The organism is Paracidovorax wautersii (genome assembly GCF_031453675.1).
In the GTDB taxonomy this organism is placed as follows: domain Bacteria; phylum Pseudomonadota; class Gammaproteobacteria; order Burkholderiales; family Burkholderiaceae_C; genus Paracidovorax.
Window position 1 is genome coordinate 1,934,345 of record NZ_JAVIZX010000001.1, and the last position, 113,074, is coordinate 2,047,418.

The 113,074-nt window shown below is 67.2% G+C and carries 102 protein-coding genes, 2 tRNA genes, 3 rRNA genes and 3 pseudogenes (2 of these 110 cut by a window edge); 65 read left to right on the forward strand and 45 right to left on the reverse strand.

Annotated features, from left to right (window positions below; genetic code table 11):
• Positions 1-103, forward strand: partial view of a Bug family tripartite tricarboxylate transporter substrate binding protein gene (locus QE399_RS08780; protein ID WP_309828036.1) — the final stretch only. It extends 899 nt beyond the left edge of the window; only the last 103 of its 1,002 coding nucleotides appear in the window; its start codon lies off the left edge, out of view; it ends in the stop codon at positions 101-103.
• A gap of 15 nt (positions 104-118) precedes the next feature.
• On the opposite strand, the gene QE399_RS08785 is transcribed toward QE399_RS08780, so the two are convergent.
• Positions 119-1,945: a methyl-accepting chemotaxis protein gene (locus QE399_RS08785; RefSeq protein ID WP_309828037.1), complete on the reverse strand. Its 1,827-nt coding sequence runs from the start codon at positions 1,943-1,945 to the stop codon at positions 119-121.
• Between the two features lie 69 nt (positions 1,946-2,014).
• Positions 2,015-3,367 (reverse strand): MFS transporter, encoded by a 1,353-nt coding sequence (locus tag QE399_RS08790; RefSeq protein ID WP_309828039.1) that lies wholly within the window; start codon positions 3,365-3,367, stop codon positions 2,015-2,017.
• Between the two features lie 116 nt (positions 3,368-3,483).
• Between QE399_RS08790 and QE399_RS08795 the strand changes: the two genes are divergently transcribed.
• The 5 genes from QE399_RS08795 to QE399_RS08815 all read left to right on the forward strand — a co-directional run bounded on the left by QE399_RS08795 (position 3,484) and on the right by QE399_RS08815 (position 8,795).
• Positions 3,484-4,386, forward strand: a complete 903-nt coding sequence (locus tag QE399_RS08795) for a LysR family transcriptional regulator (protein WP_309828041.1) — start codon at positions 3,484-3,486, stop codon at positions 4,384-4,386.
• 147 nt (positions 4,387-4,533) lie between these two features.
• Entirely contained in the window at positions 4,534-5,610 is a 1,077-nt protein-coding gene (locus QE399_RS08800) for an ABC transporter substrate-binding protein (protein WP_309828044.1), read from the forward strand.
• Positions 5,607-6,698, forward strand: coding sequence for an ABC transporter permease (locus QE399_RS08805; protein WP_309828046.1), 1,092 nt, complete (start codon positions 5,607-5,609; stop codon positions 6,696-6,698). The genes QE399_RS08800 and QE399_RS08805 overlap by 4 nt, the downstream gene beginning before the upstream one ends.
• Positions 6,692-7,501 (forward strand): ABC transporter ATP-binding protein, encoded by an 810-nt coding sequence (locus QE399_RS08810; protein ID WP_309828047.1) that lies wholly within the window; start codon positions 6,692-6,694, stop codon positions 7,499-7,501. The genes QE399_RS08805 and QE399_RS08810 overlap by 7 nt, the downstream gene beginning before the upstream one ends.
• Positions 7,502-7,556: 55 nt before the next feature.
• Positions 7,557-8,795 carry a c-type cytochrome gene (locus QE399_RS08815; RefSeq protein ID WP_309828049.1) on the forward strand — a complete coding sequence of 413 codons (1,239 nt, stop codon included), beginning with the start codon at positions 7,557-7,559 and terminating at the stop codon, positions 8,793-8,795.
• A gap of 163 nt (positions 8,796-8,958) precedes the next feature.
• Here QE399_RS08815 and QE399_RS08820 read toward each other — a convergent pair whose 3' ends face one another.
• From QE399_RS08820 to QE399_RS08865, 10 genes are all read right to left on the reverse strand, one after another.
• Positions 8,959-9,630, reverse strand: coding sequence for a histidine phosphatase family protein (locus QE399_RS08820; protein WP_309828050.1), 672 nt, complete (start codon positions 9,628-9,630; stop codon positions 8,959-8,961).
• 110 nt (positions 9,631-9,740) lie between these two features.
• Positions 9,741-10,736 (reverse strand): threonine dehydratase, encoded by a 996-nt coding sequence (locus QE399_RS08825; protein WP_309828052.1) that lies wholly within the window; start codon positions 10,734-10,736, stop codon positions 9,741-9,743.
• Positions 10,733-11,374, reverse strand: coding sequence for a LysE family translocator (locus tag QE399_RS08830; RefSeq protein WP_309828054.1), 642 nt, complete (start codon positions 11,372-11,374; stop codon positions 10,733-10,735). Before QE399_RS08830 ends, QE399_RS08825 begins: the two co-directional genes overlap by 4 nt.
• Positions 11,374-12,096, reverse strand: coding sequence for a VOC family protein (locus QE399_RS08835; RefSeq protein ID WP_309828056.1), 723 nt, complete (start codon positions 12,094-12,096; stop codon positions 11,374-11,376). Before QE399_RS08835 ends, QE399_RS08830 begins: the two co-directional genes overlap by 1 nt.
• A complete protein-coding gene (locus QE399_RS08840) occupies positions 12,093-12,971 on the reverse strand; it encodes a PhzF family phenazine biosynthesis protein (RefSeq protein WP_309828058.1) in 879 nt (292 codons plus the stop codon). Before QE399_RS08840 ends, QE399_RS08835 begins: the two co-directional genes overlap by 4 nt.
• 213 nt (positions 12,972-13,184) lie before the next feature.
• Entirely contained in the window at positions 13,185-14,048 is an 864-nt protein-coding gene (locus tag QE399_RS08845) for a PhzF family phenazine biosynthesis protein (protein ID WP_309828059.1), read from the reverse strand.
• A 37-nt stretch (positions 14,049-14,085) separates the two neighbouring features.
• Positions 14,086-14,706: a glutathione S-transferase family protein gene (locus QE399_RS08850; protein ID WP_309828061.1), complete on the reverse strand. Its 621-nt coding sequence runs from the start codon at positions 14,704-14,706 to the stop codon at positions 14,086-14,088.
• A gap of 13 nt (positions 14,707-14,719) precedes the next feature.
• Positions 14,720-15,922 carry an aminotransferase-like domain-containing protein gene (locus QE399_RS08855; RefSeq protein WP_309828063.1) on the reverse strand — a complete coding sequence of 401 codons (1,203 nt, stop codon included), beginning with the start codon at positions 15,920-15,922 and terminating at the stop codon, positions 14,720-14,722.
• Positions 15,923-16,103: 181 nt separating this feature from the next.
• Positions 16,104-17,045 carry a DMT family transporter gene (locus QE399_RS08860; protein WP_309828065.1) on the reverse strand — a complete coding sequence of 314 codons (942 nt, stop codon included), beginning with the start codon at positions 17,043-17,045 and terminating at the stop codon, positions 16,104-16,106.
• Between the two features lie 48 nt (positions 17,046-17,093).
• Complete coding sequence (locus tag QE399_RS08865) at positions 17,094-17,693, reverse strand: LysE family translocator (protein ID WP_309828067.1); 600 nt, start codon at positions 17,691-17,693, stop codon at positions 17,094-17,096.
• A 133-nt stretch (positions 17,694-17,826) separates the two neighbouring features.
• On the opposite strand from QE399_RS08865, the gene QE399_RS08870 reads away from it, so the two are divergent.
• Entirely contained in the window at positions 17,827-19,299 is a 1,473-nt protein-coding gene (locus QE399_RS08870) for an aminotransferase-like domain-containing protein (RefSeq protein WP_309828069.1), read from the forward strand.
• A 37-nt stretch (positions 19,300-19,336) separates the two neighbouring features.
• Here the strand turns inward: QE399_RS08870 and QE399_RS08875 are convergent, their stop codons facing one another.
• From QE399_RS08875 to flgB, 13 genes are all read right to left on the reverse strand, one after another.
• Positions 19,337-20,188, reverse strand: a complete 852-nt coding sequence (locus QE399_RS08875; RefSeq protein WP_309828071.1) for a hypothetical protein — start codon at positions 20,186-20,188, stop codon at positions 19,337-19,339.
• A 358-nt stretch (positions 20,189-20,546) separates the two neighbouring features.
• The gene (locus QE399_RS08880) at positions 20,547-21,767 is read right to left on the reverse strand and encodes a YuxH family protein (RefSeq protein ID WP_309828073.1); all 1,221 of its coding nucleotides are present in this window, start codon (positions 21,765-21,767) and stop codon (positions 20,547-20,549) included.
• A 110-nt stretch (positions 21,768-21,877) separates the two neighbouring features.
• Positions 21,878-23,140, reverse strand: a complete 1,263-nt coding sequence (gene flgL / locus QE399_RS08885) for a flagellar hook-associated protein FlgL (protein ID WP_309828074.1) — start codon at positions 23,138-23,140, stop codon at positions 21,878-21,880.
• 20 nt (positions 23,141-23,160) lie between these two features.
• The gene (gene flgK, locus QE399_RS08890; RefSeq protein ID WP_309828076.1) at positions 23,161-25,131 is read right to left on the reverse strand and encodes a flagellar hook-associated protein FlgK; all 1,971 of its coding nucleotides are present in this window, start codon (positions 25,129-25,131) and stop codon (positions 23,161-23,163) included.
• Between the two features lie 180 nt (positions 25,132-25,311).
• A complete protein-coding gene (gene flgJ, locus QE399_RS08895) occupies positions 25,312-26,256 on the reverse strand; it encodes a flagellar assembly peptidoglycan hydrolase FlgJ (protein WP_309828078.1) in 945 nt (314 codons plus the stop codon).
• A 49-nt stretch (positions 26,257-26,305) separates the two neighbouring features.
• On the reverse strand, positions 26,306-27,445 hold the full coding sequence (locus QE399_RS08900) for a flagellar basal body P-ring protein FlgI (protein WP_309828080.1): 1,140 nt from the start codon (positions 27,443-27,445) through the stop codon (positions 26,306-26,308).
• A 251-nt stretch (positions 27,446-27,696) separates the two neighbouring features.
• Entirely contained in the window at positions 27,697-28,395 is a 699-nt protein-coding gene (locus tag QE399_RS08905; protein WP_309828082.1) for a flagellar basal body L-ring protein FlgH, read from the reverse strand.
• 35 nt (positions 28,396-28,430) lie between these two features.
• Entirely contained in the window at positions 28,431-29,213 is a 783-nt protein-coding gene (flgG, locus tag QE399_RS08910; protein WP_309828084.1) for a flagellar basal-body rod protein FlgG, read from the reverse strand.
• 19 nt (positions 29,214-29,232) lie between these two features.
• Positions 29,233-29,973, reverse strand: a complete 741-nt coding sequence (flgF, locus tag QE399_RS08915) for a flagellar basal-body rod protein FlgF (protein WP_309828086.1) — start codon at positions 29,971-29,973, stop codon at positions 29,233-29,235.
• Between the two features lie 44 nt (positions 29,974-30,017).
• Positions 30,018-31,280 (reverse strand): flagellar hook protein FlgE, encoded by a 1,263-nt coding sequence (flgE, locus tag QE399_RS08920; RefSeq protein ID WP_309828088.1) that lies wholly within the window; start codon positions 31,278-31,280, stop codon positions 30,018-30,020.
• A 55-nt stretch (positions 31,281-31,335) separates the two neighbouring features.
• Positions 31,336-32,001, reverse strand: a complete 666-nt coding sequence (locus QE399_RS08925) for a flagellar hook assembly protein FlgD (RefSeq protein WP_309828090.1) — start codon at positions 31,999-32,001, stop codon at positions 31,336-31,338.
• A gap of 21 nt (positions 32,002-32,022) precedes the next feature.
• Entirely contained in the window at positions 32,023-32,427 is a 405-nt protein-coding gene (flgC, locus tag QE399_RS08930) for a flagellar basal body rod protein FlgC (protein WP_309828092.1), read from the reverse strand.
• Between the two features lie 30 nt (positions 32,428-32,457).
• Positions 32,458-32,877, reverse strand: a complete 420-nt coding sequence (gene flgB / locus QE399_RS08935; RefSeq protein ID WP_309828093.1) for a flagellar basal body rod protein FlgB — start codon at positions 32,875-32,877, stop codon at positions 32,458-32,460.
• Between the two features lie 223 nt (positions 32,878-33,100).
• Between flgB and flgA the strand changes: the two genes are divergently transcribed.
• From flgA to QE399_RS08950, 3 genes are all read left to right on the forward strand, one after another.
• On the forward strand, positions 33,101-33,868 hold the full coding sequence (gene flgA, locus QE399_RS08940; RefSeq protein ID WP_405043397.1) for a flagellar basal body P-ring formation chaperone FlgA: 768 nt from the start codon (positions 33,101-33,103) through the stop codon (positions 33,866-33,868).
• 91 nt (positions 33,869-33,959) lie between these two features.
• Entirely contained in the window at positions 33,960-34,283 is a 324-nt protein-coding gene (gene flgM / locus QE399_RS08945; protein ID WP_309828094.1) for a flagellar biosynthesis anti-sigma factor FlgM, read from the forward strand.
• A 43-nt stretch (positions 34,284-34,326) separates the two neighbouring features.
• Positions 34,327-34,695 carry a hypothetical protein gene (locus tag QE399_RS08950; RefSeq protein ID WP_309828096.1) on the forward strand — a complete coding sequence of 123 codons (369 nt, stop codon included), beginning with the start codon at positions 34,327-34,329 and terminating at the stop codon, positions 34,693-34,695.
• A 150-nt stretch (positions 34,696-34,845) separates the two neighbouring features.
• Here the strand turns inward: QE399_RS08950 and QE399_RS08955 are convergent, their stop codons facing one another.
• The 12 genes from QE399_RS08955 to motA form a co-directional block, all read right to left on the reverse strand.
• Positions 34,846-35,637: a methyltransferase domain-containing protein gene (locus QE399_RS08955; protein ID WP_309828097.1), complete on the reverse strand. Its 792-nt coding sequence runs from the start codon at positions 35,635-35,637 to the stop codon at positions 34,846-34,848.
• Between the two features lie 41 nt (positions 35,638-35,678).
• Positions 35,679-37,022: an SDR family NAD(P)-dependent oxidoreductase gene (locus tag QE399_RS08960; protein ID WP_309828098.1), complete on the reverse strand. Its 1,344-nt coding sequence runs from the start codon at positions 37,020-37,022 to the stop codon at positions 35,679-35,681.
• Positions 37,016-38,647, reverse strand: a complete 1,632-nt coding sequence (locus tag QE399_RS08965) for a hypothetical protein (protein ID WP_309828099.1) — start codon at positions 38,645-38,647, stop codon at positions 37,016-37,018. Before QE399_RS08965 ends, QE399_RS08960 begins: the two co-directional genes overlap by 7 nt.
• 14 nt (positions 38,648-38,661) lie before the next feature.
• The gene (locus QE399_RS08970; RefSeq protein WP_309828100.1) at positions 38,662-39,378 is read right to left on the reverse strand and encodes an RNA polymerase sigma factor FliA; all 717 of its coding nucleotides are present in this window, start codon (positions 39,376-39,378) and stop codon (positions 38,662-38,664) included.
• A gap of 4 nt (positions 39,379-39,382) precedes the next feature.
• Positions 39,383-40,186, reverse strand: a complete 804-nt coding sequence (locus QE399_RS08975) for a hypothetical protein (protein ID WP_309828101.1) — start codon at positions 40,184-40,186, stop codon at positions 39,383-39,385.
• Entirely contained in the window at positions 40,176-41,726 is a 1,551-nt protein-coding gene (gene flhF / locus QE399_RS08980; protein WP_309828102.1) for a flagellar biosynthesis GTPase FlhF, read from the reverse strand. The genes QE399_RS08975 and flhF overlap by 11 nt, the downstream gene beginning before the upstream one ends.
• Positions 41,723-43,807, reverse strand: coding sequence for a flagellar biosynthesis protein FlhA (gene flhA, locus QE399_RS08985; protein WP_309828104.1), 2,085 nt, complete (start codon positions 43,805-43,807; stop codon positions 41,723-41,725). Before flhA ends, flhF begins: the two co-directional genes overlap by 4 nt.
• Positions 43,804-44,985, reverse strand: coding sequence for an EscU/YscU/HrcU family type III secretion system export apparatus switch protein (locus QE399_RS08990; RefSeq protein WP_309828105.1), 1,182 nt, complete (start codon positions 44,983-44,985; stop codon positions 43,804-43,806). The genes flhA and QE399_RS08990 overlap by 4 nt, the downstream gene beginning before the upstream one ends.
• A 272-nt stretch (positions 44,986-45,257) precedes the next feature.
• Positions 45,258-45,890, reverse strand: a complete 633-nt coding sequence (locus QE399_RS08995) for a protein phosphatase CheZ (RefSeq protein ID WP_309828106.1) — start codon at positions 45,888-45,890, stop codon at positions 45,258-45,260.
• 2 nt (positions 45,891-45,892) lie between these two features.
• Positions 45,893-46,279, reverse strand: a complete 387-nt coding sequence (cheY, locus tag QE399_RS09000) for a chemotaxis response regulator CheY (protein WP_309828107.1) — start codon at positions 46,277-46,279, stop codon at positions 45,893-45,895.
• Between the two features lie 44 nt (positions 46,280-46,323).
• Positions 46,324-47,286 carry a flagellar motor protein MotB gene (gene motB / locus QE399_RS09005; protein ID WP_309828110.1) on the reverse strand — a complete coding sequence of 321 codons (963 nt, stop codon included), beginning with the start codon at positions 47,284-47,286 and terminating at the stop codon, positions 46,324-46,326.
• A 27-nt stretch (positions 47,287-47,313) separates the two neighbouring features.
• Positions 47,314-48,174 (reverse strand): flagellar motor stator protein MotA, encoded by an 861-nt coding sequence (gene motA, locus QE399_RS09010; RefSeq protein WP_309828111.1) that lies wholly within the window; start codon positions 48,172-48,174, stop codon positions 47,314-47,316.
• Between the two features lie 407 nt (positions 48,175-48,581).
• On the opposite strand from motA, the gene QE399_RS09015 reads away from it, so the two are divergent.
• From QE399_RS09015 to QE399_RS09035, 5 genes are all read left to right on the forward strand, one after another.
• Positions 48,582-49,427, forward strand: a complete 846-nt coding sequence (locus tag QE399_RS09015; protein WP_309828112.1) for a flagellin domain-containing protein — start codon at positions 48,582-48,584, stop codon at positions 49,425-49,427.
• A 248-nt stretch (positions 49,428-49,675) separates the two neighbouring features.
• Positions 49,676-50,530: a flagellin domain-containing protein gene (locus tag QE399_RS09020; RefSeq protein ID WP_309828113.1), complete on the forward strand. Its 855-nt coding sequence runs from the start codon at positions 49,676-49,678 to the stop codon at positions 50,528-50,530.
• A gap of 154 nt (positions 50,531-50,684) precedes the next feature.
• Positions 50,685-52,085 (forward strand): flagellar filament capping protein FliD, encoded by a 1,401-nt coding sequence (fliD, locus tag QE399_RS09025; RefSeq protein ID WP_309828115.1) that lies wholly within the window; start codon positions 50,685-50,687, stop codon positions 52,083-52,085.
• 122 nt (positions 52,086-52,207) lie between these two features.
• Positions 52,208-52,618 (forward strand): flagellar export chaperone FliS, encoded by a 411-nt coding sequence (fliS, locus tag QE399_RS09030; protein WP_309831989.1) that lies wholly within the window; start codon positions 52,208-52,210, stop codon positions 52,616-52,618.
• A 1-nt stretch (position 52,619) separates the two neighbouring features.
• A complete protein-coding gene (locus QE399_RS09035) occupies positions 52,620-52,919 on the forward strand; it encodes a flagellar protein FliT (protein WP_309828116.1) in 300 nt (99 codons plus the stop codon).
• 404 nt (positions 52,920-53,323) lie between these two features.
• On the opposite strand, the gene fliE is transcribed toward QE399_RS09035, so the two are convergent.
• The gene (fliE, locus tag QE399_RS09040) at positions 53,324-53,635 is read right to left on the reverse strand and encodes a flagellar hook-basal body complex protein FliE (protein ID WP_309828118.1); all 312 of its coding nucleotides are present in this window, start codon (positions 53,633-53,635) and stop codon (positions 53,324-53,326) included.
• Positions 53,636-53,817: 182 nt separating this feature from the next.
• Here fliE and fliF point away from each other — a divergent pair, with 182 nt between their 5' ends.
• From fliF to fliR, 13 genes are all read left to right on the forward strand, one after another.
• Positions 53,818-55,515, forward strand: coding sequence for a flagellar basal-body MS-ring/collar protein FliF (gene fliF / locus QE399_RS09045; RefSeq protein WP_309828119.1), 1,698 nt, complete (start codon positions 53,818-53,820; stop codon positions 55,513-55,515).
• Between the two features lie 27 nt (positions 55,516-55,542).
• A complete protein-coding gene (gene fliG, locus QE399_RS09050; protein WP_309828120.1) occupies positions 55,543-56,538 on the forward strand; it encodes a flagellar motor switch protein FliG in 996 nt (331 codons plus the stop codon).
• Entirely contained in the window at positions 56,522-57,253 is a 732-nt protein-coding gene (locus QE399_RS09055; RefSeq protein ID WP_309828121.1) for a FliH/SctL family protein, read from the forward strand. The genes fliG and QE399_RS09055 overlap by 17 nt, the downstream gene beginning before the upstream one ends.
• A complete protein-coding gene (gene fliI, locus QE399_RS09060; RefSeq protein WP_309828122.1) occupies positions 57,243-58,637 on the forward strand; it encodes a flagellar protein export ATPase FliI in 1,395 nt (464 codons plus the stop codon). The genes QE399_RS09055 and fliI overlap by 11 nt, the downstream gene beginning before the upstream one ends.
• Before the next feature lie 4 nt (positions 58,638-58,641).
• Entirely contained in the window at positions 58,642-59,106 is a 465-nt protein-coding gene (gene fliJ, locus QE399_RS09065) for a flagellar export protein FliJ (protein WP_309828123.1), read from the forward strand.
• Between the two features lies 1 nt (position 59,107).
• Positions 59,108-60,427 carry a flagellar hook-length control protein FliK gene (locus QE399_RS09070; RefSeq protein WP_309828125.1) on the forward strand — a complete coding sequence of 440 codons (1,320 nt, stop codon included), beginning with the start codon at positions 59,108-59,110 and terminating at the stop codon, positions 60,425-60,427.
• Between the two features lie 310 nt (positions 60,428-60,737).
• Complete coding sequence (locus QE399_RS09075) at positions 60,738-61,325, forward strand: flagellar basal body-associated FliL family protein (RefSeq protein ID WP_309828127.1); 588 nt, start codon at positions 60,738-60,740, stop codon at positions 61,323-61,325.
• A 21-nt stretch (positions 61,326-61,346) separates the two neighbouring features.
• Complete coding sequence (gene fliM, locus QE399_RS09080) at positions 61,347-62,351, forward strand: flagellar motor switch protein FliM (RefSeq protein WP_309828129.1); 1,005 nt, start codon at positions 61,347-61,349, stop codon at positions 62,349-62,351.
• A complete protein-coding gene (gene fliN, locus QE399_RS09085; RefSeq protein WP_309828130.1) occupies positions 62,341-62,775 on the forward strand; it encodes a flagellar motor switch protein FliN in 435 nt (144 codons plus the stop codon). The genes fliM and fliN overlap by 11 nt, the downstream gene beginning before the upstream one ends.
• A 4-nt stretch (positions 62,776-62,779) precedes the next feature.
• Positions 62,780-63,151 (forward strand): FliO/MopB family protein, encoded by a 372-nt coding sequence (locus QE399_RS09090; protein ID WP_309828132.1) that lies wholly within the window; start codon positions 62,780-62,782, stop codon positions 63,149-63,151.
• Positions 63,152-63,191: 40 nt separating this feature from the next.
• A complete protein-coding gene (fliP, locus tag QE399_RS09095; RefSeq protein ID WP_405044086.1) occupies positions 63,192-63,938 on the forward strand; it encodes a flagellar type III secretion system pore protein FliP in 747 nt (248 codons plus the stop codon).
• 168 nt (positions 63,939-64,106) lie between these two features.
• Positions 64,107-64,376 carry a flagellar biosynthesis protein FliQ gene (fliQ, locus tag QE399_RS09100; RefSeq protein WP_309828133.1) on the forward strand — a complete coding sequence of 90 codons (270 nt, stop codon included), beginning with the start codon at positions 64,107-64,109 and terminating at the stop codon, positions 64,374-64,376.
• Between the two features lie 44 nt (positions 64,377-64,420).
• Entirely contained in the window at positions 64,421-65,191 is a 771-nt protein-coding gene (fliR, locus tag QE399_RS09105) for a flagellar biosynthetic protein FliR (RefSeq protein WP_309828135.1), read from the forward strand.
• Positions 65,192-65,308: 117 nt separating this feature from the next.
• Here the strand turns inward: fliR and QE399_RS09110 are convergent, their stop codons facing one another.
• On the reverse strand, positions 65,309-65,938 hold the full coding sequence (locus QE399_RS09110) for a response regulator (RefSeq protein WP_309828136.1): 630 nt from the start codon (positions 65,936-65,938) through the stop codon (positions 65,309-65,311).
• The gene (locus QE399_RS09115) at positions 65,935-67,062 is read right to left on the reverse strand and encodes a hybrid sensor histidine kinase/response regulator (RefSeq protein ID WP_309831993.1); all 1,128 of its coding nucleotides are present in this window, start codon (positions 67,060-67,062) and stop codon (positions 65,935-65,937) included. The genes QE399_RS09110 and QE399_RS09115 overlap by 4 nt, the downstream gene beginning before the upstream one ends.
• A gap of 160 nt (positions 67,063-67,222) precedes the next feature.
• Between QE399_RS09115 and QE399_RS09120 the strand changes: the two genes are divergently transcribed.
• From QE399_RS09120 to QE399_RS09150, 7 genes and pseudogenes are all read left to right on the forward strand, one after another.
• On the forward strand, positions 67,223-67,669 hold the full coding sequence (locus QE399_RS09120; protein ID WP_309828138.1) for a hypothetical protein: 447 nt from the start codon (positions 67,223-67,225) through the stop codon (positions 67,667-67,669).
• Positions 67,670-67,723: 54 nt separating this feature from the next.
• Positions 67,724-68,086 (forward strand): response regulator, encoded by a 363-nt coding sequence (locus QE399_RS09125; RefSeq protein ID WP_309828140.1) that lies wholly within the window; start codon positions 67,724-67,726, stop codon positions 68,084-68,086.
• A 42-nt stretch (positions 68,087-68,128) separates the two neighbouring features.
• Positions 68,129-70,268, forward strand: a pseudogene (locus QE399_RS09130) (chemotaxis protein CheA).
• Between the two features lie 33 nt (positions 70,269-70,301).
• Positions 70,302-70,790: a chemotaxis protein CheW gene (locus tag QE399_RS09135; protein ID WP_309828142.1), complete on the forward strand. Its 489-nt coding sequence runs from the start codon at positions 70,302-70,304 to the stop codon at positions 70,788-70,790.
• Between the two features lie 99 nt (positions 70,791-70,889).
• Positions 70,890-71,795, forward strand: a complete 906-nt coding sequence (locus QE399_RS09140) for a CheR family methyltransferase (protein WP_309828144.1) — start codon at positions 70,890-70,892, stop codon at positions 71,793-71,795.
• 30 nt (positions 71,796-71,825) lie between these two features.
• Positions 71,826-72,590 (forward strand): chemoreceptor glutamine deamidase CheD, encoded by a 765-nt coding sequence (gene cheD, locus QE399_RS09145; RefSeq protein ID WP_309828146.1) that lies wholly within the window; start codon positions 71,826-71,828, stop codon positions 72,588-72,590.
• A 16-nt stretch (positions 72,591-72,606) separates the two neighbouring features.
• Positions 72,607-73,719, forward strand: a complete 1,113-nt coding sequence (locus QE399_RS09150; protein WP_309828148.1) for a protein-glutamate methylesterase/protein-glutamine glutaminase — start codon at positions 72,607-72,609, stop codon at positions 73,717-73,719.
• A gap of 90 nt (positions 73,720-73,809) precedes the next feature.
• On the opposite strand, the gene QE399_RS09155 is transcribed toward QE399_RS09150, so the two are convergent.
• The gene (locus QE399_RS09155) at positions 73,810-75,702 is read right to left on the reverse strand and encodes an ATP-binding cassette domain-containing protein (RefSeq protein ID WP_309828149.1); all 1,893 of its coding nucleotides are present in this window, start codon (positions 75,700-75,702) and stop codon (positions 73,810-73,812) included.
• A gap of 576 nt (positions 75,703-76,278) precedes the next feature.
• Here QE399_RS09155 and QE399_RS09160 point away from each other — a divergent pair.
• From QE399_RS09160 to QE399_RS09230, 15 genes and pseudogenes are all read left to right on the forward strand, one after another.
• A 16S ribosomal RNA gene (locus tag QE399_RS09160) occupies positions 76,279-77,807 on the forward strand.
• A 73-nt stretch (positions 77,808-77,880) separates the two neighbouring features.
• Positions 77,881-77,957: transfer RNA gene (locus QE399_RS09165), tRNA-Ile, on the forward strand.
• Between the two features lie 27 nt (positions 77,958-77,984).
• Positions 77,985-78,060 (forward strand) — tRNA-Ala (locus tag QE399_RS09170).
• A 348-nt stretch (positions 78,061-78,408) separates the two neighbouring features.
• Positions 78,409-81,284, forward strand: a 23S ribosomal RNA gene (locus tag QE399_RS09175).
• A gap of 116 nt (positions 81,285-81,400) precedes the next feature.
• Positions 81,401-81,513: ribosomal RNA gene (gene rrf / locus QE399_RS09180) — 5S ribosomal RNA — on the forward strand.
• The 16S, 23S and 5S rRNA genes sit together here with 2 tRNA genes alongside, the layout of an rRNA operon.
• A 597-nt stretch (positions 81,514-82,110) precedes the next feature.
• Positions 82,111-82,524 carry a MerR family transcriptional regulator gene (locus QE399_RS09185; RefSeq protein ID WP_309828154.1) on the forward strand — a complete coding sequence of 138 codons (414 nt, stop codon included), beginning with the start codon at positions 82,111-82,113 and terminating at the stop codon, positions 82,522-82,524.
• Positions 82,525-82,611: 87 nt separating this feature from the next.
• Entirely contained in the window at positions 82,612-82,995 is a 384-nt protein-coding gene (locus QE399_RS09190; protein WP_309831995.1) for a PaaI family thioesterase, read from the forward strand.
• 62 nt (positions 82,996-83,057) lie between these two features.
• The gene (locus QE399_RS09195; protein ID WP_309828155.1) at positions 83,058-84,248 is read left to right on the forward strand and encodes an isovaleryl-CoA dehydrogenase; all 1,191 of its coding nucleotides are present in this window, start codon (positions 83,058-83,060) and stop codon (positions 84,246-84,248) included.
• A 28-nt stretch (positions 84,249-84,276) separates the two neighbouring features.
• The gene (gene can / locus QE399_RS09200; protein WP_309828157.1) at positions 84,277-84,939 is read left to right on the forward strand and encodes a carbonate dehydratase; all 663 of its coding nucleotides are present in this window, start codon (positions 84,277-84,279) and stop codon (positions 84,937-84,939) included.
• Positions 84,940-84,999: 60 nt separating this feature from the next.
• On the forward strand, positions 85,000-86,802 hold the full coding sequence (gene aceK, locus QE399_RS09205; protein ID WP_309828159.1) for a bifunctional isocitrate dehydrogenase kinase/phosphatase: 1,803 nt from the start codon (positions 85,000-85,002) through the stop codon (positions 86,800-86,802).
• Positions 86,803-86,830: 28 nt separating this feature from the next.
• Positions 86,831-88,042, forward strand: coding sequence for an acetyl-CoA C-acyltransferase (locus tag QE399_RS09210; RefSeq protein ID WP_309828161.1), 1,212 nt, complete (start codon positions 86,831-86,833; stop codon positions 88,040-88,042).
• An 83-nt stretch (positions 88,043-88,125) separates the two neighbouring features.
• The gene (locus QE399_RS09215) at positions 88,126-89,223 is read left to right on the forward strand and encodes a hypothetical protein (protein WP_309828163.1); all 1,098 of its coding nucleotides are present in this window, start codon (positions 88,126-88,128) and stop codon (positions 89,221-89,223) included.
• Positions 89,220-89,865: pseudogene (locus tag QE399_RS09220) on the forward strand (pyridoxamine 5'-phosphate oxidase family protein). The gene QE399_RS09215 and the pseudogene QE399_RS09220 overlap by 4 nt, the downstream one beginning before the upstream one ends.
• Positions 89,866-89,914: 49 nt before the next feature.
• Positions 89,915-90,583, forward strand: coding sequence for an SDR family oxidoreductase (locus QE399_RS09225; RefSeq protein ID WP_309828165.1), 669 nt, complete (start codon positions 89,915-89,917; stop codon positions 90,581-90,583).
• 53 nt (positions 90,584-90,636) lie between these two features.
• Positions 90,637-91,767, forward strand: coding sequence for an acyl-CoA dehydrogenase family protein (locus QE399_RS09230; RefSeq protein WP_309828166.1), 1,131 nt, complete (start codon positions 90,637-90,639; stop codon positions 91,765-91,767).
• Between the two features lie 85 nt (positions 91,768-91,852).
• On the opposite strand, the gene QE399_RS09235 is transcribed toward QE399_RS09230, so the two are convergent.
• A complete protein-coding gene (locus tag QE399_RS09235) occupies positions 91,853-92,332 on the reverse strand; it encodes a DUF421 domain-containing protein (RefSeq protein ID WP_309828169.1) in 480 nt (159 codons plus the stop codon).
• 647 nt (positions 92,333-92,979) lie between these two features.
• On the opposite strand from QE399_RS09235, the gene QE399_RS09240 reads away from it, so the two are divergent.
• From QE399_RS09240 to QE399_RS09250, 3 genes are read left to right on the forward strand one after another with little or no spacing between them, the layout of a single operon-like run.
• The gene (locus QE399_RS09240) at positions 92,980-93,684 is read left to right on the forward strand and encodes a DUF4197 domain-containing protein (protein WP_309828170.1); all 705 of its coding nucleotides are present in this window, start codon (positions 92,980-92,982) and stop codon (positions 93,682-93,684) included.
• Positions 93,681-94,118 (forward strand): YchJ family protein, encoded by a 438-nt coding sequence (locus QE399_RS09245; RefSeq protein ID WP_309828171.1) that lies wholly within the window; start codon positions 93,681-93,683, stop codon positions 94,116-94,118. Before QE399_RS09240 ends, QE399_RS09245 begins: the two co-directional genes overlap by 4 nt.
• A 45-nt stretch (positions 94,119-94,163) precedes the next feature.
• The gene (locus QE399_RS09250) at positions 94,164-96,050 is read left to right on the forward strand and encodes an ATP-binding response regulator (protein WP_309828172.1); all 1,887 of its coding nucleotides are present in this window, start codon (positions 94,164-94,166) and stop codon (positions 96,048-96,050) included.
• Between the two features lie 19 nt (positions 96,051-96,069).
• Here QE399_RS09250 and QE399_RS09255 read toward each other — a convergent pair whose 3' ends face one another.
• On the reverse strand, positions 96,070-96,759 hold the full coding sequence (locus QE399_RS09255) for a LuxR C-terminal-related transcriptional regulator (protein WP_405043411.1): 690 nt from the start codon (positions 96,757-96,759) through the stop codon (positions 96,070-96,072).
• 341 nt (positions 96,760-97,100) lie between these two features.
• Here QE399_RS09255 and QE399_RS09260 point away from each other — a divergent pair, with 341 nt between their 5' ends.
• The 3 genes from QE399_RS09260 to QE399_RS09270 all read left to right on the forward strand — a co-directional run bounded on the left by QE399_RS09260 (position 97,101) and on the right by QE399_RS09270 (position 100,975).
• The gene (locus tag QE399_RS09260) at positions 97,101-98,096 is read left to right on the forward strand and encodes a hypothetical protein (protein WP_309828175.1); all 996 of its coding nucleotides are present in this window, start codon (positions 97,101-97,103) and stop codon (positions 98,094-98,096) included.
• A 228-nt stretch (positions 98,097-98,324) separates the two neighbouring features.
• The gene (locus QE399_RS09265) at positions 98,325-99,002 is read left to right on the forward strand and encodes an HAD family hydrolase (protein ID WP_309828177.1); all 678 of its coding nucleotides are present in this window, start codon (positions 98,325-98,327) and stop codon (positions 99,000-99,002) included.
• Between the two features lie 413 nt (positions 99,003-99,415).
• Positions 99,416-100,975 carry a histidine-type phosphatase gene (locus QE399_RS09270; protein WP_309828179.1) on the forward strand — a complete coding sequence of 520 codons (1,560 nt, stop codon included), beginning with the start codon at positions 99,416-99,418 and terminating at the stop codon, positions 100,973-100,975.
• A 258-nt stretch (positions 100,976-101,233) separates the two neighbouring features.
• On the opposite strand, the gene QE399_RS09275 is transcribed toward QE399_RS09270, so the two are convergent.
• Both QE399_RS09275 and QE399_RS09280 read right to left on the reverse strand, forming a co-directional pair.
• Positions 101,234-101,926, reverse strand: coding sequence for a glutathione S-transferase family protein (locus QE399_RS09275; RefSeq protein ID WP_309828181.1), 693 nt, complete (start codon positions 101,924-101,926; stop codon positions 101,234-101,236).
• A gap of 51 nt (positions 101,927-101,977) precedes the next feature.
• On the reverse strand, positions 101,978-103,030 hold the full coding sequence (locus QE399_RS09280) for an AraC family transcriptional regulator (RefSeq protein WP_309828183.1): 1,053 nt from the start codon (positions 103,028-103,030) through the stop codon (positions 101,978-101,980).
• 154 nt (positions 103,031-103,184) lie between these two features.
• On the opposite strand from QE399_RS09280, the pseudogene QE399_RS09285 reads away from it, so the two are divergent.
• The 9 genes and pseudogenes from QE399_RS09285 to QE399_RS09325 all read left to right on the forward strand — a co-directional run.
• Positions 103,185-104,923, forward strand: a pseudogene (locus QE399_RS09285) (AMP-binding protein).
• A 26-nt stretch (positions 104,924-104,949) separates the two neighbouring features.
• Positions 104,950-106,554 carry a carboxyl transferase domain-containing protein gene (locus tag QE399_RS09290; RefSeq protein WP_309828185.1) on the forward strand — a complete coding sequence of 535 codons (1,605 nt, stop codon included), beginning with the start codon at positions 104,950-104,952 and terminating at the stop codon, positions 106,552-106,554.
• Between the two features lie 182 nt (positions 106,555-106,736).
• Complete coding sequence (locus QE399_RS09295) at positions 106,737-107,525, forward strand: enoyl-CoA hydratase/isomerase family protein (RefSeq protein WP_309828187.1); 789 nt, start codon at positions 106,737-106,739, stop codon at positions 107,523-107,525.
• A gap of 49 nt (positions 107,526-107,574) precedes the next feature.
• Positions 107,575-108,294, forward strand: a complete 720-nt coding sequence (locus QE399_RS09300) for a DUF4126 domain-containing protein (protein ID WP_309828189.1) — start codon at positions 107,575-107,577, stop codon at positions 108,292-108,294.
• Position 108,295: 1 nt separating this feature from the next.
• A complete protein-coding gene (locus tag QE399_RS09305; protein ID WP_309828191.1) occupies positions 108,296-110,320 on the forward strand; it encodes an ATP-binding protein in 2,025 nt (674 codons plus the stop codon).
• A 35-nt stretch (positions 110,321-110,355) separates the two neighbouring features.
• Positions 110,356-111,276, forward strand: coding sequence for a 2-hydroxyacid dehydrogenase (locus tag QE399_RS09310; RefSeq protein ID WP_309828192.1), 921 nt, complete (start codon positions 110,356-110,358; stop codon positions 111,274-111,276).
• 78 nt (positions 111,277-111,354) lie between these two features.
• Positions 111,355-112,266: a hydroxymethylglutaryl-CoA lyase gene (locus QE399_RS09315; protein WP_309828193.1), complete on the forward strand. Its 912-nt coding sequence runs from the start codon at positions 111,355-111,357 to the stop codon at positions 112,264-112,266.
• A 154-nt stretch (positions 112,267-112,420) separates the two neighbouring features.
• Complete coding sequence (locus tag QE399_RS09320; protein ID WP_309828195.1) at positions 112,421-112,924, forward strand: YbaK/EbsC family protein; 504 nt, start codon at positions 112,421-112,423, stop codon at positions 112,922-112,924.
• Positions 112,925-112,930: 6 nt separating this feature from the next.
• Positions 112,931-113,074 carry the 5' portion of a DUF1289 domain-containing protein gene (locus QE399_RS09325; protein ID WP_309828197.1) on the forward strand. It continues 114 nt past the right edge of the window, so only the first 144 of its 258 coding nucleotides appear in the window; it begins with the start codon at positions 112,931-112,933; its stop codon lies beyond the right edge, outside the window.

The window sequence follows — 113,074 nt, forward strand, 5'->3', positions numbered from 1 at the left end:
CAACCCCATCGGAGACAGCGCCGAAGAGATGGCGCAGCGGATACGCAGCGAGACCGAGCGCTTCGCTCAGCTGGTGAAGAGCGCCCAGGTCACGCTGGATTGAACCGGGGCGGCAGGTTCAGAAGCTTTCCCAGTCGTCGCTGGCGGCGGGTGCCGCCGCGCGGGGCGCGGGCTGCGGCAGGGCCGCGGGCTTGGGGGCCGCAGCAGCCGCTGCAGGCTTCTCCGCGCGGCGGGCCGGCGCGGGGCGCGCGGCCGGGGCGGCTGCGGAGCCTGCGGCCTTCTTGCCGGCGATGGCGGGTGCGGCGCTGGCGGGGGCCAGCACCGGCTCACGCCGCGCATCGGCGGCTGCGGCGGGCACGGCCCGCGCCAGGTGCGCCTGCGCATCCGATTCGTCCAGCACGAACACGCTCACCAGCTGCACCAGGCGCGCGGCCTGGGCGTTGAGGCTGTCGGCGGCCGCGGCGGATTCCTCCACCAGCGCGGCGTTCTGCTGCGTGACCTGGTCGAGCTGGTTGACCGCATCGCCCACCTGCGAGATGCCCTGCTCCTGCTCGTGCGTGGCGGCGCCGATCTCCTCGATCAGATCGGCCACGCGGCGGGCCTGCTGCACGATCTCGCCCATGGTGGTGCCGGCCTCGTTCACCAGCTGCGAGCCGGCTTCCACCCGCTCCACGCTGGCGCCGATCAGCAGCTTGATCTCCTTGGCGGCCTCGGCGCTGCGCTGCGCCAGGCTGCGCACCTCGCTGGCCACCACCGCGAAGCCGCGGCCCTGCTCGCCAGCGCGGGCGGCTTCCACCGCGGCGTTCAGCGCCAGGATGTTGGTCTGGAAGGCGATGCCGTCGATGACCCCGATGATGTCGCCGATCTTGCGCGAGCTGTCCGTGATGCCCTGCATGGTGGCCACCACGTCGTTCACCACGCTGCCGCCGCGCGCGGCCGTCTGGCTGGCGGAGCCGGCCATCTGGGTGGCCGTGCGCACGGTCTCGGTGTTCTGCTGGATAGTGGAGCCGATCTCCTCCATCGACGCGGCCGTCTGCTGCAGGTTGGAGGCCTGCTCTTCCGTGCGCTGGCTCAGGTCGGCATTGCCCGTGGCGATCTGGCTGGCGCCGGTGGCGATCGATTCGCTGCTCTGGCGCACCTGGCTCACCAGGCTGCTCAGGCTCTCGCGCATGCGCTCCATGGCCGCCAGCAGGCTGGTGGTGTCGCCGGGGCGCAGGGCGATGCGCATGGCCAGGTGGCCGCGCGCTACCTGCTGGGCGATCTCGGTGGCATAGCCGGGCTCGCCGCCCAGCTGGTTCTTGATCTGGCGGGTGATGGTCCAGGCCACCACGGCGCCCAGCGCAGCGGCGAGCGCCGCCAGCACGAGCATGGCGCTGCCCGCCTGCACGGCGTCGACTCGCGACGCCTTGGCCATGGCGCGGGCCAGGTCGCGCTCCGTCGCGACCAGCTGGTCGATGGCGTTGAAGTAGCGCTCCTGCTCCGTGCGCAGCGGGCCCTGGATGTAGTTGCGCGCCTCGTCCATCTGCTCGGCGGCGGCCAGCTCGACCGCCCGATCGAACGCGGGACGGTAGGTGGCCGTGGCCGCCTCCAGCTGGGCCACCAGCGCCTTGCCGGCGTCCGAGGTGATCCGCTTGCGCAGGTCCGCCTGGATGGCCATGGCGCGCGTGCGGGCCTCGTCGATGCGTTTCTTCTGCTCCTGGATGCGCGCCGGATCGCTGAGCATCGCCATGTTGCGCACCACGCGGGCGTTGAGGTTCACCTGGTCCCGCAGGTCCTGCAGGGCCAGCAGGGTTTCCAGCCGTTCGTCGGCCAGCTGGGTGACGTTGTCCGCCACCTCCTCCAGCTGCACCCGGCCATACAGCGCCACCAGGCAGCCGATCAGTATCACCACCGTGAAGCCCAGGCCGAGCTTGGCACCGAGCTGCATCTCTCTCAAGAACTTCATCACTACCCTTCCTCGACACACCGGTCCGGTCATCGGACTCCAAATGTGTTTATTTGTTACTTGAGTAGTTTAGATGTTTCTTTGTCGTCCGAACAGTCTGTGGGCGACAACCCTCCCCGCAGCGCGTGATGAGAGAGGGGCGCCGTTCAGGGCGCAGCGGCCCGGTCGCCGCTGTGCGCCAGCGCCATGCCCAGTACCGCCACGCGCGCCGGCCAGCGCCACGATGGCGCCCCAGCCCCCGTGCTGCCAGAACCAGCCGCCCGCGGAGCCGACCACGCTGGAGCCCAGGTAATAGAACAGCAGATACAGGGACGCGGCATGTCCCTTGGTGGCGCCCGCCAGCGGACCGACGCTCGAACTGGCCACCGCGTGGCCGATGAAGAATCCGGTGGTCATGAGCACGATGCCGGCAAACACCGCCGGCAGCGCGGGCGCCAGCGTCAGCAGCACGCCCACCAGCATCAGCCCGAAGCCGGTGGCCAGCAGCGCGCGGCGGCCCATGCGGTCGGCCAGCCCGCCGGCCATGGACGACGACACGATGCCGAAGCCGAAGGCCAGGAACAGCAGGCTGATCTGCGTCTGGCTCAAGGCATACGGTGCACCGGAGAGCCGGAATGTGGCGTAGTTGAACACCGTCACGAAGATGCTGGAGAGCACGAAGCCGATGGCGAACAGCCGCAGCAGTCCGCGGTGGCGCAGGTGGCTGCGCCACGCGTGCAGGTGGTAGCGCCACTGCAGCCCGCTGCGCGGCACGAAGCGCCGCGAGGGCGGCAGCAGCGCCAGAAACCCCAGCGCTGCCAGCAGGCACAGCCCGCCCAGCAGTCCCAGGGCGAAACGCCAGGACACCCATTCGGTGAGCAACCCCATGCCCACGCGGCCCATCATGCCGCCGAAGGCGGTGCCCGCCACGTACAGGCCCATGGTCCGGCTCAGGTGGCGCGGATCGATCTCCTCGGCCAGGTAGGCCATGGCCACGGCCGGCACGCCGCCCAGCACCAGGCCCTCCAGGGCGCGGGCGGCCAGCAGCGCATGCCAGTGCGGCGCTGCGGCCGCCGCAATGTTCAGCAGAGCGCCCACCGACATGGACACGAACATCAGCCCGCGCCGGCCCAGGGCCTGCGAGAACGCTCCCGTCAGCACGATCGCCACGGCCAGCAGCCCCGTCGTGAGCGACAGGGCGAGCGAGCTCTGCGCGGCGCTGAGGCCGAAGGTCTGCGCGAAGGCCGGCAGGAGCGGCTGAACGCAGTAGATCAGGGAAAAGCTGGCGAAGCCGGCCAGGAACAGGGCGACCTGCGTACGCCGGTAGTCCGGCGTGCCCCGCACCATGCCCGGGGCGGGCGCGGCATCGGATGGAGGGGCGGTCGTGGTGGCTGGGGTGTGCAGGCCGGAGGTGGCCGTGCGGCTGACAGAAGAAGAAACCATGGAGCAACGGCGCGCGGGCCGTGAAGAGGCAAGACCGCCGGAATCTACGGACCAGGCGGAGATATGTCCAATATATGATTTGCGCAGTCTTCATATCTTTTGCAGATAGGTGTTGCATGGAACTGCGCCACATCCGCTACTTTCTCGCGGTGGCCGAAGAAGGCCATTTCACCCGCGCGGCCGCACGCCTGGGCATCGGCCAGCCGCCGCTGAGCCTGCAAATCCGCGATCTGGAGTCGGAAGTGGGCGCGCCCCTGTTCCTGCGGGTGCCGCACGGCGCCGTGCTGACGGATGCGGGCCGCGCCTTTCTGGAGGGCGTGCGCGCCATGCCGGGGCTGGCCGCGCAGGCCACGCACGACGCCCGGCGTGCCGCGCGCGGGGAGCTGGGATCGCTGCACCTGGGGTTCACCGGGTCGTCGGCCCTGCACCCCGAGGTGACCCGGGCGATCCGGACCTACCGGCGCAGCTACGGCCAGGTGGACCTGCGGGTGGACGAGGGCAACTCCCTGACGCTGGTGGAGCGGCTGCGCGATGGCCGGCTGGACGTGGCCATCCTGCGGCCCGACGGCCTGGACGCCACGGGATTGGTGTTCCACCGCTATCCCGACGAGCCCCTCATCGCCGCCGTGCCGTCCGCCCACGCCCAGGCGCGCCAGGGGCCGCGCATCGACCTGGCGCAGCTGCGCGGCGACGCCTTCATCCTGACGCCGCGTCCGCTGGGCCCCAGCCTGTTCGACGCTTCCGTCGCGGCCTGTCGCAGCTCGGGCTTCGACCCGGTGTTCGGCCCCACGGCACCGCAGATCGTGTCCATCCTGGCCCTCGTCGCGGCCGAGCTGGGGGTGGCGCTCGTGCCGGCGTCCATGCGGCAGCTGGGCTTCAAGGGCGTGGCGTACCGCGCGCTGCGCGACCACCCTGCCGTGGTCGGCCTGGCGGTGGCGCACCGCCAGGGAACGTTGTCGCCGTTCGTGCAGAACTTCGTGCGGCTGGCGCAGCCGGGCGGTGCCCCCACGCAGCCGTAGCCGTAGCCGCACCCGCTGGGTTGTGCGCGTGGCGGCGGCGCCTGTGTGCCGCATATCCATAGACGCCCTTCTTCGTTGTCGCGCTGAGGCCGGGCCGCGACCATCGCTTCCTGCCCATCAGGGAACCGATCAAAGGGAGAAGAAGCCATGGCGCTCGACCACACCACCACCACTACCACCACCCGCCACCGTCCTGCCCGCGCCGCCGCGCCCGGCGGGGCATCCCCGGCCACCCCCAGCCGCCGCACGCTGCTGCGCACCGCGGGGGCGGCGGGTGTCGTGGCCAGCGCGGGGCTGCTGGCCTCGCGGGCCTGGTCGCAGCCGCGCAAACTGGTCTTCGCCTGGAACCAGGCGGGCTTTTGCAACACGCCCGTGCCCATCGCGCTGGAGCAGGGGTTCTTCGAGAAGAACGGGCTGGACGTGGAACTGCTCAACTGGGCCGGCTCGTCCGATGCGCTGCTGGAAGCGCTGGCCACGGGCAAGGCCGACGCGGGCGTGGGCCTGATCCACCGCTGGGTCAAGCCGCTGGAGGCGGGCTTCGACGTGAAGCTGGTCAGCAGCGTGCACGGCGGCTGCCTGCGCCTGGTGGCCGCCAAGGGCACCGGCATCACCGCAGATGCCAAGTCCTTCAAGGGCAAGGTCATCGGCGTGGCCGACCTGAACAGCCCGGCCAAGCAGTTCTACGCCATCCATCTGGCCAAGAAGGGCATCGATGTGGACAAGGATGTGGAATGGCGCGTCTACCCGGCCGACCTGCTGGACGTGGCCGCCAAGAAGGGCGAGATCCACGCCATCGCCGACGGCGACCCGAACGTCTACCTGATCGAGAAACGCAACCCCGGCGCGTTCACCGAGATCGGCAACAGCGCCAAGGGCGAATACGCCGACCGCCTGTGCTGCGTGGTGGGCGCCCGCGGCCTGCTGGCGCAGAAGGACAAGCCCCGCGTGGCCGCCGTGGTGCGCTCGCTGGCACAGGCCTCCAACTTCGTGGCCGACAACCCGAATGAGGCGGCCAGGATCTATGCCAAGTACACGCCCAAGGTGACGGTGGACGAGCTGCAGGCGCTGCTGGCCGACCTGACCTACAAGCACCATCCCACGGGCAACGCGCTGCGCAGCGAGGTCGAACTCTTCGCCCGCGAGTTCCGCGAGGCCGGCATTCTGAAGCGCGGCACCGACCCGGCGCGCTTCGCCTCCCACGTGTCGCTGGACGTGCTGGCATGAGCAACGTGCCGCATGCCCTGGAGCTGCCCGGCGCCCACGCCGGCGCGGCAGCGCATACGCCAGCCCCGCGGAGGGCGGCCGCCGCGCGCGCCGCCCCCGCTCCCGCCACGGTGGACCCGGGGCAGCCGGCGCGGGCGCTGTGGCCCGCCGGGCTGCTCGCCGCCGTGGCCTGGGCCGCGCTCGGCGTGCTGACGCTGGCGTGGCCGAACAAGGCCATCGGGTTCAGCGAGTGGGCCTTCACGCAGGAGTTCGGCGTGGCGGCGCTGGCCGCCGGGGGCGTGCTGCTGCTCGTGGCGCTGCTGGGCGAGCGCTCTGGCCCGGTGGGCCGCACGCTGCGCCCCGCCGGCCCGTGGCTGGTGGCCGCGCCGCTGCTGCTGGCCGTGTGGGAAGTGCTCACCGCCAAGACGGGCGCGCTGCCGCCGCCGTTCTTCGCGCCGCCGCAGAGCCTGATCGAGGTGTTCACCGAGGACGGGGCGCGTCTGGGCCTGTCCATCGCGCATTCGGGCCGCCTGCTGGGGCATGGCTTTCTCGTCGGCGCGCTGGTGGGGTTCGCGGTGGGCGTGTGGATCGGCTGGTCGCGCATCGCCGGCTACTGGGTGCATCCGCTGCTGCGCTTCCTGGGGCCGGTGCCGGCCTCGGCGCTGCTGCCGCTGGCGTTCTTCTTCGCGCCGTCCAGCTACGCCGCCGCCGTCTTTCTGGTGGCGCTGGCCACGTTCTTCCCGGTGGCGGTGCTCACCTGGTCGGGCGTGGCGTCGGTGCACAAGAGCTACTACGACGTGGCGCGCACGCTGGGCGCGTCGGAATGGTTCCTGGTGCTGCGCGTGGCGATTCCCGCCGCGCTGCCGCAGGTTTTCGTCGGCCTGTTCATGGGCCTGGGCGCATCGTTCTCGGTGCTGGTCACGGCCGAGATGATGGGCGTGCAGGCCGGCCTGGGCTGGTACCTGCAGTGGGCCCAGGGCTGGGCGGCCTACGCGAACATGTATGCGGCGCTGCTGGTGATGGCGGTGTTCTGCTCGGGCCTGATCACGCTGCTGTTCGCCGTGCGCGACCGCGCGCTGTCGTGGCAGAAGGGGACCGTGAAATGGTGAGCACCGTGCCATCTCAAGAAGTCACCGCTGTGCAGCAGAGCCAGACGGGCGCGCGCATCGACATCACCAATGTCAGCCACTGGTTCCCCCAGGACAAGGGCGCCGTGCTGCAGGTGCTGGACGGCATCGACCTGACGGTGCGGCCTGGCGAGTTCGTGGCGCTGCTCGGCCCCAGCGGCTGCGGCAAGTCCACGCTGCTGCGCCTGGTGGCAGGGCTGGAGCCGGCCACCACCGGCACCATCGCGCAGGACGGCGTGCCCATCACCCGGCCCGACCCGTCACGCATCGTCGTCTTCCAGGACCCCACGCTCTACCCCTGGCGCACGGTGTGGGACAACGTGGCCCTGGGCCTGCAGGCGCGCGGCCTGCTCAAGGCCGAGCGCGCGCGCGTGGACGATGCGCTCCAGCTCGTCGGCCTGGCCGAATTTGCGCACAGCCACCCGCACCAGCTCAGCGGCGGCATGGCGCAGCGCGTGGCGCTGGCCCGCGCGCTGGTGAACGACCCGCAGCTGCTCATCCTGGACGAGCCGCTGGGCAAGCTCGACTCGCTCACGCGGCTGGCCATGCAGAGCGAGCTGCTCAAGCTGTGGGAGCGTGCGCGCTTCTCGGCGCTGCTGGTCACGCACGATGTGGAGGAGGCGCTGTTCCTCGCCAACCGCGTGATCGTGCTGACCGACCGGCCCGCGCGCATCGCCGCCGAGCTGGTGGTGGACCTGCCATACCCGCGCCACCGCGGCCATCCGCGCTTTGCCGAACTGCGGCATGAGGCGCTGCGCCACCTGGGGCTCGACGCCACGTGGTGACCGCTGCAGCGGCCGCCGACGCCGCGGCGCCCGCCCGCCCGGTGCGGCGCGCGCCATGAGTGGCACCCCGCCCGACGCCGCCTGGCTCAACGCGCTCATCTCGCTGCTGCAAGGCGCGCAGCTGGCGCTGCTGCGCGCGCTGCACGCCCTGGGGCTGGTGGACACCGTGCACGGCCAGCCGGCGTGGCCGTGGGCGCGGCGCGTCTCGGGCGAGAACCTGCTGATCGACATCGGCCAGGCGCGGCACCTCGCCATCACGCTCGCGGTGCTGGCCGGCGTGCTCGCGCTGCTGGTGGTGGCGCTGCTCTGGCGCCGGCGCCGTGGGTGGGTGCTGGCCCTGGTGCCCGTGGCGCTGGTGCTGGCGCCGTGGCCAGAGGCCCGCGTGGTGCTCGTGCCGGCGCACCCGACGAGTTTCCACGCACCGCCCGCGCCGCTGTCGGTGGCGGCCATCGCGCAGGGGCAGGCGCTGTATGCGCAGCAGTGCGTCGGCTGCCACGGCGCCAACGGCCGGGGCCAGGGCCCGCTGGCCGCGCAGCAGCCGGTGTGGCCGCCCAACCTGGCCGGCCCGCTGCTGTGGCGCCGCGCCGACGGCGACCTGCTCTGGGCGGTGCTGCACGGCGTGCGCGACGGCGTCGGCCGCACCACCATGCGCGGCCACGCCGGCCGGCTGACGGACGCGGACGCCTGGGCCGTGCTGGACTACCTGCGCGCGCAGGCAGCGGGGGAAATGCTGCGCGCCAGCGGCGCGTGGATGCTGCCCGTGGCCTTGCCCGACGCCGCCGTGCGCTGCGGCGCGCAGCCCGCGCGGGCGCTGTCGAGCTGGCGCGGACAGCGCGTGCGCGTGGTGGCGGCCGCATCGCCCGGATCGGACGCCGCGGCGGCCGTGCAGTCGCTGCGGGAGGATCCGCGCCTCGTCACGGTCTGGCTGCAGCCCTCTGCATCCCCCTCCGGACCTGCGCCGCGTGCGCTGCCGTCCGTGCTCCCGGCGGGCGCCGATTGCGTGGTGGACGACGCACAGGCCTGGAGCGCCTTCGCGCTCATCGCCGGCACGCCGCGGCTGGAGGGCGCGCAGTTCCTGGCCGACCGCGACGGCTGGCTGCGGGCGCGCAGCCAGCCCGGCCAGGCGGGCTGGTCCGAGGACGACCTGGTCTGCCGCACCGAAACCGCGCCGCGGCCGGCCGCACCGGCCGCCGCCGCTCCACCGGGCACGCTGCCCGCCGACGGGCTGGGCGCGCTCATCACGCTGATGGATGCGGAGCCGGTGCGCTTCGTCAAAGGCGGCTTCGTCCACTGAGGGGTGCTATTTAAAGAATAGCTGCTTGCGCTTTCTGAATGAGCGATTCAGGTATTTTTGTGTCTGAAATGCTTTAGGGGTAAGCGCATAGTGCTCTACTTTTTGAATGTCTGCCGCCTTCGGCCGCACGGAGCCGCGCGCGCCTCAGGGGGGTGTACTGCCTCTACGCGTGGGTCACCCAGCTCCGGTGCTCGTCCGAGTCCAGGTGCGGCAAGGTGTTGAAGGTCTGCATCATCAGCCGCTTGGGGGCGATGCTGAACTCGGTCACCGCGCTGTTGCGGATGCGCATGTTCAGCGCAATCGTCACTTCGGGCGGCGTGGAGAGCACCTCGCCCACGGCGGCGGAGATCGGTCCGCCGCTGGAGACCAGCAGCACGTGGTGCCCCACATGCAACTTGCGCACATGCTCCAGCACACCGCGCACGCCGGCCGAAAAATCCACCCAGCTCGGCATGCCCACCGGGCTGATGGTGCCGCCCATCCACTGCGCAATCGCGTCGCACAGCAGGCGGAAGTGGTGCTTGTACAGCTCGGGCGTGTCCGCGCGCGGCAGCGGGTGTGGGTGGATGGCGTGGATCAGCGCGGCGCTGTCGTATTCGTTGAGCGCGGGCAGGGCCAGCGGCGCGGGCGTGGACTGCAGGCCTTCGGCGATGCCTTCCAGCGTCTGCACGTGGCGGCGCAGCGTGCCGGTCAGCACGGCGTCGAAGCGCACGCCCCGGGCGCGCCAGTACTCGCCCAGGCGCACGGCCTGCTCGCGCCCGCGGGGGCTGAGCTGGTCATAGTCATCCGCGCCAAACGAGGCCTGGCCGTGGCGCACGAGGTAGAGCGTTCCCATGCGGCCCATTGTGGGCACCCGCCGACCGGCGCTTTGTCTCCGGAGCGACCGGCGCGCAGGCCCGCGCGCGGGCCGCCTGCGGCGTGGCGCGCGGCCGCAACAGCCTGTCGTCAGGACGACAGCACCCGCGCGAAAACGGTGGCATCCACGTTGCCGCCCGTCAGCGCCAGGCCCACGGATTGCCCCGCGATTAGGCTGCGCTCCTGCATCGCGGCGGCGAAGGCCGCGGCGCCCGCGCCCTCGGCCACGTTGTGCGTGTCCATGAAGATCGCGCGCATGGCGGCGGCCACCTCGTCGTCGCTCACCTGCACGATGTGGTCGAGGTGCGGCGCCAGGATGTCGAGCGCAGCCGGGTCCGCGACGCGGCAGGCCATGCCGTCGGCCAGCACGGTGGTGACGGGCGCCTCGACCACGCGGCCCACGGCCAGCGAGTCGGCATACGTGGTGGCATGGCGGCTGACCACGCCGACGATGTGCACCCCGTGGCCCAGCGCGTGCTTGGCCGCGATGGCCGCGCACGCGCCCGAGCCCTGGCCGATGGGCACGTAGGCGACCTGGAGCTGCGGCACGGCGCGCAGGAACTCCCACCAGTAGGTGCTCACGCCGCGCAGCAGGTCCTTGTGGAAGCTGGGCACCATGTGCGCGCCGCGTTCCGAGGCCAGGCCCATGGCGTGCTCCCGCGCTTCCTGGAAGTCTTCGCCATGCTCGATCAGCGTGACGCCCAGGGCGCGCATGGCGGCGTTCTTCTCCACCGAATTGCCCTGCGGCACGACGATGGTGCAGGCCACGCCGTGGCGGCGCGCCGCCCAGCCCATGCTCTGGCCGTGGTTGCCGCGCGTGGCGCTGATGACCTCGCGCGGTAGCGCACCGCTGCGGGCCAGCTGGTCGAAGTAGGTCAGCCCGCCGCGGATCTTGAAGGCGCCCACGGGCGTGTGGTTCTCGTGCTTGAGCCAGCAGTCCGCACCCAGGCGCTCGCTGAGCAGGCCCCAGCGGTACTGCGGCGTGGCGGCGAAGTCCTGGTAGACCACCTGCGCGGCGGCCTCGATGTCGGCCAGCGTGGGCAGGTTGGAAAGGTGGTCTGTGGAGGAGGGGGTACGGGCGTTCATGCGGCGGCCTTCTTGTCGGTAAGGAGCTTCAGGGCGAGCAGGCCGAGCACGGTGCCCATCACGTAGCGCTGCGCGCGGATCCACTGCGGGCTGCGGTTGAGGAAGCCTGCAACCTGCGCCGCGAACAGCACGAGCACGGCGTTGACCAGCGCGCTGATGCCGATCTGCAGGGTACCCAGCGTCACGCTCTGCAGCAGCCACTGGCCGCGCTCGGGGTGCAGGAACTGCGGGAAGAACGACACGTAGAACATCGCCACCTTGGGGTTGAGGGCGTTGGTGAGAAAGCCCATCAGGAACAGCTTGCGTGGGCTGTCGGCCGGCAGCGTGCGCGTCTCGAACGGCGCCACGCCGCCCGGTTTGACCGCCTGCCACGCCAGCCACAGCAGGTAGGCGGCGCCGGCGATCCGCAGGGCGTCGAAGGCCAGGGGCACGGCGGCCAGCAGCGCGGTGAGGCCCGCCACGGCGGCCACGAGGTGCACGCCGAAGCCCGCGATCACGCCCGCCAGCGACAGCAGGCCGGCGCGCGGCCCCTGGGTAAGGCTGCGCGAGACGCAATAGACCATGTTGGGCCCGGGCGTGAGCACCAGCAGCAGGGCGGCGAGGGCGAACAGCAGCAGTTCCTGGGGTGTGAAAAGCATCAGATGATCTCCGGGGACAAGGACGCGAGCGTGAGGGTGGCGCGCGGGGTGGACAGCACGGCCTCCAGGCGGGGCAGCGCAGCGTGGGCGACCGATACCCGGGGCGTGAGGCCGGCTGCGGCGCAGGCACCGGTGAGCGCAGGGGCGTCGGGATGGGCCAGGCGCAGGGCCTGCAGTTCCACGCCGCTGGCCGGCAGGCTGTAGCAGGGGTGGCGGTCGCCCCACTGGATGAGGGTGGGCAGGCACCCGTCCATCAGGCGCTGGCCGTCGCTGCGCACGGTGATCTGCCACTGCAGCAGGCCCAGCGACGTCGGCCGGCTGGCGGTGATGACGGCGCCCCGGTCCACGCCCCGCGCGGCCAGCGCGGCGTGGGCGGCGGCCAGGTCGGGCACGCTGGCCACCCAGTGGATCAGTTGCGGGCCCTGGCGGCGCACCTGCGCCTGCAGGCGCTCGTCGTCCATGTCGAACCAGCGCCTGGCGTCCGCAGCCAGGGCATGCGGTGCGCCTGGGTTGATGGCGATGATCTCCAGGTAGGCGCGCGGGTGGGCCGGGCTGGAGAGGTTGAGCAGCCGGTTGTGCGTGCCCATCAGCGGATGCTCGCCGCCGGGCGCGGGCGTGACGCCCAGCGTGCGCTTGCACCAGGCCGCGCCGTCGTCCAGCGTGGCGGCCAGCACCACCAGGTGGTCGATGCCGGGCTGCTGGTGGTCGATCCAGGGGCTCATAGCCGCACCTCGCCGCTCACGCAGGTGACGGAGCTGCCGCCCACCCAGATCGTGTCCCCGTCCTGCTCCACGTACACGCGGCCAGCGCGGCCCAGTGCCGTGCCCTGCGCGGCGATGTAGCGCGGCGGCGCCAGGTTGGCGCCGATGAGCCATTGCGCCAGCGCGGCGTTCAGGCTGCCGGTGACCGGGTCTTCGGCCAGGCCGTTGTTGCCGGGGAAGAAGGCGCGCACCTCGAAGGCGATGCCCTCGCCCGCCCCGTGCGGGCCCACCACGCCGACCTTGGCGCGCGGGCCGACCACGCCCACGTCCAGCGTACCGAGGATGGAGGCGTCGGGCCGCAGGGCCAGCACCTGCTCGGCGCTGGAGAGCATCACGCCGCGCCAGTTGGGGCCGTTGTCGCACCAGGCGTGGGCGACGATGTCGGTGCGCGCGATGCCCAGGCCGCGGGCGATCCGCTCCAGGTCCAGTTCGTCCAGCGGGCCGCTCTTGAGCAGGGGCGGCGCCGCGAAGGCCAGGCGTTCGCCGTCCTGGCGCAGCGTGACCAGGCCCACGCCGCATTCCTGCACCACGCGACCCGGTGTGCGCGGCTGGCCACCTGCCTCCAGCCAGGCGTGGCAGCTGCCCAGCGTGGGGTGGCCGGCGAAGGGCAGCTCCCGCCCGGGGCAGAAGATGCGCACGCGGTAGTCCGCGCCGGCGGCGGCGCCCGCCTCGGTGGGCGGCAGCAGGAAGGTCGCCTCGGACAGATTGGTCCAGTTGGTGAACTGCTGCATTTGCTCGGTACCCAGGCCGGCGCCATCCAGTACGATGGCGAGCGGGTTGCCCAGGTAGGGCGTGGCGGTGAACACATCGACTTGCTTGAACGGGCGCTGCAGCATGTTGGGGCCTGTGAAGAGTGGTGGAAAAAACGGAGAAAAAGAATACGGGTCAACGGGGGCAGGGCAAGGCTCTGCCCTGGCGCCGCCGCAGGGCTGGCGGTGCCGATCCCTCGTCGCTTCAAAAAAAACTGGGAGCAGGGCAGCGTCAGCCGGGCGGCGCGGGGCGTCGTCGCAGGGCGGCACAGCGCCGGGATACGCGGGGCAAAGGGTGGCTCACAGCAAGGCCGTCCCTTCGATGCAGGTGATGCTCTCGCCGCCCACCCAGACCTGGCCCTGCGCGTCCTGCGCGATGTGCACGCGGCCGGCGCGGCCCAGGCGCTCGCCCTGCGCCACCAGGTAGCGCGGCGGGGCCAGCCCTTCGCCGATCAGCCACTGGGCGATGCTGGCGTTCAGGCTGCCGGTGACCGGGTCTTCGGCATTGCCCATGGGCGAGGCGAAGGCCCGCACCACCACGCCCGGCGCGGTGGTGTCGGCCGCTGCGTCACCGACATGGACCACGCCCACGGACTGCCCCAGGTCCTGCAGCCGGGCGTGGTCGGGGTTCAGGGCCAGCACCGCCTCGGCGCTGTCGAGCAGCAGGCCCAGCCAGACGGGCCCGTTGTCCAGCAGCTGGGCGGCGCGGATCTGCGCCGGCCGCACGCCCAGGGCGCTGGCGATCAGCGGCAGCAGGGCCGGGCTGGGCTGGCCGCGGCGCAGCGCCGGCGCGGCAAAGGCCAGGCGGCCGCCGTCCTGCTGGATGTGCACCAGGCCCATGGCGCATTCCTGCACGATGCGCGGCGCCTGCCGGGGCGTGTGCCCGGCCTGCAGCCAGGCGTGGCAGCTGCCCAGCGTGGGGTGGCCGGCAAAGGGCAGTTCGCCGCTGGGCGAGAAGATGCGCACCCGGTAGTCGGCCCCATCCGCCGCACCCTGCGGCGTGGGCGGCAGCAGGAAGGTAGTCTCCGAGACGTTGGTCCAGGCGGCGAAGCGCTGCATGTCCTGGCCGGACAGGTCCTCCGCATCCAGCACCACGGCCAGCGCATTCCCATCGCCGGGCCGGCGGCTGAACACGTCGATCTGCTTGAACGGGCGGGAGCGCATGGCGATGGGCCTGTGGCGGGTGGTCGGTGCCGCAGCGTCAGGACAGGGCCTGGTCCAGCACGCCGCGCGCGCCGGTGCGGTCGAGCAGGGCCTGGTACCAGCGGTCCAGGTGCGGGCGGGCGGCGCGCTCCTGCGGCAGACCGTACCAGCGGTGCACCTCGCAGGCGACGGGAATGTCGGCCACGGTGAAGCGCTCGCCGGCCAGGAAGGCCTGGCGGGCCAGGCGCGCGTCCAGCAGATCCAGCAGCGGTTCCATGGCGGCCACCGACTGCGCGATGCGGGCGTCGTCCCGCTGCGCGGCCGGGGTGCGGATCCATTGCAGGAAGGCATCGCGGCCCGCGGGGTTCATCGTGGTCTGCTGCCAGTCCATCCACTGCTCGATGACGAAGCGCGTGGGCAGATCGTCGGCATACAGCGTGGCCGGCGCGTGGCGCGCGGCCAGGTAGCGCACGATCACGTTGGACTCCCACAGCACGTAGCCGTCGTCCTCGATCATCGGCACCAGGCCGTTGGGGTTCTGGCGCAGGTAGTCGGGCTCGCGCACCAGGCCGAACTGGCCGCCAGCGTCGGTGCGCTGGAACTCCAGCCCCAGCTCCTGGGCGGTCCAGACGACCTTGCGTACGTTGATGGACGACACGCGTCCCCAGATGCGCAGCATGGGCCTTCCTTCCTCAGGCAGCGACGGCCGGTGCGGCGGCGCGGGCGCGGATGGCCGCGGCCAGCGCCGCGATGCCGGTGTTGATCTGCTGGGCGCTGGCCGTCACGAACGACAGGCGCAGCGTGCGCACATCGGCGTTGTCGGCATAGAAGGCCGCGCCGGGCACGAAGGCCACGTTGCGGTCCACCGCCTCGGGCAGCAGGTCCAGCGCGCTCATGCCCTCGGGCAGGCGCACCCACAGGAACATGCCGCCGTCGGGGCGGTTCCACTCCACCTGCAGGCCGGCCATCTCGCGCGCCAGGGCGTCGAGCATGGCGTCGCGCTGGTGCTTGTACAGCGCGCGGATGGTGGGCACGTGGCGGTCCAGGAAGCCGTCCTTCATCACCTCGGCCACCATGCGCTGGTTGAAGCTGGGGCTGTGCAGGTCGGCCGCCTGCTTGGCCTGCAGCAGCTTGGGGTAGATGCCCTTGGGCGCCACCAGGAAGCCCAGGCGCAGGCCCGGCGCGAGGATCTTGGAGAACGAGCCCAGGTAGATGCAGCCGTCGGGGTTGCGCGCGGTGAGCGGTAGCGCGGGCGGCTGGTCGAACCACAGGTCGCCGTAGGGGTTGTCTTCCACCAGGGGCAGATTCAGCTCGGCCGCCTGGGCGACCAGGGCGGCGCGGCGCGCTTCGGTCATGGTGCGGCCGGTCGGGTTCTGGAAGTTGGGCAGCACATACAGGAAGCGCGCGCGGTCGGCGCCGGTGCCCACCTTGGTGGCCAGGTCGTCCACCTGCACGCCTTCGTCGTCGCTGGCCACGCTGACCACCGTGGGCTCCATGGGGGCGAACGCCTGCAGCGCGCCCAGGTAGGTGGGCGTTTCCACCAGCATGCGGCTGCCGGCGTCCAGCAGCACCTTGGCGATCAGGTCCAGGCCCTGCTGCGAGCCGGTGGTGATCAGCACCTGGTCGGGGTTCACGTCCCAGGGCAGCATGCGGGCGACGGCCTCGCGCAGCGGCGCATAGCCCTCGCTGGCGGCGTACTGCAGGGCGGACTGGCCGTCCTTTTCCAGCACGGCGGCGCAGGCCTGCGCGAAGGCGTCGATGGGGAAGGTCTTGGGCGAGGGCAGCCCACCGGCCAGGCTGATGATGCCGGGCTTCTCGGTGACCTTCAGGATCTCGCGGATCACCGAGGGGTTCATCTTTGCGGCGCGTGCGGCCAGGGTCCAGTTCGTCGTCATATCCGTTGATCTCCAGGAGGCGCGGCGGGTGCGCCCAAAGTCGTGCATTGAAAGTGCCGTTGTGCGGCAGTGGGTGGCGCTGCGGGTGGTGCCACGGCAGGGAGCTTAACCGCGTGGGCCACCCGCGCCAGCGGGGTGAATCGTGTGTTGCCTAGCATGCTTGGTGCCTGCGTTTTCTCGCTCAGCGGCGCACCGGCATGCGCCGGCCCAGGGCCACCGTGGCCAATACGGCGAGGCCGAAGCCCACGCTGACGGCATCGAGCCGCTCGCCCAGCAAGGGGACGGCCACCAGCATGCCCAGGAAGGGCTGGATCAGCTGCACCTGGCTCACGCGCACCGTGCCGCCCAGGGCCAGGCCGCGGTACCAGGCGAAGAAGCCCAGCCACATCGAGAAGACCGACACATAGGCGAACGCGCCCCAGGCGGTGGCCGGCAGCGGCGCCTGCGGCCACGACAGTGCGGCCAGCGGCACGGTGAGGGGCAGCGAGATCACCAGCGCCCAGCAGATGACGGCATCGGCACGCATGTGCTGCGACAGCCGGGCGCCGTAGCCGTAGCCCACGGCGGCGAGCAGCATGGCGCCCATCAGCAGCAGATCGGCCGGGTGCAGCGCGATGCCTTCCGCGCCCGAGCGCAGCACGGCGAACGCCACCACCAGCGCCGTGCCCAGCAGCGCACAGGCCCAGAACGCGCCGGAGGGCCGCTGCCGGTGCAGCAGGGCACCCACCGCGGCGGTGGCCAGCGGCAGCAAGCCCACGATCACGCTCGCGTGCACGGCGCCCACGTAGCGCATCGCCAGCGAGGTCAGCAGCGGAAAGCCGAACACTACGCCCGCGGCGGTGAGCGCCAGCGGCCCCCAGTCCGCTCGCTGCGGCAGCGGCGCGCGGCGCACCGCCAGCAACGCGGCCGACAGCAGGCCGGCCACCACGGCACGGCCCATGGCGATGAACACGCTGTTCATCTGCGGGGCCTCGGGCGTGCCCACGGCCAGGCGCGTCATGGGCAGCGTGAGCGCGAAGATCGCCACGCCCAGTGCGCCGAACAGCAGGCCGCGGGCTTCGTCGGACAGCCCGGGGGGCGTGTGCGCGCCAGCGCTGACAGGAGGAGATGTGGGGGGCGGCATGCGGGGTTCTCGGGCGGGTATTCGTTGAGCTGCGGTGTGCGAAGGCGCTCAGGCGTTCACCATCCAGGCGGCGGTGAGCACCAGCACCAGCGCCATGCCGCGGTTGAACCACAGCAGGCGGCGGCCCTGGGCCAGCCACTGGCGCAGCAGGGCACCCGTGGCGGCATAGGCCAGATTGCTGGCGAAGGCAAAGCCCAGCATCACCGGCACGACGACGGCCAGGCGCTGCAGGGCGTCGTCGCGGCCGGCCACCCAGCCCGCCACGATGGTCAGCGCCAGCAGCCAGGCCTTGATGTTCACGAACTGCAGGGCCGCGCCCTGCCAGAAGCCCACGTTCAGGCGCGCGGCATCGGCCTCGGACAGGCGCGCGCTCTGGGCGAGCTTCCAGGCCAGGTACAGCAGGTAGGCGATGCCCACCGCCTTGATGCCCAGGCGCAGCGGCGGCACCGCCACCACGATGGCCCCGATCCCGGCGGCGCACAGCAGCAGCAAGGCCGTCCAACCCACCGGCACGGCGCACACGAAGCGCATGGATGCGCGCAGGCCGCGGTTGGCTGCGAGCGCTGTGGAGAGCGTGGTGTTGGGGCCGGGCGAGAAGCTCATCGCGGTGGCCAGCACCAGCAGGGCCGTGAATTCAACGAGAGGCATGAGGAGCGTCAAATCAAGAATCAGGGCTTCAATGTAGGGCGTGATTCCTATACAGTGCCGATACACACACACTGACAAATGCATGAACTGTATTGGTCTGTGTAACGGCACAGTCACGCTCCAGGATCCCGCCATGCTCACCCGTACCCCCGAGCGCACGCTCACCGAACAGCTTGCCGAGCGCTTTGCCGAACGCATCCGCTCGCGCCTGCTGCCCGCAGGCGCCCGCCTGCCGTCGGTGCGCGAATGCGCGCGCCAGCAGGGGGTAAGCCCGTATACGGTGGTGGCCGCGTACGACCAGCTGCTGGCGCAGGGCCTGGTGGAGGCCCGGCGCCAGCGCGGCTTCTATGTGCGCGACTATCTACAAAAAGTGCCTGAAACGCCCGCCGATCAAGCGCATGTAGCTATTAAAAATGAAGCGGATGTTCCGGTGTCTCCGCTGGGCACCATCGGCGTGCGCATGTCGGGCTCGCAGATCAACGCCACCGCGCTCATCCGCGGCATGTTCCACCAGGCGTCGAACAAGCCGCAGCCGGGCACGGGCGTGTTCCCGCCCGACTGGCTGGAAGAGGCGCGCTTCATGCCTGCCGCCGTGCGCAAGATCACCGCCAGCCGCGCGCTGCAGGACGGCTCGCTGAGCTACGGCGAGCCCATGGGCGACGCAGGGCTGCGCCAGGCCCTGTCGCGGCGGCTGGCCGCGCTCAACGTGCCGGCGCGGCCCGAGCAGATCATGACCACCGTGGGTGCCACGCATGCGCTCGATATCGTGAGCCGCACGCTGCTCAAGGCGGGTGACCCGGTGATGGTGGAAGAGCCCGGCTGGTCCGTGGAGTTCGCGCGGCTGGTGGCGCTGGGCATGCGCGTGCTGCCCGTGCCGCGCGGTCCCGACGGGCCCGATCTGGCTGTGATGGCGCGCTACTGCGAGGCGCACGCGCCCAAGCTCTTCGTGAGCGTGAGCGTGCTGCACAACCCCACGGGGTACAGCCTCTCGCCCGGCAGCGCGCACCAGATCCTGCAGTTGGCGCAGCAGCACGACTTCCACATCGTCGAGGACGACACCTACAGCCACATCGCCCCCGACCACGCCACGCGCCTCACGGCCCTGGATGGGCTGCGCCGCACGATCTACGTGAATGGCTTCGCCAAGATCCTGGCGCCCAACTGGCGCGTGGGCTACCTGGCCGCGCCGCCCGACCTGGTGGAGCGCATGCTGGACACCAAGCTGCTGTCCACGCTCACCACGCCCTCCATCCTGGAAAAGGCGCTGGCGCTGTGCATCGACCAGGGCCAGCTGCGCCGCCATGCCGAGCGCATGCGGCTGCGCCTAGCGCAGGCCCGCTCGCGCAGCGTGCAACTGGCGCTGGACGCCGGCTGCACCTTCGCGGCGGAGCCCGCGGGCATGTTCGGCTGGGTGGAGACGGGCGTGGACACCGACATGCTGGCCCAGCGGCTGCTGGACGAGGGCTACCTGATCGCGCCGGGGGCGCTGTTCCACGCCACGCGCCAGCCCTGCACCCTCATGCGCATCAATTTCACCACCACGCAGAACGTGGCCTTCTGGCGCGTGTGGTCGCGCGTGGCGCGGGAGGCGGGCGGCCCGCGCTGAATCTGGTGCCGGGCTGCTGCGGTCCGCCCCGCCCGCGTCAGGCCCTGCAGCGCAGGGCCGCCACGCCTTGGTAGCGGGTGCCGTTCGACAGCAGGGACGTGTAGCTAATCACCACCAGATAGGTGCCGTTGCCGCCATCGCCGATACCCACGACCGAGCCGGAGTTGCCGCCGAAATACCCCCCATTGAGGGCGGTGGAGGTGGGCGTGGCGACGGTGAGTTCGAGCGTGCCGGTTTCGAACGCGCTGCCCGCCTGCACGCGGTAGCTGCCCGACACCACGGCCCCGGCGCTGGTGAACGTGAGCGTGGCGCTGCCCGTGGCGGTGCCGGTGTAATCGGCCGGCCGCACGCTGGCGCCACCGATGTAGGTGGGGGAGGTGAAGCTGCCGCCGTTGCAGGCGAACGTGCCGGACGTGGGGAGCGCAGCGAGCCGGTTGAACGCGACGTAGTGGGCGGCCGCGTTGTTGCCGGCCAGCACGGTGGTGCCGGTGCCGCTGGTGGCGGTGCCCAGCGTCCAGCGCCCCGCGGCATAGAACGCGTCGCCGCCGATGTCCTGCGTGACGGCGGGCGAGCCGGTCAGCCGGGTGTCGTTGAGGGCCGTCATGGCGCCGCTGGCAGTCTGCGTGAACGTGTCCAGGCGGCCGACGATCTGGGCGCCTGCGCCTTGCATGAAGTAACCCGGGTTGGCGTTCGCCTGGGCCACGAAGGGGGCGGAAACGCCGCCTGTGTCCTGCTGCTGCGGTGCAGGGGGGGCAACGGTGCCGCCGCCGGGCGCCTGGGCGGCCTGGTCATCGCCGCCACCCCCGCCCCCGCCGCAGGCGGTGAGGAGCGCCGTGAGCGCGAAGAGACACAGGGGACGGGAGGCAGAGAGAAGGCGGCTGGATGGCATGGAGGATGGGTTGTGGTGACGGTTGCGGAGAAAAAGCGTGGCACGCGGACAGCGCCGCAGATTGCGGAGCGGCGTGCCGCATGGCGCGCGGCGGCGGTGCGGACGGTGGGCCGGCATGCCGGGTCTGGCCCGGGGCGATGGAGCGCATTGCACAAAACCCTGGGAGCCAAGCGGCACCGACCCACAGGCGCGCGACGCGCCAATGCAGCCCAGAATTGTCCGAGCCCCGCCAGCCCGTTCCGTGCAACAGAAAACGAGAGATGTATCAAAGATGCATCTGTGCTGGCGTCGGCACCTGCCGATGCGCCGCTTTACCGCCTGTACCAGATCCGCCGCGCTGGACGGGCAGCGCGCGCCTTCAGTGGGCGGCCGGTGCCGGGCGCTCGACGTTCAGGTCGGCCAGCATGCGCAGCAGGCAGCGGTTGACGTGCTCCTGGCTCAGCTCGTGGGTCTCGCAGAGCTGGCGGATGGCGCCGGTGTCTTCGGTTTCCAGCGCGCAGGCCATCTCCAGGCTCGGCGCGTAGGGCCCGGTGCGCAGTACGGCGGCATCGTAGATGCGCTCGGACAGCGGCAGGCGGCGCAGCACCGCACCCAGGGGCTCGCCCAGCAGCTCGTCGAGTTGTGAGAACAGGCCGCAGAGGTACACCTCGCGGCGCAGGTCGTTCTCGACGCCGGCGTCCAGCAGGCGCTCGGTGAGCCGGGCACGCATGACCATCGCCTCGCGGATGGGCTGCAGGTTGGGGTCGGTGGCGGAGTGGGGCAACTGGTCGGAGAGCCAGCGCTTGAGCGAGCCGTAACCCATCATCACCAGGCCGCGGCGCAGCGAGTCCACGCCCGTGCGCAGGCCCAGCGCGGCCGAGTTGGTGTAGATCATGAAGCGGTAGGCCAGCAGCGGTTCCTCGCCCAGGATGGACTCGAAGGCCTCCAGCGATTGCTCCGCATCGATGGCCTTCATGAGCTTGAGCACCGTCTCGTGCGCCGGGTGCAGCGGATGGTGCCGCATGCCGTAGAGCACGTCCTCGACCGGCCAGCCGGCGACCGCCATCGCACGCTGCTGGTCCAGGCAGTGCTCCGCCAGCGCACGGCTGGGCAGGTTCTCGTAGACCTGCCCTGCGATCACCGGGCTGCGCCGGTGGGCGGTGGCCGCCGATTGCAGCGCTGTCACCGCGTCGGAATGCGACAGGCTCAACAGGCTGTTGTCGAAGAAGCGGGCGACGTCCTGTGCCGGCAGCTGCGCCATGTCTCCGCGCCACACGAGCTTGAGGCCTCGCTGGTGCGCGGCCTGCACGCGCTGGTGGATGGAGGAATCGGCCATCCAGTCGCCGCGCACCTCGATCCAGGGCGCGCCGACGGGCGCATGCTCCAGCAGGTCGCACAGCAGCTGGCGCGACTGGGCCGACAGCAGCAGCGGTGGCGAGCTGGCGGTCCACAACTCCTGGATGGTGCGCAGCAGGTGCGGCGCATCCACCAGGTTGGCGCCATCGCTGTTGACGTACAGCTGGATGCCCGCCAACCTGCGCGCCGCATTCCAGAGGGGGCGATAGCCGAGGATCAGACTGCCGAGAACGGATTGGACCATTTAGGAACTCGAGAACGGAACGATCGCGCCATTGTCGGAGATTGCAGGCCCTGCCGTCGGGTGCGGAAAACCCGCCAGCTACGGGCGATGGCCGACCGGCGCCTGCGCGTTCAGCCGATGTAGTTGAACAGGGACAGCTTCTGCACCATCGCGTAGGACTGCAGGGCGGCCTGGTAGCCCACCTGGGTGTTCTTGAAGTCCGAGATGCCCTTCATCATGTCCAGGTCTTCCGCCCGCGACCGGTCGCCTTCCAGCTGGATCGAACGGTTCTCCTGGTCGCCCGTGATGCGGTCCGCCCGGTTGAGCAGTTCCCCGGCATAGCCCCGCATGTTGTGGATGCGTTCCAGACCGGCATCGATGTTGGCGAGCGCCTGCCCCACCACCTGCGCGGCCGCGGTGCTGTCCGGTGCATCGGCAATGCCGCGGATGGCATTGTCGATGTCGCTCAGCACGCTGACGCTGGGCTTGAGGGTGATGGTGTCGTTGGCCTTGGGCGTGCCGTTCAGCGTGAACGACATCACCTGGTCCGCACCTTCCGAGATCTTGATGGAAATGGGCTGCCCCGTCTTCACCGGAGCGGTCGTGGCGGTCGAGGTGGTGACGGTGCCGTCCTTGGCGGTCTTCGTCAGCGTGTAGCTGAGCGAGGTCGTGCCGTTGGCGGCGTCCACGGTCACGCCATCGATGCGCATGCCGTATTGCGCACCGTCCAGCGTCTGCTGGTTGGACGTGGTGATGGCGCTGGTCGTCAGCGTGCTGCCGGGGTCTCCGCGGGTGATGCCTGCCGAATACACGCCATCGCGAACGGCGTCGAACATGAAAGCCGAGTGGCCGTCGATGCTTTGCGCGATGCCGGTGCCGGTGCTTCCCTGCTGGCCGGGCAGGCCCGAGAAGAGGTAGTCGGGGCCGGACGACAGCGGGCCCACGAAGGGTTCCAGGGCACTGCCCAGTGCGCCGAGCAGGGGCAGGCCGTTGGTGTCCTTGCGGTTGATCACCTCGGTCAGCTGGTCGCGCAGGCTCTGGATCTGGTTGGAGATGGTCTTGCGGTCGGCCGGCGTCAGCGCCCCGCCTCCCGCTCCCACCACCAGCTGGCGCAGTTCCTGGGCAAGGTCCACCGCGTCGCCGAGGGCCGACTCCGCCTGGGCCACCGTGTTGCGCTGGTTGTCCAGGGCCCGCTGGTCCGCCTGGATGCGCGTGATGCGGGTCAGGGCGCGCTCGGCCTGGGCCGCCGCCACCGGGTCGTCGCTGGGCCGGACCACCCGCTTGCCGGAGGTGAGGTTCTCCTGCAGATCCACCAGCGCCGTCTGCCGGGAGTTCAGGTTGCGCAGGGTGCTGTCGTACATGTTGGCGGTACTGACGCGGTAGAAAGTGCTCATGTCATGCTCCGTGCGTTGGCTCAGCGGCCCATGCTCTGTATCAGGCTGTCGAAGATGCTCTGGGCGATCTGCAGCATCTTGGCGGACGCCTGGTACGCCTGCTGGTACTGGATCAGCTTGGCGGCCTCTTCGTCCAGGTTCACGCCCGACACCGCCGTGCGGTCCGCTTCCAGGTTGCTGGCGATGGACGAGGACAGATCGGCGGCGTACAGCGCGCTTTGCGCCCGCGTGCCGATCTGTGCCATGAGGCCGGCGTAGCCGTCGCTCATGGACGACTCATCGAACATCTTCACGTCGCGCAGGCCGGCCAGGGCCGTGGCGTTGCCGGCGTTGCGCTTGTAGGCATCGCCGTATTGCGGATCGAGCGCATTGCCCACGGTCACGGTGTCGCCGGTCTTGGGCGTGCCCTGCAGGGTGATCGACCAGCCGTTGATGGAGATGGGCTGGCCGGTCACGAAGGGTTGGCCCGTCGCTATCGCGGTGGGGGGATTGGTGCGACCGTCGAAGGCGTCGTAGGTGGTCGGCGGCCCGGCATTGAACTGCAGCAGGACGCCGCCCGTCGTCGGAGGCGTTGCCGCGGGATTGCCATTGGCCGGCAGCACCAGACCGCCGGGCTGGCCCGTGACGGCAAGCTTGGCCAGCTGCAGCGATCCGCTGTTAGATGTGCCCATGGCCGCGTTCACGGGATTGGCGGCCGCCAGATCGCGTGGCGAATAGATCTGCGTTTCGATGTTCGCGGCCGTGGCGCTGAACGGCTTGAACAGGACGCGCTCGCCGGCCGTTCCTGCCGCGGTCAGATTGAACGTCAGGCCGTCGATCTGCTGCCCGGCCAGGTTGCCCAGGTCGGTGAAGGCGGTGGCCTTGCCATCCGACAGGCGGACGACCTGGCCTGCCGGCGGCGTGGTGAAGCGCACTTCATAGTCCGATGCCGCGAAACGGGTGGCGTCCGTGAACTGGACGACGCCCGCGGCCGTGCCGCTGGTGTAGGCCGGTGCGCTGGTCGGAACGGAGAACAGCTCCTTGCCCGGCTGCCCGTCGAGCGTGAGCCCGAGCTTCTGCTGCGCGTTCATGGTCATGCCGATGGCCTGCGCCATGCGCCCGAGGAGGTTGCGGCCCTCGGTCAGGTCGTTGTTGGCAAAGCGCAGCAAGCCGGAGACCTCGCCGCCGCCCAGCATGTTGTCGTCCAGCTCGACCGGAGCCGAGCCGGGCTGGCTGAAGAACAGCCGCATCTGGCCGCTGCCGGAGAACTGCTTGGACTCGGCCAGGGACAGCGTGGCTGCGGTGGTGCCGAGCACCAGCGGCTGGCTGTTGGCGACGAACAGGCCGACGGTGCCGTCGTCGGCGGGCACCTGCGTGGTCTGGACGTACTGGTTCAGGTCCCGGATCAGCTGGTCGCGGCGGTCGAGCAGATCGTTGGGCGTTTGCCCATTGCCCTTGGTGCGTGCGATCTGGTCGTTGACGTCGGCAATGCTCTTGGACAGGCTGTTGATCTTGACGACGTCGTTCTGCAGCTGTTCATTGACCGAGTACTGGATCTCGCCCAGCTGCTCCGCGGCCGAACGCATGCGTGCCGCCATCTCGTTCATGCGCGTGAGCGTCACCGTGCGGGCCGTGATGTCGGTGGGCGCCGCCACCACGTCGCCCAGCGAATTCATCATGTCGGTGATGGACGCCCCCAGCCCGGCCGTGCCGCCGCTGAAGATGTTCTGCATCTGCGTGAGCCGCTCGGCCCGCGTCACATCGGCGGCCTGCGTCGACCCGGCGGCCGCGGCCTGGCGCGTCAGCAGCTCGTTGTGGTTGCGCAGGATGGTCTCCACCGACACGCCCTGGCCGATGTAGCCGCCCCCGGTGAACTGGCCCTGTACCGTCTGTTGCGACACCGACTGGCGCGAGTAGCCCGCCACGTTGACGTTGGCGATGTTGTGGCCCGTGGTCTGCAGGGCCACCTGGTTGGCCAGCAGGGCGCGGGCGCCGACGTTGAGCAAACTCATGCGACATTCCCTTTCAGGTGGTTCGCCAAAGGGTCGAGAGGCAACCGCCCGCGCGGCCCACGCCAGCGGCCGCCGCGCAAGGGCCGCCCCGCCGCGCTGGCGGCGTCCCCCTTCCCGCATTGCGCAGCAAAGCGTGAGAAGGGGGAAGCGACGAAGTCGCTCAGGGGGTAGTGACGCATGTCAGGCTTGGTTCTGCGTCGCGTTGCGTGCCATGTTCAGCGGCGCGACGTTGGCCGTGCTGTGGATGGCGCGGCTCAGCTTGGTGGCGTACTGCGGGTCGGTCGCGTAGCCGGCCTTCTGCAGCTCCGAGGCATAGGCCACGGCGGAGTGCGTCTTGCCGCGTGCCTTCTCGTAGCGCGGGTTGTCGTTGATCAGGCGGGCGTAGTCCTTGAACGAGTCTTCGTAGGAGTCGTAGGCGCGGAACTTCGCCGTGACCTTGCGCGGCGTGCCGTTGATGTACTCGGTGGTGGTGATCTCCGCCACCTTGCCCGTCCAGCCCTTGCCGGCCTTGATGCCGAACAGGTTGAACGAGTTGTCGCCGCCCTTGCTGCGGATCTCGCTCTTCCCCCAGCCGGTCTCGTGGCCGGCCTGGCCGAGCATGAAGTTGGCCGGGATGCCGCTTTCCTGGGCCACGCGCTCGGCGGCCGCCCGGTGGTGCTGCACGAAGTTGTCGCGGCCCTTGGGCGCCTGCGCCTTGGGGTCGCCCGGCACGCTGGCGGGGCGGGGCGCGCTGCTGCGCAGGCGGTTGACGTCCATGCTGAGGGTGGAGCCGGGCACCAGGTCGGGGTCGGCGCCGCCGCCCATCTTCTGGGCCAGCTGGCGCTGGATGGCTTCGGACAGCCCGCCGGGCATGCCGGACATCTGCACCGACAGTTGCTGGTCGAACATGTCGTTGGCCAGGTTGCTCTCGGCGCCGTCGAGCAGGCCGGACTTCATCGTCGCCTCGCGCATGCTCTTGATCATCTCGCGCATGAACAGCGATTCGAACTGCTTGGCGGCTTCCTTGGCGGCCTGCGGATCGTTCTGGCCGGCCTGGTACTTCAGCGCGTTGAGCGAGCGGGCGTCCACCGCCAGCGCATTGCTGGTGGATGCCGAGGTGGTGGCGGAGGGCAGGGAAAAGGCCATGGCGGCGTCTCCTGTCAGCGGCCCGTGCGGGTGGTTTGCGGGGCCATGGTCAGATCACTTCCAGCTCGGCGTTCAGAGCGCCGGCGGCCTTGATGGCCTGGAGGATGGCGAGCAGGTCCTGCGGCGTGGCGCCCAGGGTGTTGAGCGCGCGCACCACGTCGGCCAGCTGCGGCGATGCGGGAATCTGCATGACCTTGCTGCCGTCCTGCTTCAGGGTGATGTCGTTCTTCTCGGCCACCACGGTCTGGCCCTGCGACAGCGGGTTGGGCTGGCTGATGACGGGCGTGGAGCTGATGGTGATGGACAGGTTGCCGTGCGCGATGGCGCAGGGGCCCAGCGTCACCGCCTGGTTGAGCACGATGGAGCCGGTGCGGGCGTTGATGACGACCTTGGCCGCCGGCGTGGAGTCGGGCAGCGTGAGCTCTTCCAGCTCGGCGATGAAGTTCACGCGGCTGCCGGGGTTCTGCGGCGCGCGTACCTGCACCGTGCGGCCGTCCAGGGCCGTGGCGATGCCGGGGCCCAGCTTGCCGTTGATGGCGTTGACCACCTTGCGGGCGGTCTGGAAGTCGGAGGCGTTCAGGCCCAGGTTGATGGTGTCGCCGTCATTGAGCGGCGTGGGCACCGAGCGTTCGACCTGTGCGCCCTCGGGGATGCGACCGGCGCTCAGGTGGTTGATCTGCACCTTGCTGCCGCCAGCGGACGCGCCTGCGCCGCCCACGACCAGGTTGCCCTGTGCCAGGGCATAGATCTCGCCGTCGGCGCCGCGCAGCGGCGTGGCGATCAGCGTGCCGCCCTTGAGCGACTTGGCGTTGCCCATGGAGGCCACGCTGACGTCGATCGCCTGCCCGGGCTGGGCGAAGGCGGGCAACTGGGCGGTGACGATCACCGTGGCCACGTTCTTGAGCTGCGGCGCCGTGGTGCCCGGCGGCAGGCTGATGCCCATCTGCTGCAGGTAGTTCTGCATGGCCTGCGTGGTGATGGGCATCTGGGTGGTCTGGTCGCCTGTGCCGTCCAGGCCCACGACCAGGCCGTAGCCGGTCAGCTGGTTGCTGCGCACGCCCTGGATGGCGGCCACTTCCTTGATGCGCAGAGCCTGCGCTGGCAGGGCCGCGAACAGCGACCCCAGCACGGCCAGCAGCCCGAGGAGGCGCGCCGTCTGCGATAGAGGGAGGGTGGACAGGACTTTCATGGCCTCGATTGTGGGACGCCATGGATTTCCGGAATCGCCAAAAAGACGCCGGATCACCCGTCTTTTGGGGGCCACTGCCGGCGCTGCGGGCGGCCGTGGCGGATGAGGTTTTTCAAGCAAAAAAGGCCGCTAGCGCTTATCTGGTAAGCGCAAGCAGCTATCAATTTTGATGGGTTGTGATCCGTGCCGGCAAAGCCGTACGGGCGGGGCAAAGGGCGGTCAGCCGCCCCTCACACCGTTCCCGCCGCCGGTCAGAACGGCGCCACCGAATTGAAGGCGCGCGACAGCCAGCCCATGGCCTGGGCCTCGCTCTGGGCACCGCGGCCGCGCGACTGCACGCGGGCATTGGCCACCAGCGTGGAGCTAACCATGCTGCCCGGCTGCAGCGAGCGCGGGTCGACCGTGCCGGAGAAGCGCAGCACGTCCACGTTCTCGTTCACGCCGATCTGCTTCTCGCCGGCCACCACCAGGTGCCCGTTGGGCAGCACCTCGATCACCGTGGTGGTGATGGCGCCCGTGAAGGTGTTGGTGCTTTCCGTGCCGCCCTTGCCGGAGAAGGCGTTGCTGCTGTTGCCGCCGACGTTCAGCTTGCCCAGGGAGGACGAGCCGAAGAAGGGCAGGGCGGTGATGCCGGCGGTCGTGGCGCCGGTGCGGTCGACCGTCGAGGTGGAGTTCTGCTTGGCCGAGACGTTCTCCACGATCTGGATCGTCACCACATCGCCCACCAGGCGGGCGCGGCGGTCCTCGAAGATGGGGCGGTAGCTGGCCGCGTGGAACAGGCTGCCGGTGCTCGGGCCCGTGGGCCGGGGCGTGGCGGCCACGGGCGGCGGTGCCGTGGGCAGCAGATCCACCGGCGGCGGTGGGTTGAGCGTGGCGCAGCCGGTGGCGGCGAGCAAGGCGGCCAGCGCGCCCAGGCGCGGCAGGCAGGAGAAGAGAGGGTGGCGGGACATGGCGGTCATCCTTGTTGGCGACAGGAGGGTGCGCTTTAGAGCTGCGCGAGCTTGGCCAGCATCTGGTCCGACGTCTGGATGGCCTTCGAATTCATTTCGTAGGCGCGCTGGGTCTGGATCATGGTCACCAGCTCTTCCACGACGTTCACGTTCGACGTTTCCAGGAAGCCCTGGCGCATCGTGCCCAGGCCGTTGGTGCCGGGCGTGCCCTGCTGCGGCTGGCCGGACGCTGCGGACTCGCGGAACAGGTTTTGCCCGATCGGCTCCAGGCCGGGGGTGTTCACGAAGCTGGCCATGGCCAGCGTGCCGAGCTGCTGGGGTGCCGTGTTGCCCTGCACCGTGACGGAGACGGTGCCGTCTTCGCTGATGTTGATGCTCTTGGCGTTGGGCGGCACGGTGATGCCGTTGGCCACGGGCAGGCCGCTGGAGGTGACGATGCGGCCCTGCGAGTCGAGCTGGAACGAGCCGTCGCGGGTATAGGCCGTGGTGCCGTCGGGCATGGTCACTTCGAAGAAACCGTTGCCGTTGATGGCCACGTCCAGGTTGCCGTTGGACTGCTGCAGGCTGCCCTGCGTGAAGTTGCGGGCGGTGGCCACGGTGCGCACGCCCAGGCCCAGGTGCAGGCCGGTGGGGAGCTGGTTTTCCTCGGTGGTCTGCGAGCCCACCTGGCGCAGGTTCTGGTAGATCAGGTCTTCGAACACCGCGTTGTTGCGCTTGTAGCCGGTGGTGGAGACGTTGGCCAGGTTGTGGGAGATCACGTCCAGCTGCGTTTGCTGGGCGGTCATGCCGGTCTTGGCAATCCAAAGCGAATTGATCATGGTCGTTTACCTCGTGGGTTCAGCCGTTGATGCTGAGCAGCTGCGCTGCGCTCTTGTCGTCGTTTTCGGCGGTCTGCATCAGACGCATCTGGTGCTCAAACTGCCGGGCTGCCGCGATCATTCCCACCATGCTTTCGACGGCGTTGACGTTGGAGCCTTCCAGTGCGCCCGAGAGCAGGCGGGCGTTGGGATCGTTGGGCATGGGTTCGCCCGAACGGGGGCGGAACAGCGTGTCGTCGCCGCGGCGCAGCGGGTCTTCGGGGGTCGGCGTGGCCAGCTTGATGCGGCCGATGGCCTGAGGCCGCTGGCCCGCTACGGTCGCGGTGAGGGTGCCGTCGGCGCCCAGCGCCACATCGGCGCCCTGCGGCACGTCGATCGGGCCGCCGCCATCGGACAGCACGGGCAGGCCGGTACTGTTCACGAGCTGGCCTGCCGCCGTCACCTGGAACGAGCCGCCGCGGGTATAGGCCTCCAGGCCGTCCAGCCCCTGCACCGCGAACCAGGCATTGCCCGACGCCATGGCGTCCAGGTTGCGGCCGGTGCGCTGCACCGGGCCAGGCGTCTCCACATGGCCGGAGGTGGCCTCGAGCGAGAACACGCGCGTCTTGGAGCCGTCGCCCTGCAATGGCACGGAGCGGAAGGTGGACATCTCGGCACGGAAGCCGTTGGTGGAGACGTTCGCCAGGTTGTTGGACAGCACCGCCTGCCTGTGCGCGGCAGCGTTGGCGCCCGTCATGGAGGTGTAGATGAGGCGGTCCATCGAGGTGCTCCGGAATCAGGGGGTGGACGTCAGTCGCTGTAGCGTCAGCGCAGGTTCACCAGGGTGGACATCACCTGGTCCTGCGTCTTGATGGTCTGCGCATTGGCCTGGTAGGCGCGCTGCGCGGTCATCATGTTCACCAGTTCGGCCGTGAGGTCCACGTTGGACTCTTCCAGCGCGCCGGAGCGCAGCGCGCCGAAGTTGCCTTCGGACGGCGTGCCCATCACCGGCTGGCCGGATTCGAAGGTTTCGACCCAGTTGTTGCCGCCCACGGCCATCAGGCCCTGGGTGTTGCGGAAGCTGGCCAGCGCGACCTGCCCCTCAGCGCGCGTTACGCCGTTGGAGTAGCGGGCCATGACCGTGCCGTTGTCCTCGATGTTGATGCCGGTGAGCATGCCCGAGGCATAGCCGTCCTGCGACAGATCGGACACGGAGAACTTGGAGCCGAACTGCGTCACGTCGCTGAGTTTGAGGTCCACCGAGTAGTTGGGCAGGTTGTTCGGGTTGGGCGGCGTGGGGCTGATCGTCATCGGCAGCGCGAAGCCCGAAGCCGGCGGTGCAGCGGCGGGACCGGTGATCTTGCCGTTGTTGTCGAAGGTGATGTTGCCCAGCGAGGGCGCCGCGGTGTCCAGCGAGTCGTACACGGCCCAGGTGTTGGAGCCCGTCTTCTCGAAATACAGGTTCACCGGCTTGGCCACGCCCTGGCTGTCGTACACGTTGAGCGAGGTGCCGTAGGTGGAACGCGGCGTGGCCGGCACCGGCGGGGTGGCCGTGGCATCGCCTGCGGCCAGGGGGGCCCGCGCGTCGAGGTTGAACTCGGCCGTGATCGATGCCGTCTGCTTGGCCGGAATCGGGGCGGACGTGGGGAACTGCAGCGGCACCGCATTGCTGGAGGTGCGCAGGCCCGTGGCGGGGTCCAGCGAGTAACCCATGACCCCGGCGCCGCTGTTGGTCACCACGTTGCCCCGGTCGTCCAGCTTGAAGTTGCCGGCACGGGTGTAGGCGCGGGAGCCGTCGCCCTGCTGCAGCGTGAAGAAGCCGTTGCCGTTGATGGCCACATCCAGGCTGTTGCCCGTGACGCTGAGGTTGCCCTGGGCGAATTGCTGGGCAATGGCCGCGGTCTCCACGCCGATGCCGGCGTTCTGCCCGCCGCCCCCGCCCGCGCCGATGGCGCTGGCCACCATCTCGGCGAATTCCGTGCGAGAGGCCTTGAAGCCGGTCGTGTTGGAGTTGGCGATGTTGTGGCCGATCACGTCCAGGTTCTTGCTGGAGGCGTTCAGGCCGGACAGGCCTTGCTGGAAACTCATGGTGTGCTCCTCGGGAAGGGGTGCGGGGTGGGGATGCTCGGGTGGGTGCGCCGGTTCACAGAACGGCGCGGATCTGGCTGTAATTGACGGTGGCGCCCGTGTCCAAGTTCAGCGTCAGGGCGCCGTTGCTGGTGCCCGTGCCTGTCACCTTGGCGGCGATCAGCGGGGTGGCCGTCACGGCGCCTTCCTTGGTGGTGGCGACCACGCGGAACTTCAGGTCGCTGGCGTTGCCGGCGTACTGGCTGGCGTCCCATTCGAAATCGTGGCGGCCCTTTTCCAGCGCGCCCATGTCCACGGTGCCCACGACCATGCCGCCCGGGGTGACGACCTCGACCTTCGTGCTGGTGGCAGACCCTGCCAGGTCGAACTGGCCCTTGCCGAGCTTGTCCGTGTAGGCCAGCTTGTCGCCCTCGGCCAGCACCGAGCGGCCGATCATCTGCGTGCCCTGCAGCGTCTGCATGGTGCTGAATTGCTCGGCCATGGTCTGCATGGTCAGGTTGAGCGTCTGGATGCCCGTCACCGTGTTGATCTGCGCCATCTGCGAGGTCATCTGGGCGTTGTCCAGCGGGTTCATCGGGTCCTGGTTGTTGAGCTGCGCCACCAGTAGCTTGAGGAACCGATCCTGCATGGCGCTGGCGTCCGAGGTGTTCGCCGTGGACGTGCCCGCATTGGCGGCAGCGTTGTTTGTGCTGGTGGTGGAATTGACGGGGGAAAAGATCATGGCGGCGGCTTTCCTGAGGGCTTACTGCCCCATCTGCAAGGTCTTGAGCAGCAGCGTCTTGGCCGTGTTCATGACTTCGACGTTGTTCTGGTAGGAGCGCGAGGCGGAGATCATGTTGACCATCTCCTCCACGGCGTTCACGTTGGAATGGGTGACATAGCCTTCCGCGTCTGCGGAGGGGTGGCTGGGGTCGTGGATGCGCCGGCCCGGCAGGTCGCTTTCCTGGATGGAGCTGACGCGCACGCCTGCGGAACTGTCTGCGCCCATGGGCGTGGTCTGGAACACCACCTGGCGCGCCTTGTAGCTCTGGCCGTCCGGGCCGGCCACGGCATCCACGTTGGCCAGGTTGCTGGCCACGGTGTTCAGGCGCTGGGACTGCGCGCTGATGGCGCTGCCCGAGACGTTGAAGATGGAGAACATGGACATGGCGGCGGTCGCTTTCAGTCGGTGTCTGGTTTATTGGCCCTGGATGGCGCCCAGCATCGTCTTGGCGTTGCTGTTGATGAAACGCAGCGTGGCTTCGTAGCGCACCGCGTTGTCCACGAAGGCCGCACGCTCCCGGTCCATGTCCACCGTGTTGTTGTCCATGCTGGGAGATGTCTGCAGCGAGTAGCCCAGCGTGCTCCCGGAATGGAAGCCCGTCTGCGCGGCCGGCAGCGGGATGTGGCGCGGGTCGGTCGCGCTCTGCAGCCGGGTGGTCCCGGGCTTGTCGGCCTGCTCCACTTCCCGCAGGGCGTCGGCAAACTTGAAGTCGCGCGCTACATAGCCGGGCGTGTCCGCGTTGGCGATATTGCTCGCGATGGCGCGCTGGCGCTCGGAACGCAGCAGGAGCGCGTTGCCGTGGAAATCCAGCCTTTCGGTCATCTTGTCGAGCATGGGGTCCTCACGCGACGGGTTGCAGGGGGTGCCGGGCAGATTTCCGGCGTGAAGCGATTGTGAAATTCCGGCGGTTTTCCTAAAGGGCGAAGAACGTGGCGATTGGCGCGCAGTTCCGGGCATCGGCGCGCGCCTGCCGCCCTACAGTTCCATCGGTGCCATGGCGTGCCCCTCTCAGGTGGGGCGGGCCGGACGCCTGCATTTCCCGCTCAGGAGGTTTTCCATGTCCCCACGTCCCTTCATCGCTGCCCTTGTCCATCCGCTGCGCCGCGCCGGGCACGGCATCGCCCTGTGCGCAGGACTGGCCATGGGAGGGGGGGCGGGCGTGACGGCCCATGCCCAGGCAGTCGCCGACCCGATGGCGGAGCTGGGCGGCATCTCCCAACGCTGGCTGGATGCTGCGCTGCAGCAGGGGCAGGGGGGCAATCTGCCGCTGCGCATGGAAATTGCGGTCGGTGCGCTGGACTCCCGGCTGCGGCTCGCCCCGTGCAATCGGGTGGAGCCGTATCTGCCCGCGGGCTCCCGTCTGTGGGGACGCACCCGGCTGGGCCTGCGCTGCGTGGATGGACCCTCGCAATGGAACGTCTTCCTGCCGGTCACCGTCAAGGCCTTCGGCCCGGCTTGGGTGTTGACCGGGAACGTGGCATCGGGGGCCGTACTGTCCGCCTCGGATGCCATGGAGGCGGAGGTCGACTGGGCCGCCGAATCGGCGGCGATCGTGGCGCAGCCGGAAGCCTGGGTTGGCCAGACGGCCACGCGCCATCTGGTGGCCGGCCAGGCCGTTCGCCAGAATATGGTGCGGGCGCCCGAGATGTTCAAGGCGGGCTCGATGGTTCGGGTGGTCGCGCAGGGCGTCGGCTACTCCGTCACCTCGTCGGGTCAAGCCATGTCTGGCGGTGCTGCCGGCCAAAATATTCGCATCAGAATGACTAATGGCCGGATAATCAGTGGCACAGTTGCGGAGGATGGAACAATCGAGGCCGCTCTGTAACGTTTTGAGCGCAATAAACTTCTAAAGTCTGGGTCGGGACGGTCGAAAACATTGCTACTGGGCTCCAACTACAGGGGCAGTGGAGAGAGCAATGAAGATAGGTCAAAACCCGGAGATTGCCAACGCGTTGTCACAGGCGACGTCTGCCAAGCAGCAGGCGAAGACACCTGCGCCTGCCGTCGAAACGGCAACGACCCAGGCTGCGTCCGCCTTCGCTGCCGGCGTGCCCGTCACTTTCTCGTCCTCTGCCAAGGCACTGGAACAGACCGGCCGCAATGCCGGCGAGTTCGATGCGAACAAGGTGAAGGCGGTGAAGGCGTCCATCGAAAAGGGCACGTTCACCATCGATGCAGACGCCATTGCTGACAAACTGCTTTCCAACGCCCAGGAAGTGCTCTCCCGTTCCGGCAAATAAGCACCCTGATGCCTGAAAGGCGTGGCCGGCGATACACTGCGTCATGTCGTTCGAAGCCCAACTGGCCGTTGCCGAATCGCAGCTCCATGAAGTCAAAACCGCGCTGCTGAGTACGCATGCGACGGATCTCGAGCGCTGCGCCGCGCTCTTGAGGCAGACCGCAGCCACCCTGGCCGCTGCTGCCGCCGAGTCGACCGGCACGAACGCCCAGCCACGTACCCCCGCCTTCACGCAGCGCTTGCGTGCCATTCAGGCCGAACTCTCCATTCAGCGCGAGCAATTGCAGCGGTTGCTGGTCTTGGCGGAAGCCCAGGCCGCCACATTCCTGCCACCGAAGGATGCAAGCACTTACGGCAACGGACCGGGGCCTATGGGCGCAAGTCGTGCCCGCATCTATCGGTCCAACAGTTGAGGGGCGCGTGGCCGGCGGCGTTCGCCGGCTGAGACGCACGCAATCCGGCACCGCCTTGGAACCTCAGCACTGCGGTCTTTCCCACTGAGCCACCGGGTGCCTGGCGGCGCGGACAGGCCCTGCGGCCATGCAGGGCGGCCGCTGCAGACCTTATTCCTTTTCAGATGGCGCGTGCATGTGCCGGCCAAAGTAGAGGCTGGTGCGGAAGAGCAGCTCGGTGCTGCGGTAGAAGATGATGTACTTCTTGCGCGGTCCGCCCCGGGTCAGGCCGATTTCGGGCGTCCGGAAGTCCACGAAGCACCCATGGTCGCTGGCCAGCTTGATCAGCGAGAGCGGGGTCCAGTACGCGACGTGCCCAGGCACGAAGGGGTACTGGTGAAAGCTCATGTCCGTTCCATCGTAGATATTGGAACTGCAGATCAGGATACCGTCGTTCTTCAGCAGCTTGAGCAGCGATTCGAAATGGGCGACCGGTTCGGTGAAGTGCTCTATCACTTCCGACGCAAGGACCACGTCCGAGGGCGTTGCGTCCGCGATGGGCTCGAAGTTTTCGGCTTCCTGCATGTTTTCCAGGTCGACCAGTTTGGTCGATACACCGGGATACGCACGTTTGACCCACAAGTGGTCGGTATTGAGTCCGGAGCCGAAAAAGCTGATGCTGGCGTTGGGCTTGCCCACGATTTCCAGGCCCATCTCGGCCATGTAGAACTCACGGCCGGGTCGTTCGTCGGTGGCATTGCGCAGCGTACGCAACAGGCCTTCGCTGGCGCCTGTCACCACCTTCTTGTACTGGCCAAGATTTTCGGGATGCCGCACGAACCCGCAGGCCTTGCACTCGTACCCGCTCATGGTCTTGTCTTTGTAGGGCGCTACGCGGCAGGTGTTCGTGATGACTTCTTCCTCGCCTCCGCAAACAGGACATTGGCTCATCGGGTTCTCCATGACGGGGTTGTGTAATTGATGGGAAATCGGCGAGAGAGGGGCTACACCCGCAAAATGACGCCGGTGTCGGCCGCACTCAGCAGCTTGGCGGATGCCAGCGCCACTTCGTAGGGGCTCAACAGGGACCGCTGGTCCTCGTTGGCGAAGTTGCTGCGGCGCATGCTGGTGTCGGTGCGCCCGGGAACGACGCAGTTGACCCGCACGCCGTCTTCCTTCCACTCGTCGGCCAGCGCCTGGGTCAGGTTCACGATGGCCGCCTTGCATGCGGAGTAGGCGGAATAGTCAGCCCGCCCCCTGGTGAAGGACGACGACGAGAACTGCAGCAGCATGCCTTTGGACGCCTTCAATGCCGCATGGCTGCATTGCGCCACGTTGAGAGCACCCAGGAGATTGACCGACACCTGTTCTGCCACCTGCTGGGGCGACTGCTGTTCGAGGGGGCTCTTGATCAACAGACCGGCCGCGTTGATGACGTTGTCGATGCGTCCCCATTGGTCCAGCAGGCCATTGATCGATGCCGCCACTTGGCCGTGGTCGGCGATGTTGCAGCCATTGCGGCGCGAGATGCTGTGCACCGTGCCGCCCGCCTCTTCCAGGATCTGCACGATGGCTTTACCGATACCCATGCTGCCGCCGAAGACGATGGAATGCGTTCCCTTGAGATGCAGCCCGCCCAGATTGGGCGCCAGTTGCTGCTGGCGGATGCGAAAGAGCTCATCGGCGAGGACGAGATCGATGGAGTCGGTGATCTTGATGTTCTCGGAACTGCCCTTGACGATGCGAACCTGCCCCATCGGATGGCAGGCGAGGTAGATGCCGCAGTCGTCCGTGTAGTCGCCCAGCTTCTCGACCCCGATCTCCTCGTAGCTTTTCAACAGGGCCTGGTAGCGAAAGCCCTGGGGCGTTTGGCCGCGGTAGATGTGGTCCCGCTTGGGGATGCTCTGGATGAATCCGTCGCGCTCGACGATGATGGTGTCGCTGGTCTTGATCGCCACATCGACAGCTTCGTAGAAGGACAGCGCCTCGACGACGTCATGGATGATCTGGTGGCTCAGAAAGGGACGTGCGGAATCGTGGAGGATGACGTTCTTGGGGGGATCGGCCCGCAGGTACCGCAGCGCCGCATAGGCGGACGCCTGGCGGGACGACCCGCCGACGATCACTTCGGCCCGGGTGTCCTTGAAGAGCTCCTTCGTGTACGCGAGTGCATCGGCCGGCACGGTGATGACGATGCGGGCGTCGGGCGCATAGCTGTGCAGGCAGGCGAAGCTGTGCTCCACGACCGTCTTGCCGGCGACCCGGATGAACTGCTTCGGGATCGGCGACTCCAGTCGGGTGCCGCTGCCACCGGCCAGCAGCACATAGGCCTGGTCGTTGTTCAGCATGCGATGGCCTCTGCGCTCTGCTCCTGCAGCAGGCTTTGGAGTTGCTGCAGCGTGTCGTCGCTCATGCCCAGCGGCTTGCTCTTTTGCGTATCCATCAGGCGGATCACCCTCTCCAACTTGTCATTGTTTCGATCGCGCAGAGCCTCAAGAGCCCGCAGCCGGCCGACGATCTGGTACACCGGCCCGCCCACATCGACCGTTGCGGGAGATTCCAGGTGGGAGATGTAGCCGGGGTCGGATTTCCGCCAATCGCCGAAATTCTCTGCGAGCTTCTTCTCGACATCGTCCGGGACGTAAAAGTCGATCCCCAGGAACTGCGCCGATTTGATGGCGAACGGAGAAAAGGCAAATTTCTGCAGATAGCCGAAGTAGGACTCCACGCCCGTCACCAGCATGCCGTCCTCGGGGCGGTAGATGAAGATGTCGATGTTGACGCCGGACGGGTTGTGCTTGACCGCCAGGTGGTAGGCGTGCCGGCCGTTCACGTGGGTGAAGTCCACGCCGAACAGGCCGGTCTTGAGCAGGGTGTCGATGATGTCGAACTGGCCCTCCCAGCCGATGATGCCTACGTCGATGTCCTTGTCGTGCGCCAGCAGTTTGCCTTCGCGGGCGTAGCCGAGCAGCGTGCCGGACACCAGGAAGGGCTTGTGTCCCAGCGGCGCTAGTGCGGTCTGCAGATCAAGCAGCGCCTTCGAGGCTTCATCAGCATCGAATTTGGGCTTGGCCGCCGGGTCGTTGTCTTCAAGGCGGGTGATTGTTGCTTTCTTCGCAGCAAGCAGCCCGATCACTTCGTCGAGCTTGGCGACGCTTTGCGGAAACTCCCCCAGATGGCAGTGGGCGCGGGCGATGTTGATGCAGGCTGCCAGCCGGTCCAACGGCGTGGTGGCGTTCTGCGCATGCCGGATGACGGCGCGGTGATCGCCGCAGAGGTGATAGGTGCGGCAGGCATACAAGGCCAAGCTGCTGCGGATCTGAATCACCTCGTACAAGGTACTGACCAGGCTTTGCCGGATACGGACATAGCATGTGGCCAGCTTCTCCACCGGGTCGTTCATGCTCAGGAACTCCTGCCGGCGAAACAGGGTCTGGATGATCAGCAGCCAGGGCTTGACGTCGATCTTGCGCCGGATCAGTTCGGAGACGATGGTCTCCAGCAGGTCGAAGCGCTTCTGGTCCACGGCGAGTTCCACCGCCCCGACCCAGTCATCCGTGTCTGCGCGGCACTTTCGCAGGTCGGCCGGCTCCAGCGTGCGGCGATGCAGGAGATGGGACGCAACCACCTGCAGTGCGCTGCGGCCGGGCAGCGAGGCGAAGCCCTCGGTCTCCGCGCCCCGTCCGAGGGACTGGTACACGGCGAGCCACCGGGCGTGGTGCGCATGGTCGGCGAGGTTCTCCACGGCCAGCGAGGCGAGGTAGATCACGGTCGCGGGAAGCCGCATCATGCGTGCGGCATCGAGCAGGGCCGGGCTGAGAAGATCGTTCTCCCACTCATGCAGCGTCACCTGCTCCAGGTCGTCGTAAGCCTTGGCGTGGAGCAGGTGGTTGATCAGTGCCAGCTGGGGGAATTGTTTGTAAGACATGCGGTGTCCTTGGCTCCAGCACGCGAGGTGTGGAGCGGAGTTCATACCCGTGGGGGTGGTCAGTGCGCCCGCATCTTGGCGCGCAATCGGGCGATCGACTGGCTGTGCAGCTGGCATACGCGCGACTCGGTCACGCCCAGCACTGCTGCAATCTCCTTGAGGTTCATGTCGTGCTCGTAGTACATGCCCATCACGTACTGCTCCCGCTCGGGCAAGGTCTTGATGGCCGCGACGAGAGACGACTTGAGGCGCTGGTCGCGCAGCACGGCCATGGGGTCGGCCTCGCTGTCGGCCACGTGCCGGTCGAGAAAGCCTTCCTCGTCGTCGTCGCCGCGCGTCATGTCCTCCAGGTACACCAGCTGCGTGCCGCGCACCTTGCCCAGCAGCGTCTGGTAGTCCTCCAGCGACAGGCCCAGTTCGTCCGCGATCTCGGACTCCATCGGACTGCGGCCGAGCTTCTGCTCCATGCGCTGAACGGCGTGCTCGATCTCCTTCTGGCTCTTGCGGGAGCTGCGGCTCATCCAGTCGCCCTCGCGCAGTTCGTCGAGCATGGCGCCGCGGATGCGCTGGGTGGCGAAGGTCTCGAACTGCACGCCTTGGGCCGCTTCGTAGCGCGTCAGGGCTTCGGACAGTCCGATCATTCCGACCTGTATCAGATCGTCCAGCTCCACGTTGGGCGGGAGCTTGGCGATCATGTGGTGCGCGATCCGCCGTACCAGCGGTACGTGCTGGCGGATCAGCGCATCGCGATCAAGCTGGCCTTTGGCGGTGTACATCGGGTCAATGGCTCCGAACGAAATGCGCAGGAACGTCGGTATGGTGGCTCGCGGGCAACATCGGTGATGCGGCGCCCATGGTGCCCGCGTTTTCCAGCAGTTGCAAGGCCAGGCGCTGGATGTCCTGCGGGTTGGATGCCTTGACCGTCGTGGTGCGCAACGGCGTGCCCAGGTGGCGCTCCGAGCACCGTTGCAGGGTCTGCAGGGCCGCTTCGGCTGCAGCGGCGCGGCGGGCATTGCCCGGCGGCAGTATGGACGCCACGGTGCATTGCAGTCCTGCGTGCAGTGTCATGTGCTTGAGCTGCTGGTAGCTCTGCACCACGCCGGCTGCCCCTGGCGCCGCCAGGATGAGCGGTACCGTCGCGCTGCCGCGCAGGATGGGTGCCATGGTCTCCGGCGGCGCATACAGGGCCACCAGGGCATAGGCACGAAAGTGCGGGTGCAGCCGCTGCAGCGCGCTGCCGTCGTTCCAGTGGGAACGCTCGGCCAGGCGCACCAGTCCGTGGGCCGCCGGGATCACGGCGAGCGATGCGGATCCCGCGGCGCCCGTGTCCGCGCAGAGGCTGCCCTGCCAGGAGGGCGCGGCCAGCAGATGCTCCAGGCCGGGCGCATCCTCGGTCTCCTCGGCGGTGCCGTCGAGCACGGCGACCGGATAGCCCAGGCGTTGCAGGCTGGCGCAGACCTGCCACAGCGTCTCCAGGCCCAGCGGCGTGCCGGGGCGGCTGAGGATGGCCAGCACGCGCAGATCGGCCTGCGGCATGAAGCTGTGCAGGCTGGATCCCTGGTGGAGGCCGGTATCAAGCAACATCGGCGTAGCTCCTGTCGGCAGACAGCTCCGGCGAATGGGAGAAGAAAAAATTCAGGTCGGCCGCCTTCGGGTCGAAGGCCGACTTGATGGGTGAACGCATCGAGGTGCCGATCAGCTTGTGCGCGTCTGCGGCTTCCCAGTCTTCCGGCACGCGCTGGCCATTGGTCACGCCGCGCAGCACCATCTGGTGGCGGATCAGCGCATCGATGGAGGGGCCGAGCTTCACGGCCTCGTCCACCTTGGACAGGATGGCCTGTTGCGAGCCGGTGGTCTTGAAAGCGGTGAGCACGTCGTCCAGCGTGTCGCCGTGGCTGCCGGCGTTGAGCACCAGCAGGCGGTTCACGTTGGGCAGGTTCAGCACGTCCAGCATGTCGCGCTTGCGCGGATCGCGCGGGGCCACCCCCGTGGTGTCGATCAGCACCATCTTCTTGCCCGACAGAAGACCCAGCAGGTCCTGCAGCGCGGCACGGTCGTGGGCCAGATGGGCGACGATGCCGAGCATGCGGCCGTAGGTGCGCAGCTGCTCGTGGGCACCGACGCGGTAGGTGTCCAGGGTGATCAGGCCCACGCTGCCGGGGCCGTGGATGCGCGCGCACAGCGCGGCCAGCTTGGCGGTGGTGGTGGTCTTGCCCACACCGGTGGAGCCGACCATGGCGTAGATGCCGCCTTCTTCGTACAGCGGGCGAGACTGGGCGTCGGTGCGCAGGTTGCGCTCCAGCACCTCCATGAGCCAGCGCACGGCGTCGCCGGCGGAGAGATCCTCGGGCATGCGCTCCAGCACGGCGCGGGCCAGTGCGGGCGAGTAGCCGGCACGGATCATCTTCAGCATCAGGTTCGAGTGGATCGGGTTCTGGCGCGCCTGTCCCAGCCAGGCCAGGGTGTTGAAGCGGTCCTCGATGAGTTCCTTCATCGATTGCAGCTCGTTCATCAGGCCTTGCTGCTGCTGGTTGCCGAGCGACGGCATCGCCGGGGCGGCGGCCGCGGCGCGGCGGGGTGCCGGTTCGGGCGGCAGGTCCATCGGGATGCTGCGCAGCGGATTGTGGCGGGCCACAGGCGCTGCTTGCGCCGGCTGGCGCTCACGCTGTTCCAGCGACCGGGCCTGGCCGCGCGGCTCGGCGGCAGGCGTGTCCTCGGGGCCGCCGTTCAGGGCTTCATGGCGGCGGCGCAGCATGCGCTCACGCACGTAGTCCTGGAACGACAGCGTGCTCATGGCCAGCTGTTCGGTGTCTTGGTGGACGACGTTGCGGGCCGGCTCGCCCAAGGGGGCGGGGCGCTGCTGCGTGCGCACCGGGCTGGCCGCCAGGTCGGAGGCGCGTTCCTGCAGACGGCTGATCGGGGGCTGCTGCTGCGGGCGCTGCTGCATCTGCTGCTGCTCCTGGCCCGACTCCAGCGAGGACAGCGTGTCCTCGGCCGTGGCGACGACCTCGACGCCGTTGGGCGTCTGGCGGTTGGACAGGATGAGCGTGCCGTCCCCGAAGGCCATACGGGCCTTGGCCAGGGCCTCCCGCGACGTGGGGGCGTAGAAGCGCTTGATGTTCATGCTGATGCACCTTTGAGGATCGGGCCGATGCGGATCGTGTGGGTTTCAGGGATCTCGCTGTGGGCGAGCACCTGCAGGCGGGGGGCGACGCGGCGCACCAGGCGGGCGATGGCGTTGCGGATCTGGTCGGGAACGAGCAGGCAGGCGGGCATGCCCATCTCTTCCTGCTTGAGGGCCACTTCAGCGGCCTTCTGGGTGAGGATGTCGGCCACGCCGGGGTCGAGCGAGGGGCCGCCGGCATTGCCCAGGGCCTGCACCAGCAGGCGCTCCAGGCCGGGTTCGATGGCGATCACGTTCAGCTCGCGGGTCGGGCCGTAGATCTGCTGCACGATGGCCGGCGACAGGGCGATGCGCACGCGGCGGGCCAGCTCGACCGGGTCCTGCGTCACGACGGCGTGCTCGGCCAGCGTCTCGATGATGGTGCGGATGTCGCGGATGTGCACAGACTCTTCCAGCAGCAGCTGGAGGACTTTCTGGAACGTTGCGATGGACACCATTTTGGGGACGACTTCTTCGATGAGCTTGGGGGCCAGTTTGGCGACGTGTTCCACGAGTTGCTGGGTTTCCGTGCGGCTCAGGAGCTTGGCTGCCTGCACTTGCATCAAGTGTGACAAATGGGTCGCCATCACGGTTTCCGAATCAACGACCGTAAAGCCCGCCATTTGTGCCGCTTCCTTCTGGTTGGTGTCGATCCAGTGGGCCGGCAGGCCGAAGGCCGGGTCGGTCGTGGGCGTGCCGATCAGCGGCGTGCTGATGCCGCCCGGGTTGATGGCCAGGTGCATGCCGGGGAAGGCCTCGCCTTCGCCCACCACGACGCCGCGCAGGGTGATGCGGTAGGCGCTGGGCTTGAGCTCCAGGTTGTCGCGCACGTGCACGGCTGGCGGCAGGAAGCCGACTTCCTGCGCGAACTTGCGGCGCACGCCCTTGATGCGGGTCAGCAGGTCACCCTGGCGGTTCTTGTCCACCAGCGCGATCAGGCGGTAGCCCAGCTCCAGGCCCAGCAGATCCACGGGCTGCAGATCGTCCCAGGTGGCCTCCCCGTCGCCTTGCGGCGCGGCGGGTGCCTCTTCGGCGGGCGCCGGCTTGCGCTGCTGCTGCAGGAGCAGCCAGGCCCCGTAGCCGATGCCGCCGCCCATGACCAGGAACACCGCGTGGGGCATGCCGGGGATCAGGCCCAGCAGGATCAGGATGGCAGCGGTCACGCCCAGCACGCGCGGCGACATGAAGAGCTGCTGCACGATCTGGCGGCCCATGTCCTCTTCCTTGCCCACGCGCGAGATCACCATGGCGGCCGCCACCGAGATCAGCAGGCCGGGAATCTGCGCGACCAGCGCGTCGCCCACCGCCAGCAGGATGTAGCTGTCGGCGGCTTGGCCGGCCGACAGGCCGTGCTGCAGCATGCCGATGGCGAAGCCGCCCACGATGTTGATGATCAGGATCAGGATGCCGGCCACCGCGTCGCCGCGCACGAACTTGGAAGCACCGTCCATGGAGCCGAAGAAGTTGGCCTCTTCACCCACCTCTGCACGGCGGCGCTTGGCTTCCTTCTCGTCGATCAGGCCGGCATTCAGGTCGGCGTCCACGGCCATCTGCTTGCCGGGCATCGCGTCCAGAGTGAAGCGGGCCGACACCTCGGCGATCCGCTCCGCGCCCTTGGTCACCACCACGAAGTTGATCACCACCAGGATGGTGAACACGATCAGACCGACCGCGAAGTTGCCGCCGATCAGGAAGTGGCCGAAGGCCTCGATCACGGCGCCGGCGGCCCCCGGGCCGGTGTGGCCCTCCAGCAGCACCACGCGGGTGGAAGCCACGTTCAGCGACAGCCGCATCAGCGTGGTCAGCAGCAGCACGGACGGGAAGGCTGCGAAGTCCAGCGGCCGCACCATATAGGCGGCCACCATCATCACCATCAGCGCGACGGCGATGTTCAGCGTGAAGAACGTGTCCAGCAGCCAGGCCGGGATGGGCAGCACCATCAGCGCGAGGATGGCCACCACCAGCAACGGGGCCGAAAGGCCCTGCAGCGCCGAGCGGTTGGAGCTGGCCCACTGGCGGGCGGAATGCATGGAAGGCGTCATGGTGCGTTACCTGCGGCCGTAGCGGCGGTGGCGGAAGCGGCGGGCCGCGGCTGATGGGGATCCAACTCGGGCGGAATGAACGGGTCCGGCTGCGCATCGGGCATCCGGCCTTCCCCGCGCATCGCCGCCTTCAGCCGGTACACATAGGCCAGCACCTGGGCCACGGCGGAGAACAGCGCGGCAGGAATGGGCTGCTCCAACTCGGCGTGGGCATAGAGCGCCCGGGCGAGCATGGGCGATTGCAGCACCGGCACGGCATGCTGCTCGGCGATGTCGCGGATGCGGAAGGCCAGCAGATCGGTGCCCTTGGAGATCACCTGGGGCGCGTTCATCGTGGCCTCGTCGTACTTGAGTGCCACGGCGTAGTGGGTCGGGTTCATCACCACGAAGTCGGCCTTGGGCACCTTGGAGAGGCTCGCCCGGTTGGCGATCTCGCGGGCCCGCTGGCGCTGGCGCCCCTTGATCTCGGGGTTGCCGTCCGACTCCTTGTGCTCCTGCTTCACTTCCTGGTGCGACATCTTCAGGCGCGACTTGAAGAAGTACGCCTGCAGCGGCACGTCGATCACGGCGGCGAGGAACACCACCAGCAGCAGCAAAGACATGCCGGCGGTGAGCCATTCGGCCACCTGCCGCAAGGCCACGGGCGAGGGTTGCAGTACCAGCATGGTGACCTTCTCGATGCTGGTGCTCATGAAGTTCCAGGCGACGATGGTCAGGATGATGGTCATCAGCACCATCTTGCCCACGTTGGTCATCTGCTGCTTGGAGAACAGGTTGGCGAAGCCCGAGAGCGGGTTGAGCCGGTTGAACTGGGGGGTGATCGGCTTGAAGCTGAAGATCATTCCGCCAGAGCCCAGGGCGCTCACCAGGGCGGCGCAGCCGGTCAGCAGCGCGAAGACGGCGCTGGCAATGATGCCGATGCGGGCCATGTCCACCAGCCGCTGCAGCATGCTGCCGGAGGACTGCACGGTGGCGGCGTTGAAGGTCAGATGCTGGGTCAGCGCCTGCAGCAGGTGCTCGGTGAGCGTGGGCGCCAGCACGAACATGGACGCAGCGCCCACGCCGAGCACCGCCAGGTGCGACAGATCCCGCGAACGCGCGGCCTGGCCGTCGGTACGCGCTTTTTGCAGCTTCCGCTCGGTCGCTGGGAGGTTCTTGTCTTGGCTGGAGGAGTCCATGGTGGCATGACGGCTGGGTCATGCCATTGTCGTGAGGGGCCGCTCCCGCTAAAGCCCGAATAGAAGGCCTGTCCGCCCACTATTCCCCTGGGCGCCGGCCGTGGGGCGCCTTTCAGGGGGTTGCTATGCTAAACGTAGCTATATGCGCTTGCCGGTATTGGGTTTGCGATAAAAAAATACCAGAAATCATTGATGGGCAAGCGCATGCAGCTATCAAAATGATAAAGGCTGCCGCGCGCCGTGGCTCCGGTGCGGGCACGGCGCGCTCCGGGTCAGAACCCGAGGCTGGCGAGCAGGTCGTCCACTTCCGACTGGTTGGAGACCACGTTGGCCGTGTTCTCCGGGTCGACCACCGGTCCCTGCAGCGGTGCGCGCTGGGCTTCGGGCGCCGGCGTGACCGGCTGCGTATTCTGCGGCGCCGTCTGGATCAGCAGCTGCACCAGCTGCTGCTCGATCGTCGAGGCGAGATTGACCACGCGGGCGATCACCTGGCCCGTCAGGTCATGGAAGTCCTGCGCCATCATGATCTCGGTCAGGTGGCCATCGGCCTCCTTGGTGACCCGCTCCACGTCGGTCAGGAAATTGAAGATCTCGCCCTTGGCCACGGCGGCCACCGGGTCGGCGACCAGCGAATTGACCACGCGCCGCGTCTCCGCAGCGATGAAGTCGTGCTGGGCCTTGGCCTGCTCCACGCGGTTGAGCACCTTCTCGGCCGCCTCGCCCGTCAGGCGCGCGATGTACGACAGGCGGCTCTGCGCATCCGGCAGCTCGCCCATCGAGCCGCGCAGTTGGTCGGCGTAGCCCAGTTCGTTCAGCGAATCGTGCAGCTGCCGGGTGAGCTGGCCGATCTTCTGGTGGACGTCGTCGCCCCCGGCATCCGGCGCGCCGGTGTTCGCTGCGTTCATGGTCACAGTCCCATTTTCTTGAGGATCAGGGTCACCTTCTCTTCGAGGGTGGCCTTGGTGAACGGCTTGACGATGTAGCCGGCGGCACCGCCCTGGGCAGCGGCCACGATGTCTTCCTTGCGGGCCTCGGCGGTCACCATCAGGACCGGCAGGTGCTTGAGCTTGTCGTCCTTCTTGATTTCGCCCAGCAGTTGGAAGCCGTTCATGTTCGGCATGTTGATGTCGGTGACCACGAAGTCGAACTTGCCATTGCGCAGCTTGTTCAGCGCAGCGACGCCGTCCTCGGCCTCGTCGGCATCAGCAAAGCCGCTTTCCTTGAGCAGGTTGCGGACGATGCGCCGCATGGTGGAGAAGTCGTCAACGATCAAAAAACGAAGGGCAGTGGTCACGTGGGACCCTTTCGGTCGGAAATTACGTTAGAGATTGTCTGGGGCTATCGACTCTGTGACAAGTCGTTACTGCCTGGCGCGGATGCGGGATTGTCCTGCTTTTGTGCAGCAAGCTCCGGCAACGTCACCTGTGTCGTGCCTTTGCCCATCAGTCTTTCCTCTGCCTCGCGCGTCAACACCGTGATGGTAATGCGGCGGTTGACCGGCGCGCGAGGGTTGCTGGGATCCAACAGATCGCTGGCCGCCAAGCCGACGACGCGGCCCAGCTTGGCATCCGGCATGCCGGCTGCGACGAGTTCGCGGCGCGAGGCGTTGGCCCGGTCGGCTGACAGCTCCCAGTTGCTGTAGCCGCGGTCGCCATTGCCGTAAGGCGCGGCGTCGGTGTGGCCGGCCAGGCTGATGCGGTTTTCCACCCCGTTCAGGGCAGAGCCGATTTCGCGCAGGATGTCGCGCATGTAGGGTTTTACCAACGCACTGCCGCTGTCGAACATGGGCCGGTTCTGGTCGTCGACGATCTGGATCTGCAGCCCGTCCGGCGTGATGTCGATCCGGATCTGAGAGCGGTATTCGCGCAACTTGATGTTTTCGGTGATCACCGAATCGATCTTGGCCTGCAGCGCCTTGATCCGCATCTGGTCCTGGCGCGCCTGTTCCGCCTTGGCGTTTTCGATGTTCATGCGCCGGCTGGTATTGGTGCTGTCGGAGTCCGACCGGCGCACCTGGCCGTGCACCTTGGACAGATCGTTGCCGCCGCCGGGAATCACGCTGGAGCTGTTGCCGGCGCCGTCGCCGCCGGTCATCGCCACCTTCAGCGGCGAAGAGAAATAGGCCGCGATGCCCTGCAACTCCCCCTTGGCGGTGGAACCCAGCAGCCACATCAGCAGGAAGAACGCCATCATGGCCGTCACGAAGTCGGCATAGGCGATCTTCCAGGCACCGCCATGGACAGCGTGGCCGCCCTTCTTGACGCGCTTGATGATGATCGGTTGGAGCTTCTTTTCCGCCATGGCGCAATCCAGCAGCGCAGTACGCGCTTACTTTTTGCCCTTCACGTGGCTTTCGAGCTCGCTGAAGCTCGGCCGATCGCCCGAGAACAGCACCTTGCGGCCGAACTCGATGGCCGTCGACGGGTTGTAGCCCTGCATGCTGGCCAGCAGCGTGGATTTGATGCACAGCAGCTCCTTGGCGGCGTCTTCGGTCTTTTGCTCCACCAGGCCGCCGAGCGGCTCCACCACGCCATAGGCCAGCAGAATGCCCAGGAAGGTCCCGACCAGCGCCGAGCCGATCATGCCGCCCAGCACCGAAGGCGGCTGCCCCACCGAGCCCATGGTGTTCACCACCCCGAGCACGGCCGCCACGATCCCGAAGGCGGGCAGGGCGCCCGCCAGACGCGCCAGCGCGGCGACGGGGGCATGTGCCTCCTGGTGGTGGGTTTCAATCTCGCTGTCCATCAGCGCTTCGATCTCGTGGGCGTTCAGGTTACCCGAGACCATCATGCGCAGGTAGTCGGTGGTGAATTCGATCACGTGGTGATCGCTGCCCACGGTCGGGTACTTCTTGAAGATTTCGGATTCCCCAGGGCTTTCCACATCCTTCTCGATCGCCATCAGGCCTTCCTTGCGGGCCTTCTGCAGGATCTCATAGAGCATGGCCATCAGTTCCATGTACCGCGCCTTGGTGTACTTGGAGCCCTTGAAGGCCATGGGGAGCGCCGCGAGGGTCGCTTTGAGCACCTTGGGCTGGTTGTTCACCACGAAGGCGCCGAGCGCGCCGCCCAGGATGGTGATGATCTCGAACGGCAGGGCCTTCAGGATGACCGAGATGTTCCCGCCATGCACGATGTACACGCCGAAGATGCAGCCGAGGCAGACGATGTAACCGATGATGACGAACATAGGGGTATTTTGTCAGAGTCTTTTTCAGGACAACCCCTGAATAAGGCGCGTCCGGCGGGCTTTTAGGCGGCTTATCTATGGGCAGAAACGCTGGGGCAGCCCTGGCACATTGATACATCTTCGGACATTGGGACCAAATCTGAATGACTTTCTGCTGGCGAGTTTGATATGCGCCGTTGAAGCTCTGGCGAACCCTCCCTGTCCAAACCTCGCAAGAAAAAAGTTGCGTCCTATCCCTAAAGTCCGCGGGGGGCCGTCCGATAACTCTCTCAGCAGGGACGAAAGCCCTGTACCCCAGCAGGAGCCGATGCAAAACGGCGCAGGCCAGGGGAAAAGGGCCGGCGTCCGCTGGCATTGAAGAAATCGGCAGCGCGCCGGCAAGTCCGGCCTATTAAGGAGCTATCACCATGGCAGCAACTATCAATACCAACATCAGTTCGCTGAATGCTCAGCGCAACCTGAATGGAACCCAGTCGTCTCTGGCGACGTCCATGCAGCGCTTGTCTTCTGGCCTGCGTGTGAACAGCGCCAAGGACGATGCCGCCGGCCTGGCCATCGCCGAGCGTATGAACGCCCAAGTCCGCGGCATGAACGTGGCCGTGCGTAACGCCAACGACGGCATCTCCTTGGCGCAGACCGCTGAAGGCGCGCTGGGCAAGATCGGCGACAACCTGCAGCGTATGCGTGAATTGGCCGTGCAGGCAGCCAACGACTCGAACAACTCGACCGACCGTACCGCGCTGGACAATGAATACAAGCAACTGGCCCAGGAAAATGCCCGGGTGATTGCTAATACCAAGTTCAACGGCCAGGCGTTGCTGACGGGTTCCGGCGGCACCGGTGGCTCGTTCACCTTCCAGATCGGCGCGAACACGTCGGGAGACAACCAGATTTCCGTCGCTACTTCGAACATCGCCACGGCCATGACGGCGTCGACCCAAGGTTCTGCTGCCACGCTCGGCGCTACCGCCGCCTCGGCACGTACCGCGATGGACGCAATCGATACCGCATTGAACCAGATCAACAGCAAGCGTTCGGAATTCGGTGCCGTGCAGAACCGCTTCGATGCAGTGGTCGCCAACCTGCAGGTGGCTTCCGAGAACCAAGCCGCAGCCCGCGGCCGGATCATGGACGCCGACTTTGCCTCTGAAACCGCCAACCTGTCGCGGTCCCAGATCCTGCAGCAGGCTGGTACGGCCATGGTGGCCCAGGCCAACCAGCTGCCCCAGGGCGTGCTGTCCCTGCTGCGTTAATCGGTTTGCGCCCGCCTCCGGCGCGTGGCGATCAGCTCCCACCCCGGCCAGCGCCTCGCTGGCCGGGGTTTTTCGTTTCTGGGGCGAACTGGGGGGGGAATGGTGCTCTCTTCGGGGTTTTGGGCCGGCCCCATCTCTGCAGAATCAGTCCCATCCAGAGCACGGCGTTGGCCGACCCTGGAGCGGCGTCGCTTGTTGCGCGCCTCATGGGCGGCGGTGCCGTCAACTGAATCAGGAGCTGATCCACCATGGCATCTACCATCAACACGAATCTGGCCTCGCTGAATGCGCAACGCAATCTCAGCACCTCTCAGCTGTCTCTGGCAACGTCCATGCAGCGCCTGTCCTCCGGTTTGCGCGTGAACAGCGCCAAGGACGATGCTGCCGGCCTGGCCATCGCCGAGCGCATGAACACCCAGGTGCGGGGCATGAACGTCGCCATCCGCAATTCCAACGACGGCATCTCGCTGGCGCAGACGGCCGAAGGGGCCCTGGGCAAGATCAGCGACAACCTGCAGCGCATGCGTGAACTGGCGGTGCAGGCTGCGAATGACACCAATGGCGGATCCGACCGCACCGCCCTGGACAACGAATTCAAGCAGCTGGCGGCAGAAAATGCGCGTGTGATCGCTAACACCAAGTTCAACGGGCAGCCTTTGCTTACCGGCTCTGGCGGCACTGGCGGCACGTTCACTTTCCAGGTAGGTGCCAACACGGGCGCGGACAATCAGATCAGCATCACTACCTCCGCCATTGCGACAAGCATGGGGGCGGTGACGCAAGGTACGACTTCGGCTGCTACCTTGGGCATCACTGCGACGACCGCGCGGGCGGCGATGGACGCTATCGACACCGCCTTGACGGCCATCAACGGGGCACGGTCCACCTTTGGTGCATCGCAAAACCGCTTCGAAGCCGTGATTTCCAATCTGCAGGTCGCCTCGGAGAATCAGGCGGCGGCCCGCGGCCGTATCATGGATGCGGACTTTGCGGCAGAAACCGCCAACCTGTCCCGTGCCCAGATTCTCCAGCAGGCGGGAACCGCCATGGTGGCGCAGGCCAACCAGATTCCGCAGACGGTGCTGCAGCTGCTCCAGGGGTAAACGGGCCCGGTTCGGCGGGCGGGTGAACCCTCAAGTTTCCCGCAAGGCAGCCGAAAACGTGCTTGATGCCTGGTGATGTTCCTGGCGTCGCTCGATCCGCGAGGTAGGCCCCTGGCTGGCCTCGCGGCCCGGTTTTCGTTTCAGGAGAGTCAAGATGGCCCTTTCATCCCTGGGTATTGCCAGCGGTATCGACGAATCCGTCATCACGCAACTCGTGGCGTTGGAAAAGAAGCCGCTCCAGACCCTGCAAACCAAGGCGACGGCGGTCAATTCCCAGATCTCGACCTATGCGCGGATCAAGTCGCTGATGTCGACCCTGTCCGATGCGGCGAACAAGCTGGGGCAGTCGGCCACGTGGAACTCCAAGGTGGCGACGTCGTCCAGCAGCGCGGTGTCCGCCACGGTCACCAGTGCGGCTCAAGGCGCCTCCTATGACATCGGCGTGAGCCAGCTGGCACAGGCGCAGTCCACGTCTTCCTCGGCAGTTCCCAAAGACACCAAGCTCGGTGCCGGCACCCTGTCCATCCAACTGGGGACGTGGTCGGGCGCCGCCGGGTCGGAGCAGTTCGCCGCCGGCAGTGCCTCGGCCGTGTCGGTCGAAGTCAAGGATACCGACACGCTCAGCGATATCGCCAGCAAGATCAACAAGGCCAACAGCGGCGTGACCGCCTCGGTCCTTCGCGATGCGTCGGGCGAGCGCCTGCTGTTCCGCTCCAGTGCCACGGGCGAGTCGACCGGCTTTCGTGTTCAGTCGTCCGACAGCGCGTTGTCCTCTCTGGCCTTCGATCCGGAGTCCGCGCCCGGCCAGGGCATGGCCGCCAATGCAGTGCAGTACGGCAAGAACGCTCAGGCCACGATCAACGGCATCTCCGTTTCGTCCACCACCAACGCCTTCACCGACACGCTGCCGGGATTGAGCTTCACCGTGTCCCAGGTCACGACCACGACCGGCCCGGCCGTGGTGACGGTGAGCACGGACACCGACGCGTTGAAGAAAGGTGTCCAGGATTTCGTTACGGCCTACAACGCCTTGAACGATCTGCTGGGTTCTTCTACGAAGTATGACGAAGCGTCCAAGACGGCTGGGGCCTTGCAGGGCGACAGTACGACGGTGGGACTGCAGAACGCTCTGCGCTCGGTGGTTGCCTCCTCCACCGCGGGCGGCGCCTTTGCGCGCCTGGCCGACATCGGTGTGGACATCCAGAAGGGCGGCAAGATGGTCATCAACGACACCAAGCTCACCGCCGCGCTGAAGAATCCTTCCGCCCTGCAGGCCATGTTTGCCGGCGGCGAGGGCGTCGAGGGCCTGGGGACGAAGGTCAGGTCCTTCGCCACCAAGGCGCTGGGGGTCGAGGGCACCATCGAGAACAAGACCAATGCGCTGAATTCCGCCGTCAAGCGCAATTCCGACGAGCAGGACCGCGTCAACGACCGCGCCAGCCGTGTAGAGAAGCAGCTGCGCGAGAAATACCAGGCACTGGACACAAAGATGGCGTCCCTGACGGCCCTGAACTCCTATATCGGTCAGCAGGTGACCATGTGGAACAAGAGCTGATGGGCTGAGCGCAGCCTGTGGGTTTCGCTGTGGCAGACGATGGTGTTTTACGTCGAGAAGTCTTCAAGTTTCCGACCACTCCGCCGATATGAAAGGTAATACGGAGCATGAAGGAGTCGTCGATGTTTACCCCAGTCAGTTCACGCGCAGCCATGGCCTACCGCCAGGTCGGGGTGCAGTCCCTGGTGGCAGGGGCATCACCGCATATGTTGATCAAGATGCTTTTCGACGGTCTGACGCAATCCCTCATCGCCGCCCAAGGTGCTCTCCAGCGGGGAGACATCAACGAAAAGGGGCGGCAGCTGGGCAAGGCGGTCCGCATTCTTGAAGAAGGGCTGAAGGCCGGTCTGGACCTCAACCAGGGCGGCGATGTCGCGGCCAACCTGGCCTCGCTCTACGATTACTCCAGCCGGCGCCTGACGCTGGCGAATCTCAAAAACGACGCATCCATGATTGAGGAAATCCTCGGTTTGATCGCTCCCGTGGCCCAGAGCTGGGAGCAGATCGGCGCCATGCCAGGCCGGGGAGTTTGAAATGCCCGAAATGCTGATTGACTACTACAAAGCCATCGAAGACAGCAGCGCCAAGATGCTGGAGGCCGCCAAGCTGGAAGACTGGGACGGCGTCGTGCGCCACGAGGGCACCTGCGCGGTGCTGATCGAGCAACTGCGCTTCAAGTCCCAGGAGCAGGAACTGCTGCCCGAGCACCGCAAGGAAAAGACGCGCATCATGCAGCGCATCCTGCGCAACGATGCACAGATCCGCAGCCTGGCGGAACCCTGGCTGGCGCAGTTCGAACACCTGTTCGAAGGGCAGCCCCAGATGATGCACTGACCCCCAGAGGTCAGGACTGCCCGGAATTTCAAACCAAGTAGGGTGGGAGAGCGAAAGGCCGGCGCCGTGAGGTGCCGGCCTTTTTTAATGCCTGTTGTCAGCCGGTGGTAGACGCCGCAGCCGTGCGTCGTCCGCGATGAGCTTTTTTCAGAGGGTTGCGTGCGCGTCCGCTGGGGTGTTACCGCAGGGCGACGCAGGTCGGGTGCACAGAAGCAGCAGTCCCTGAATGAACGGGGCCGGACCGGGGTGGCGGATGGAGAACTTGCGGTGAAGTGAGATTTTGAGCCAAATCGGTCTCTAGCCCAATATGGTAAAGCGCTGGTAGCTATAAATAAAATAGCAAATGATCGCGCCCGCCTGCGGGGCGCGCCGGCCGGGCAGGGCGCCCGCTGGCGCCTTCGCCGTCACACCTGCATGTTCATGATGTCGGTGTAGGCCTGCACCATCCGGTTGCGCACGTGCAGCGTCGCCTGGAAGCCGATCTGTGCCTTTTGCATGGCCACCATGGTCTCTTCGATGCTGACGTTGGGGTTTTCCAGCTGCACTTCGCGCTGTAGGTCGCTCGAGCGGTTCTGGGCGGCGCTGACCGACTGCAGGGCACCTTTCAGCGCCGTCGAGAAGCCGGCGTCCTGAGGAGCGTCCTGGGTCGTGGTGACGCGGCGTGCCAGGCCGGTGCCCGTGAGGGGGGCGGTAGGGCTTGCAATGCGGAGGTCCATGGCGGTCGGGTCTCGGTGGTCAGGGGTGGAGCGGGATGGTGCAATCCTAGGCATCCGGGGCGCGGGCATCGTGGTGAAATGATGGACAAAGGCGCGCTTTATCGGGTGAACGTCGGCGGGGGGCTGTCCAATAATCGCTCCACCGCCAGAGTCCCGCCCTGGCTTGCCTACTGGAAAGCACGATGTCCGCAGTCGCTGAAGTCCCTGTCATCCCTCCTGCTCCCGCCGGCCCCTCGTGGCTGCAGCGGTTGTCGGCCCTTGACCGTGCCACACGCCTGAAGGCCGGGGCCGGCATCGTGCTGCTGATCGCCGGGATCGTGGCCGCGCTGGTGTTCAGCCGCCAGCCGGACTACCGGGTGCTGTTTTCCAATCTGAGCGACAAGGACGGTGGTGCGATCGTGGCCCAGCTGACCACGATGAACGTGCCCTACAAGTACACCGAAGGCGGCGGCGCCATCCTGATTCCGGCCGACCGGGTGCACGACGTGCGCCTGCGCCTGGCCACCCAGGGACTTCCCAAGGGCTCGGTGACTGGCTTCGAGCTGATGGAGAGCACCCGTTTCGGCGTGACCCAGTTCCAGGAACGCCTGAATTTCCAGCGCGGGCTGGAAGGGGAGCTGACGCGCTCCATCCAGGCGCTGTCGTCCGTCCAGAGCGCTCGCGTGCATCTGGCCCTGCCCAACCAGAACGGTTTTTTCCGCGAGCAGCAAAAGCCCTCGGCTTCCGTGCTGCTCAGCCTGTACCCGGGCCGCTTCCTCGACCGCACCCAGTTGGCCGGCATCGTGCACCTGGTGGCGTCCAGCGTGCCCGAAATGTCGCCCACGGCCGTGAGCGTGCTGGACGACACCGGCAAGCTGCTCTCGCAGTCGCCCGACGGCGCCGCCGGCACGGGCGTGGATGCCCAGCAGTTGACCTACGTGCAGCAGATCGAGCAGCAGTACACCCGCCGCATCCTCGACATCCTCGAGCCGGTGGTGGGCAAGAACAACGTCAAGGCGCAGGTGACGGCCGAGGTGGACTTCAGCCAGACGGAGTCCACTTCCGAGCAGCACCGCCCCAATCAGACGCCGGACGCCAGCGCCGTGCGCAGCCAGCAGATCGTCGAAAGCTCCGGCCAGCAGGGCAATGCCCAGCCGCCCACCGGTGTGCCCGGCGCCACGACGAACCAGCCGCCCCAGCCTTCCACCGCGCCCGTCAACGGTGCCAACCCGGCGCCCACGGCGGCCGGCCAGCAGGGTGCCCAGATCGCCAACAACAAGCGCGAATCCATCACCAACTACGAAGTGGACAAGACCACCCGCGTCACGCGCGGCGGCAGCGGCGCCATCAAGCGGGTGAGCGCGGCCGTGGTGGTCAACTACCAGGCCGCCAGCGATGGCGCCGGCAAGCCGCCGGTCACCAAGGCGCTGACGCCCCAGCAACTGGAGCAGATGACCGCGCTGGTGCGTGAGACCATCGGCTTCAACAGCGAGCGCGGCGACTCGGTCAACCTGATGAACACGCCCTTCCTGGTGGAAGATGTGCAAACCGCCGATCTGCCGCTGTGGAAGCAGCCCGAGATGGTGGAGCTGGCCAAGAGCCTGGGCTGGCCGCTGGGCATCTCCCTGTTCGCGGCGCTCATCCTGCTGGGCCTGGTGCGTCCGGCCATCAAGGGCATGGGCAAGCCTCGCGCCGTGCCGGTGGTCGCCGGCGGCCAGGGCGGCCAGCTCGATGCGCTGGAGTCGGAGGCGCTCGAACGCCCGGCCCTGCCCGCGCCCACCCGCGCCGAGGATCTGCCCGCCACGCCCGAGCAGCTGCGCCTGGAGGATGCCCGTACGCTGGCCAAGCAGAACCCGGTGGCCGTGGCCAACATCCTCAAGACCTGGGTCAACGGCGATTGATCCGCCACTAGCGAGAGCGAGTTTTCTATGGACGAGCAGGGCCTCAACGACGCCGCGATCATGCTGATGTCCCTCGGCGAGGAAGAGGCTGCCGAGGTCTTCAAGCACCTGTCGCCCAAAGAGGTGCAGAAGCTGGGTGAAACCATCGCCCGCATGAAGTCGGTGTCCAAGGACAAGGTGGACTCGGTCATCAACCGCTTCTCCAACGACGCAGCGGCTCAGAGCCTGCTGGTGTCGGACACCAGCAACTACGTGCGCTCGGTGCTCAAGCGGGCCCTGGGCGATGACAAGGCCGCGCTGCTGATCGACCGCATCCTGCAGGGCGGCGACGTTTCCGGCATCGAAAGCCTGAAGTGGATGGACCCGCTGTCCGTCGCCGAACTGCTGCGCAATGAACACCCCCAGATCGTCGCCGCCATCCTGGTCCATCTGGATCCGGACCAGTCGTCGGCCATCCTCATGCAGCTGACCGACCGCCAGCGCAGCGAGGTGCTGCTGCGCGTGGCTACGCTGGAGGGCATCCAGCCCACGGCCCTCAAGGATTTGAACGAGGTGCTGTTCAAGGTGCTGGCGGGCGGCGACAAGGTGCGCAAGAGCTCGCTGGGCGGCGTGAAGGCGGCGGCAGAGATCATCAACCTGCTGGGCTCGGGCATGGACGGCGTGGTAATCGAGTCCATCCGCGGTTTCGATCCCGACCTGGCGCAGAAGATCATGGACAAGATGTTCGTGTTCGACGACGTGATGAAGCTCGACGACCGCGCCATCCAGACCGTGCTGCGCGAGGTCGCTTCTGAAACCCTGGTCGTGGCCCTCAAGGGCGCCCAGCCCGAGCTGCGCGAGAAGTTCCTGTCCAACATGTCGTCGCGCGCCGCCGAGGCCCTGCGCGAAGACCTGGAGTCGCGCGGCCCGATGCGGCTGTCCGAGGTGGAGGCGCAGCAGAAGGAAATTCTCAAGACCGTGCGCCGCCTGTCGGACGAAGGCCAGATCGTGATCGGAGGCGGCGGCGATGACGCATTCGTCTAATTCGCGCTACTACACGCGGTTCATTCCCAGCGAAGAGGTCGGCGACGTCACGCGCTGGCACTTCGGCGCCGTGGACGGCTCCGAACCCGTGCTGCCCGCCACCCCGGCCGAGCCGGACGCCCCCCTGCCAGCCCCGGGCATCAGCGAGGCCGAGCACCTCGCGCTGCTGGAACAGGCGCGCGAGGAGGCCTTTGCGCGTGGCGCCGAGGAAGGCCGGGCCCAGGCCCGCCTGGAATGGCAGCAGCGCATGGACGACTATGTGGCCGGTCAGGGGCGCGAGGCCGCCGACCGGCTGGCGCAATTGGCCGGCGCCCTGGAGTCGGGGCTGAACGACATGCAGCAGCGCATGGCGCAGGAGGTCTTGGAACTGGCCTGCGACATCGCCCGCCAGGTGGTCCGCCAGGAAGTCTCGGGCAACCCCCAGGCCCTGTTGCCGGTGGTGCGCGAAGCGCTGGGCATGCTGGTGGGCGAGGCCCGGCCGGTCACCGTGCGGCTGAACCCACAGGACTGGGAGGCGCTGGAGCAGCCGCTGCGCGAGGAATTCGCCGCTACCAAGGTGCACTGGCTGGCCGATGCCGTCGTCCTGCCGGGCGATTGCCTGGTGGAGTCGGCCGGCACGGTGGTGGATGGCTCCCTGGACAAGCGCTGGCGCCGTGCCATCGCCGCGCTGGGCCTGGCCTCCGCATGGCAGCAGGACGGCGGCCATGGCGATTAAGGACGCCCAGGACTGGGACCGCTTCATCGGCGATGCGCGCGGCCGTCTGGCCGACGGCACGCCGCTGGAGACGCGGGGCACGCTCACACGGCTCACCGGTCTGGTGCTGGAGGCCGCCGGCATCCGCGTGCCCGTGGGTTCGCAGTGCCTAGTGCAGATGCCCGAGCAGGAGCCGGTGCTCGCCGAGGTGGTCGGGTTTTCCGCCGACAAGGCCTTCCTGATGCCGGCCGGCGACATCCATGGCCTGTCCAGCGGCGCGCGGGTCACGCCTGCCGCGCCGTATGTGCCTTCGCCGCGGTTGGGCGAAGAGGTGCGCCCCACGGGCGGGGCCGGCATGCTGCGCCTGCCCATGGGCGACGGGCTGCTCGGCCGCGTGGTGGATTCGCAGGGCACGCCGCTGGACCACGGCGGCCCCCTGCACAACGTCTCTTCCGAGCCCATGGGCCGGCGCCAGATCAACGCCATGGACCGCGACCCCGTGCGCGAGACGCTCGACACCGGCGTGCGCGCCATCAATGCCCTGCTGACCGTGGGCCGCGGGCAGCGCCTGGGCCTGTTCGCCGGCTCCGGCGTGGGCAAGAGCGTGCTGCTGGGCATGATGGCCCGCTACACCCAGGCCGACGTGATCGTGGTCGGGCTGATCGGCGAGCGCGGGCGCGAGGTGAAGGAATTCGTGGAGGACATCCTGGGCGAGAGCGACCGGGGCCGTGCGGTCGTGGTGGCCGCCCCCGCGGATGCGCCGCCGCTGCTGCGCATGCAGGGCGCGGCCTACGCCACGGCCATCGCCGAGCACTTCCGCGACAAGGGCCAGCACGTGCTGCTGCTCATGGACTCGCTCACCCGCTACGCCATGGCCCAGCGCGAGATCGCCCTGGCCATCGGCGAGCCCCCGGCCACCAAGGGCTACCCGCCGAGCTGCTTCGCCAAGCTGCCGGCGCTGGTCGAGCGCAGCGGCAACGGCCTGCACGGCGTCGGCTCGATCACTGCCTTCTACACCGTGCTCTCCGAGGGCGACGACCAGCAGGACCCGATCGCCGATGCGGCGCGCGCCATCTTGGACGGCCACTTCGTGCTGTCGCGGGCGCTGGCGGAGACCGGGCACTTCCCGGCCATCGACATCGAGCAATCGGCCTCGCGCGTGATGCACAACGTGGTCTCGCGCGAACATTTCGACATGGCGCGGCGCTTCCGCGCCACGTATTCCCGCTACCAGAAGAGCAAGGACCTGATCCAGGTGGGCGCCTACATGGCCGGCTCCGATCCGCAGCTGGACGACGCCATCCGCCTGCAGCCGGCCATGGCGGCTTTCCTGCAGCAGGACATGTTCGAGGCGGCGCCGATGGACGACACCCTCACGGCCATGGCGGCCGTGCTGGAGGCTTGACGCCATGGCTTCGCTGAACACCTTCCTGGTGGCGGTGGAGATGGCAGAGCGCCAGCGCGACGCCGCCCGCCAAGCGCTGCAGGACGCACGCCATGCCCGCTACGCCGCGCAGCAGCAGCTCGACCAGCTGGCAGGCTATGCGCAGGAAACGCAGGGCCGCTGGGGCATGCGGGCCGATGCGGCCATCAAGCCCGAGGTGATGTACCACCACTACCAGTTCATGGATCGCCTTGCGCACGCCATCGGCCTGCAGTCCGGCGCGGTGGGAGACCAGGACGGCCGGGTGGATGCTGCGGCGCAGGCCCTGCTGCAGGCCGAGCTGCGGCTGGCCAGCCTGAAGAAGGTGGTGGAGAAGCGGCGGCGCGACATGGAGCAAGCCCAGTCGCGCAGGGATCAGAAGCAGACCGACGAGCGCGCCTCGCTGCAGTTCAGGAATGCCGCCGGCGGCCCGCTGGGCCAGGAGTTTTGACATGGAAAAAGCACGTATTTCTTCTTCGCAACACGCGCACGAACCGCGGGCCGCGCGCGGCGCCGGCAAGCCGTCCGCCTCCAGCCAGAACGCCGAACAGGCGACGGGCACCTCTGGCGGCTTTTCGCTGCTGCTGGCCTCACTGTCCGACGGCTCTGAGCCGCTTTCTGATGGCTTTGCCACACCGGTGACCGCTGTAGACTGGGCTGCCATCGGTGTGGCCGACGCGGCCCAGCTTGCCGCATTTCAAAGTGGACTGCCCAGCGGGTTGCCGCCCGGCGCGCCCTGGCAGTCCGCCGGAGAACATGCGCCAACGGCTGCAGGCCGTTTGCTGGGAGACGGACTGGGCGGCGGTAAGGCCGGCCTGAACAGCCTGGTCGGCCAGACGGCGATGCTGGACGGTGCGGCCGAGACGGCCGCCGTCAACGGCACGGCGGTGCCGGGCAGCGGCGCGGCACCGGGGCGGGGTGTCGCTGGTGGCCGCCAGACCTCGATTTTGGCTGCGGGGGGGAGCGACGCCACGGCCCGCCTGGACGCCGCGCTGAATTCGGCGCTGCGGGGCACGGCCAAGGACGAAACCAAGGGCGCGGGCGTGGCAGACGCCGGTGCGGCCTTCTCCCTTGCACCCGCGGCGGCGGGGGCGCTGTCCGCAGAGCGGCGCGATGTGGTCGCAGGCCACCCGGGCGCCGAGGCCCGCGGCTTCGCGGACGGGGCCACGGCCCTGCCGGCGGGCGCGCTGGCGGGCTTGGCCGATGTCGCCGCCGGCAGTGGCGACGGCCGCTCGGGGGGCCGAGGCGGAGAGTCGGCCGGCAATGGCGCATCGCCGTCGGCGGCGCTGGCCGTGGGCGAGCCGGGGGCGGAGCCGTCCGGCGCGGATGCCGCGTTCTCGCTGGATGCGGCCCTGGCCGACCCCGCGCAGGCGGGCATGGAAGACCAGCTCGCCGAGCAGGTTGCCTTCTGGGTGAACCAGAAAACGCAGAACGCCGAACTCACCCTGGACCGGGACGGCCAGCCGGTGGAGGTGACGGTGTCGCTCACCGGCAACGAGGCGCATGTCTCCTTCCGCAGCGATCAGGCCCAGACCCGCGAGCTGCTGGACGCCAGCGTCGCCCAGCTGCGCGATCTGCTCCAGAGTGAAGGGCTGCAACTGGCGGGTGTGTCCGTCGGCACCTCGGGCGGCCAGGGCGCGCGGGAGGGCGACGCCCCGCGGGACGGCGGCCGCCAGGGCGCACGCGAGGCCACGGTGCGCGCGGCAGCCCCTGCCGGCACGGCCGGGCGCGCCCAGGTGGCGACCGACCGGTCGGTCGACATCTTCGTCTGACGCGGGTCCCGACAGGGCGGCTTCTTCCTTCCTTCGAGCGGGGCCGCCCGACTGCAGTCCCGCAACGCAGGCGATTGCTGCGTCAGCGCGAACCCGCGGCGCGGCGATCCCATCTCACCAGCAAGCGCCCCAGCAGGAGCGCGCCTGACGGGCCGGTCCAAGCCACGGGAAAGCCAGGGATTGGGCGGCTATTCTGGCTATCATGAACCGCCCGGCTGCCCAATAATGGGCCATCCCGCCAGAGCCGTCCGTGCGGATGGCCCGGCTGCCCCTCCCTCTCTCCGCATGCGTTGCGCAAGGAAGACCCACCGTGTCCGCCAATACCCCCGCTGCCCCCGCGGCGCCAGCCAAAAGCAAGAAGATGGTCATCATCCTGGCGGTGGTGGCCTTGCTCGTCGTGGCCGGCGGTGCGGCCGCGTGGTTCGTGCTGTCGAGCCGCCAGCACGCGGCCGAAGAGGGCGAGGAGGTCGGCGGCAAGCAGGCGCATGCCGAGGCCGCAACGCCCAAGACACCCCCGACGTTCCTGCCCATCGAGAACATGGTGGTCAATCTGGCCGACCCCGGGGGCGACCGTTTCGCGCAGATCGGGATCACGCTCGAGCTGGCGGACGCCAAGACCGAAACGCTGGTCAAACAGTACCTGCCCAGCATCCGCAGCGGCATCCTCATGCTGGTCTCCCAGCGCACGGCCGAGGAACTGCTCGGCCGCGAAGGCAAGGAGAAACTGGCGCAGGACATCCGCCGCGAGGTGTCCAAGCCGCTGGGCTTCACGGTGCCCAAGCCGCGCAAGGCGCGCGCACCCAACCCCGACGACGAGGAAGAGGGCGAAGCCCCCCGGCCGCGGGCCGACACCAACCCGGTGCGCCAGGTGCTGTTCTCCAGTTTCATCATCCAGTAAGCCGGGCCGGAGAACCATCGCATGAGTGATTCGTTTCTTTCCCAGGAAGAGGTCGATGCCCTTCTGGAGGGGGTGACCGGCGAGAGCCAGAAGACGGCCCACGAGGAGGTCGATTCCGGCGCGGTCCGCAACTACGACATCTCCAGCCAAGAGCGCATCGTTCGTGGCCGCATGCCGACGATGGAAATCGTCAACGAACGGTTCGCGCGCAATTTCCGCATCGGCCTGTTCAACTTCATCCGCCGCAGCCCCGAAATCTCGGTCGGCACGGTGTCCGTGCAGCGCTACAGCGCCTTTCTGCGCGAGCTGGCGGTGCCCACCAACTTCAACATCGTGGCCATCCGCCCGCTGCGCGGCAGCGGCCTGATCGTCTGCGAGCCCTCCCTGGTGTTCGGCATCATCGACACGCTCTACGGCGGCGTCGGCAAGTTCCAGACCCGCATCGAAGGGCGTGATTTCTCGCCCACCGAGCAGCGCGTGATCAACCGGCTGGTGGACGTGATCTGCGCCGAGTACAAGAAAGCCTGGCACGGCATCTATCCGCTGGAGCTGGACTACCAGCGCTCGGAGATGCAGCCCCAGTTCGCCAACATCGCCACGCCCAGCGAGATCGTCGTGTCCACGGCTTTCCAGCTGGAGATCGGCGACTTGGCGGGCGCCATCCACATCTGCATGCCGTACGCCACGCTGGAGCCGATCCGCGACGTGCTGTATTCGTCCACGCAGGGCGACTCCATCGAGGTGGATCGCCGCTGGGTGCGCGTGCTCACGCGCGAGATCCAAGCCGCCGAGGTGACCCTGGTGGCCGAGCTGGCCCGCGCCGACGCCACGGTGGAGCAATTGCTGGCCATGAAGCCGGGCGACTTCATCGAGCTCGACCGCGAACCGCGTATCCGCGCCTCCATCGGGGGCGTACCGATTTTTGAATGCCAGTACGGCACGCACAACTCCAAGTATGCGATCCGCATCGAGGAATGCCTGCGCAACGCCGACAGCAGCTGGCTGGGAGAGAAGAATGGCAACTGAAGACAACAAGGACGGTGACGATCCGTTCGCAGGCTGGGCCGAGGCGCTTGAAGAGCAGAAGACCTCGGAAGGCGCCCCCGGCGATGCCGAGCAGGGCGGCCCCCTCTCGGGCGAGCCCGTGCGGCCGTTCTCTGCCTCCGGCAGCAACGATGCGCCGGTCAACGACATCAACATGGTGCTGGACATCCCCGTTCAGCTGTCCGTGGAGCTGGGTCGTACCAAGGTGCCCATCAAATACATCCTGCAGCTGGCGCAGGGCTCGGTGGTCGAGCTGGACGCGCTGGCTGGCGAGCCCATGGACGTGCTGGTCAACGGCTACCTCATAGCCCAGGGTGAAGTGGTGGTGGTGAACGACAAGTTCGGTATCCGCCTGACCGACGTGGTCACGCCTTCGGAGCGCCTGCGCCGTGTCAGCCGGGGGTAGCCAGATGACCCAGACGCTGCTGGTCGTGGTGCTCTTCGTGGCGGCCATGGCGGCCCTGCCATGGTTGATCCGCCGGTTGCAGCAGCGGCAGTCGGGATTGTTCTCGGCCAGTGGCGGCGTGTCCAAGGTGCTGTCCGCCGTGGCCGTGGGCCCGCAGCAGCGCGTGGTGACGGTAGAGGTCGGGCCGGAGCACCAGCGCACGGTGCTGGTGCTGGGCGTGACGGCTCAGCAGATCAATTGCCTGCACGTGCTGCCTGCGCCGGGCGCCGGCGCGGTGGCCGTTCCGGCGGCATCTCCCGCTGCCGCCGTGGCGCCGAGCTTCGCGGGCGAGATGGCGACCGCCTCCGCGCGGATGGACAAGCCTTCCCATGGCTGAGCGCACGGTCACTCTCCCGGGCCTGCGCGCGGCAGGCGGCATGCTGCGCAGCCGCAGCGCCTGGATGGTGCTGGGCGCCGCGCTGCTGGCACCAGCGGCCATGGCGCAGAACGCCGGCTCGCTGCCGGTGCTGGTCGGCGCAGGCAGCGGCAGCAACAGCTATTCGGTGCCCATCCAGACGCTGCTGTTCTTCACCGCGCTCTCCTTTCTGCCTGCGGTGCTGCTGATGATGACGGGCTTCACCCGCATCGTCATCGTGCTGTCGCTGCTGCGCCAGGCCATCGGCACGCAGTCGGCGCCGCCCAACCAGGTCATCATCGGCCTGTCGCTCTTCCTGACTTTCTTCGTCATGGGCCCCACGCTGGACCGCGTGTACCAGGAGGCCTACGTGCCGTACACGACGAACGCGCTGACCTTCGAGCAGGCGCTGGAGAAGGCCGAGGCGCCCATGCGCGGCTTCATGCTCAAGCAGACGCGCCAGTCCGACTTCGCCTTGTTCTCGCGCCTGGCCAAGCTGCCCGAAGGCACCACGGCCGAGACGGCGCCGCTGCGCGTGCTGGTGCCGGCCTTCGTCACCAGCGAGCTCAAGTCGGCCTTCCAGATCGGCTTCATGATCTTCATCCCGTTTCTGGTGATCGACATGGTGGTGTCGTCCATCCTCATGTCGCTGGGCATGATGATGCTGTCGCCCGTGCTGGTGGCGCTGCCCTTCAAGCTGATGCTGTTCGTGCTGGCGGACGGCTGGAACCTGCTCATCGGCTCGCTGGCCGCGAGCTTCGCCGTATGAGGCGAATCCCCCCTGAGTCGCTTCGCGCCTTCGCCCTTCAGGGGACGCCGCCCGTGGCCGCGCGAAGCCCGTCCCACGGTGTCTGCTGGCTTGGCCTGCTCCGCGGCCTTCAGACGATGCGGGCGGTGGGCCGGCGACCGGCGCTAGCGGTCTTGAAAGGATGACGGCATGACCTCCCAATTCGTTCTGACCATCGGCCGCGAGGCGCTCACGCTGCTGCTCATGATCTCCATGCCGGTGCTGGGCGTGGTGATGGCCGTGGGCCTGCTCGTCAGCATCTTCCAGGCCGTCACGCAGATCCACGAGGCCACGCTGGCCTTCGTGCCCAAGCTGGTGGCAGCCATGGTGGTGTTCGCCATCGCCGGGCCCTGGATGATCTCCACGCTGGTGGATTACCTGCGGCGCATGATCGAATCCATTCCGTCGGTCATCGGCTAGCCCGGCGCTACCGGCCTGCGTCCCGCCCGAAGCCCTCCGCGCGCGTGATCACGTTCTCCGAAGCCCAGATCATGGCCTGGCTGTCGCCGGTGCTGTGGCCGTTCATCCGCGTGCTGGCGGTGTTCACTTCGGCGCCGGTGTTCTCGATGCGGGCCATCCCCATGCGGGCCAAGATCGGTCTGGCCTTTCTGGTGGCCGTGTGCGCGCAGGCCGTGCTGCCCGAGCAGCCGGTGATCGACCTGAACGGCCGGGGCGCGCTGGGCGCCGTGGCCCAGCAGATCGCCGTCGGGCTGGCCATCGGCTTCTCGGTGCGGCTGGTGTTCGCGGCGGTGGAACTGGCCGGCGAGGTGATCGGCCTGCAGATGGGGCTGAACTTCGCCTCGTTCTTCGACCCGCTGGCCAATGCGCAGGTGAGCGCGGTGGCACGTTTCTTCGGCAACATGGCGACGCTGCTGTTCATCGTCATCAACGGGCATCTGCTGATCCTGATGGCCGTGGTCAAGAGCTTCGAGCGCTTCCCCGTGGACGGCAACTTCCTGCAGTCGTTGGCGCAGATGCGGCTGTACGAGCTGGGGGCCTCGCTCTTTTCCAGCGCGCTGTGGATTGCGCTGCCCATGATCGCGCTGCTGCTGTTCGTGAACCTGGCGCTCGGGATCATCTCCCGCGTCGCGCCACAGATGAACATCTACGCCGTGGGGTTCCCGGTCACCCTGACGGTGGGCATGCTGGGCATCACGGCCACGCTGCCCATGCTGGAGCAGCCGGTGATGGCGCTGATGCAGCAGTCGATCGACCTGTTCGCATCCCAGCGTTGACGCGGGTGCTATGGTTTAAATAGCTGCTTGCGCTTGTCAGTCAAGCAAATCAAATACAAAAGGCATTGAAAGCGTTTTCCGGTAAGCGCAGTGTGCTCTTATTTTTGATAATGCGCGTTACACCAGCTGGTTGCGGATCGCGTACACCGTCAGCTCGGCGTTGTTGGCCAGTTTGAGCTTTTCCAGCACGCGGGCGCGGTAGACGCTCACCGTCTTGGGGCTGAGCATCAGCTCCTCGGCGATGTCCGACAGGCGCCGGCCCGAGGCGATCTTGACCAGTGTCTGCAGCTCGCGCTCCGACAGCGCTTCGTGCGGCAGCTCGCTCGTGGGTTGCGACAGGCTGTCGGCCAGCATCTGCGCCACCTCGGGCGTGAGGTACTTGCGGCCCTGCACCACGGTGCGCACGGCGGCGATCAGCTCCACCGGGTCGCCCGCCTTGTTGGCGTAGCCCTGGGCGCCGGCGCGCAGGCAGCGAAGCGCGTACTGGTCTTCCGGGTACATCGAGACGATCAGCACCTTGAGCGCGGCGTGCGTCTCCTTCAGGCTGGCCAGCACCTCCAGGCCGCTGCGGCCGGGCAGGTTCAGGTCGAGCAGCAGCACATCGCACGGGGCGCTGCGCAGCACGTCGCGCAGCTCGGCGTAGCTGCCGGCCTCGCCCGTCACTGTGATGTCGGTGGCCTCGGTCAGCGTGTCGCGGATGCCGCGCCGCAGCACCGCATGGTCATCGCAAAGCACCACATTGATCACTGCGCCTCTCCCTCGTCGTTGGTTCTCGCCCATGGTAGCGGCACCGTCACGATGACCGACGTGCCGCGCCCGGGCTGGCTGCTGATGTCCAGCCAGCCGCCCACCGTCTTCGCCCGCTCCTGCAGGCCGCGCAGCCCGAACGACCGGGGCTTGGTCTGGCTGGCGGCCAGGTCCATGCCGCAGCCGTCGTCCGTCACCTCCAGGGTCAGCACGCCCTCGCTGTCGGACAGGTCGATGCGCACCCGCCCGGCTTGGGCGTACTTGGTGATGTTGGTGAGCGCCTCCTGCGCCGTCCGGTAGGCCACCAGCTGGATCTCGGCGGGCGCCTCGATGGCCTCGCGCCCCACGGTGACGCGGGCCGGCACGCCGGTGCGGCGCTCGAAGCTCTCCGCCAGCCACTGCACGGCCGCCACCAGTCCCTGGTCCAGGATAGGCGGGCGCAGGTTCATCATGATGCGCTGGCTGGCGCCGATGGCGTGTGTCAGCATGTCCGTCGCCGTGGCCGCGTGCTCCTGCAGGCCCCCGGGCGGCGCATGCCGGCAGATCCACGCCAGATCGAACTTCACGGCTGTGAGCGCACCGCCGATGTCGTCGTGGATCTCCCGCGCGATGGAGGCGCGTTCCTGCTCGATGGACGTCTGCAGGTGCTCCGTCAGCTCGGCCAGCCGGCGTTCGGAGGCGGCCAGCTCGGCGGTAGCGTGCTCCCGGGCGCGCCGGGCCTGGAAGACCTCGATCGCCCGGGTGATCACATGGGGCAGGCGGCCCATGTCGTCCTTGAGCAGATAGTCGGCAATGCCCAGGCGCATGGCGTCGACCGCAGCGGCCTCGCCGATGGCGCCGGAGAGCAGCACGAAGGGCGGCGGTGCCGGCTGGCGTGAAACATGCTCCCAGGCATCGAGCGCGGTGAAGCCGGGCAGCCGGTAATCGGCCAGGATCAGATCCAGCGGCTCTTGCGCCACGTAATGGATAAACCCTTCCAGGGTGTCGGCGTGGCGCATTTCATACACGAGACCGGCCCGGCGCAGCGTCCTGCAGGCCAATTCGTGGTCCACGATGGAATCTTCGAGATGGAGGATGCGCAAGGCGCGGTCCGATGCGTCAGAGTCCATGGGAGCCGCTATCATAGGATACATATTGGAACAAATAAGCGCGTTGGTCCCGAGAGTCCGCATTCAGGACAGGCGGTCAAATGCCGAAGCAGTCACAGTGACGGCATGATGCCGGTGTCAGGGTGCTGGAAGGATTCTTGCGAGCTTTGCAGCCGCCTGCAGCGACGGAGTAACGATGCAATCTACGCTAACAACGTCTGATGAGCCAGGGGTACAGGTCCCCGTGATGGTGGCAGCCGAGTTGCAGGACTCGCTGTTGGTCGTCATGCACGACCTGCACCGGCTGGAGGGGCTGCTCAGCCACGCCACCGACAACCTGCTCGAACGCTTCGGCGAGGCCAACAATGCCCTCACGGACGCCGTGGTCGGCGATTCGGTCGAACTGGCTGCACTGCGCACCGCGTTGCGCAGCGCCGTGACCGAGCTGCAGTTCCATGACATGGCCTCGCAGCTCATCTGGCACACCACCAAGGTCCTGCAGGGCTGCGCGTTCCGGCTGGCCTCCGAGGCCATGGGCCACGAAGACGGAGAGGAAGCCGCCCCGTTCGCCGAGATGGCGCCCGACCGGCCCAATCCCGTCACGCAAAGTGAGATGGACGCAGGATCCATTGACCTGTTCTGAAGCCCGCCGTCCCGTACTGGTTAATCTATACATTCAAGTCCGTTGGAGCCCTACATGCAATCGATTCTTGCCGTTGATGACTCTCCGTCCATGAGAAAGATGGTCTCCTTCACCCTGACGGGTGCGGGGTACCACGTGGTGGAGGCGGTGGACGGCCAGGACGCGCTCGAAAAGGCCGAGGCCCACGAGATCCACCTGGTGCTGGCCGACCAGAACATGCCGCGCCTCGACGGCATCGGCCTCACCCGCAAGCTGCGCGAGCACCCCCGCTTCAAGACCGTTCCCATCCTGATCCTGACCACCGAGTCCAGCGACCAGATGAAGCAGGCCGGCCGCAGCGCAGGTGCCACGGGCTGGCTGGTCAAGCCGTTCGACCCCAACCGCCTCATCGAGGTGATTCAGAAGGTGATCCGCTGAGCGGGCCCGATTACAACGACAAGCACACAGGAGCCCGGACACATGGCGGACACCTATCAGGAAGGCGGCGGCGCCGACTTCGACCTCAGTCAGTTCTATCAGATCTTCTTTGAAGAGGCCGGCGAAAACCTGGACCAGATGGAGCAGATGCTGCTCGATCTGGACCTGAGCGCAGCCAACGACGAAGAGCTCAACGGCATCTTCCGCTGCGCCCACTCCATCAAGGGCGGCTCGGCCACGTTCGGCTTTTCCGACGTGGCCGAACTGACCCACCAGATGGAGTCGCTGCTGGACCGCCTGCGCCGCCACGAACTGCAGCCGATTCCCCAGATGGTGGACGTGTTGCTTGAATCGGCCGACGCATCGCGCAGCCTGCTGGCGCGCCACCAGGCAGGCGGGCAGGGCGATGCCGTGTCCACCACCGAACTCGTGCGGCGCATCAGCGAACTGGCGGCCGGCGGTGTGCCCAGCGAGGCGCCCGCCCCGGCTCCCGCGCCCGTGCCCGTACCTCCCCCTCCTGCCCCCGTGGCACCCCCCGCCGGCCCCCGCCGCGGCGGCAGCCCCGGCTGCAGGCGGTGCCCGTGCGCTGGAAATCCACATCGGCCCGCTGGAGCGCCTGGAGCAGGCAGACGCCATCAAGGAACTGTTCCGCGACATTCCCGGCCTGGGCAGCATTGCCGACATTGCGCCTGCGCAGCCCGGCATGCGGTCCTTCGCCGTGCAGACCACGTCCACCGATGACGACCTGCTCGACCTGTTTGCCTTCCACGTCTCCAAGGAGCAGGTGAGCATCCGCGCCGCCGGCGGTGCCGATGCCGCCCCCGCCGAGGCTGCGGAACCGGAAGAGCATGCCGTGGCGCTGGCGCCCGGCGAAGCGCCCTACGGCTTCTTCGAGGACTCCCCGGGCGCCCCCGGCGCCGCGGCCCCTGCGCAGGCCGCCGCGGCACCCGCAGCCGGCACTGCCGTGGCCACCCGCACCGCGGCCGCCGAGCCCAAGGCCGTGAGCCAGGCCCAGATGGAGTCCACCACGATCCGCGTGGCGGTGAACAAGGTCGACCAGCTCATCAACCTCGTCGGCGAACTGGTCATCACCCAGGCCATGCTGGCGCAGAACAGCCGGGGCCTGGACGCAGCCGCCAACCAGCAGCTGCTGGCCGGCCTGGCAGACCTGGACCGCAATACGCGCGACCTGCAGGAATCGGTCATGTCGATCCGCATGATCCCGATGTCGATCGTGTTCAACCGCTTCCCCCGCATGCTGCGCGACCTGGCCAACAAGCTGGGCAAGAAGGTGGACTTCGTCACGCACGGCGAGGCGACGGAACTCGACAAGAGCCTGGTCGAGAAGATCACCGACCCGCTGACCCACTTGGTACGCAACAGCTGCGACCACGGCATCGAGATGCCCGAGGACCGGCTGGCCGCTGGCAAGCCGGAGCACGGCACCATCACGCTGTCCGCCTCCCACCAGGGCGGCTCGATCGTGATCGAGGTCCGGGATGACGGCAAGGGCATGTCCCGCGAGAAGATCCTGCGCAAGGCGCGCGAGCGCGGCCTGGATGTGTCGGACCAGATGACCGACCAGGAAGTCTGGAACCTGATCTTTGCGCCCGGCTTCTCCACCGCCGACGTGGTGACCGACGTGTCGGGACGCGGCGTGGGCATGGACGTGGTGAAGAAGAACATCGCCGCGCTGAATGGCTCGGTCGAGATCGACTCCGCTGAAGGCTTCGGCATGCGGGTGTCCGTGCGCCTGCCGCTGACCCTGGCCATCATGGACGGCATGTCGGTCGGCGTGGGCGACGAGGTGTACATCCTCCCGCTGTCGTCCGTGGTGGAGTCCTTCCAGGTCAATCCGGACGACGTGAACACCGTGGCGCAGGGCTCCCAGCTCGTCAAGGTGCGCGAGGAGTACATGCCCGTGATCTCGCTGGAGCGGGTGTTCCAGGTGCCGCGCGGAGACAGCAGCAAGTCGAGCACCATCATGGTGGTCGTCGAGGCGGACGGCAGCCGGGTCGCCCTGCTGGTGGACGAACTGCTGGGCCAGCACCAGGTGGTGGTCAAGAACCTGGAGACCAATTACCGCAAGGTCACCAATGTGTCCGGGGCGACCATCCTGGGCGACGGCACCGTGGCCCTGATCCTGGACACCGGGGCCCTGGTGCGCCGGGCGCGCCACTGATCGTTGGACGTTGAGCAAACAAGGAGTGTCGGCATGAGTGTGATGGAAAAGACGGGTGAGAACGTGGCCGCCGGCGCCAGGGAATACCTCACCTTCCGGCTGGACCAGGAAGAGTACGGGATCGATATCCTGAAGGTGCAGGAAATCCGCGGCTACGAGCCGCCGACCCGCATCGCCAACGCACCGTCCTTCATCAAGGGCGTGACCAACCTGCGCGGCACGATCGTTCCCATCGTGGACATGCGGCTGAAGTTCAACTGCTCGAAGGCCGAGTACAACAGCTTCACCGTGGTCATCATCCTGAACCTGCGCAACCGGGTGGTCGGCATCGTGGTGGACTCGGTGAGCGATGTGATGGAGCTCACGCCGGACAACATCCGGTCCGCTCCGGACATCGACAGCGCCATCGACAACAACTGCATCCTGGGACTGGGCTCCGTGGGCGAGCGGATGTTGATCCTGCTGGACATCGAAAAGCTGATGTCCGGGGTGGACATGGGATTGGCAACGGCCGAGGCCTGACCGCCGGACCGGACGGGCGCCGCAGGGTGCCGTCCGGCGGCGCTCTGTCGGCAGGTACTGCCTCCACGCGGATTGAACAATTAGCTGGCTGGACCCGCAATGCGCCAAAGCACAAGTACCGAACGTGAATCCCCGGCGCCTCGCAGCGCCCTCCGGGCCGCCGCCGACACGGCGCCCCCTCCGCCCGGGCCGCTGACCCAGGGGCGCGAGTTCGTCTGGACCAATGCCGACTTCGCGCGCGTCCAGGGGTTGATCTACCAGCGCGCGGGCATCAGCCTGCACGACGGCAAGCACGCCATGGTCTACAGCCGGCTGTCCCGCCGGCTGCGCGAAACCGGTCATTCGAGCTTTCACGACTATCTGAGCTGGCTCGAAAAGCACGACGGACCAGAGTGGCAGGAGTTCGTCAACGCTCTGACCACCAACCTGACCGCGTTTTTCCGCGAGCAGCACCACTTCGAGATCTTTGCCACCCATCTGCGCACGCGCCCGAGCGGGCCCTGGCATGTCTGGTGCAACGCCGCCTCCACGGGGGAGGAGCCGTACTCGATCGTGATGACCGCCATGGAAGCCTTGGGCAACCACGGCTCGTTCAAGCTGACGGCCAGCGACATCGACTCCCGCGTGCTGGCGACGGCGGCGGACGGCATCTACCGGCTGGACAGCCTCAAGGGGCTGAGTCCGGAGCGGCTGCAGCGCTTCTTTCTGCGCGGCAAGGCGTCCAACGCCGGCCTGGTGCGCGCCAAGCCAGAGCTGCGCAAGATGATCGACTTCATGAGCGTGAACCTGATTCGCGACGACTGGCCCTTCCGCGAGCCGTTCGACGTCGTGTTCTGCCGCAATGTCATGATCTATTTCGATGCCCCGACGCAGCGCCGCGTGCTGGAACGCATTCACCGGGTGCTGAAGCCGGGAGGCATGCTCTTCGTGGGCCACGCCGAGAATTTCAGCGAATCCCGGGACCTGTTCACGCTCCGTGGAAAGACGGTCTATGAGCGCCGTTGATCCGTTCGCCCCGTTACGCAAGAAGCATCCATGACCACCACCCGTCCCGGTTTGCCACCGGTGCCCAGTGCCCAGACACCTGCCGCTTCCGCGCTCGGGACGGCGGAGCGCCGCCGCGCACCCCGCATCGCGCCCCTGAGCGCCGATGTCTACGCGGCCAGTTCCGCGCCTGCCAAGCAGGCTTCGTTGCAGGAGCTCAAGGCCCAGCCGCGCAAGCCCGGCGAAGCGTCGTTCTTCTTTCTCGATCACCATTTCCAGCACAACGCGGTCAAGGTCCTGCCCGGCGAATTCTTCGTCTCCAACGAGAGCATGGTGATCATGACGGTGCTGGGCTCGTGCATCGCAGCCTGCCTGTGGGACAGCCGTGCGCGCATCGGCGGCATGAACCATTTCATGCTGCCCGACGGCGACGCCAACGACGTGTCGGGCCGCTATGGCTCGTACGCCATGGAACTGCTGATCAACGAAATGCTCAAGCTCGGCGCCCGCCGGGAGACCATGCAGGCCAAGATCTTCGGCGGCGCGCAGGTCATGCACAACTTCACCACGATGAACGTCGGCGAGCGCAACACCAACTTCGTGCTCAACTACCTGCAGACCGAGCGGATTCCGATCGTGTCCGAAGATGTGCTCGACATCTATCCGCGCAAGGTCGTGTTCTTCCCGGTCACCGGCAAGGCCATGGTCAAGCGGCTGGCCCATGCCCATCCCGAAGCGCTGGTCGCACAGGAGGTCAAGGGCAATGCGGTCACGGTGGCCAAGACGACCTCGGGCGGCTCGGTGGATCTGTTTTGATGGAAGGGTTGACGGAATGAGCAGGAAGATCCGCGTGATCGTGGTGGATGACTCGGCGCTGGTGCGCAGCCTGCTGGCGGAGATCATCAACCGCCAGCGGGACATGGAGTGCATCGGCACGGCCAACGATCCTTTGATCGCCCGCGAAATGATCCGGGAGATGAACCCGGACGTCATCACGCTCGACGTCGAGATGCCCCGCATGGACGGCATCGATTTCCTGGGCCGTCTGATGCGGCTGCGGCCCATGCCCGTGGTGATGATCTCCACGCTGACGGAGCGGGGCGCCGAGGTGACCATGCGCGCGCTCGAACTGGGTGCCGTCGACTTCGTCGCCAAGCCGCGCGTCGGCCTGGCCGGCGGACTCAACGAGCTGGCTGACAAGATCGTGGACAAGATCCGCGTCGCAGCAGTCGCCCATGTACGCCGCGCGCCTGCGCGGGATCCGGCCAGCATCGTCCACCCCACGGCTGGTGGCACAGCGGCGGCGGCAGCGCCGGTGTCGTCCACAGCCCTGCTCGGCCGGCTTTCGACCGAGAAGCTCATCTGCATCGGCGCTTCCACCGGCGGCACCGAGGCCATCCGCGAAGTGCTGGTGCAGCTGCCGGCCGATTCGCCGGCCATCGTCATCACCCAGCACATGCCGCCCGGTTTCACCACCAGTTTTGCCGCACGGCTCAACGGGCTGTGCCAGATCACGGTCAAGGAAGCGGTGAACGGCGAGCGCATCCTGCCGGGGCATGCCTACATCGCGCCCGGCGGGCGGCAATTCCATGTGGCCCGCAGCGGCGCCAACTATGTCGCCGTCGTGGATGACGGGCCGCCGGTCAATCGCCACAAGCCTTCGGTGGAGGTGCTGTTCAAGTCCGCCGCGGCCGTGGTGGGCCGCAACGCCTACGGCATCATGCTGACCGGCATGGGCAACGACGGTGCCGCCGCCATGCGCGAGATGAAGGACGCCGGCAGCTATAACTATGTGCAGGACGAAGCCAGCTGCATCGTCTTCGGGATGCCCCGCGAGGCCATTGCCCATGGTGCGGCCGACGAGGTGCTGCCGCTCACCCAGATTGCCCCGGCCCTGATCGGCAAGCTGCGCGGCGCCACGGACCGCTTGCACCACCGCATCTGACCATGCCTCGGTCCGCCCGACTCTGCCGGTGGGCCGTGCGGGCCTGAGCGGCTGGGGCGGGGCAGGGCGGGGAATGCCCCCGCGCCTGCTTCAGGCCGACAGCGTTTCCCAGCGCTCCAGCGCGGTCATGAGCTGTTCCTCGATCTCTCCGTCGCGCGCATGCAGGGCGGTGGCCCGGGCCGGATCCTGGGCATAGAGGCTGCCGTCGGCCAACGCTTCCTGGATCTGCTTCTGCTCAGATTCCAGATCGGCGATCTGCTGGGGCAGCTGTTCCAGCTCCCGCTGATCTTTGTAGCTCAGCTTCTTTTTTGATAGTTGCTCGCGCTCGCCAGTATTGGGCGAGGCTGCTTTTTTATCCAAATTTTCCATGGGTGCCGCGGTGGGCTTGGCGCCCGCCAGGCTGCGGCTGCGCTGTGACTGCAGCAGCCAGTCCTGCACGCTGCCTTCGTATTCGCGCCAGTGCCCCTCGCCTTCGTATGCGATGGTGCTGGTCACCACGTTGTCCAGGAACGTCCGGTCGTGGCTCACGAGAAAGACCGTGCCGTCGTAGCTCTGCAGCAGTTCTTCCAGCAGATCCAGCGTGTCGATGTCCAGGTCGTTGGTGGGCTCGTCCAGCACCAGCACGTTCGCGGGCCGCGCAAAAAGCCGGGCCAGCAGCAGCCGGTTGCGCTCGCCTCCCGACAAGGACCGCACCGGCGAGTGCGCCCGGGCAGGCGAGAAGAGGAAGTCGCTCAGATAGCTCTTGACGTGCTTGCGCTGGTTGCCGATCTCGATCCACTCGCTGCCAGGGCTGATGAAATCCTCCAGCGTTGCATCCAGGTTGACGGCGTGGCGCATCTGGTCGAAATACGCCACTTGCAGATTGACGCCCTGGCGGATCTGTCCGCTGTCCGGCGCAAGCTCGCCCAGGATCATCTTCAGCAGGGTGGTCTTGCCCGCCCCGTTGGGTCCGATGAGCCCCACCTTGTCGCCGCGCAGAATCGTGCCGGTAAAGTTCTTGACGATCACCTTGTCGCCAAACGCCTTGTTCACCTGCGTCAGTTCCGCCACGATCTTGCCCTGGTAGCCGCTCTGGCTCCCGGATGCGACATCCATCTTCACGCTGCCCAGCACTTCCCGGCGCGCTGCGCGGCTCTCGCGCAGGGCTTCGAGTCGGCTGATCCGGCTCTGGCTGCGGGTGCGGCGGGCCTCCACGCCTTTGCGGATCCAGACCTCTTCCTGCGCGAGCAGCTTGTCCGCCTTGGCCGAGATCACCGCTTCCTGCGCCAGTTGCTCTTCCTTCTGAAGCACATACTGGGCGAAATTGCCCGGATACGAGCGCAGTTGGCCCCGGTCGAGCTCGACGATGCGCGTGGCGACCCGGTCCAGGAAGGCGCGGTCATGGGTGATCGTGACCACGCTGCCCTTGAAGTCGATCAGCAACTCTTCCAGCCACTCGATGGAGTCCAGATCCAGGTGGTTGGTCGGTTCGTCCAGAAGGAGGACGTCCGGGCGGGCCACCAGCGCCTGTGCCAGCGCGACGCGCTTCTTCGTACCTCCCGAAAGCGCTCCCACCACCGCATCCGGGTCCAGATGCAACCGGTGCAGCGTTTCATCGACCCGTTGCTCCCAGTTCCACGCGTCGTAGGCCTCGATCTGCGTCTGCAGTGCATCCAGGTCCACGCCCTCGGCGCCCGACAGATAAAGCTCACGGACGCGGATCACTTCCCCAAGACCCTGTGAGGCAGCATGGAAGACGGTAGCTGCTGGGTCCAACGTGGGTTCCTGCGCCACATAGGTGATACGTACCCCCTGCTGCACATGCAGCGCACCGTCGTCCGGCTTGGCCATGCCTCCCAAAATCTTCAGCAAAGATGACTTACCGGCGCCATTGCGTCCGATGAGGCCGACGCGCTCGCCGGGCTCCAGAGAAAAACCTGCGTGGTCCAACAGCGCTACGTGGCCAAAGGCCAGCTGCGCATCCATGAGTGTGATTAGTGCCATATAGAAGGCAATTATCCGCGGGCTGGGCGCGGCACCTCTTCCGTCAGCTTGGGTAGGGACCTATCCCGGAGCCGAGAACTTCATCCATTGCAGCACCTGCACTGAATCTCAAAAAAATCTCCAAACTCTTGCGACGAGGCCAAAACCCGGCATATACTAGCGGGCTTGGCAGCACAGAGAAGTTCTTAGGAAGCTCTGGGGTGCTGAGAAAAAAGGTTGGTTTTGAGTTGTGATCGGATGGAAATTCGATGTAGAATTCAAGGCTTCGCTGCTGAGACGGGTTGCTAATGTGATCGGTTGATGTGAAAGGCGAAAGACCTTAAAGTTTGACAGGACTTTAAAACTTGTGCTAGAATTCAAGGCTCTGCTGATTGCAGCAAAGCAAGAAAACAAAGAAGAAATTCTCTGGTTTCGGTTCCTTAAAAATATACAGCCGATAAGCGTGGGCGTTTGAAGGCGAGTGCCAAGTTCTTCGGAACTAGTGCTTAGCACTACAAATGCTCATGAGAATAGAAGTGAAGTTCACTTCAATTCCGTTTTTATGAGTGAAGTCGAAAGACTTTAAATTTCAAGATCGAACTGTAGAGTTTGATCCTGGCTCAGATTGAACGCTGGCGGCATGCCTTACACATGCAAGTCGAACGGTAACAGGTCTTCGGATGCTGACGAGTGGCGAACGGGTGAGTAATACATCGGAACGTGCCCGATCGTGGGGGATAACGGAGCGAAAGCTTTGCTAATACCGCATACGATCTACGGATGAAAGCAGGGGACCGCAAGGCCTTGCGCGGACGGAGCGGCCGATGGCAGATTAGGTAGTTGGTGGGATAAAAGCTTACCAAGCCGACGATCTGTAGCTGGTCTGAGAGGACGACCAGCCACACTGGGACTGAGACACGGCCCAGACTCCTACGGGAGGCAGCAGTGGGGAATTTTGGACAATGGGCGAAAGCCTGATCCAGCCATGCCGCGTGCAGGATGAAGGCCTTCGGGTTGTAAACTGCTTTTGTACGGAACGAAAAGCCTCTTTCTAATAAAGAGAGGTCATGACGGTACCGTAAGAATAAGCACCGGCTAACTACGTGCCAGCAGCCGCGGTAATACGTAGGGTGCAAGCGTTAATCGGAATTACTGGGCGTAAAGCGTGCGCAGGCGGTGATGTAAGACAGATGTGAAATCCCCGGGCTCAACCTGGGAACTGCATTTGTGACTGCATCGCTGGAGTGCGGCAGAGGGGGATGGAATTCCGCGTGTAGCAGTGAAATGCGTAGATATGCGGAGGAACACCGATGGCGAAGGCAATCCCCTGGGCCTGCACTGACGCTCATGCACGAAAGCGTGGGGAGCAAACAGGATTAGATACCCTGGTAGTCCACGCCCTAAACGATGTCAACTGGTTGTTGGGTCTTCACTGACTCAGTAACGAAGCTAACGCGTGAAGTTGACCGCCTGGGGAGTACGGCCGCAAGGTTGAAACTCAAAGGAATTGACGGGGACCCGCACAAGCGGTGGATGATGTGGTTTAATTCGATGCAACGCGAAAAACCTTACCCACCTTTGACATGTACGGAATTTTCCAGAGATGGATTAGTGCTCGAAAGAGAACCGTAACACAGGTGCTGCATGGCTGTCGTCAGCTCGTGTCGTGAGATGTTGGGTTAAGTCCCGCAACGAGCGCAACCCTTGCCATTAGTTGCTACGAAAGGGCACTCTAATGGGACTGCCGGTGACAAACCGGAGGAAGGTGGGGATGACGTCAAGTCCTCATGGCCCTTATAGGTGGGGCTACACACGTCATACAATGGCTGGTACAGAGGGTTGCCAACCCGCGAGGGGGAGCTAATCCCATAAAGCCAGTCGTAGTCCGGATCGCAGTCTGCAACTCGACTGCGTGAAGTCGGAATCGCTAGTAATCGCGGATCAGAATGTCGCGGTGAATACGTTCCCGGGTCTTGTACACACCGCCCGTCACACCATGGGAGCGGGTTCTGCCAGAAGTAGGTAGCCTAACCGTAAGGAGGGCGCTTACCACGGCAGGGTTCGTGACTGGGGTGAAGTCGTAACAAGGTAGCCGTATCGGAAGGTGCGGCTGGATCACCTCCTTTCTGGAAAACAGCGCTCAAATTTGAACGCCCACACTTATCGGTTGTTGGAAGAGACGTCGGGAAACCGGCGAATGGGTCTGTAGCTCAGCTGGTTAGAGCACCGTCTTGATAAGGCGGGGGTCGTTGGTTCGAGCCCAACTAGACCCACCATCACTTCCATAGACAGTGAGGATCACTGGGGGATTAGCTCAGCTGGGAGAGCACCTGCTTTGCAAGCAGGGGGTCGTCGGTTCGATCCCGTCATCCTCCACCAATCAATCGGAAATCTAAGCAACACCAAAGCGGCTTCGCAAGAGGCCTCTTTGTTGTTGGACGAGATTACTCGGACCAATCGGCTGTTCTTTAAAAATTCATAGAGTCGAATCAGCGTTGCTGATGGAAACTGCACATTCGTAAAGGTTTAGTGCAGACCGTGCCATCAGCAACATAAATTTGATTGCGTCAAAACGAACGAACTTTGTTTGTTCAAGTAATGACGAATCGTTCTCTAGGTAGCAATACCGAAGAAACATTCACATTACGGCATAACGCGCGAGGTGAAAGACCTCGCAAGTCCTTGAAAGAAAACGGAGGCGTCTCGCAAGAGAGGTCAAAGTTATAGGGTCAAGTGACTAAGAGCATGTGGTGGATGCCTTGGCGATGATAGGCGACGAAAGACGTGAAAGCCTGCGATAAGCTTCGGGGAGCTGGCAAATAAGCTTTGATCCGGAGATTTCTGAATGGGGAAACCCACCCTTCGGGGTATCGTTAACTGAATACATAGGTTAACGAGGCGAACCGGGTGAACTGAAACATCTCAGTAGCTCGAGGAAAAGACATCAACCGAGATTCCGAAAGTAGTGGCGAGCGAAATCGGAAGAGCCTTCTAGTGATAGCACGACTGTTAGCAAAGCGGAATGGAAAGTCCGGCCATAGTGGGTGATAGCCCCGTATGCGAAAACAGACGTGTGGTACTAAGTTAGAGAAAAGTAGGGCGGGGCACGAGAAACCCTGTCTGAATATGGGGGGACCATCCTCCAAGGCTAAATACTCATCATCGACCGATAGTGAACCAGTACCGTGAGGGAAAGGCGAAAAGAACCCCGGGAGGGGAGTGAAATAGATCCTGAAACCGCATGCTTACAAAAAGTAGGAGCCCGCAAGGGTGACTGCGTACCTTTTGTATAATGGGTCAGCGACTTACATTCAGTGGCAAGGTTAACCGAATAGGGAAGCCGTAGAGAAATCGAGTCCGAATAGGGCGTTCAGTCGCTGGGTGTAGACCCGAAACCAAGTGATCTATCCATGGCCAGGATGAAGGTGCCGTAACAGGTACTGGAGGTCCGAACCGACTAGTGTTGCAAAACTAGCGGATGAGCTGTGGATAGGGGTGAAAGGCTAAACAAACTTGGAAATAGCTGGTTCTCTCCGAAAACTATTTAGGTAGTGCCTCAAGTATTACCGTCGGGGGTAGAGCACTGTTTTGGCTAGGGGGTCATGGCGACTTACCAAACCAAGGCAAACTCCGAATACCGACGAGTACAGCTTGGGAGACAGAGCACCGGGTGCTAACGTCCGGACTCAAGAGGGAAACAACCCAGACCGCCAGCTAAGGTCCCTAAAATTGGCTAAGTGGGAAACGAAGTGGGAAGGCTAAAACAGTCAGGATGTTGGCTTAGAAGCAGCCATCATTTAAAGAAAGCGTAATAGCTCACTGATCGAGTCGTCCTGCGCGGAAGATGTAACGGGGCTAAGCCAGTTACCGAAGCTGCGGATGTGCAATTTATTGCACGTGGTAGGAGAGCGTTCTGTAAGCCTGTGAAGGTGTCTGGTGACGGATGCTGGAGGTATCAGAAGTGCGAATGCTGACATGAGTAGCGTTAAAGGGGGTGAAAAGCCCCCTCGCCGTAAGCGCAAGGTTTTCTACGCAACGTTCATCGGCGTAGAGTGAGTCGGCCCCTAAGGCGAGGCAGAGATGCGTAGCTGATGGGAAACAGGTCAATATTCCTGTACCGATCAATAGTGCGATGTGGGGACGGAGAAGGTTAGCTCAGCCAACTGTTGGATATGTTGGTTCAAGCCTGTAGTCGTGCCCGGTAGGCAAATCCGCCGGGCTTAGATGAGGGGTGATAACGAGTCTGCTTGCAGACGAAGTGAGTGATACCCTGCTTCCAGGAAAAGCCACTAAGCTTCAGCTATTGACGACCGTACCGCAAACCGACACTGGTGCGCGAGATGAGTATTCTAAGGCGCTTGAGAGAACTCAGGAGAAGGAACTCGGCAAATTGATACCGTAACTTCGGGAGAAGGTATGCCCCTAGTAAGTGAAGTTGTACAAACGGAGCTAAACGGGGTTGCAAAAAATCGGTGGCTGCGACTGTTTAATAAAAACACAGCACTCTGCAAACACGAAAGTGGACGTATAGGGTGTGACGCCTGCCCGGTGCTGGAAGATTAAATGATGGGGTGCAAGCTCTTGATTGAAGTCCCAGTAAACGGCGGCCGTAACTATAACGGTCCTAAGGTAGCGAAATTCCTTGTCGGGTAAGTTCCGACCTGCACGAATGGCGTAACGATGGCCACACTGTCTCCTCCTGAGACTCAGCGAAGTTGAAATGTTTGTGATGATGCAATCTCCCCGCGGAAAGACGGAAAGACCCCATGAACCTTTACTGTAGCTTTGTATTGGACTTTGAACAGATCTGTGTAGGATAGGTGGGAGGCTTTGAAGTGAGGACGCTAGTTCTCATGGAGCCAACGTTGAAATACCACCCTGGTGTGTTTGAGGTTCTAACCTAGGTCCCTTATCGGGATCGGGGACAGTGCATGGTAGGCAGTTTGACTGGGGCGGTCTCCTCCCAAAGCGTAACGGAGGAGTTCGAAGGTACGCTAGTTACGGTCGGACATCGTGACGATAGTGCAATGGCATAAGCGTGCTTAACTGCGAGACTGACAAGTCGAGCAGATGCGAAAGCAGGACATAGTGATCCGGTGGTTCTGTATGGAAGGGCCATCGCTCAACGGATAAAAGGTACTCTGGGGATAACAGGCTGATACCGCCCAAGAGTTCATATCGACGGCGGTGTTTGGCACCTCGATGTCGGCTCATCTCATCCTGGGGCTGTAGCCGGTCCCAAGGGTATGGCTGTTCGCCATTTAAAGAGGTACGTGAGCTGGGTTTAAAACGTCGTGAGACAGTTTGGTCCCTATCTTCCGTGGGCGCTGCAGATTTGAGGAAGCCTGCTCCTAGTACGAGAGGACCGGAGTGGACACACCTCTGGTGTATCGGTTGTCACGCCAGTGGCATTGCCGAGTAGCTAAGTGTGGAAGAGATAACCGCTGAAAGCATCTAAGCGGGAAACTCGTTTCAAGATGAGATCTGCCGGGGCCTTGAGCCCCCTAAAGAGTCGTTCAAGACCAGGACGTTGATAGGTCAGGTGTGGAAGCGCAGTAATGCGTTAAGCTAACTGATACTAATTGCTCGTGCGGCTTGACCCTATAACTTTGACGACACCGTCAAGGTTGTTATGCCAAGTGACGCAATCAAAAATTACATGCTGATTTAGCTCTGTGAATTCGTTGTCTTGACCCAGTCAAGGCAGCAACAAGTTATGCCTGATGACCATAGCAAGTTGGTACCACTCCTTCCCATCCCGAACAGGACAGTGAAACGACTTTGCGCCGATGATAGTGCGGGTTCCCGTGTGAAAGTAGGTCATCGTCAGGCTCTTACAGCCCAAACCGCCCTTCTGCTCTGACGAGTAGAAGGGCGTTTTGCTTTGCGGCGGCGCATCCCGTCAGAGGAGTGATCGCTCATGCTGCTTCGCCAAGGCGCTCCTAGATGGCGCCGCCCGCCGTGATGCCCAGAACATCTCTCGGGCCGCTGCGCCAGCTCATCATCAGCCGGCCGCGCTATCGCGACAAGGCCAGCTCTACGACGCCGGCAGGCCCACGTCATCGCCGGGTACAAAACACCTCCTAGCCATGCTGGATGACTGCCGAACAACAGGTCCATGTTGTTTGCGAGCTCGCTGCTAGTGGTTTCAGACTGCGCGGCAGTCTTGGCCTCGAAGTGATGTACGCCGCCGACGTAATCCTCAAAGCTGATCGATCAGCAGAATGCTGCTGGTGAGCGCGTTGACCGGCACCAAGGGTTTGATGCATGGACGCAGGGCGATGCATGCCCTTCCGACATTGGCGAGTTGGACTTCACTTCCCCAATTCATGCAGATCGGATAGTATTGACGTTAACGTAAACGTCAATCTGAGCCCTACGAGATTGCCTGCTCTCCCGTATCTCATCAATTTCCCGAGCTGCTGTTCCATGTCCATCACCTACACCATTGGAGATCTGGCGAAGGAGTTCGATCTCACGACGCGGGCCATGCGCTTCTATGAGGACATGGGCCTGCTGCAGCCGGAGCGCACCGGACCGGGAGGGCGCAACCGCGTGTATACCGCGCGGGACCGCACGCGTCTGCGGCTCACGCTGCGGGCCAAACGCTTGGGTTTGTCGTTGGTAGAGGCCAAGGAAATCATCGATCTCTACGATAGCCCTCGGGATACCGGTGTCCAGTTGCGCAAGTTTCTCGAGGTGCTGGCACAGCACCGCGGCAAGCTGGAAGCGCAAATGGCCGATCTGCAGGCCAACCTTGAAGAAATCCGCGAGCACGAGGCCGAGGCCCAGGCACTGCTGCAGCGAACGCCGGAAGGGCGCGTGCACAAGGCGGCCCACTGACCGGTGCGCTAGGTGACGACGGTGTTTGAGCCTAAAACTCCGAACTACGCGGATCGGGTCCGTGACAGCTTTGCCCTGCAGGGCGCCATGGCCACGCTTGCAGCGCGTCTCGAACGCATCGAAGCGGGTGCTGTGGATATCGCCCTAGACTGGGCGCCCTCCTTGACGCAGCAGCACGGCTTTCTGCATGCCGGCATGGTCGCGACGGCGCTCGATTCTGCCTGCGGTTATGCCGCCTTCACGCTGATGGCCGAAGACGCCGCCGTGCTGACCATCGAGTTCAAGATCAATTTGCTGGCCCCCGCCCGCGGCCAGTCGTTTCGCATGCAGGGGCGCGTCATCAAACCCGGGCACACGATCACCTTTGCCGAGGGCCAAGCTTTTGCGCTCGACCACGGGCGGGAGACGCTGGTGGCCACGATGGGATGCACGTTGATGGCCGTGGTCGGCCGCAGCAGTGTTCCGGCCTGAGCCCGTCGCGTCCACGTGTTCCCCCTCCATCTCTCTTCCATCACAACAACCAGGAGACACCTATGACCGCACCGGCCAACCTGCCCGGCCTGAATTTCCAACTGGGTGACGACATCGACGCACTGCGGGATGCCGTCCATGATTTCGCACAAGCAGAAATCGCCCCTCGCGCCGCCGAGATCGACCGCTCCGACCAGTTCCCCATGGACCTGTGGCGCAAGATGGGTGACTTGGGCGTGCTCGGAATCACCGTGCCGGAGCAGTATGGCGGCGCGGCCATGGGCTACCTGGCGCACATGGTGGCGATGGAGGAAATCTCGCGCGCCAGTGCATCCGTTGGCCTGTCCTACGGCGCGCACAGCAACCTGTGCGTGAACCAGATCAACCGCAATGGCTCCGAAGAGCAGAAGCAGAAGTACCTGCCGCGCCTGATCTCCGGCGAGCACGTGGGCGCACTGGCCATGAGCGAGCCTGGCGCTGGTTCCGACGTGATCAGCATGAAGCTGAAGGCCGAGGACAAGGGCGGCTACTACCTGCTCAACGGCACGAAGATGTGGATTACCAATGGCCCGGATGCCGACACGCTGGTGGTCTACGCCAAGACGGAGCCAGAACTCGGCGCGCGCGGCGTCACCGCTTTTCTGATCGAGAAGGGCATGCCCGGTTTTTCCGTCGCCCAGAAGCTGGACAAGCTGGGCATGCGCGGCAGCCACACGGGCGAGTTGGTGTTCGAGAACGTGGAGGTACCGGCTTCCCAGGTGCTGGGCGGCGTGAACAACGGCGCCAAGGTGCTGATGAGCGGTCTGGACTACGAACGCGCTGTGCTCACGGGCGGGCCACTGGGCATCATGCAGTCGGTGATGGACAACGTGGTGCCTTATATTCACGACCGCAAGCAGTTCGGCCAAAGCATCGGCGAGTTCCAGCTGATCCAGGGCAAGGTGGCGGATATGTACACCGTGCTCCAGGCCGGCCGCTCGTTTGCCTACACCGTCGCCAAGAACCTCGATCTCCTGGGCTCGGACCATGTGCGTCAGGTGCGCAAGGACTGCGCCAGCGTGATTCTGTGGTGCGCCGAGAAGGCCACCTGGATGGCGGGCGAGGGCGTGCAGATCCACGGCGGCAACGGCTACATCAACGAGTACCCCCTGGGCCGCCTGTGGCGCGATGCCAAGCTGTACGAGATCGGCGCGGGCACCAGCGAGATCCGCCGCATGCTGATCGGCCGCGAACTGTTTGCAGAAACCTGCTAACCCCTGATCCCTGAAGAAAGCCAGACGCATGACGACCTCCTCCATCGACGACCTCTTTGTCCACAACCGAGCGTGGGCGGCCCAGATGGAGCGCGAGCGTCCCGGATTCTTCACCGGGCTCCTGTCCCAGCAAAAGCCGAAGTACATGTGGGTGGGCTGCTCGGACAGCCGCGTGCCTGCCAACCAGATCACGGGCCTAGAACCGGGCGAGGTCTTCGTCCACCGCAACGTGGCCAACGTGGTGGTGCCGACCGATCTGAACTGCCTTTCCACCATCCAGTACGCGGTGGACCAGTTGCACATCGAGCACCTCATGGTCGTCGGCCATTACGGCTGCGGCGGCGTGCTGGCCGCTCTGGAGGACCTGCGCGTCGGCCTGGCCGACAACTGGATCCGCCACGTGAAGGATGTGCGTGACCGCCACCGCGAACTCATCGCCTCCATCGACCCGCAATGGCGGCACGACGTGCTGTGCGAACTCAATGCCATCGAGCAGGTGGTGAACATCGCGCAGACCACCGTGATGTCCGACGCCTGGTCCCGCGGCGACAAGGTGACGCTGCACGGCTGGTGCTATGGGCTCAAGGACGGCCTGATCAACAACCTGCACATGACCGTCTCGGGCACCGAGGGGCTGGATGCCGTGTACAAGGCGGCGGTCGAGGGCGTCGCCCAGGCGCGGCGCGGCTGACGCCGGCAGCAGGCGGGCGGGATTCGGCACGGCGCAGTCAAGACCACCACGAGGCCCGCAGTGTTTCCCCCGCGTCCCGACTCCGCCACCGCCTACGCGATCTCGCAGGCGATGATGGACGGCTTCGCCCGGCACTACCGCCTGTTCCGTGCGGAGACGGCGCAGGCCAAGTCCCGCTTCGAAGCCGCCGACTGGCATGGCCAGCAACGCGGGCAGAGTGCGCGCATCGCCTTCTATGACGAACGCGTGAAAGAGTGCGTGCACCATCTGGAGCACCACCTGCACGCGGGCGAGCAGCCCATGGAGGTCTGGCAGCAGGTCAAGCTGCATTACATCGGCCTGCTCGTGGACCACCACCAGGCCGAGCTGGCGGAGACCTTCTTCAACTCCGTTACCACCAAGATCCTGCACCGCACGCACTTCCACAACGATTTCATCTTCGTGCGCCCCGCGGTCAGCACCGAATACCTGGAAGACGACCGACCCGGGGCGACACCGGCGTACCGCGTCTACTACCCCGAGGGCGAGGACCTCGCGCCGGCCATGGAGCGCATCGTCCACAACTTCCGCCTGCAGTGCGGGTTCGACGACCTGCCGCGGGATGCCGCGCTGGTGGCTCAAGCATTGCAGCGTGCGCTCGGTGGTGCCAAGCGCCGCACCAACTTCCAGATCCAGGTACTGTCCAGCCTCTTCTACCGCAACAAGGGCGCCTATGCGGTAGGCAAGATCATCAACGGCTACACCGAACTGGCCTTCGCGCTGCCGATCCTGCACGGCGAACAGGGCCTGCTGCACATCGACGCGCTCCTCTGCGGCGAGGATGACCTGCAGATGCTGTTCAGCTTTGCGCGGGCCTACTTCATGGTGGACATGGAGATCCCCAGCGCGTATGTCCACTTCCTGCGCAGTCTGATGCCGCGCAAGCCGCGGGCCGAGATCTACACCGCGCTCGGCCTGGGCAAACAGGGCAAGACGCTGTTCTACCGCGACTTCCTGCACCACCTGCGCTACTCCAGCGATCGGTTTCGCCTGGCGCCCGGCATCAAGGGCATGGTGATGCTGGTGTTCGATCTGCCCTCCTTCCCGTACGTTTTCAAGCTCATCAAGGACCATCACCACCACGCCAAGGACACCACGCGCGAGCAGGTCAAGGCCAAGTACCTGCTGGTCAAGCAGCACGACCGCGTGGGCCGCATGGCCGACACCCTGGAGTACAGCGAGGTGGCTTTCCCGCGCGAGCGTTTCAGCGATGCGCTGGTGGCCGAGATCGAGCAGTTCGCGCCCAGCCAGTTGGAGATCAGCGACCGGGACGGCGACGGACGCATGGAGGTCATTCTCAAGCACCTCTACATTGAGCGGCGCATGGTGCCGCTCAACCTGCACCTGCAGGAGGCCTTCGACGCCGGCCTGGCGCAGCCCGCTGCCCGCGCGCAGCTGGAGCACTGCGTGGTCGAGTTCGGCAACGCGATCAAGGACCTGGTGGCCGCCAACATCTTTCCCGGCGACATGCTGTGGAAGAACTTCGGCATGACGCGCCACGGCAAGGTCGTGTTCTACGACTACGACGAGATCGAGTACCTCACCGACTGCCACTTCCGCAGCGTGCCTGCGCCGCGCAACGAAGAGGACGAGATGAGCGGCGAGGTGTGGTGGTCGGTGGGCCCGCGCGACATCTTTCCCGAAACCTTCGCCCCCTTCCTGCTGGGCAACGACGCGGTGCGCGAGGTCTTCCTGCAGCACCACGCCGACCTGCTGGACCCGCAGTTCTGGCAGGGCCACCAGGCCCGCATCCGCGCCGGCCACGTGCCCGACGTTTTTCCCTACGACAGCAGCCGGCGCTTCCACCAGAGCGCGGCCCTCTGATTCCCTTCACACCTCCAGGAGACATGCCATGAGCACCATCAACACCCAGAACCCGCAAACCCGCGACCCCGTCGTCATCGTCGGTGCCGCCCGCACGCCCATGGGCGGCTTCCAGGGTGACTTCGCCGAGCTGGCCGCGCACGACCTGGGCGGCGTCGCCATCCGCGCCGCCGTGGAGCGCGCAGGCGTCGCACCCGAGAAGGTCGACGAAGTGCTGTTCGGCAACTGCCTGATGGCCGGCCAGGGCCAGGCGCCGGCGCGCCAGGCGGGCTTCAAGGGCGGGCTGCCGCGCAGCACCGGCGCGGTGACGCTGTCCAAGATGTGCGGCGCCGGCATGGAGGCAACCATCCTCGCGCACGACCAGCTCGTGGCCGGCAGCCGCGACGTGGTGGTGTCCGGCGGCATGGAGAGCATGACCAACGCGCCCTACCTGCTCAAGAAAGGCCGCGGCGGCTACCGCATGGGCCACGACAAGATCTTCGACCACATGATGCTCGACGGCCTGGAAGACGCCTACGAACCCGGCCGTTCGATGGGCACCTTCGGTGAGGACTGCGCGGCCAAGTACCAGTTCACGCGCGAGGCGCAGGACGCCTTCGCCATCGCCAGCGTGCAGCGCGCCCAGGCCGCCACGCAGAGTGGCGCCTTCGCGGCCGAGATCGTTCCCGTGACGGTGAGCACCCGCAAGGGCGACGTGACGGTGAGCGTCGACGAAGGCCCGGCCAAGGCCAAGCTGGACAAGATCGCCGCCCTCAAGCCCGCCTTCAAGAAGGACGGCACCATCACGGCGGCGTCCAGCTCCAGCATCAACGACGGCGCGGCCGCGCTGGTGCTGATGCGCGAATCCACCGCGCGCGAGCTGGGCTGCAAGCCGCTGGCCCGGATCGTCGCGCACGCCACGCATGCGCAAGAGCCCGAGTGGTTCACCACCGCGCCCGTGGGCGCCACGCAGAAGGCGCTGGCCAAGGCCGGCTGGAGCGCGGCCGACGTGGACCTGTGGGAGGTGAACGAGGCCTTCGCCGTGGTGCCCATGGCGCTCATGAAAGAGCTGAACCTCTCGCACGACATCGTCAACGTGAACGGCGGCGCCTGTGCGCTGGGCCACCCCATCGGCGCCAGCGGCGCGCGCATCCTGGTCACGCTGCTGCACGCACTGCAGGCCCGCGGCAAGAAGCGCGGCCTGGCCACGCTGTGCATCGGCGGCGGCGAAGGCACGGCCATGGCGATCGAGCTGGTCTGAGCTCCGGGGCGCCTGCTTCTGTGCCTTACAGTCGGTTCACGTAATCCCGGCAGCCTGCTGCCCCTGACCGAGAGACTTGCTGGATGACCACAGACACGCATGCCGCCGCCCCTTCCTCCACGCTGGTTGCCGACCAGATCAGCGCGTTCTGGAGTGACTTTGCCGCCGGACTGAAACAGTGGCAGACGCTGGAACGCCGGGACTTCGTGGAGGCCGCCAACACCGTGCTGCAGCGCCACGCCCCGAGCCTGTCGGTGGAACTGGAAGGCACGCCTGGCCAGGCCGGCGGCCGGCTGGTGATCACGGCGCACGGCAACACCGAGCAGTTTGAGAGCGTCCAGGCGCTGGTACGCGAGGCCCCGCAGACCCTGCCCTACGCCGTGCAGGCCTTTCGTAGCCGCACGCTGGGCAGCGACTTCGCCATGCGCATGGAAGATTTCGAATTGGCCTGCGCCGACGTGATGGTGGCGTCCTATGACGCGGGGGGCATCATCGGCCTGGAGCTGTCGTTCGCCAAGAGCGTGCCGCAAGACCTGCAGGAACAGGCCCAGCATATGGCCTTCATCCTGATTGATCACGTGCTGGGCGAGTGGGACTTCTCCGTGCGTGTCGGCCCCATCGACTTCGTGCTACCCGAAGAGGCCCAGGCCAGTGCCGTACCGCTGTCGGCGTTCCCGCCCGTCTTCGATGCCTTCCAGCGCGATGTGCTGGGCCGCAGCTATGACTTTCCGCAGGACGAGGACGACCGCTGGATGTCTCTGGAGGTGCGCGCCCGCGATGCGGACGACGACGCGCCGCCCGATATGCTGACCTTCCACGATGGCGCGAATGCCCTGGCCACGCGGGCCGACCTGCCCTACTTTCTGACGCTGCGCTTCCCCGTGGCCAGCCGGGACGAGTTCGAGGCCGCATGCAGCGCCCAGGATGCGCTGGAGGCCGAACTGCTGCGCCTGCAGCGCGGCATCCAGGCGTTCTCGCGCACCGAGGCCATGCAGTCGCGCGTGGCGGCCTTCTATGTGGACGATCCCGTGTATGCCATGCGATTGGCGCGCCAGATGGCCGCCGCGCACGCACCTGAACTGGAGGCCGAAATCGTCCTGGCCTACGACCCGGCGTGGCGCGAATTCCTCGACATGTACAGCGCGATCCACCAGAGCCGCGCCGGCCAGGACGCCGAATGATCACCACCGAAGAGCAACTGCGCGCGCTGTATGCGGCGCCGGCCGAGCGGGCGCTGCGCAAGCAGCTGGGCCACCTGGACGCGCACTGCCAGCGCTTCATCGCGCTGTCGCCGCTGTGCGTGATTGCCAGCGGCGGCGACGCGGGCCGCAGCCTGCTGGACGCGTCACCGCGCGGCGGCCCGCCGGGCTTCGTGCAGGTGGCGGACGCCCAGCACCTGCTGCTGCCCGACGCGGGCGGCAACAACCGGCTGGACACGCTCACCAACCTGCTGCACGACCCGCGCGTGGCACTGCTGTTTCTGGTGCCGGGCGTGGACGAGACGCTGCGCGTGAACGGCACGGCACGCCTGCGCGACGAACCGACCTACACCGGGCGCTTTGCCGGCGAGCGGCAGGTGGCCCAAGCTGGTGATCGAGGTGCAGGTGCGCGAGGCGTATCTGCACTGCGCCAAGGCGCTGATGCGCTCGCGCCTGTGGCAGCCCGAGGCGCAGGTGGAGCGCAACGTGCTGCCCACGCTCAACCAGATGATCCATGACCAGACCGGCTCCTCCGCCGTGCCCGAGGCGCAGGCCGACATGGTGGCGCGCTATGCCCGGCAGATCGCCGACGAGCAGGGCGCGGATCGGTCGATTCAAAAATGATAGCTGCTGGCGCTTATCTATCAAGCGCTAGAGGCCAAAAAGGCTTGTTATGTCCACCATCCTCGTCATCGGCGCCTCCCGCGGCATCGGCCTGGAGTTCGTGCGCCAGTACCGCGACGCGGGCGATCGCGTCATCGCCACCGTGCGCGACGACGCCGGGCGCGACCGCGTAAAGGCGCTGGGCGCGCAGGCCCTCACCGTCGATGTCGCCAACCCCGCCAGCGTGAGCGGCTTGGCCTGGCAGCTCGACGGCGAGAAGATCGATGTGGCGCTCTACGTGGCCGGCGTCATCCGCCGCCCGAACGCACTCACCCCGCCCACACGCGACGACTTCGACGCCGTCATGCACGCCAACGTGCTGGGCGCCATGCAGGCGCTGCCGCAGGTGGCGCCGATGGTGTCGGACGCGCGCGGCGTGTTCGCCTTTCTGTCGTCGTCCATGTCGCAGATCGGCAGCGTGCCGGACAGCGGATCGTGGCTGTACCGCACCAGCAAGGCGGCGTTGAACATGGCCGTGGCGGCCGCGCAGCACGACTATCCCGCTGCCACGCTGGTCACCATCGACCCGGGCTGGGTGCAGACCGACATGGGCGGCACCGGCGCCGCGCTGACGGTGGAGCAGAGCGTGCGCGGCATGCGCGAAGTGCTGGCCGGCCTGACGCCCGCCGACAAGGGCCGCCTGCTGCACCACGACGGCCGCCGCGCCGCGCACTGGTAGCCCGTCCTTCTTTCTTTCCCTTTCAGAACAACGAACACCGGAGACAACCCGCCATGCTGCTGACCCAAGACCAGGAAATGATCCGCGACGCCGTGCGTGAATTCGCGCAGGCCGAACTCTGGCCCCACGCCGCGCGCTGGGACAAGGAGCACCACTTTCCCAAAGAGGCGCACCAGGGCCTGGCCGCGCTGGGCGCTTACGGCATCTGCGTGCCCGAGGCCTACGGAGGCGCCGCGCTCGACTACGTGACGCTGGCGCTGGTGCTCGAAGAGATCGCGGCCGGCGACGGCGGCACGAGCACGGCCATCAGCGTGACCAACTGCCCCGTCAACGCCATCCTCATGCGCTACGGCAACGAACAGCAGAAGAAGGACTGGCTCACGCCGCTGGCCCGCGGCGAGATGCTGGGCGCCTTCTGCCTGACCGAGCCGCATGTGGGCTCCGATGCGTCCGCGCTGCGTACCACCGCCGCGCGCCAGGGCGATGAATACGTGATCAACGGCGTCAAGCAGTTCATCACCAGCGGCCAGAACGGGCACGTCGCCATCGTCATCGCGGTGACCGACAAGGCGGCGGGCAAGAAAGGCATGAGCGCTTTCCTCGTGCCCACCGACAACCCGGGCTACGTCGTGGCGCGGTTGGAGGACAAACTCGGCCAGCACAGCAGCGACACGGCGCAGATCAACTTCGACGACTGCCGCATCCCGGCCGCCAACCTCATCGGCGCGGAGGGCGAGGGCTACAAGATCGCCTTGGGCGCGCTGGAGGGCGGGCGCATCGGCATCGCCGCGCAGAGCGTGGGCATGGCCCGCAGCGCGTTCGATGCGGCGCTGGCGTACTCCAAGGAGCGCGAGAGCTTCGGCACGCCCATCTTTAACCACCAGGCGGTGGGATTTCGGCTGGCCGACTGCGCCACGCAGATCGAGGCCGCGCGCCAGCTCATCTGGCACGCGGCCGCGCTGCGCGATGCGGGCCGGCCCTGCCTGAAGGAGGCCGCCATGGCCAAGCTCTTCGCTAGCGAGATGGCCGAGCGCGTGTGCAGCGCCGCCATCCAGACGCTGGGCGGCTACGGCGTGGTGAACGACTTTCCGGTCGAGCGCATCTACCGCGACGTGCGCGTGTGCCAGATCTACGAGGGCACAAGCGATGTGCAGAAGATCATCATCCAGAGGGCGCTGGCCTGAGAGCTTTGCTATCGAATGGGTAGCTGTGTGCGCTTATGGGATAAGCGCTACAGCCCGTTTTGACGCAAAGACGAGCGGCCGGGTACTACCCCGCGCTGTCCCGCCGCCGCAGCACCACGGTGATCTGGCCGTTGGTCTCGATGGTGGCGCGCTCCACCTCGTGCAGCTCCAGGCAGCCGCCCGCGCGCAGGGCCGCGTCCAGGTCTTCGCGGCTCAGCAGTTCGCGGCGCAGCAGGGCGGCGTCCACCTGCCCGTTCTGCACCAGCACCTGGGGCGTGCCGTCCACCCAGCGCGCCAGTCGGCTGGAGCGGTAGGTGAGCTGCGACAGCGCGGAATGGCAGGCGATGAGCGTGGCGGCGCTGATGAGCCCGCCCACCAGCGAGTTGTCACCCGCGTTCATGGAGTTCTGCACCGCGTTCGACAGGATCAGCAGCAGGATCAGGTCGAACGGCGCGTACTGCCCCGTCTGGCGCCGGCCCGTGAGTCGCAGGAAGGTCAGCAGAAACACGTAGACCACCACGCCCCGCAGGACGAACTCCCACCACGGCACGCTCATTGCAAACATCGCATCCCTTTCGGCTGCATCACAGATCGCGGCAGTCTAGGGCCTGTTCACACTATTTTTGCCAGTGCGAAGGCCTCCCCCGCCACGCCCGTCGAGGCGCGTGACGACGCCAAGGCCGGGGCCTTGGCTAGGAACGCAACGACGAGTGGCCTGGCGGTGGGGCCTTCCCTTCGGGTTGCGATGCCCACGGGCCATCCGCGGCGTTGCCAAGCCTCGCTGGGGTACACCCCAGCTTCGTTTGGCACCTGGCGCCTGGCCCGTGGGCATCGCAACGCATCTGGCAAACATAGTGTGAACAGGCCCTAAGAACGTGTTCACGATCTCCCAGGGGTGGCGCAGCGGCGTTTGCGGGAGGGGATGCAAGGCGCGGTGCGCAGTGGATAGCTCGGCTATCCACAAGCGTCGCAACGGCGCAGACCGCCCGCAAACGCCACTGCCCGAAGGATTGGAGCGAAATCGGGCGATTGAACGCCTCGAATGCTTGCATGGGCACGAGCCCATGCGGCGCATCCGAAGCGTCCACTCATTCCGATTGCGCTCCAACGCGACCCCTGCGAGATCGTAAACACGTTCTAAGCGCGGGCATCTGCAAAAATAGCCGGCTCAGGGCGCGCTTTCGTCTCCCTGGATTCGGGAAGGACTCCGCCATGCAACGTCGCAATTTTCACCATGCTGGCCTGGGTGCCGTCGGCGCCCTGCTGCTGGGCACGTACCGGCACGCGCAGGCGCTCGCGCTGGCCGATCTGTCCAACGCCGACGCCAGCAGCGGCGTCAAGACCGCGCTCACCCGCGGCGCAGAAGCCGCGGTGGCGCTGCTCGGCCAGACCGACGGCTTTCTCGGCAACCCCAAGGTGCGCATTCCGCTGCCGGGGCAACTGGAGAGCGCCGCCAAGCTGCTGCGCCAGTTCGGCCAGGGCCGGCGCATCGATGAGCTCGTCACCACCATGAACCGCGCGGCCGAGCAGGCCGTGCCCATGGGCAAGGACCTGCTGGTGGGCGCGGTGCAGTCCATGACGGTGACCGACGCCAAGAACATCCTGGCGGGCGGCGAGACCTCGGTGACCGAGTTCTTCGCCACCAAGACGCGCGCGCCCCTGGGCCAGCGTTTTCTGCCGGTGGTGACGCAGGCGACCGAGAAGGTCGGCCTCACGCAGCAGTACAACAGCTTCGCCGGCAAGGCCGCAGCCTACGGGCTGCTGCGCAAGGAAGACGCCAACCTGGCCCAGTACGTGACGGGCAAGACGCTGGACGGCCTGTACGTGATGATCGGCGAGGAGGAGCGCAAGATCCGCCGCGACCCGGTCGGCACCGGCAGCGACATCCTGCGCCGCGTGTTCGGCGCCATGAAGTGAGCCGCGCCACGGCGGCGCCGGCCGCCTCCGCTGCGCCGTGCCCCTGCGGCCGGCAGGACGCCCGCGCCCGGCCGCTGTCCTATGCGGACTGCTGCGGGCGCTACATCGACCATTTCGATCACTGCCCCGCGCCGGATGCGGCCAGCCTCATGCGGTCGCGCTACACCGCCTTCGTGCGCGAGGACGCGCGCTATCTGCAGGCCACGTGGGCGCCCGCACAGCGCCCGGCCACGCTGGACTTCGATGCCGGCACGCGCTGGCTGGGCCTGGAGGTGCGGGCGCACCGCAACCTGGACCCGGACCACGCCGAGGTCGAGTTCGTCGCCCGCCAGCGAGACGCCACCGGGCGGGCGCACCGCCTGCACGAGCGCAGCCGCTTCGTGCGCACGGACGGGCGCTGGTTCTACGTGGACGGTGAATTCCCGGGCGGCTGAGCCTGCCGTCTTTTCTCGCCGCACAGTCCACACCCTTGCCGAACGATGCTGAACGCCCCCGACAGCCGCTATCCCGATTCGCGGTTTGCTGAATCGCGCCTGCCCGACGCCGCGCCCGAGGTGCATTCGCCCCAGGTGCTGATGGACCTGTCGGCGCGCCGGCAGCTATTGCATTCCTTCGCCTCGCGCGGGGGAACGTCGGAGATCCCGGCGATCGTCATCCCGGGCGTGCTCACGTGGCTGTACGTGCGCACCGGCGCGCCCGCGGGGCCCATGCTGGCGTGGTGGGGCTCGTTCCTCGTCTTCGCGACCGTGCTGTGGCTCCTGCAGCGGCGCTTCCATCGGGACGCGGCGCTCTCGGACGCCGCCGTGGTATCGCGCTGGGAGCGGATCTTCCAGACGCTGGCGGGGCTCGACGGCATGTTCTGGGCCCTGCCCATCTTGCTCACGCAGGGTGCGCCGCAGGAGTTCCGGCTCATCGTGTACCTCGTGATCTGCGCCGTGATCGCGTCGGGGACCACGTTCCTCGCGCCGCAGCCGCGCATCTTCGTGCCCTTCTTTCTCGCCGCCTACGGGCCGACCCTGGCGGCCGTGGTCTGGTACTTCCCCGAGCGCTGGCAGGCCATGCTGGCGCTGGTGGCCCTGTACGGCGCGGTGATCCTGCGGCACGCCTGGGGATCGCGGCGGTTCGTGGTGCAGCAGGTCGAGCGGGAGCGCGAACGCCAGCAGCTGGCCGAAGGCTACCGGCTGGCCAAGGAGCAGGCCGAGCGTGCGCTGGAGGACAAGAACCGCTTCATCTCTACCACCAGCCACGACCTGCGCCAGCCCCTGCATGCCATGGGCCTGCTGGTGGAGACGGCGCAGCAGCGCAATGCGGACGCGCAACTCGCCCCGGTGCTGCGCGACGTGCAGGAATGCGTGCGTTCGCTGTCCTTCATGTTCAACGCGCTGCTGGACCTGTCGCGGCTGGAGTCCGGCAGCTTCGTGGCGCGGCGTGAGGACGTGCGCGTGCGCGCCGTGTTCGAGGATGTGGCCACGGTGTTCGCCCCCGATGCCGCCATGCGCGGCCTGCGGCTGCGGCTGTTCCTGCCCCGCCATCGCGAACCCTGCGTGCGGGCCGATCCGGCGCTGCTGCGGCAGATGGTCTTCAACCTGGCGCAGAACGCGCTGCGCTACACCCGCTCCGGCGGGGTGCTGATCGGCGTGCGCCAGCGGCAGGGCCAATGGCGCATCGAGGTCTGGGACACGGGCGCCGGCGTGGCGCAGGAAGACCGCCACCGCGTGTACGCCCCGTACTTCCGCGGCGTGCAGGCGGCGCAGGGGGCGGAAGGCCACGGTCTGGGCTTGGCCGTGGTGGCGCGGTCGGCGCGGCTGATCGGCGCGGAGTACGGTTTCGAGTCGACCTCCGGGCGCGGCTCGTGCTTCTGGTTGAACGTGCTGGCCGCGCCGGATGCGGTAGCGGCGGCGGTGCCCGCGGCAGGGCCCGGCACTCCCCTGCCGCCCCCTCCACCGCCAGCGGCGTCCACGCGGGTGCAGTCGCTGGCAGGCGATTGCCTGCTGGTGGAAGACGATCCCCAGGTCGCGTCGGCGCTGGCCCAGCTGCTGCAGTCCTGGGGGCTGCGCGTCGAGACGGCCGCCAGTGGCCCCGAGGCCCTGGCATGGTTGGACCGGGGCTTTGCCCCCGACGCCATCCTGTGCGACCAGCGCCTGGCGGCGGGCGAGAGTGGCTTTGCCGTGCTGCAGGCGCTGCTGGAACGCTGCGGCCATGCACGGGGCGCCATGGTGAGCGCCGACCAGGGGCGCATCCCTGAACTGCAGCAGGCCGAGGAAGAAGGCTATCTGGTGTTTCGCAAGCCGCTCGCTCCGGACGCACTGCATGCCGTGCTCACGCGCTGGCTCGAGGCCGCGCGGCGCACCTCGGCCCTGTCTTGAGGGGGGTGCCCCCGCCGTCTCAATAGAGCGGCGGAATCTCCAGCCGCACGCCGCGCAGCTTGGTGATGGCCTCCACGCGGTTGCGCACCTCGAGCTTGCCCAGGATGGCCGTCACGTGTTCCTTGACGGTGTGCTCCGAGACATTCAGCGCCTTGGCGATGTGGCGGTTGGGCTGGCCGTCGAGGATGAAGGCCAGGATCTGGCCCTGGCGGGCCGTGAGCCCGAGATCGCTGGGGTGCAGGGGCACCTCTCGCGACAGCGGCGCGGCCGACGTGTCGGGCAGCGGCGCATCGAACCATGTGCCGCCGGCCAGCACGGCGTCGACGGCCGCGGTGAAGACCTCGGGGTCCTGCTGTTTATGGAGAAAGCCGTGTGCGCCACTGCTGCGCACCTTGGTCACGATGGCCCCGTGGCTGTCGCCGCTCACCATGAGCACGCGCACGCCGGGTGCCAGGGCCTGCATGTCGCGCACGAAATGGGTCGTGGCCCCGTCGGCCAGCCAGAAGTCCACCAAGGCGAGGGCCGGCGTGCCGCGCCGCGCGATGGTGTGCAAGGCCTCCTGCGCCGTCCCCACACAGATTGCATCCGATAGTTGCTTATGTAACCGCAGGAATTCGGTCATCCCGCGCGCCACCAGCGGATGGTCGTCCACGACCAGGGCGTAACGCACGCTGTGCGGATCGGGGAAATCAGAGGGGTTCAAGGGCAATCCTGTCGCGAGGGGGCTGTCGAGTGCCCCTCAGGGGGCCGTTGGCGGGCGCGCCGCCTGCGGCGTTGCGTCTGCCGCATGGAGTAACCACGACCCCACCAAGGAGGGGTGGGCGTGGGGTCGGGAGGTCACAAGAATGTACCTCAGCCGTGGGATGGGTGGCCGGGTTCGGCCCCCGCTGCGCAGCCCTTTCCGTGGCTCTAACGCCACAGGCGGCCTCCCTTATTTTTTCTCTTCCCGCCGGCCTCTCGGGGCCTGGCTTTCGTATCAGTCTCAGCATGAATTTCACCCGGACCACGACCAGAACCACAGACATCAGCCGCCGCACGGCGGCCGCAGCCATGCTCGCCTTGTTGGCGGCTTGCGGAGGCGGCGGGGGCGGGAGCGATGCGCCCCCCGCGCCCGGCGGTGGGGATGGTGGCGGCGGTGGTGGTACCGACCCGGGCACTCCCGCCCCTCCCACCACGCCCACCCCTCCTACCACGCCCTCGGTGGTGACGGGCCAGTACCGGCTGCTGCCCGCGGCCACGGACTTCGCGGGTGCACTCGCCGCCATGAACGCGCAGGGTGCGGAAGGCTTTGCATTCCTTTCCGCCATGGGGCCCTCGGGCGCGCCGGGTGCGTTCGGGGACTTCTACGTGTCCGACACGGCGCACACCGGTGTACGGCTGGAGTACGCCACCCAGCCCAATGCGGCTTCTGCCGATGCGGCGCTGGCGCAGATGAACGCACAGGGCACCCACGGCTTCCAGTACAAGTCCGGCGTGTCCTACGGTTCGGTGTCCGACCTGCGCTCGCTGTATGTGAAGGACGCCTCGCGCAGCAACACCTACTCCTACGAGCGCCAGCCGGCCACGGGCGCCGTCGACCGTGCCGCTTTCGACGCGCAACTGAACGCGCAGGGTGCGCGCGGCTACCGCTTCGTCGGCCCGCTGGCGGTGGGCAACGAGTTCTTCTCGCTGTACGTGAAGGACGCCTCGGCCACCACCTATTCCTACACCCTGCGCGATGCCGGTGCCGCCAACGGCGCGGCGCTGCAGCAGCAGCTGAGCGAGCTGGGCGCACAGGGCTTCATGTACCAGGGGGCCCTGGTGGTGCAGGGCAGCACCGTCGTGATGTTCGAGAAGAGCTCGGCGCAGAACGGCCCGCTGGAGTACCAGGTCGAGGAAAGCAACCAAAGCTCGCTGGACCAGATGCTCGCCCGCTTGAACGAGCGTGCCGCGCAGGGGTTCTTCTTCTTCAGTGATGTGGTCGCTGGCGACGGCAAGATCTACACCATCTCGGTGAAGAACGCCGTGGCGCTGCGGCATCCGTTGGCAGGGATCACGTTCCCCTGACAGAACGCGTTTTCAGGACAGGCATTGGGGCGCCCTCGGGCGCCCTTTTTTTGCGCGCGGAGCGGCGGGCGGGCCTGGGGCCAGGCGCGCGAGGCGGGGCGCCGCAGGGATCGGGTAGATTCGGAGGCCCTGCCGCCGCAGGTCCCGTACTGCGTGGACCGGCCTGCTTCTTCGTCGGGCCCAGCTACCGCGCCTCGTCCTTCTCCTCCCATGAAAGAGTGCCTCCCCATGCCTTCCTTTGACGCGGTTCTGTTCGATTGCGATGGCGTGCTCGTGGACAGCGAGCCGCTCACCAACGGCGTGCTGCGCGACATGCTGGACGAGATGGGCTGGCGCATGACACCCGAGGAATGCATGCGCCAGTTCGTGGGCAAGGCCGTGCGCGACGAGCGCGCGGCCATCGAGCACCACACGGGCCGGCCGCTCACCGAGGACTGGATGGCGGCGTTCTACGCGCGGCGCAACGTGGCGCTGGAGCAGCACCTGGTGGCCATTGCCGGCGCCGTGGATGCGGTGGCTGCTGTGCACGCGCGGCTGCAGGGCCGCATCGCCTGCGCGTCGGGCGCCGACCGCTTCAAGGTCGAGATGCAGCTGGCCAAGGTGGGCCTGATGCCGTACTTCGAGGGCCGGGTCTTCAGCGGACACGAAATGCCCCGCAGCAAGCCCGCGCCCGATGTGTACCTGGCCGCCGCGGCAGCACTGGGCATCGACCCGGCGCGCTGCCTGGTGGTGGAGGACACCGTGACGGGCGTCACCGCCGGCGTGGCGGCAGGCGCGAAGGTGGTGGGCTACAGCCCGTCGCCCATCGGCCACGGCTCGCCCGAGGCCCTGCGCGCCGCCGGGGCGCACCATGTGATGAGCGACATGGGCGAGCTGCCGGGGCTGCTGGACCGGCCCGCCGCCTGAGCCTGCTGCCGGGGCCTGCCAGTGAGTCCGGCGCGGGCTGTCCGCTGGATACAAGCCTTTCAGGCTGCTGGCGCCCACCCAGCAAGCGCATGCCGCTATTGATTTTGAAGTGATGCCTGCCAGGGCGGGGCAGGGCCTGGGCCTGGGCGCGGCAGATCGCATGGCGCCACCCCGTGCGTTGTGCATGGGGCCACCGGGGCTGCACGCGGTGGGCATCCACCCCGTCGGGCCGTGGCGGAAGGCGAGGCGATGGCGCCTTGAACGGCGGCGAGGCGGTGGACGGCGAACGCCCCGCAGCGCTCCTTGGATCCAATGGCTGCTGCCCGCCACAGGGCGGTTACGGCGGTCATGCACCGGTCATGGTCCGTCGATAGGCTGCCGGCACCTGTTCCTCGCGTTCGCCGCGCCTCCCCATGCCTGCTTCTTCCTTTCGCCTGACCCTTTCCCTCGCGGCCACCGCGCTGTGCCTTGCAGCGTGTGGCGGAGGAGGCGGCGACGGCGACCCGGCCCCGGCGGTTGCCGCGGGCGACTACGCCACCAAGACCGCCTACCAGCCCCGCCAGCCGCTCGGCAGCTACGAGCCGCCGCCCGCGGGCTTCGCCAAGGTGTATACCGAGCTGGTGGCCCGCCACGGCAGCCGCGGCCTGTCGGCGATGAAGTACGACGACGCCGTGCTGAACCTGTGGACGCGCGCCCAGGCCGATGGCGCGCTGACGCCGCTGGGCCGCCAGATGGGCGCCGATGTCGAGAGGATCATGCGCGCCAACTTCCTGCTGGGCTGGGGCGTGGCGGGCATCGGCACGCCGGGCTACGGCAACCTCACCCAGGTGGGCATCGCCGAGCACCGGGGCCTGGCCGCGCGCCTGGCGCAGCGCGATCCCGAGCTGTTCGCCGGCGACACCTTTCAGGGCCGGCCGCGGCAGGTGCAGGTGATGCACTCGGGGCAGGACCGGGCAGTGGACAGCGCGCAGTTCTTCGCCGCTTCCCTGGCCGAGAACGCACCGGCCATGGCCGCCGCCGCCCTACCGCCGGCGGTGGTCGACCGCTACCAGCTGTACTTCCACAAGCTCTCGGCCGCCACCGATGCGGTGGCCGATGGCAATGCCACGCACACGGCTGTGCTGGCCGCCAGCCAGGCCTACCAGCGCTATGCCGCGGCCACGGACGCGGCGGGCTTCGGCGCCGAGGCCGCGGCCAAGGTGGCCGCCGCCCGGGCCACGCCCGAGGCCCGCGCCGCCGCGCGCGCCGTGCTGGAGCGTCTCTTCACGCCGGCCTTCGTGGACAAAGTGGAGGCGGGCACCTACACCTTCTCCAATAACAGCACGCGCACCTACACCAGCGCCGACGGCCGCTTCACCAACACGCTCAAGGGCGACGGGAAGACCCGTATCCAGGGCACCGTGGATGCCGCAGCGCTGATCTACGAGCTCTACATCATCGCTCCGGCCCTGCGCGCCGAGGCGGGTGTGGACTTCGACGCCTACATGCCGCTGGCGCAGGCCCACGTCTTCGCCTACCTCCAGGACATCGACGATTTTTACGGCAAGGGGCCGGCGGCCACCGAATACGCGGGCGTCACCACCGCCATCGCCGACGGCCTGCTCCAGGACTTCTTCGGCGAGGCCGAGCGCATCGCACAGGGGCAGCTCGATCGCGTGGCGCGCCTGCGCTTCAGCCATGCCGAGGTGCTGATCCCGTTCATCGCGCGGCTCGGGCTGGCGGCAGGCTCCACCCCCGTGCCGCGCGCGCAGACCTTCACCTACGCCAGCAACCCCTGGCGCGGCGCCACCGTCTCACCCATGGCCACCAATGTGCAATGGGTCGTGGTGCGCAACGGCGCGGGCACGGTGCTGGTGAAGATGCTGTTCGACGAGCAGGAGGCGGACTTCCCCGCGGCCTGCGACGGCGCCCGCTACGCCGGCAGCGCGCACTACTATGAACTGCGCGGGCTGGAGGCGTGCTACCGGCTCTGACCCGCCGGGTGCGCGGCAGCCGCGCCAGGGATGGAGGGGGGCCCAGGTGCCGGGGGTGAGCCGCGCGCCGTGCGCGTGAGCCTGCGCCCTGGGGCCGTATCCGGCGGCCGGCGGGCCCGGGCCGCGCGCGTTCCACGCAGACCTGCCCATGCAGGGCAGAGCGGCCTGCGGCTGCATCGATTTGAATGAAATCGGCCTCTAGCGCTTATACAGCAAGCGCAGTACGCTATAAATAATATAGCTATTCGCCGTGCCCCATCACGGCTGCGTATCGGGCGACGGTACGCACGACACGCCCTGCGCCAGGGCGGCCGTCCGCTGCGCGGCCAGCGCACGCTGGTAGCCGGGCCGCTCCTGCAGGCGCTGCCAGTAGGCGCGTGTGGCGTCGCCCCACTGGTCGGCCAGGTCCAGGTGCGTGGCCAGCAGCAGCGCGTAGCCCACCGACACATCCGCGGCGGTGAATCGGTCACCGCACAGCCACGGCCCGGTGGCCACGGCGGCCTCCACCGCGCGCAGCCGCGCCAGGAACCAGCGCGTGTAATCGGTCACCACCTGGGGCTGCAGGCGCTCGGGCGTCTCGAAGCGGCCGTAGCGCAGCAGCAGGGTCTGGGGAAAGGTGAGCGTGGCCTCGCCCATGTGCAACCAGTTCAGATAGGCGCCGTAGGCCGGGTCGCCGGGCGCCACGTCCAGGCCCGCGGCCGGATGCAGTGCGGCCAGGTACTGGCAGATGGCCGCCGACTCGGTCATCCGCACGGCATGGCTGCTGCCTTCGGCGCCGCCGCCGTGCACCAGCAGCGGCACGGTGCCCAGCGGGTTCTCCTGCAGGTAGCTGCGGGCCAGCGCGCGGGGCGGAAAGGGCAGCATGTGCAGGCGGTAGGGCAGCTGCAGTTCTTCCAGCGCCCACAGCGGGCGGAACGAGCGTGCGCTCATGCAGTGGTACAGATCGATCATAGGGCCAGCATAGGCAGCGGCCGGCGCAAATGCTGCCACCGAAGGCGCACATCACGACGGCATGCGCGAGGCGCGGCGGAACTCCGCCGGCGCGCTGCCCGTCCAGCCGCGGAAGGCGCGGATGAAGCTCTTCTCGTTCACGAAGCCCGCCGCCTGGGCCACCTGCTTGATGGGCCGGTCGGTGCGCTGCAGCAGCTCCACCGCGCGGGCGCGGCGCACCTCGTCCTTGAGCGCCTGCAGCGAGGCGCCTTCTTCCTTGAGCTGCCGGTGCAGCGTGCGGGCCGACAGGTGCAGGCGCTCGGCCAGCGCCTCGGCGCTGTGCGGGGCCGACGGATCGGCCGCCAGCGCCTGCCGCACGCGCTGCACCAGCAGCCGGTCGCGCCGGTACTGCAGCACGGTGAGCGGCAGCGCGCGCTGCAGCATCACGCGCAGGGCCGACTCGTCGCGCGTGAGGGGCAGGGCGAGGTAGCGCGCATCGAAGGCAATGGCTGCGGCCGGCGCGTGGAACTGCGCGGGCCCGGGAAACATCACCCCGTAGGCATCGGCATGGGCGGGCGGCGCGTACGGAAACTCCGCGCTCTGCAGCGGCAGGCGCGAGTCGATGAACCAGCAGGCCACGCCGTGCAGGTTGCGCAGCACCGAGACGATGCAGAACTCGCGCAGCGTGCCCAGGTCGCGCCGCTCGGTGAGGGTGACGCGGGCGGTGTCGCCCTCCACGGCCAGCTGCAGCAGGATGTCGTCGGTCAGCAGCGCGTGGTGCCGGCACCAGCGTGCCAGCGCCACGCCCAGCGTGGGCGAGCTGATGGAGGCGCGGGCCAGCATGCCGTAGCTGCCCCAGGGCAGCCGGCGCGAGAACCAGCCCAGCGCCTCATCGTCCAGCTCGCGCATCGCGCCATCCGACAGCGCCTCCATCTGCCAGGCGGTGATGCGGGCGCCGGCCCCGCCTTGCCACTGGCTTGGCGCGATTTGTGCCCGCTGCAGCACGCGCGCCGGGTCCATGCCGCGCTGCCGGTAGGCCTGAACGATGGCGGCCACAAAGGCGCCGGGCGTGGCGGCTACGGCCAGGGGCGGGAGATCACGGGCGGCGGAAGCGGGAACGGCCATGCCGCCGAGTGTGTCGGCCCGTGGCACAAATTGCAACCGGCCTGGCTTCATCTGGGCGGGGCGCGGGCGTATGCTGTGGCAAAGACCGACGTCCCGGGCCTTCCGCGGGGCGCGGCTGCGTGGCTTGCCGCGCGGCCAGACCAGGAGACACGACATGCACGCTTCTCTCGCACCCGCAACCGCCGCAGGATTGCCGGGCCTGAGCTATGGCCGCGGCGACACGGCCACGCCGCTGATCGAACAGACCCTTGGCGCCTTCTTTGCCGACCAGGTGCGCCAGGGCCCGGACCGGCTGGCGCTGGTCAGCGCACACCAGGGCCTGAGTTACACCTACCGCGAACTGCATGCCGAAGTGCGCCGCCTCGCCAGCGCCTTGCTAGACCTGGGGCTGGCCCCGGGCGACCGCGTGGGCATCTGGTCGCACAACAACGCCGAGTGGGTGCTGATGCAGTTCGCCACCGCCGAGGTCGGTCTGGTGCTGGTCAACATCAACCCAGCCTACCGCACGGCCGAGGTGGAGTACGCGCTGAACAAGGTCGGCTGCCAGGCGCTGGTGACCATGGCCCGCTTCAAGACCAGCGACTACCTGGGCATGCTGCGCGAACTGGCGCCCGAGCTGGCCGGCAGCGCGCCGGGCCAGCTGCAGGCCGCGCGCCTGCCTGCGCTGAGGACGGTGGTGTGGATCGACGAAGCCGGGCAGGGCGCCGACGAGCCGGGCCTGCTGCGCTTCTCGGACCTGATCGCCCGCGGCAATGCGCAGGACGCGCGCATCGATGCGATAGCCGCCACGCTGAAGAACACCGACCCGATCAATATCCAGTTCACCAGCGGCACGACGGGCTTTCCGAAGGGCGCCACGCTCACGCACCGCAACATCCTGAACAACGGCTTCTTCATCGGCGAGTGCATGCGGCTCACCCCCGAGGACCGGCTGTGCATTCCCGTGCCGCTGTACCACTGCTTCGGCATGGTGCTGGGCAACCTGGCCTGCATCACCCATGGCGCCGCCATCGTCTACCCCAGCGACGGCTTCGACCCGCTGAAGGTGCTGGAGACCGTGCAGGCCGAACGTTGCACCGGCCTGCACGGCGTGCCCACCATGTTCATCGCCGAGCTGGACCATCCGCGCTTTGCCGAGTTCGACCTGTCCACCCTGCGCACCGGCATCATGGCCGGCTCGCCGTGCCCGATCGAGGTGATGAAGCGCGTGGTGCGTGACATGCATCTGTCCGAGATCACCATCGCCTACGGCATGACGGAGACCAGCCCGGTGAGCTGCCAGAGCAGCGCGGACACCCCGCTGGAAAAGCGCGTGGCCACCGTGGGCACTGTGCAGCCGCACCTGGAGGTGAAGATCATCCACGCGGAGACGGGCGAGGTCGTTCCCACCGGCACCTCGGGCGAGCTGTGCACGCGCGGCTATTCCGTCATGCACGGCTACTGGGGCGACGAAACCAAGACCCGCGAGGCCATCGACGCCGAGGGCTGGATGCACACCGGCGACCTGGCCACCATGGATGCCGAGGGCTACGTGAACATCGTCGGCCGCATCAAGGACATGGTGATCCGCGGCGGCGAGAACGTGTACCCGCGCGCGAGATCGAAGAGTTCCTCTACCGCCACCCGCAGGTGCAGGACGTGCAGGTGGTGGGCGTGCCCGACGCGCGCTACGGCGAGGAGCTGTGCGCCTGGGTCATCGCCAAGCCCGGTACCCAGCCCACCGAGGACGACATCCGCGCCTTCTGCAAGGGGCAGATCGCGCACTACAAGGTGCCCAGGTACATCCGCTTCGTGGCCGAGTTCCCGATGACCGTGACCGGCAAGATCCAGAAATTCAAGATCCGCGACGCCATGAAAGACCAGCTCGGCCTGCAAGAGAACCAGACCGCCTGAACCGGACAACGCTCTCCTTTCACACCATGATCCTCGAATCCCAACTCAATCCCCGCTCGGCGGAGTTCCTGGCCAACGCCGCTGCCATGCGCAGCGTGGTCGATGACCTGCGTGCCCACATCGAGCGTGTCGCCCAGGGCGGCGGCGAGGTCGCGCGCGCCAAGCACGTGGCCCGCGGCAAGCTGCTGCCGCGCGAGCGCGTCGCCCTGCTGCTGGACCCGGGCACGCCCTTCCTGGAGTTGGCGCCCCTGGCCGCGCTCAACATGTACAACAACGACGCGCCGGGCGCGGGCCTGATCGCCGGCATCGGCCGCGTGGCGGGCACCGACTGCATGATCGTGTGCAACGACGCTACGGTGAAGGGCGGTACCTACTACCCCCTCACGGTGAAGAAGCACCTGCGTGCGCAGGAGGTGGCCGAGCAGAACCACCTGCCGTGCATCTACCTGGTGGATTCCGGTGGCGCCAACCTGCCCAACCAGGACGAGGTCTTCCCCGACCGCGACCACTTCGGCCGCATCTTCTTCAACCAGGCGAACATGAGCGCGCAGGGCATCGGCCAGATCGCCGTGGTCATGGGCTCGTGCACGGCCGGCGGCGCCTATGTGCCGGCCATGAGCGACGAGTCCATCATCGTCAAGAACCAGGGCACCATCTTCCTGGGCGGCCCGCCGCTGGTGAAGGCCGCCACGGGCGAGGTGGTCAGCGCCGAAGACCTCGGCGGCGGCGATGTGCACACCCGCCTGTCCGGCGTGGTGGATCACCTGGCGCAGAACGACCTGCATGCGCTGCAGCTGGCCCGCAATGCAGTGCGCAATTTGAATAAAAACAAGGCTCCAGCGACTGCGGATCAAGCGCCGGTAGCTCCTAAATATGGAGCAGAGGATCTGTACGGCGTGATCCCCTCCGACACGCGCAAGCCCTTCGACGTGCGCGAGATCATCGCGCGCATCGTCGACGGCAGCGAGTTCGACGAGTTCAAGGCGCGCTACGGCACCACGCTGGTCACGGGCTTCGCGCGCATCGAAGGCATGGCCGTGGGCATCATCGCCAACAACGGCATCCTGTTCAGCGAATCGGCCCTGAAGGGGGCGCACTTCATCGAGCTGTGCTGCCAGCGCAAGATCCCGCTGGTCTTCCTGCAGAACATCACCGGCTTCATGGTGGGCCGCAAGTACGAGAACGAAGGCATCGCGCGCAACGGCGCCAAGATGGTCACGGCCGTGGCCACCGCGAGTGTTCCGAAGTTCACCATCATCATCGGCGGCAGCTTCGGCGCGGGCAACTACGGCATGTGCGGCCGGGCCTATTCGCCCCGCTTCCTCTGGATGTGGCCCAACGCGCGGATCAGCGTCATGGGCGGCGAGCAGGCCGCCAGCGTGCTGGCCACCGTCAAGCGCGACGGCATCGAAGCCAAGGGCGGCCAGTGGAGCGCGGAGGAAGAGGACGCCTTCAAGGCCCCCATCCGCCGCCAGTACGAGGACCAGGGCCACCCGTACTACGCCACCGCGCGCCTGTGGGACGACGGCGTGATCGACCCCGCCGACACGCGCCGCGTGCTGGCGCTGGGGCTGTCGGCCACGCGCAATGCGCCCATCGGCGACACCAAGTTCGGCGTCTTCCGGATGTGACGATGAGCCACCCCCTGAGTCGCTTCGCGCCCTCCCCCTCTCTCGCCTCGCCTCGCTGCGCGAAGCGGGAGGGGGACACCCCCAGCGCGGCGGGGCGGCCCTTGCGCGGGGGCTGCTGGCCTGGGCCACGCCAGTGTCGAGGGCTGTGCGCTGTGCCATGAATCAACTGTGAGAGAAAAGCCATGAGTTCACCCCATCTCACCATCACCCAGAGCGGCGCGGTCGCGCGCATCACGCTCACGCAGCCCGAGATCCGCAACGCGTTCAGCGACGAGGTCATCGCCGAGATCACGGCCGCCTTCCTCGACGTGGGCGCGCGCGCCGATGTGCGCGCCGTGGTGCTGGCGGCCGAGGGCACCGCCTTCTGCGCCGGCGCCAACCTGAACTGGATGCGGCGCATGGCCGATTACACGCGGGACGAGAACGTGCAGGACGCCGGCAAGCTGGCCGCAATGCTGCGCGTGATCTACGAATGTCCCAAGCCGACGATCGCCCGCGTGCAGGGCGACGTGTACGCCGGCGGCATGGGCCTGGTGGCGGCCTGCGACATGGCCGTGGCGGTGGAGTCGGCGGGCTTCTGCCTTTCGGAGGTGAAGCTGGGGCTGATTCCGGCCACCATCGGGCCGTATGTCGCCCGTGCCATGGGCGCACGCGCCGCGCACCGCTACTTCCTCACGGGCGAGCGTTTCAGTGCGGCCGAGGCGCTGCGCATCGGCTTCGTGCACGAGGTGGTCGATTTCGAACTGCTGGACGAGACCGTCGACGCCTGGACGCGCACCCTGTCGGCCAACGGCCCTGCGGCCGTGGCGGCCTGCAAGCGCCTGGTGCAGCAGGTGGCCGGGCGCGACATCGACGCGCCGCTGATCGCCGCGACCGTGGAGGCGATCGCCGACATCCGCGCGAGCGACGAAGGCCGGGAGGGCGTGCAGTCCTTCCTGAACAAGCGCAAGCCTTCGTGGCTGCTGCCATGACCCTGCCGCCGCGCCGCTGCCGCGCTCTGCGCCACCATGGATAGCCCGCATGGAAGCCCTCTGGTCCGACGTCGTCCAATGGCTGCACGCGCTGGGGCTGCATCTGGACGCCGGCACGGCCGCGGCCGTGTCGGACGGCGCGGCGCATGCGACGGCATCGCTGGACCTGCCCGCGCTGATGGCGCTGGCCGCCGCGCTTGGCTGGGCCAGCGGCTTCCGGTTGTATGCCGTGGTGTTCCTCGTGGGGCTGATGGGCGCGGCCGGCTGGCTGCCGTTGCCACCGGGCCTGGCGCTGCTGCAGCACCCGCTGGTGCTGGGTGCGGCCGGATTGATGCTGGTGGTGGAGTTCTTCGCCGACAAGGTGCCCTGGCTGGACAGCGCCTGGGATGCCGCGCACGCCTTCATCCGTGTGCCGGCGGGCGCGTTGCTGGCGGCGGGCGTCTTCGGGGCCGATGCGGGGGCGATGGCCGTCGTTGCGGGGCTTCTGGGCGGATCGCTCTCGGCCACGGCGCTAGCCACCAAGATGACCACGCGGGCGGCGGCCAACACCTCGCCCGAGCCGTTCTCCAACTGGGGCTTGTCCTTCTTCGAAGACGGCCTGGTGGTCGCCGTGGTGTGGCTGGCCACGCAGCACCCGGTGCTGTTCGGCGTGGCCCTGGCGGTGATGCTGGTGCTGTCGGTGCTGGTGCTGGTCGTGCTTTTCAAGTTCCTGCGCGCCGTGCTGCGGCGCGTGTCTTCTCTTTTCTCTGGTTCAGCCAAGGTGGCGTGACATGTTCAAGAAAATACTGATTGCGAATCGTGGCGAGATCGCCTGCCGGGTGGCTGCCACCGCGCGCCGCATGGGCGTGCAGACCGTGGCCGTGTATTCCGACGCGGACGCCGGCGCCAAGCACGTCGCGGCCTGCGATGAGGCCGTGCACATCGGCGGCAGCGCGCCCAAGGACAGCTACCTGCGCTGGGAGCGCATCCTGGAGGCGGCCCGTGCCACCGGCGCCCAGGCCATCCATCCCGGCTACGGTTTCCTGTCGGAGAACGAAGACTTCGCCCAGGCGTGTGCCGATGCCGGTGTGGTCTTCATCGGCCCGCCTCCGTCCGCCATCAAGGACATGGGGCTCAAGGCCGAGTCCAAGCAGCTCATGGAAAAGGCCGGCGTGCCCCTGGTGCCCGGCTACCACGGCGCCGACCAGGACCCGGCGCTGCTGCAGCGCGAGGCCGACCGCATCGGCTACCCGGTGCTCATCAAGGCCAGCGCGGGCGGCGGCGGCAAGGGCATGCGGGCGGTGGAGCGCTCCGAAGATTTCGCGGCGGCGCTGGCCTCGTGCCAGCGCGAGGCCATCAACAGCTTCGGCGACGATGCCGTGCTGGTCGAGAAGTACGTGCAGCGCCCGCGCCACATCGAGATCCAGGTGTTCGGCGACACGCACGGCAACTGCGTCTACCTGTTCGAGCGCGACTGCTCCGTGCAGCGCCGCCACCAGAAGGTGCTGGAGGAAGCCCCGGCGCCCGGCATGACGGCCGAGCTGCGCGCCCGCATGGGCGAGGCGGCGGTGGCAGCAGCTCGGGCCGTGAACTATGTGGGCGCGGGCACGGTGGAGTTCATCGTCGAGCAGCCCGGCGGCTACGAGCGGCCGGAGGACATGAAATTCTTCTTCATGGAGATGAATACCCGCCTGCAGGTGGAGCACCCGGTGACGGAAGCCATCACCGGCCAAGACCTGGTGGAGTGGCAACTGCGTGTGGCCAGCGGCGAGCCGCTGCCCTGCCTGCAGGACCAACTCCGTATCACCGGCCATGCCATCGAGGCGCGCATCTGCGCCGAGAACCCGGACAACAACTTCCTGCCGGCCACCGGCACGCTGCAGGTCTACCGCAAGCCGGCGTGCACCAGCTTCGAACGCGGCACGCCGCGCATCGACGACGGCGTGCGCGAGGGCGATGCCATCAGTCCGTTCTACGACTCCATGATCGCCAAGCTCATCGTGCACGGCGACACCCGCGAGCAGGCCCTGGCGCGCCTGGACGAGGCCCTGGCGCAGACGCACATCGTGGGCCTGGCCACCAACGTGCAGTTCCTGCGGCGCGTGGCCCGCAGCGGCGCCTTTGCGCAGGCGCAGCTGGACACGGCGCTGATCCAGCGCGAGCAGGACGTGCTGTTCCACCAGGAGCCAGTGGGCCTGCCACTGGCCGCGGCCGCCGCCGTGGCCCATACGCTGGCGCAGGAGCGCGCCACCGAGACCGCCGACCCCTTCAGCCGGCGCGATGGCTGGCTGTCGCTCGGCGTGCAGCGCCGGCCGTTCGCGTTCGAGTTTGCCGGCGCGCAGTCGAAGGCCTGGCTGAGCTACCAGCCGCAGGGCGCTTTGGCGCTGGCGGTGGGCGAGGGCGACGCGCAGGTGAGCGGGCCGCTGTCCTTCGCGCCGGCGGGCGGAGACGGCGCCATCGATCTGCAGTTCGCCGGGCAGCGCACCCGCGCCACGGTGTATCCGCAGGGCGAGGCGCTGGAAATCTTCACGCCCCGCGGCGCCACGCGCATCGCGGCCATCGATCTGCTGGCCCATGCGGGCGACACGCAGGCCGAGGGCGGGCGCCTCACGGCCCCCATGCCCGGCAAGGTGGTCTCGTTCGCGGTCAAGGCGGGCGACACCGTCACCAAAGGCCAGCCGCTGGCCGTGATGGAGGCGATGAAGATGGAGCACACCATCGCCGCGCCGGCCGACGGTGTGGTGCAGGAGCTGCTCTACGCCCCCGGCGACCAGGTGACGGAGGGCGCCGAGTTGCTCAAGCTCTCGGCCGCCTGAGGGCACGGGTTTCCCGGGCGCGGTAGGCTTCACGCATGAACATCACCCTCTGCTGTACCGATACCAAGACCGAACCCTGGCTGGAGGGGCTGCGCGCGGCGCTGCCCCGTGCCTCCGTCACCGTGTGGCAGCCCGGCGCGCCCCAGGCCGATGTGGCCGTCGTGTGGGCGCCGCCGCAGCAGTTTCTGGACGAGCAGCCCGCCCTGCAGGCGATGTTCAACATCGGCGCGGGCGTGGACGCGCTGCTGCGCCTGCGCATTCCGGACGGCTGCCGCGTGGTGCGCATCGACGACGGCGGCATGGCCGTGCAGATGGCCGAGTACGTCTGCCATGCCGTCGTGCGGCACTTCCGCGAACTCGACGCCTACGAGGCCGACATGCGCGACGGCCGCTGGGGCTTTCGCAAGCCGCGCACGCGTTCGGATTTCACCGTCGGCGTGATGGGCCTGGGCGTGCTGGGCGAGCGCGTGGCGCGGGCGCTGGCGCACTTCGATTTTCCGGTGAACGGCTGGAGCCGCACGCCGAAGGCGCTGGAAGGCGTGCGCGGCTTTCACGGGCCGGACGCTTTCAACGACTTTCTGGCCGCCAGCCGGGTGCTGGTGAACCTTCTGCCGCTCACGCCCGAGACCGAAGGCATCATGAACCGCGGCACGCTCTCGCGCCTGCCCCGGGGCAGCTATGTGATCAACGTGGCGCGCGGCGCGCATCTGGTCGAGGAGGACCTGCTCGCGCTGGTGGACAGCGGCCATCTGGCGGGCGCCACGCTCGACGTGTTCCGCACCGAGCCGCTGCCGCCGGGCCACCCGTTCTGGAGCCACCCGAAGATCGTCGCCACGCCGCATACCTCGGCCCGCACGCTGCGCGAGGAGAGCATCGCCCAGATCGTGCGCAAGATCGGCCAGCTGGACCGCGGCGAGCCCGTGGCTGGCACGGTCGACCGGGCGCGCGGCTACTGATGAGACGCCGGCTCCAAAGGCGCAGCCGCAGGAGCCGGGCACCGACCCACCCCTGACATTCCCAAGAGAGACAACGCCATGGCCACCTACCCCCGCAAAGTCAAGATCATCGACGTCGGCCCGCGCGACGGGCTGCAGAACGAGAAATCGCCCGTGCCCGCCGAGATCAAGATCGGCCTGGTGCACCGGCTGCAGCAGGCGGGCCTGACGGAGATCGAGGTCACCAGCTACGTGAGCCCGAAATGGGTGCCGCAGATGGCCGACAACCACGAGGTGATGGCTGGCATCGAGCGCCAGCCGGGCGTGCGCTATTCGGTGCTGACGCCCAACCTGAAGGGCTTCGAGACGGCGGTGGCCGACCGGCCCGACGAGATCGTGGTCTTCGGCTCGGCCAGCGAGGCCTTCAGCCAGAAGAACATCAACTGCAGCATCGCCGAGAGCATCGAGCGCTTCGCTCCGGTGGTGGAGGCTGCGCGCGCCGCGGGCATCCACGTGCGCGGCGCCATGAGCTGCACCGTGGGCTGCCCGTACGAAGGCGAGATCGCCCCCGACCGCGTGGCCTACCTGGCGGGCCTGATGAAGGGCATCGGCGTGCAGCACATCGGCGTGGCCGACACCATCGGCGTGGGCACGCCCGTCAAGGTGCAGCGCGCCATCGAGGCCACGCTGCAGCATTACGGCGTCGACGACATCTCGGGCCATTTCCACGACACCTACGGGCAGGCGCTGGCCAACACGCTGGCGTCGCTGGAGATGGGCGTCTGGCAGTTCGACACCTCGGTGGCGGGTCTGGGCGGCTGCCCGTATGCCAAGGGAGCGACCGGCAACGTGGCGACCGAGGACGTGGTCTACATGCTGCAGGGCATGGGCATCGACACGGGCATCGACCTCGATAAGCTCATCGACGCCGGCGCCTACATCAGCGATTTCCTGGGGCGCAAGCCCAACTCGCGCGCCGCGACGGCCCTGCTGAACAAGCGCGCGGGCTGAGAGGCGGCACCCGGCTGTGCGCCTTGGCACGGCCGGGTGCCGTGTGGACGGACTCCAGCGTCAGCCGCTGTTTGGCCGGCGGCAGGGCAGGCAGCCAGGCCCTAAGATGTGCCCCTTCGCTCTCCCGAGACCCATTCCAGAGGACCGACAACCCATGTGTGGTGCCGAACTCCAAGCCCTTCCCGAGGGCGTGCAGCGCGTGGCTGCCGCCCTGCAGGCCAAGGGCCATCTCCATGCCCCGCGCATGCTCGACAACTCCGCCCGCACGGCCCAGGAAGCGGCCGACGCGCTGGGCATCGCCGTGGGGCAGATCGCCAAGAGCATCATCTTCCGCCGCAAGAGCGATGACGCCGCCGTGCTGGTCATCGCTTCCGGCGACCGGCGCGTGGACGAGAAGAAGGTGGACGCGCTGGTGGGCAAGACCGGCCGGGCCGATGCCGAGTTTGTCAAGGCCAAGACCGGCTTCACCATCGGCGGGGTGTCGCCCGTCGCGCATGCCACGCCACCCGTGACGCTGATCGACCGGGAGCTGTACCGCTTCGACGTGATCTGGGCCGCGGCCGGGCATCCGCACGGCGTGTTCGAACTGCGACCCCAGGATCTGGAAGCCCTCACGCACGCCCCCGTGGCCGACGTGGTGCTGCCGCCGGCCGTGTAGCCCCTGATGAGTACTATCGATTTAATAGCTGCTCGCGCAGATCAGGTAAGCGCGGAAGGCCATTTTGACTCTCAAAGTCTGGCGCCCGTGCCGTCCCCCTGCATTTCCGTCTGCCGCATGTCGCCTGACCGCAGCCACTGCATCGGCTGC

Coding starts and splice junctions, on each gene's coding strand:
- QE399_RS08785 (WP_309828037.1), bottom strand. CDS start 1,945: ATGAAGTTCTTGAGAGAGATGCAGCTCGGTGCCAAGCTCGGCCTGGGC.
- QE399_RS08790 (WP_309828039.1), bottom strand. CDS start 3,367: ATGGTTTCTTCTTCTGTCAGCCGCACGGCCACCTCCGGCCTGCACACC.
- QE399_RS08795 (WP_309828041.1), top strand. CDS start 3,484: ATGGAACTGCGCCACATCCGCTACTTTCTCGCGGTGGCCGAAGAAGGC.
- QE399_RS08800 (WP_309828044.1), top strand. CDS start 4,534: ATGGCGCTCGACCACACCACCACCACTACCACCACCCGCCACCGTCCT.
- QE399_RS08805 (WP_309828046.1), top strand. CDS start 5,607: ATGAGCAACGTGCCGCATGCCCTGGAGCTGCCCGGCGCCCACGCCGGC.
- QE399_RS08810 (WP_309828047.1), top strand. CDS start 6,692: ATGGTGAGCACCGTGCCATCTCAAGAAGTCACCGCTGTGCAGCAGAGC.
- QE399_RS08815 (WP_309828049.1), top strand. CDS start 7,557: ATGAGTGGCACCCCGCCCGACGCCGCCTGGCTCAACGCGCTCATCTCG.
- QE399_RS08820 (WP_309828050.1), bottom strand. CDS start 9,630: ATGGGAACGCTCTACCTCGTGCGCCACGGCCAGGCCTCGTTTGGCGCG.
- QE399_RS08825 (WP_309828052.1), bottom strand. CDS start 10,736: ATGAACGCCCGTACCCCCTCCTCCACAGACCACCTTTCCAACCTGCCC.
- QE399_RS08830 (WP_309828054.1), bottom strand. CDS start 11,374: ATGCTTTTCACACCCCAGGAACTGCTGCTGTTCGCCCTCGCCGCCCTG.
- QE399_RS08835 (WP_309828056.1), bottom strand. CDS start 12,096: ATGAGCCCCTGGATCGACCACCAGCAGCCCGGCATCGACCACCTGGTG.
- QE399_RS08840 (WP_309828058.1), bottom strand. CDS start 12,971: ATGCTGCAGCGCCCGTTCAAGCAAGTCGATGTGTTCACCGCCACGCCC.
- QE399_RS08845 (WP_309828059.1), bottom strand. CDS start 14,048: ATGCGCTCCCGCCCGTTCAAGCAGATCGACGTGTTCAGCCGCCGGCCC.
- QE399_RS08850 (WP_309828061.1), bottom strand. CDS start 14,706: ATGCTGCGCATCTGGGGACGCGTGTCGTCCATCAACGTACGCAAGGTC.
- QE399_RS08855 (WP_309828063.1), bottom strand. CDS start 15,922: ATGACGACGAACTGGACCCTGGCCGCACGCGCCGCAAAGATGAACCCC.
- QE399_RS08860 (WP_309828065.1), bottom strand. CDS start 17,045: ATGCCGCCCCCCACATCTCCTCCTGTCAGCGCTGGCGCGCACACGCCC.
- QE399_RS08865 (WP_309828067.1), bottom strand. CDS start 17,693: ATGCCTCTCGTTGAATTCACGGCCCTGCTGGTGCTGGCCACCGCGATG.
- QE399_RS08870 (WP_309828069.1), top strand. CDS start 17,827: ATGCTCACCCGTACCCCCGAGCGCACGCTCACCGAACAGCTTGCCGAG.
- QE399_RS08875 (WP_309828071.1), bottom strand. CDS start 20,188: ATGCCATCCAGCCGCCTTCTCTCTGCCTCCCGTCCCCTGTGTCTCTTC.
- QE399_RS08880 (WP_309828073.1), bottom strand. CDS start 21,767: ATGGTCCAATCCGTTCTCGGCAGTCTGATCCTCGGCTATCGCCCCCTC.
- flgL (WP_309828074.1), bottom strand. CDS start 23,140: ATGAGCACTTTCTACCGCGTCAGTACCGCCAACATGTACGACAGCACC.
- flgK (WP_309828076.1), bottom strand. CDS start 25,131: ATGAGTTTGCTCAACGTCGGCGCCCGCGCCCTGCTGGCCAACCAGGTG.
- flgJ (WP_309828078.1), bottom strand. CDS start 26,256: ATGGCCTTTTCCCTGCCCTCCGCCACCACCTCGGCATCCACCAGCAAT.
- QE399_RS08900 (WP_309828080.1), bottom strand. CDS start 27,445: ATGAAAGTCCTGTCCACCCTCCCTCTATCGCAGACGGCGCGCCTCCTC.
- QE399_RS08905 (WP_309828082.1), bottom strand. CDS start 28,395: ATGTCCCGCCACCCTCTCTTCTCCTGCCTGCCGCGCCTGGGCGCGCTG.
- flgG (WP_309828084.1), bottom strand. CDS start 29,213: ATGATCAATTCGCTTTGGATTGCCAAGACCGGCATGACCGCCCAGCAA.
- flgF (WP_309828086.1), bottom strand. CDS start 29,973: ATGGACCGCCTCATCTACACCTCCATGACGGGCGCCAACGCTGCCGCG.
- flgE (WP_309828088.1), bottom strand. CDS start 31,280: ATGAGTTTCCAGCAAGGCCTGTCCGGCCTGAACGCCTCCAGCAAGAAC.
- QE399_RS08925 (WP_309828090.1), bottom strand. CDS start 32,001: ATGATCTTTTCCCCCGTCAATTCCACCACCAGCACAAACAACGCTGCC.
- flgC (WP_309828092.1), bottom strand. CDS start 32,427: ATGTCCATGTTCTCCATCTTCAACGTCTCGGGCAGCGCCATCAGCGCG.
- flgB (WP_309828093.1), bottom strand. CDS start 32,877: ATGCTCGACAAGATGACCGAAAGGCTGGATTTCCACGGCAACGCGCTC.
- flgA (WP_405043397.1), top strand. CDS start 33,101: ATGTCCCCACGTCCCTTCATCGCTGCCCTTGTCCATCCGCTGCGCCGC.
- flgM (WP_309828094.1), top strand. CDS start 33,960: ATGAAGATAGGTCAAAACCCGGAGATTGCCAACGCGTTGTCACAGGCG.
- QE399_RS08950 (WP_309828096.1), top strand. CDS start 34,327: ATGTCGTTCGAAGCCCAACTGGCCGTTGCCGAATCGCAGCTCCATGAA.
- QE399_RS08955 (WP_309828097.1), bottom strand. CDS start 35,637: ATGGAGAACCCGATGAGCCAATGTCCTGTTTGCGGAGGCGAGGAAGAA.
- QE399_RS08960 (WP_309828098.1), bottom strand. CDS start 37,022: ATGCTGAACAACGACCAGGCCTATGTGCTGCTGGCCGGTGGCAGCGGC.
- QE399_RS08965 (WP_309828099.1), bottom strand. CDS start 38,647: ATGAACTCCGCTCCACACCTCGCGTGCTGGAGCCAAGGACACCGCATG.
- QE399_RS08970 (WP_309828100.1), bottom strand. CDS start 39,378: ATGTACACCGCCAAAGGCCAGCTTGATCGCGATGCGCTGATCCGCCAG.
- QE399_RS08975 (WP_309828101.1), bottom strand. CDS start 40,186: ATGTTGCTTGATACCGGCCTCCACCAGGGATCCAGCCTGCACAGCTTC.
- flhF (WP_309828102.1), bottom strand. CDS start 41,726: ATGAACATCAAGCGCTTCTACGCCCCCACGTCGCGGGAGGCCCTGGCC.
- flhA (WP_309828104.1), bottom strand. CDS start 43,807: ATGACGCCTTCCATGCATTCCGCCCGCCAGTGGGCCAGCTCCAACCGC.
- QE399_RS08990 (WP_309828105.1), bottom strand. CDS start 44,985: ATGGACTCCTCCAGCCAAGACAAGAACCTCCCAGCGACCGAGCGGAAG.
- QE399_RS08995 (WP_309828106.1), bottom strand. CDS start 45,890: ATGAACGCAGCGAACACCGGCGCGCCGGATGCCGGGGGCGACGACGTC.
- motB (WP_309828110.1), bottom strand. CDS start 47,286: ATGGCGGAAAAGAAGCTCCAACCGATCATCATCAAGCGCGTCAAGAAG.
- motA (WP_309828111.1), bottom strand. CDS start 48,174: ATGTTCGTCATCATCGGTTACATCGTCTGCCTCGGCTGCATCTTCGGC.
- QE399_RS09015 (WP_309828112.1), top strand. CDS start 48,582: ATGGCAGCAACTATCAATACCAACATCAGTTCGCTGAATGCTCAGCGC.
- QE399_RS09020 (WP_309828113.1), top strand. CDS start 49,676: ATGGCATCTACCATCAACACGAATCTGGCCTCGCTGAATGCGCAACGC.
- fliD (WP_309828115.1), top strand. CDS start 50,685: ATGGCCCTTTCATCCCTGGGTATTGCCAGCGGTATCGACGAATCCGTC.
- fliS (WP_309831989.1), top strand. CDS start 52,208: ATGTTTACCCCAGTCAGTTCACGCGCAGCCATGGCCTACCGCCAGGTC.
- QE399_RS09035 (WP_309828116.1), top strand. CDS start 52,620: ATGCCCGAAATGCTGATTGACTACTACAAAGCCATCGAAGACAGCAGC.
- fliE (WP_309828118.1), bottom strand. CDS start 53,635: ATGGACCTCCGCATTGCAAGCCCTACCGCCCCCCTCACGGGCACCGGC.
- fliF (WP_309828119.1), top strand. CDS start 53,818: ATGTCCGCAGTCGCTGAAGTCCCTGTCATCCCTCCTGCTCCCGCCGGC.
- fliG (WP_309828120.1), top strand. CDS start 55,543: ATGGACGAGCAGGGCCTCAACGACGCCGCGATCATGCTGATGTCCCTC.
- QE399_RS09055 (WP_309828121.1), top strand. CDS start 56,522: ATGACGCATTCGTCTAATTCGCGCTACTACACGCGGTTCATTCCCAGC.
- fliI (WP_309828122.1), top strand. CDS start 57,243: ATGGCGATTAAGGACGCCCAGGACTGGGACCGCTTCATCGGCGATGCG.
- fliJ (WP_309828123.1), top strand. CDS start 58,642: ATGGCTTCGCTGAACACCTTCCTGGTGGCGGTGGAGATGGCAGAGCGC.
- QE399_RS09070 (WP_309828125.1), top strand. CDS start 59,108: ATGGAAAAAGCACGTATTTCTTCTTCGCAACACGCGCACGAACCGCGG.
- fliM (WP_309828129.1), top strand. CDS start 61,347: ATGAGTGATTCGTTTCTTTCCCAGGAAGAGGTCGATGCCCTTCTGGAG.
- fliN (WP_309828130.1), top strand. CDS start 62,341: ATGGCAACTGAAGACAACAAGGACGGTGACGATCCGTTCGCAGGCTGG.
- QE399_RS09090 (WP_309828132.1), top strand. CDS start 62,780: ATGACCCAGACGCTGCTGGTCGTGGTGCTCTTCGTGGCGGCCATGGCG.
- fliP (WP_405044086.1), top strand. CDS start 63,192: ATGCTGCGCAGCCGCAGCGCCTGGATGGTGCTGGGCGCCGCGCTGCTG.
- fliQ (WP_309828133.1), top strand. CDS start 64,107: ATGACCTCCCAATTCGTTCTGACCATCGGCCGCGAGGCGCTCACGCTG.
- QE399_RS09115 (WP_309831993.1), bottom strand. CDS start 67,062: ATGATAGCGGCTCCCATGGACTCTGACGCATCGGACCGCGCCTTGCGC.
- QE399_RS09120 (WP_309828138.1), top strand. CDS start 67,223: ATGCAATCTACGCTAACAACGTCTGATGAGCCAGGGGTACAGGTCCCC.
- QE399_RS09125 (WP_309828140.1), top strand. CDS start 67,724: ATGCAATCGATTCTTGCCGTTGATGACTCTCCGTCCATGAGAAAGATG.
- QE399_RS09135 (WP_309828142.1), top strand. CDS start 70,302: ATGAGTGTGATGGAAAAGACGGGTGAGAACGTGGCCGCCGGCGCCAGG.
- QE399_RS09140 (WP_309828144.1), top strand. CDS start 70,890: ATGCGCCAAAGCACAAGTACCGAACGTGAATCCCCGGCGCCTCGCAGC.
- cheD (WP_309828146.1), top strand. CDS start 71,826: ATGACCACCACCCGTCCCGGTTTGCCACCGGTGCCCAGTGCCCAGACA.
- QE399_RS09150 (WP_309828148.1), top strand. CDS start 72,607: ATGAGCAGGAAGATCCGCGTGATCGTGGTGGATGACTCGGCGCTGGTG.
- QE399_RS09155 (WP_309828149.1), bottom strand. CDS start 75,702: ATGGCACTAATCACACTCATGGATGCGCAGCTGGCCTTTGGCCACGTA.
- QE399_RS09185 (WP_309828154.1), top strand. CDS start 82,111: ATGTCCATCACCTACACCATTGGAGATCTGGCGAAGGAGTTCGATCTC.
- QE399_RS09190 (WP_309831995.1), top strand. CDS start 82,612: ATGGCCACGCTTGCAGCGCGTCTCGAACGCATCGAAGCGGGTGCTGTG.
- QE399_RS09195 (WP_309828155.1), top strand. CDS start 83,058: ATGACCGCACCGGCCAACCTGCCCGGCCTGAATTTCCAACTGGGTGAC.
- can (WP_309828157.1), top strand. CDS start 84,277: ATGACGACCTCCTCCATCGACGACCTCTTTGTCCACAACCGAGCGTGG.
- QE399_RS09210 (WP_309828161.1), top strand. CDS start 86,831: ATGAGCACCATCAACACCCAGAACCCGCAAACCCGCGACCCCGTCGTC.
- QE399_RS09215 (WP_309828163.1), top strand. CDS start 88,126: ATGACCACAGACACGCATGCCGCCGCCCCTTCCTCCACGCTGGTTGCC.
- QE399_RS09225 (WP_309828165.1), top strand. CDS start 89,915: ATGTCCACCATCCTCGTCATCGGCGCCTCCCGCGGCATCGGCCTGGAG.
- QE399_RS09230 (WP_309828166.1), top strand. CDS start 90,637: ATGCTGCTGACCCAAGACCAGGAAATGATCCGCGACGCCGTGCGTGAA.
- QE399_RS09235 (WP_309828169.1), bottom strand. CDS start 92,332: ATGTTTGCAATGAGCGTGCCGTGGTGGGAGTTCGTCCTGCGGGGCGTG.
- QE399_RS09240 (WP_309828170.1), top strand. CDS start 92,980: ATGCAACGTCGCAATTTTCACCATGCTGGCCTGGGTGCCGTCGGCGCC.
- QE399_RS09250 (WP_309828172.1), top strand. CDS start 94,164: ATGCTGAACGCCCCCGACAGCCGCTATCCCGATTCGCGGTTTGCTGAA.
- QE399_RS09260 (WP_309828175.1), top strand. CDS start 97,101: ATGCTCGCCTTGTTGGCGGCTTGCGGAGGCGGCGGGGGCGGGAGCGAT.
- QE399_RS09265 (WP_309828177.1), top strand. CDS start 98,325: ATGCCTTCCTTTGACGCGGTTCTGTTCGATTGCGATGGCGTGCTCGTG.
- QE399_RS09270 (WP_309828179.1), top strand. CDS start 99,416: ATGCCTGCTTCTTCCTTTCGCCTGACCCTTTCCCTCGCGGCCACCGCG.
- QE399_RS09275 (WP_309828181.1), bottom strand. CDS start 101,926: ATGATCGATCTGTACCACTGCATGAGCGCACGCTCGTTCCGCCCGCTG.
- QE399_RS09280 (WP_309828183.1), bottom strand. CDS start 103,030: ATGGCCGTTCCCGCTTCCGCCGCCCGTGATCTCCCGCCCCTGGCCGTA.
- QE399_RS09290 (WP_309828185.1), top strand. CDS start 104,950: ATGATCCTCGAATCCCAACTCAATCCCCGCTCGGCGGAGTTCCTGGCC.
- QE399_RS09295 (WP_309828187.1), top strand. CDS start 106,737: ATGAGTTCACCCCATCTCACCATCACCCAGAGCGGCGCGGTCGCGCGC.
- QE399_RS09300 (WP_309828189.1), top strand. CDS start 107,575: ATGGAAGCCCTCTGGTCCGACGTCGTCCAATGGCTGCACGCGCTGGGG.
- QE399_RS09305 (WP_309828191.1), top strand. CDS start 108,296: ATGTTCAAGAAAATACTGATTGCGAATCGTGGCGAGATCGCCTGCCGG.
- QE399_RS09310 (WP_309828192.1), top strand. CDS start 110,356: ATGAACATCACCCTCTGCTGTACCGATACCAAGACCGAACCCTGGCTG.
- QE399_RS09315 (WP_309828193.1), top strand. CDS start 111,355: ATGGCCACCTACCCCCGCAAAGTCAAGATCATCGACGTCGGCCCGCGC.
- QE399_RS09320 (WP_309828195.1), top strand. CDS start 112,421: ATGTGTGGTGCCGAACTCCAAGCCCTTCCCGAGGGCGTGCAGCGCGTG.